The organism is Amycolatopsis albispora (assembly GCF_003312875.1).
Taxonomy (GTDB): domain Bacteria; phylum Actinomycetota; class Actinomycetes; order Mycobacteriales; family Pseudonocardiaceae; genus Amycolatopsis; species Amycolatopsis albispora.
Genome location: NZ_CP015163.1, coordinates 7225873 through 7339132, shown reverse-complemented (window position 1 = coordinate 7339132; position 113260 = coordinate 7225873). Strand labels below are relative to the sequence as shown.

The following is a 113260-nucleotide window of genomic DNA, read 5'->3' as shown; positions in this document are numbered from 1 at the left end:
CCTCCGGCTCGGTCAGCTTCAGGCTGAGCCGGACCCCGGGGAAGTCGCGGCGCACGGCGGCGACCGCGGGCGGGACCAGCGCCGCGCCCGCGGTGGCGAAGTACCGGATGGACAGGCTGCCGGTCCGCCCGTCCTTCAGCTCGGCCAACGCTGCTTCTGCCCGCAAAAGCTGGTTGCCCAGTACTTCGGCGTGCTCGGCGAGCAGGCGGCCGGCCGGGGTGGGGCGCACGCCGCGGCCCGCGCGTTCGAGCAGGGGCGTGCCCGCTTCGCGTTCCAGGGTGGACAGCTGCTGGCTCAGCGCCGACGGCGTGTAGCCGAGGCTGCGGGCCGCCGCGGAGATCGAACCGCTGGTGATCACGGCGTTCAGCACCTGCATGCGACGGAAGTCGAGCATGCCGCGATTTTACAGTTCTGCTAACAGATCAGTGCAGAAGATTTCGCTTGTCCTTACCCCTCGGCGTGGCGAGGCTGGAGCCGTACTCGAGGGAGGCTGGGGTGACCGAAACGAAGACCCTGTTGCGGATGGGCGCGCTCGCACTCATGTGGGGGTCGAGCTTCTTCTGGATCAAGCTGGGGCTGCACGCGTTCTCGCCGGTGCAGCTCGTGCTGGGCAGGCTGGTGCTCGGGGCGGGGGTGCTCCTGCTGCTCTGCCTGCTCAACCGCCACCGGCTGCCGTCCGACCGGCGGCTGTGGTTCCACCTGGCCATCGCCGGGCTGTTCCACTGCGCGCTGCCGTTCCTGCTCTTCGCGATCGGCGAGCAGACGGTGGACTCCGGCATCACCGGCGTGATCAACGCGACCACGCCGCTGTGGGCGTTGCTGGTCGCGCTGCTGTGGGGGATGGAGCGCCGGATGGGCCTGGCGAAGGGCGCCGGGCTGGTGCTCGGGCTGGCGGGCACCGCGTTGATCTTCGCGCCGTGGCAGGCGTCCGGCCTGCTCAGCTGGGGTGCGCTGGCCTGCCTCGCGGCCTCGGCCAGCTACGGCTTCGTTTTTGTCTACGAGGAGCGGTACCTCTCGCGCAGCGGGTCGTCGCCGATCGTGCTGGCGGGCACGCAGATGCTGCTGGCCAGCGGGTTCATCCTGCTGGCGATGCCGGTCGGCGGTACCACGCCGGTGCACTTCGACCTCGGTGCCTTCGTCGCGGTGGCGGTGCTCGGCGTGTTCTCCACCGGTATCGCGTTCGCGATGAACTACCGGCTGCTGGAGACCGAGGGCGCGGTGGCCGCGTCGACGGTGGGGTACCTGCTGCCGGTGGTTTCGGTGCTGCTGGGGAGCCTGTTCCTCAGTGAGCAGCTGGACCTGCGGGTGATGGCCGGCATGGTGATCGTGCTGGCCGGCGTGGCGCTGACCAGGGTGAAGCGCCGGGCAGCCCACCTCGAACTGGAGCCGGTTCCCGTCGAACCGGCTCCGGCCAAGTAGCTCCAGCTCAGACGAAGCGGCGCAGCCGCTTGCGGTGGGCCGGCAACTCGCACCGCAGCGGGTTCTGAGGTTCCGCGACCCGCACCGTCACGCAAACCACTTCAAACGTCCAACTCAGACCAGGCGGCGGTCGGAGGCCCAGCGGGAAAGCTCGTAGCGGTTGGACAGCTGGGTCTTCCGAAGCACGCTCGACACGTGCGTCTCCACCGTCTTCACCGAGATGAACAGCTCCGACGCGATCTCCTTGTAGGCGTACCCGCGCGCGAGCAGCCGCAGCACGTCGCGCTCTCGCGGGGTGAGCAGGTCCAGTTCGGGGTCGCTGATCGGCGCCGAACCGGGCCGGTCGGCGAAGGCGTCCAGCACGAAGCCCGCCAGCCGCGGCGAGAAGACCGCGTCCCCGTCGGAGACGCGCACCACCGCCCGGACCAGTTCCTTCGACGAGATCGTCTTGGTGACATACCCCCGGGCCCCCGCCCGGATCACCGCGATCACGTCCTCGGCCGCGTCCGACACCGAAAGCGCCAGGAACACCACGTCCGGCAGCTCCGGCCGGACCCGGCGCAGCACCTCGGCGCCACCACCGTCCGGCATGTGCACGTCGAGCAGCACCACCTGCGGGCGGGTGCGCGCGATCCCCGCCACCGCCTCGGCGACGGACCCCGCCTCGCCGACCACCCGCACCTCCTCGGTGATGGACTCCAGCTCGGTCCGCACCCCCGCGCGGAACAAAGCGTGGTCGTCCACCAGGAACACCGAAACCGGCTGCTTCGCTTCGTCCGTCACGCGACCTTCCCAACCTTGAGCGGCATCTCCAACTGCACCTCGGTGCCCTCGCCAGGGGCGGTGCGCAGGCGGCACTTGCCGCCGTTGCGCTCCATCCTCCCCCGGATCGAGTCCGCGAGGCCATGCCGGTCGTCCGGCACCGCGTCCGGATCGAAGCCCTTCCCCCGGTCGCGCACAAAAACCGTCACCGCCGTCGGCTCCACCTCGGCGTACACGCTGACCTCGTCCACCCCGGCGTGCTTGGCCGCGTTGACGATGGCCTCCCGCGCGGCCTGCACCAGCGCGGTCAGCGGCTCGTCCAGCTCGGCCTCCCCGACCACCACCTGCTGGACCGAGATCGCGAAGCTGTCCTCCACTTCCCCGCACGCGGTCGCGATGGCCTCGGACAGCCGTCCCCCGGACTGCGCGAGCCCCTCCGACCCCGACTTCTCCTTGTCCCCGTACCCCGACGGCCCGTACAGCCAGCTGCGCAGCTGCCGCTCCTGCCCCCTGGCCAGCCGCGCGACCTCCCGCGGGTCACCCGACTGCTTCTGGATCAACGCGAGCGTCTGCAGCACCGAGTCGTGCAGGTGCGCGGCGATCTCGGCGCGTTCCTCGGTGCGGATGCGGGCCCGGCGCTCCTCCCCGAGGTCGCGGACCATCCGCACCCAGAACGGCACGGTCAGCACCGCCACCCCGATCAGCGTGGCCAGCACCGCGAGCAACGCGAACTGGATCTGCTCCATGCTCCCCGAGCGGAGCAGCACCACCCCGACCCCGGTCATCACCAGCGCCGCCCCGGCCAGGATGCGGATCGCCGCCGACCAGCCGCCCGCCCCGGACAGCGTGCCGACCACACCCGTTTTCGCCCCGGCGCGCCAGCGGCGGCGCTGCGACTCGTCGGCCTCCCGCCAGACCACCGCCGCGCCGATCAGCGCGACCGTCAGCGGCGCGGCCACCCAGCCGCTGAACAACCCGCTCAGCGCACCCCCGGCCACCGACAGGCCGACGCCGAGCGCGATCAGCCCGAACGCCTGCTGGCGGTCCTTGGCGGTGCCCTCCTTCTTCTCCTCCTTGGCGTTCTGCGGCACGAACACCCAGAGCAGCCCGTAGGCGAACAGGCCGACCCCGCCCAGCCCGCCGAGCAGGGCGAAGGTCATCCGCACCCACAGCACGCGGACGCCGAGGTGGTCGGCGAGGCCGCCGGCCACACCGGCCACCGCGCGGCCGGACCGCCGCCGGTACATCTTGGGCGGGCCCGCCTCCGCGACGGCCGAGCGCGGCGCGGGGATCACCACGGTCTCCGCCTCCGGCGGCGCCGCTTCGTGGGTTCGCTGGACCTGTTCTGGCACGTCGCCCATGGTCACACGCCGCACGCGCCGGGGTCATCAGGGAAACCCCCGAGGCGGACCCGGGTCCGCGCGCCCCTGAGCAAGTTCAGGGGACATCCCGGATGTGCGCACGCGGCCCGGAGCGCATTCTCGATGGCATGAGTGGGACATCGACGCAGCCGCCGGAAACTTCGAAACCGGGGCTGAACGGTTTCGAAGAGACCGTCAAGGACTTCTGGGCGAGCCGCCCGCGTCGGCCGAAGCAGGGGCGGAAGGTCGCCGGGGTGGCGGCCGGGATCGGCAACCGGTACGGCATCGACCCGGTGGTGGTGCGCGTGGCGCTGGTCGCCGCGACCGTGTTCGGCGGCATCGGCATCGGGCTGTACGTCGTCGGCTGGCTGCTGTTCGCCGACGAGCACGACGAGGTGTCACCGATCGAGGGCCTGATCGGCCGCGGCCAGACGTCGATGAACCCCGCCTTCACCGTGGTGCTGGCCTGCTCGCTGTTCTTCGTCATCCCGTGGTCGTTCGCGGGCAACTGGTTCGACGGCGGCGGGTTCTTCGGCCTCGGCCTGATCCTGCTGGCGCTGTACCTGCTGCACCGCAGCCGCGGCCAGTTCAACCGGCCCGCCGTGCCGCCCGCTCCGGGCCACGACGCGGGCTTCACCATGACCGACGGAGGTACCACCGTGTCCAGCAGCCCCGACGCGCCCCCGCGGTGGGACCCGCTCGGCGCGGCGCCGTTCGCCTGGGATCTGCCCGATCCCCACCCGGCGCCGGTGCTCGCCGACGAGCCACCGGCCCCGCCGGTCCCGCGCCGGCGCACCTCCCCGATCGGCAAGGTCACCTTCGCCGTGGCGCTGGTCACCGCGGGTGTGCTGACCACGCTCGGCATCTCCGGCGTGGGGTGGTTCAGCCCGGCGCACATCATCGGCGTGACGCTCGGTGTGCTCGGCGTCGGCCTGGTCGCCGGTGCGCTCACCGGCGGCGGGCGCGGCCTGATCGGGCTGGCCGTGCCGCTGTCCATCGCCGGGGTGGCGCTGACCGCGGTGCCGTTCCACGCCGTCGGCGGCGGGGTCGGCAATCTCGACGCCACGCCGCGGTCCGCGGCCGAGCTGCGCCCGGTCTACGAGCAGACCGCGGGCAACATCGATCTCGACCTGACCGAACTGCCCCCGGACACCCCGGTCACCGCCACCGTGCGCAGCTCGGTCGGCAACTCGACGGTGATCGTGCCGGACAACGCCGACGTGCAGGTCACCTGTGAGAGCCCGGTCGGGGACATCGAATGCCTCGGCCGCGAGCACAGCGGGCTCGGCAACGCGCCGATCACCGTGACCGACCAGGGCAGTGACGGCCCGGGCGGCCCGAAGTACAACCTGACCGTGACCACTTCGGCTGGCAACGTGGAGGTGCGCCGTGGCTGAGGAAACCGACCGCGAGACCATGAAGCCGGCCCGCCGGGTGGACGTGTTCACCCTGCTGATCGGGATCGCCACGCTCGGCGCTTCGGCCTACGTGCTGACCGACGGCGCGCTGCCGCTGCCCGGGTTCGACCCGCGGTGGCTGGTGGCCGGGGCCGCGGTGCTGATCGGCCTGCTGCTGCTCGGCGCCTCGTTCAGCGGCAAGAAGCGATAACCCCACTCAACGGAAAGGGCCCCCGGAATCGTCCGGGGGCCCTTTCCGCTTACTCCCACTCGATGGTGCCCGGCGGCTTGCTCGTCACGTCCAGCACCACGCGGTTCACCTCGGCCACCTCGTTGGTGATCCGGGTGGAGATGCGCTCGAGCACCTCGTACGGCAGGCGGGTCCAGTCCGCGGTCATCGCGTCCTCACTGGACACCGGCCGCAGCACCACCGGGTGCCCGTAGGTCCGCCCGTCGCCCTGCACGCCGACGCTGCGCACGTCCGCCAGCAGCACCACCGGGCACTGCCAGATGTCGCGGTCCATCCCGGCCGCGGTCAGCTCCTCGCGCGCGATCGCGTCCGCCGCCCGCAGCGTGGCCAGCCGGTCCGCGGTGACCTCGCCGATGATCCGGATGCCCAGCCCCGGCCCGGGGAACGGCTGCCGGTGCACGATCGTCTCCGGCAGGCCCAGCTCGAGGCCGACCCGGCGCACCTCGTCCTTGAACAGCAGCCGCAGCGGCTCGACCAGTTCGAACGCCAGGTCCTCCGGCAGGCCGCCGACGTTGTGGTGGCTCTTGATGTTCGAGGTGCCCGCGCCGCCGCCGGACTCGACCACGTCCGGGTAGAGCGTGCCCTGCACCAGGAACCGGTAGTCGCCCTGCGCCTTGAGGTCGCGCTCGGCCTGCTCGAACACGCGGATGAACTCGCGGCCGATGATCTTGCGCTTCTGCTCGGGATCGGTGACCCCGGCGAGTGCGTCGAGGAACCGCTCACGGGCGTCCACGGTGACCAGGTTCACCCCGGTCGCGGCGACGAAGTCCCGCTCGACCTGGGTGCGCTCGCCCGAGCGCAGCAGGCCGTGGTCGACGAAAACGCAGGTGAGCCGGTCGCCGATGGCGCGCTGCACCAGGGTGGCGGCCACCGCCGAGTCCACCCCGCCGGACAGCCCGCAGATCGCCCTGCCGGCACCGACCTGGGCGGAGATCGCGGCGATCTGGTCCTCCACAATGGACGCGGTTGTCCACTGTGGACGGATGCCGGCGATCTCGTGCAGGAACCGGCGCAGCACCTCCTGCCCGTGCGGGGAGTGCCCCACCTCGGGGTGGTACTGCACGCCGGCGATGCGGCGCTCGGTGTTCTCGAACCCGGCCACCGGCGCGCCTTCGGAGGTGGCGGTGACCACCGCGCCCTCGGGGGCCTTGGTCACGCTGTCGCCGTGGCTCATCCACGCCGGGTGGCGCGTCGGCAACTCCTCGTGCAAGACACCACCGTCACCGGTGACCTTGACCTCGGTGCGGCCGTACTCGCGCGCCCCGGTCGCCTCCACGGTGCCGCCCAGCGCCTGTGCCAGCAGCTGGAAGCCGTAGCAGATGCCGAACACCGGCACCCCGGCCTCGACCAGCGCCGGATCCATCGCGGGCGCGCCCTCTTCGTACACACTGGACGGTCCACCCGAAAGGATGATCGCGGACGGGTTCTTCGCCAGCAGCTCGTCGACTGCGGCGGTGTGCGGTACCACCTCGGAGTAGACCTGGGCCTCGCGGACGCGCCGCGCGATCAGCTGCGCGTACTGCGCCCCGAAGTCCACCACGAGCACCGGCCCGGTGCTGCTGTTCACTCGCCGACCTCCTTCTCCTCGCGCACTATCGTCGCAGGTGATGACTTCGAGGAAAGGACGGGGATGCGAGCCACGCTGAGCTGCGGACCGGCGAACACACGCGGGCACGACCGGGTGCGGGAGGTGCCTGCCGCGTGATCGAGGAAGCGTTCACCCCCGAACCCCGTCCCGCCTGGATCGCCGGGCTGCCCGAGCAGGGCGCGAGCACGCTCGAGGTGACCCACCCGTTCGACGGCAGCGAGGTGGCCACGGTCGCCGTGCCCGGCCCGGAGCAGGTCGAGCGCGCGGTGGCGAAGGCCGCCGCGGTGGCCGCCGAGTTCCGCCGCCGCCCGGCGCACCAGCACGCCGCGGTGCTCGAGCACGTGTCGCGGGCGCTCACCGAACGCGCCGAGGAGATCGCCGAGGTGATCACCGCGGAGAACGGCAAGCCGCTGAAGTGGTCGGAGGTCGAGGTGCGGCGCGCGATCTCGGTGTTCCGGATCGCCGCCGAGGAGGCCCGCCGGTTCGACGGGCAGCTGCAGCGGCTGGACACCGACGAAGGCGGTGAGGGCAGGCTGGCGCTGGTCCGGCGGGTGCCACGCGGACCGGTGCTCGGCATCGCGCCGTTCAACTTCCCGCTGAACCTGGTGGCGCACAAGGTCGCGCCCGCGCTCGCGGTCGGTGCGCCGATCATCGTCAAGCCCGCGCCGCGCACCCCGCTGTCGGCGTTGATCCTCGGGGAGATCCTGGCCGAGACGGACCTGCCGGACGGCGCGTTTTCCGTGCTGCCGCTGGGAAACGAGGAAACCTCGGCACTGGTGGCCGATCCCCGGCTGCCGGTGGTGTCGTTCACCGGCTCCGGCCCGGTCGGCTGGTCGATCGCCGACGCGGCCGCGCGCAAGCACGTGGTGCTCGAACTCGGCGGCAACGCGGCGGCCGTGGTACTGGCCGACTGGCCGGACCTCGCCGGGGCCGCGCGGCGCATCGCCACCTTCGGCAACTACCAGGCAGGCCAGTCGTGCATCGCGGTGCAGCGGGTGATCGTCGAGCGCGCCGTCGCCGACGAGTTCGTGCCCGTGCTGACCGAGGCGGTGCGCGGGCTGCGGACGGGCGACCCGTACGACACCGAGGTCGAGGTCGGCCCCGTGGTGGACGAAGCCGCGGCTGCCCGGATCGTTACCTGGATCGGTGAAGCCGTCGACGCGGGCGCGCGCGTGCTGACCGGTGGTGGCCGGACGGGCGCGACGGTCGAACCGACCTTGCTCACCGACGTGCCGCCGGAGGCAAAAGTATGGGCGGAAGAAGTGTTCGGGCCGGTGCTCGCGATTTCCGTGGTGGATTCCGCCGACGCCGCCTTCGCCGCGGTGAACGATTCGCGATACGGGCTCCAGGCAGGCGTTTTCACGCGTGATGTCGGGCTCGCCTTCCGCGCGTCGGCGGAACTGGAGACCGGCGGGGTGATCATCGGTGACGTGCCGTCCTACCGCGCCGACCAGATGCCGTATGGCGGGGTCAAGGGCTCGGGACGGGGCCGCGAAGGCGTGCCGGCGGCGATGGCGGACCTGACGGAGGAGAAGGTAACCGTACTGACCGGCATCACTCTTTAGGACTAATACAGTTCAAGGTCAGCGCATATAGTAATTCCCATACCTCCATTCGTGCGGTACCTTCAGCCAAGGTTCCTTGGGGGGAACCTGATCCGGACACCCAGCGTCGCAACCTGCAAAGCACCAGCACAGCTTGCGACGAGCGGAAAAGGTTGGCTGCGCCGCCACCGGCGCATTCACGAGGGAGGAAGCGATATGAGCACGCCCACGGAGGAACTGGTCCCGGAGGACGAAACCACCCCGGACGGCCCGCGCAACACCGCCACCGACCCGACGACCCAGGGCCCGCGCAACACCAGCACCGACCCGACCACGCAGGGTCCGCGCAACACCAGCACGAACCCGACCACCCAGGGGCCGCGCAACACCAGCACCGACCCCACGACCCAGGGCCCGCGCAACACCAGCGTCCCCGCGTCCTGAGGTCACTCAGGTAGCTGAAGTCACCGAGGTCGTCACCGTAGCCTTCCGCCGGGCGGGATCCCCCCGCCCGGCGGACTTCGTTCACCGGCCTCATGTGGTCTGATAGTCGAGTGGCCGCTTCTACCGATTCCGGAGCGACCCGGCGGCACCGGCGTCCCCGTGCCCGCGAAGCGGTACTGGACCAGGTAGCCGAACTGCACGAAACGGCCGTGCGGATCCGGCACGCCGGCCGCGAACGCGAGGCGATGCGCCTGTTCCGGCGCGGTCTCGCCCTGCTGGAGACGATCTCCGCCGAAGCCGAAACCGACGCGCGCTGGCTCGCGCTGCACATCGAGCTGTGGATCCGGCTCGCCTACTCCGAAGCCGAGTTCGGCACCGTCGCCGACGGCCTCGCCCGCCTCGACGCGGTGCGCCCCCGGCTGGCCGAGCTGCCGGAGGGGCCGGTCCAAACCGAACTCCGCGGCTTCATGGACCACATCCACGGCACGCTGCTGGGCCGCGCGGGCTGGGACGAGGCCAGCCTGCCGCTGATGGAGTCGGCGATCACGCACCGCAGGCGGCTGGTCGCCGAAGCCGGCGACGGTGACCGCGAACGGCTGACCGAGGCGCTGGTGGCGTCGGTCAGCAACCGCGGTCTGTCCTTTGTCATTCTCGGCAGGCTCGCCGAAGCGCGGCGGGACCTCGACTACGCGAGCGAGCTGGCCGCGGAGTACGACTTCCCGCAGAAAACCGCCTACCTCCAGCACATGCTGGGCGATCTGGAGAAGCGGCTCGGCAGGCTGCCGCAGGCGCTGTACCACTACGGCGAAGCCGAGCGCGCCTATCTCGAACTCGGCCCCGACATGCTCTACCGGCTGCGGATCGACCAGGCGCAGGCGCTGCTCGGCGCCGGGCTGGCGGTGGAAGCCGGGCGGCACCTGGACGAGGTGCTGCCGCAGATGCGCCGCCAGCGGGTCAGCCAGGATCTCGGTGAGGCCGAGCTGTTCCGCGCGGCCGCCGCCCTGCTCGAAGGTGATCTGCAGACCGCGCAACAGCTCGCGGGCTCGGCGCAGCGGCGGATGCGGCGGCGTGGCACCGAGGGCTGGGCGACCGTCGCGGAGTTGCTCGGCCTGCGGGTGCGCACGATGCGCGCGCTGTCCAGCGGCCGGGTGCCCGCCGCGCTGGTGTCCACCGCGGGACAGCTCGCCGCGCGACTGTCCGATCTGCGCCTCGGCGAGGACGCCGCGTTGGCGAGAACCCTTGCCGCGCAACTGGAAGTGCGTCGCGGCCGGGTCGACCACGCGAGTGAGCTGCTGCGCCGCGTGCCTCGCCCGAAGCCGCACACCCCGCTCGAGCACCGCATGCTGCTGCGCCTGTGCAAGGCGGAACTGGCGGCGGCGCAGGGCAACCGGCGCCGGGCGTTCGCGCAGGCGCGGGCCGGGCTGGCCGAGCTGGGGCAGGCCCGTGACCGCATGGGCGGGCTGGAGCTGGTCTCCGGCACCGCGCTGCACGGCCAGGAATTGGGCGACCTGGCGATGCGGCTGGTGCTCGACGGCGGCGAGTCGGCCACCGAGGCCCGTCAGCTGTTCAACTGGCTGGAGCGCACGCGGGCGCAGATGTACCGCTACGAGCAGGTGTCGGGGCTGGAGAACACGCAGCTGGTCGAGTCGATCGCGGAGATCCGGCACGTCGGGCACGCGCTGCGCGAGGCCAAGCTGGACGGCAGGCCGGTCGCCGGGCTGCAGGCCCGCTACAACGAACTGCGGCACGCGGCGACGCGGCTCGGCTGGCACGCGGCGACCCGCTGGGGACGGCCGCGTCCGGTCGCCACGGTCGAGGACGTCGCGGCCCGCCTCGGCGACCGCGTGCTGATCAGCTTCGCGGCCTCCGGTGACAAGCTGCTCGCGGTGGTGGTGCACGACGGCCGGGTGCGGATCGTCCGGCTGGGCTCGGCACGCGAGGCCGCCGAGCGGACGCGGCGGCTGCACGCCGACCTGAACGCGATGGCGCCCGACCACCTGGCGGAGCCGCTGCTGCAGGCGATCTCGGCTTCGGCGCGCAAGGAGGCCGACCTGCTCGACGCGCAGCTGATGCGGCCGCTGCTGGGCATTCTCGGTGATCGCGAAGCCGTGCTCGTGCCGACGGGTGCGCTGTACGCGGTGCCGTGGAACGTGCTGGGCTCGCTGCGGTACCGGCCGATCGTGGTGGCCCCGTCGGCGACGGCGTGGCTGGCCGCGGCCAAGCCGGAGTCCGACGCCGAGGGCACCGTGCTGGTGCGCGGCCCGAACCTGCTGGCGGCGACCGGCGAGATCGACAAGCTGGCGGCCCACCACCGGCACGCCACGCAGTACGCGGCCGAGCGCGCCGACGTGCGCACGGTGCTCGACGCGCTCGACGGCGTGGACCTCGCGCACATCGCCGCGCACGGCTCACACGAGCCGGACAACGCGTTGTTCTCGAAGCTCGAACTGGCCGACGGCGCGCTGTTCGCGCACGAGGTCGCCGCGCTGCGAAGACCACCGCGGCAGGTCGTGCTGGCGGCCTGCGAACTCGCGCTGAACCTGATCCGGCCGGGCGACGAGGCGCTCGGCTTCGCCGGCGCGCTGCTGGCGAGCGGGACCCGCACCGTGGTCGCCGCGGCCAGCCGGGTCGGCGACCACCCCGCGGCCGCCGCCATGGACGACTACCACCGCGCGCTGGCCGCCAACGTGCCACCGGCCACCGCCCTCGCCGACGCCGTCGGGGTCGATCCCCTGCGCCGCCCGTTCATCTGCCTCGGCTCCGGCGGCTCCTGAGTTACTGACGCCCACCCTGACCCGGTACCGCCTAACCGGAGAACTCGTCAACCTGTCTGGCATCATTTTGTCAGCACCTCGCATTTGGCACCAACTTCGCTCTACTCCAGGCCAGCCGCCAGTCATGCGCCACCCACACGATCAGATCAGCGCAGACGGGAGGAAATTCTTATAATTTATCAAATTTGGGCTTCGGGGCAATAATGGGCGCGCGGGTTTCATTGATGTGCAACCAATCAGGCGCCTCGACTGAAAGAAGCTTACGACGCACTTCAATCAATCCTTGTTGCGCCGCCTCATTGAGGGCATGCTCCAACTCGACGACCGCCACCGTGGGATACTTCTCCAATTGACGCTGTATTCGCTGCGCTTTCGCACTCGGCTTGAGATAGTAAGGCGCCTTGTCGTGCCGACCAACAGTCAAGATCGCCCCAGCGACAGCTTCGTAGCCATCATTGAATAGGCCCATAAATCCGTCAGGGTCGGGAAGTACCGCCAGATGAAGGGTATTGAAACGGCGCTGGAGCGGGCTCAGGTCAGTCGCCTCGGGAACAATGCCGATTCGCAGACCTTTGCCATCCTCAAGCTGATGCCAATTGCTCTTGATCGTCGCTCCAGCAAACCGTTGCTTATTTCCATCACTCAGGAATATATCAGTTTTCCAAACTTTCTTAATTCGATCACGCAACCGCGGCTCGGCTACCATTCCTTCAGCCGCAATAGGAACCCACGCCCCAAAGGTGAACGGATGCCCTTGACCGTCAGGCAGAAGAACAGCGTCACCACTGGCATTATCTACGACAGCGTCCGCGAAGCCCAGATATCGCGACCTCTCATGTCCAAACATTAACGAAGTGGGTGTTTCAATCGATTTAAATGATTTAGGACTCACCCGTCGCAGAACTTCCGAAATACGCTCGGTCACGCGCCATTCTCCACCAACAATGGCTTCATGTACTGCCCATTCGAAGCCATCGCCACGCATCCCCTTGTCACGATGGAGCCGTGCGACCTTAGCCAGCTGACGAAGAGTAACCTCGCTCCTATCGCAGTTGAGGTCTTCGAGATCATCCTTACCAAGTTGGTCGAGCAGCGCGCGCAGGACTGATCGACTAACGGCGTACAGCGCTCTCCCATACTCGTCAACCGGCTCCGCTTGCCCCAGGAACGTGACCTCAGCCATAGAAGAAGGATGTCACGACGTTGCCGGGATTCCACACCGGCCCGCCCCATGGCCTCCCGACCACGCCGCCTGCCTCCCACAGTGCCTGCTTCTGCCCGCAAAGCGGATTCGGACATGAGGGCGCATTTCGGGCGCGCCCCGGCCCCCGAACGAAGGGTGAGCGAGGACTCCGCTCAGGCCAACGGCAGCCGCAGCGCGCCCGGTGCCTCCACCGGGACCGCCGGATGCTTCGGCGCGACCGGCGCCAGCCGCCGGTACCCGGCCGACTGGGCGGGCCGCGGGTCCGCCTCGCCCTTGTTCGGCCAGAACGACATGGCGCGCTCCGCCTGCGCGGTGATCGTCAGCGACGGGTTCACGCCGAGGTTCGCGGTGATCGCCGATCCATCCACAATGGACAGACCGGGGTGGCCGAACACCCGGTGGTACGGGTCGATCACGCCGGACGCGGCGTCCGTGCCGATCGGTGCGCCGCCGATGAAGTGCGCGGTCAGCGGGATGTCGAACACCTCGCCCCAGGTCCCGCCCGCGATGCCGTCGATGTGCTCGGCGGTGCGCAGGTTGGCCTCGTGCCCAGCCGGGATGAACGACGGGTTCGGCTCGCCGTGCCCCTGCTTCGAGGTGTACTTGCGCCGGCCGAACAGCCCGCGCCTGGTGTAGGTGGTGATCGAGTTGTCCAGGCTCTGCATCACCAGCAGGATCACCGTGCGCTCGCTCCACCGGTACCCGTTGAGCAGCTTCGCCGACTGGATCGGGTGGCGAACCAGGAACCGCACCGCCTGCCGCCAGCGCGGCACCGGCGAAGCACCGTCGGTGGCGATCGTCTGCAGCAGGCTCATCGCATTGCTGCCCTTGCCGTAGCGCACCGGCTCGATGTGCGTGGTCTCGTCCGGGTGGATCGACGACGTGATCGCCACCCCGCGGGTGAAGTCGCGCGCCGGGTCCACCGTCGGCCGCCCGGAGCCGATGATCGCCTCGGAGTTCGTCCTGGTCAGCTCGCCCAGCCTGGGCGACAGCCGCGGCAGCGCGCCGGTGTCCTTCATCCGGTGCAGCAGGTTCTGCGTGCCCCAGGTCCCGGCGGCGAGCACCACCTGGCCCGCGGTCACCGTGGTCTGGAACCGCGCCGAGGTCTTCCCGGTCTTGCGCAGGTCCACCTCGAACGAACCGTCGGCCCGCTCGCGCAGCGCGGTCACCGTGGTCAGCGGGATCACCTTCGCCCCGGCCCGCTCCGCCAGGTACAGGTAGTTCTTGACCAGCGTGTTCTTCGCGCCCACCCGGCAGCCGGTCATGCACGAACCGCATTCCGTGCAGCCGGTCCGCGCCGGGCCCGCCCCGCCGAAGTACGGGTCGGCGACCCGCTTGCCGGGCTCGCCGAAGTACACCCCGACCGGCGTCGGGTGGTACGAATCCGCGACGCCCAGGTCCGCGGCGACCTTCTGCATCACCTCGTCGGACGGCGTGACCGTCGGGTTCGTCACCACGCCCAGCATCCGGCTCGCCTGGTCGTAGTGCGGGCCGAGTTCGGCCTCCCAGTCGGTGATGTGCGCCCACTGCTGGTCGGTGTAGAACGGCTTGAGCGGCCGGTACAGCGTGTTCGCGTAGACCAGCGACCCACCGCCGACCCCGGCGCCCGCCAGCACCATCACGTCCTTGAGCAGGTGGATCCGCTGGATCCCGAAGCACCCGAGCTGCGGCGCCCACAGGTAGCGCCGCACGTCCCATGAGGTCTTCGCGAATTCGTCGTCGGCGAAGCGGCGGCCCGCTTCGATCACCGCGACCCGGTAACCCTTTTCGGTCAGCCGGAGCGCGGCGACGCTGCCGCCGAACCCGGAGCCGACCACTACGACGTCGTAGTCCGTGGTGGTGTTACGAGCAGTCACAGGTAAAACCATAACCCGCGGGCGGCTTCCTGACTACCAGTAAGTTACTGGCGGGTTAGAGCTCGGCGGCGGCTCAGCCGCGGATGGTCAGGCCGACCTTCTGGAACTCCTTCAGGTCGGAGTAACCGGTCTTGGCCATCGCCCGCCGCAGCGCGCCGAACAGGTTGACCACGCCCTCGGCGTCCGAAGACGGCCCGAACAGCAGGGTCTTCAGGTCCACGGCGTAGTCCGGGCCCGCCGCCACGCGCGAACGCGGCAGGGACGGGTGCGCGGCCGCGGCCGTCCAGTAGAGCCCCTGACCGGGCGCCTCGGTGGCGGCCGCCAGCGGCGCGCCGAGCATGACCGCGTCCGCGCCGCAGGCGATCGCCTTGGCGATGTCACCGGAGACGTTGATGCCGCCGTCGGCGAGCACGTGCACGTACCGGCCGCCGGTCTCGTCGAGGTAGTCGCGCCGCGCCGCCGCCGCGTCGATGATCGCGGTCGCCATCGGCGCGCCGATGCCGAGCACGCGGTCGGTGCTGGTCACGCCGGGGCTGGCGCCGTGCCCGACGATCACGCCCGCCGCGCCGGTGCGCATCAGGTGCATCGCGGTCCGGTAGTCGCCGACCCCGCCGGCGATCACCGGCACGTCGAGGTCGGAGATGAACTGCTTGAGGTTCAGCGGGTCGCCGTCGCGCACCACGTGCTCGGCGGAGACGATCGTGCCCTGCACCACCAGGATCTCCACGCCGGCGGCGAGCAGGTCGGGCGTCAGCTCGGCGGCGTGCTGCGGGCTCACCCGCACCGCCACCGTCACACCCGCCTCGCGGACCGTGCGGATCGCCTCGGAGATCAGGTCGATCCGGATCGGCGCCGAGTGCAGCTCCTGGAGCACGCGGGTGAGCGCGGTCGGGTCGCCGTCGCCCTCCTCGGCCGCGCGCACGATCCGGAACATCGCCTCTTCGACGTCCGGCTGGCGCGCCCACAGCCCCTCGGCGTTGAGCACGCCGAGCCCGCCCAGCTCACCGACCGCCACCGCGGTGCCCGGCGAGACGATCGCGTCCGTCGGGTGCGTCACCAGCGGCAGGTCGAACTGGTAGGCGTCGATCTTCCAGGCAGTGGAGACCACCTTCGACGACCGGGTGCGCCGCGAGGGCACGATCTCGATGTCGTCGAGGTCGTACGCCCGCCGAGCGGTACGGCCCATCCCGATCTCGACCAGATCCCGCACGTGACGTCCCTTCTCGAACACGATGTTCCAGCGCACATTGTGTCTAGCCGCCCCGGCGGCGGCTCGCGGGGGTACGCCAGTTCCGCGTGCTCCTAGCGCGTGGTGTAGTTCGGCGCCTCGACGGTCATCGTGATGTCGTGCGGGTGGCTCTCCTTCAGCCCGGCCGCGGTGATCCGCACCAGCTGGGCCTCCTGCAGCTCGGCGACCGTGCGCGCACCCGCGTACCCCATGCCCGAGCGCAGCCCGCCGACGAGCTGGTGGACCACAGTGGACAGCGGGCCGCGGAACGGGATCCGGCCCTCGATGCCCTCGGGCACCAGCTTGTCCTCGGAGAGCACGTCGTCCTGCGCGTAGCGGTCCTTGGAGTACGACTTCGCCTCACCGCGCGACTGCATCGCGCCCAGCGAGCCCATGCCGCGGTAGGTCTTGAACTGCTTGCCGTTGACCAGGATCAGGTCGCCCGGCGCCTCGGCGGTGCCGGCCAGCAGGCTGCCCAGCATGACCGTGGACGCCCCGGTGGCCAGCGCCTTGACGATGTCGCCGGAGTACTGGATGCCGCCGTCGCCGATCACCGGCACCCCGGCCGGGCGGCAGGCCTGGTCGGCTTCGTAGATCGCCGAGATCTGCGGCACACCGACCCCGGCGACCACGCGCGTGGTGCAGATGGAGCCGGGGCCGACGCCGACCTTCACCCCGTCCGCGCCCGCTTCGACCAGCGCCTGCGCACCGGCACGGGTGGCCACGTTGCCGCCGACCACGTCGACGGTGTCGCCGAGTTCCTTCTTCAGCAGGGACACCGTGTCCACCACGGCCCGCGAGTGCCCGTGCGCGGTGTCCACCATCAGCACGTCCACGCCCGCGTCGGCCAGCGCCATCGCGCGCTGGTGCCCGTCGGCGCCGACGCCGACCGCCGCGCCGACGATCAGCCTGCCGTCGGGGTCCTTGGTGGCCATCGGGAACTGCTCGGTCTTGACGAAGTCCTTGACCGTGATCAGCCCGCGCAGCTTGCCGGCGCCGTCCACGATCGGCAGCTTCTCGATCTTGTGGCGGCGCAGCAGCCCGAGCGCCGCGTCCGCGGTCACGCCCACCTGCGCGGTGACCAGCGGCGTGCGCGTCATCACCTCGCTGACCGGGCGGCTGTGGTCCACCTCGAAGCGCATGTCGCGGTTGGTGATGATGCCCACCAGCGTGCCCGCCGCGTCGGTCACCGGCACCCCGGAGATCCGGTAGCGGGCGCACAGCGAGTCCACCTCGGACAGGGTGTCCTCCGGGGAGCAGGTCACCGGATCGGTCACCATGCCTGCCTCGGAGCGCTTGACCACCTCCACCGCGGTGGCCTGCTCCTCGATCGGCAGGTTGCGCTGGAGCACGCCCATGCCGCCCTGGCGGGCCATCGCGATGGCCATCCTGGCCTCGGTCACCGTGTCCATCGCGGCGGAGACCAGCGGGATGCGCAGGCTGACGTTGCGGGAGAGCCGCGTCGTGGTGTCCACCGAACTGGGCACCACGTCCGATTCCGCCGGCAGCAGCAACACGTCGTCGAAGGTCAGCCCGAGCATGGCGAACTTGGTCGGGAAGGTGGCGGAGTGCTCGCTGGTCATGGCTGGCTGTTGGCCTTCCTGGCGCGGGTGAGGGGTGGGTGGAAGCGACTCGGCGCGCTTGTAACCGATGGTATCTGGACGCGCCCCGGGGCCCGCCCGGTACCGTGCAGCGCGTGCCGCACGACGTGTTGCCCCCAGACCCGTTCGCCGACGACCCGGACGACCCCGCCAGGGAGGTCGCCGGGCTGGACGACGACGTGACCGAGCCGATCACCGCCGACGAGCGCACCGAGCTGCTCGCCGACCTGTCCGATCTGGCCGTGTACCAGGCCCTGCTCGCCCCACGGGGCGTGCGGGGCATCGTCGTGGACTGCGGCGAATGCGACCAGCCTCACTACCACGACTGGCAGTTGCTCCGGGCCAGCCTCGAACAGCTGCTCAACGACGGGCGCATGCGCCCGCACGAGCCGGCGTTCGACCCGAACCCGGCCGACTACGTGAGCTGGGACTACTGCCGCGGGTTCGCCGACGGGGTCACGACCACCGAAAGCGCCTACTGAGCAAGCAACAAAAAGGCCCCCGGCACGTGCCGGGGGCCTTTTTGTTGCCTTCGTTACGGAACGCCTGCTTCGGCGGGCGCGTTGCCCTCGACGGCGTTGCCCTGCTGGCCACCGCCGGTGTTCGGCTCCGAGCCACCACCCGAGCTGATCGGGGTGGTCGACGACGGCGGCGGGCTCGACGGCTCCGGCGGGTTGCTGGTCGGCGCCGTGTTGTCCGGCGGCAGCGTCGTCGGGTCGACGTGCGTCGGCGGCAGCGGGCTGTCCACCACCGGCGGGGTGCCGGTGGGCGAGGTGCCCGTCTGCGTGGTGCCCGGCTCGGTGGTGCCCGGCTTGCTCGGCGTGTCCGGCTTCGGGTTCTCCAGCCGCGCGCTGAGCTGGCGGTGCTGGGCCATCAGCTGGTCGAGGTTGTCCTCGACGGACACCTGCCGCAGCGCGGCCTGCGCGTCGTCGAGCGCCTTGCGGGCGTCGTCCAGCCTGCCCTCGCTGATCGCGATGTCCGCCGCGTTCAGCTCGCTGCGCACGTGCGCGGCGGCCTCGATCGAGCGGGCGTGATCGGCGTAGAGCACCTTGGTCAGGCCCCACAGCGTGTCGCCGGGCTGGGCGTCGCGCGCGGCGAGCCCGGTGCCGGTGAAGGCGATCGCGAGCACCGCCGCGGCCGCGGCCACCGGGACCAGCAGGCGGCGCTTGCGCCCGCGGTTGCCGTGCTTGTGGGCCAGCGCGGCGGTCTTCACGGTGACCACCGCGGCGTCGGTGTCGATCAGCTCGGGAATGGGCTGGCTGTCGATGTCACGCCGCCACGACAGCAGCAGCGCGTTCAGTTCCTGGTCTCCGAGTGCGTCCGCGACCTGGGGGTCTGACCCGCCCAGTGCGTCGAGCAACGCGTCGTCCGCCTGCACGGCGGACAGGTCGGGCACGGTGCCGGGCCCATCGCCGGACTCACGCTGACCTTCGCGTTCGGTCACTCAGACCACCTCCTCAGCGGCCAGTACCTTGCGCAGCCGCGCGAGCGCGCGGTGCTGGGCCACGCGGACCGCGCCCGGCGTGGAGCCCACCGCTTCGGCGGTCTCCTCGGCGGACAGTCCCACGACCACGCGCAGGACGACGATCTCACGTTGCTTGTCGGGCAGGACCTGCAGCAGTTGCGCCATGCGCTCGTTCAGCTCGCCCTGCAGGGCGCGCTGCTCGGGGCCGACGCCGCCCTCCACCTCGTCCGGGACCTCGGCCACCGGCTCGGCGCGGTTGCGGGCGGCCGCGCGGTGCGCGTCGGCCACCTTGTGCTGGGCGATTCCGTAAACGAACGCCAGGAAGGGGCGCCCTTGATCACGGTACGAGGGCAATGCCGTGAGCACCGCGAGACACACCTCCTGCGCGACATCGTCCGCGGAAGCGAACGAACGTTCCTGCCTACCGACCCTGGCGCGGCAGTACCGCACCACAAGGGGACGGATAGCGGCCAGCAGCCGCTCGACTGCCTGGGGGTCTCCCTCGACAGCGGCGGCGACTGGCTCGTCCAGTCCATCCCCCACATTGGCCATCGCAGACAACAGTCCCGGTGTTACGTCTAGGCGTGCAAAGAGCCCGGCGTGCGGCATACGTCATCCCTCACGCCGGTGACACCCACCGTACCGTCCGGCACCGCTGGCGCTTGCTCACGGTCGTCCTCGGCGCGCCTCGCGTGGCGCGGCCGGGTTCCCATCCCCTCGGTCCTTCAATTTTCAACAACTTACAACGAGTGAGGACGGGGTGATGTTACGGCTGAGCACAAAATGTCCGGCATCCTCCGCTCAGTGGAAGAGGAGGCCGGACAGCAGGTGACCCGGTGGGGTGGGGAGGTCGAGCGTATGCGCTGTTCAGAGCTGGCGGAGCACGGGTTGGTCAGGACACCAGGCCGCGGCGGAAGCCGTGGGCGACGGCCTGCGCGCGGTCGCGCACGCCGAGCTTGCGGAACAGCCGGCGGGCGTGGGTCTTCACGGTGTCCTCGGACAGGTACAGCTCGCGGCCGATCTGCCCGTTGCTCTTGCCTTGGCTCATCCCGCGCAGGACCTGCAGCTCACGCTCGGTCAGCTGGACGCCGGGGTCCGAAGGCTGCCGGGGCGCGGGCACCGAGGTGCTGGCGAGGGTGTGGGCCAGTGCGGCGACGAGCTCCGGCCGGGACGCGTCCCAGCGGAGGTAGCCGCGGGCACCACCGGCGATCGCGGCGGCGATGCTGCCCGCGTCGTCGGGTGCGCCGAACACGATGACGTTCGCCTGGGGGTTCGCGGAGACGAGCCGTCGGGTGGCCTCCACCCCGGTCGGCACCGCGCGCTGGGTACCGACGAGCACGACGTCCACCGGCTGCCGGGAGTACCTGGCCAGCAACTCGTCACCGTGCGCTACGCAGTCGATGCGACTGACCCCTGGAACAGCAGACATCACGCGAGTAAGCCCTTCGCGGACACTGCGTCGGTCGTCGCAGATCAAGACCGTCGTCACGGGGTTTCCTTCCTGCAGCCGGGTGACATTCCATATCCCCTATCGGACGCTTTAGGCCCCACCTTGACACGATCCGGTGGCTTTTTTTGAAATCCTCTAGCCCGGATGTCGGTATGGGTGTGCGCGGTCGAGCCATCAGAGCCCCTGTCGCCTACTCCGGGGCTACACCGGTACCCAGGGTGATTCCCGTGCAAGCCGCCTCCCCCCAGGGTCTGCGCGTAGTAACACTGCGTGCAACACTGTATCCGCTCTGGATCGATGCAGATCGGCATTAGCGGGAACCAAATCCGCGAAAATGAGGGCCGCGGGCCAGGTAAGTGAGCGAAGTTCATATTTGTCGGCCGCCAACCGGGCGTTTCGGACCAGATCGAGTGCCCTCTCCCGCCCAGCGGAATCCCCCACGGCGGCGAGGGCCGTCCCGAGCACCAGATCCGACTTGATCGAATGCCGCAGGGCTCCGCGCTCGCGCGCCAGCCGGGCCGCTCTTGCAGCTGGCGCCACTGCGGCAGCGGCGTCACCGGCAGCCAGCTCGATCTCGGCGCCGACCCAGCCCGCCCGGACCTGAGCCCGCCACCCAGCAACCGGATTGGCGCCTGGACCGGCGGCCGCCTGCCCACCCGCTTCGCCGCTCCCGCCGCTGCCCTGCCCGCCCGATTCGCCGCCCCACCCTTTCCCGTCGGCAACCTCTCCACTGCCGCCGCGCGCCGCCCCGATCCCGTCGGCACCCTCCCCGCCCGCTTCGCCGATCCCCCGCCCCGCTTCGCCACCCTCGCCGCCGACCTTCCCGGCCCTGGCGCCCACCGCCCCAGCCCTCTCGCCGACCTCTCCGCCGCCGCAGGCCATCCCGTGCCCGTCGCCGACCTCCCCGGCCCCAGCATCAACCGCCCCGGCCCCCTCGCTGACCTCCCCGCTGCCGCCGCGGCCCCTCCCGTGCCCGTCGCCGGCCTCGCCACGCTCGTCGCGGACCTTCCCGCGCCCGTTGCCGACCGCCCCGGTCCCCTCGCCGACCTCTCCGCCGCCGTCGGGACCCTCCCCCTGTCCGTCGGCGGCCGGACTGCTCCCGCCGTCCGCGTGCCCGTCGCTGACCTGGTGTTTCCCCACCAATCCTGCTTTTGCCCGCAGAAGTCGAGCGACCTTCAGCCGCCCCAGGCCGAGGTTGTCGGCGGCCAGGCCGAGCAGGCCGTCGGCCAGGGCGCCCTCCGCATCCAGGCCGTCCGGATCGCGTTCATCACGCTTTCCCAGCGCGGCAGTGGCCCATGCCACCGCCAGACCGTCGTAAGCTAGCGCCGCCGCATGGCCGCCCAGTTGGCGCCGGTGCGCGGCGAAAGCGGCCGCCGCGTGGGCCGCCACCACCCGGTCCGCACCCCGCATGAGCTGCTGGAACAGCGTCGCCGCCGCCGCGTATCGCCCCTCGGCGCCAGCCACGATCCCGGCCAGCAACCGCACCCGCCCGGACCCCGAACCTGCTTTTCCCCGCAGAAGCCGCGCGGCACCGGGGTCGTCGCCGAAAGCGGCCTGACGCAGCAGTTCTTCCACCCGGTCAGTCTCGCGGACCGAGCGGACCGAGCAGCACGTACTCCACGCGGTCGACCGCGGCGGCCAGGTCGTCGAGCAGTTCGACCTTCGCCGGGAGCCCCGCGGCGTCCCAGCCGGGCCCGCAGGCGAACAGCCTGCTCCGCTGACGCCCCCGCATGACCCGCGAGAACAACCGCGGGTGCGCCGCGCCCGACCGGCGCGCCCACAGCACCACGGCCGCGGGCGCGGCCCGGCGGACGGCGACCGCCAGCACCTCGGCGGGCAGCGGCGTGGCGAACAGCTGGGTGCCGACGCCCCGGCACGCCAGTTCGGCCGCCAGCGCGTACAGCGCCAGCCCGTCCCGCTCCTCCGGCACGGACGAGAGCAGCACCGGACGGACGTTGCGCGGTTCGTCGAGCACGGGTGTGGCGCGGATCAACGCGGCGAGCACGGCGTCGGCGAGCAGGTACTCGACCTCCGCCCCGGCCGAGTTGCCGCTGCCCCGCCACCGGTCGGCAAGCGCGGTGAGCACCGGCTGCAGCACCCCCGACCACGCCGACAGCACGCCGAACCGCTCGATCGCCTCGGCCAGCGTGCGCTCCACCGCCCGCGAGTCGAGCGCGAGGGCCGCCGTGCTCAGCCGCCGCGCCAGCCGCGACTGCCCGGGGTCACCTGCTTCCGCAAGCAATTGCTCCGTTGAGGGCGGTGGCGGGAGACGGGCGGGCCGGGACGGGACGAGCAGTTCGCCGTCCGGGGTGTCGATGCGCAGGGCGGCGGACATCTCCGGCGCCTTCGGCATGCGTTCGAGCGCATACCGGGCGGCCTCCGCGGTGGACGTGCCCCGCAGCAGCGCCTGCTGCATCAGCTCGAGGCGGCCGATGTCCCGCGGCCCGTAACGGCGGTGACGCCCGCCGACGTGGTGGCTCGGCCCGAGCCCGTAGCGCCGGTCCCACGTCCGCAGCGTGGCCGGCGCGACGCCGAGGCGACGCGCGACGGAAGCGACAGGAAGGCTCGGTTCGCTGGGATCGGACTCGTCCGCAGCAGGCATCACCAAGTGGCCTGCTGCGTGATCCGAGTCGCCCTCTGATCCCACTTGCCCCAATATCCAGGCCGGTCAGAGGGGTGGCAAGCCGGGGCTGTGCGGCCTCTCACACATCCGGGGGATGCCTAACGGCTGAATCGGGCCGGATCTCTTGAACAAGTATTGGCGCGCTTCTAACGTTACGCCCGTTGCACCGAATGGAGTAGCGAGCGTTGTAGGAACTGCGGAATCCGGCGGCGAAATCCCGGATAGCGGAGGCGGTCACGATGGCAGACACGCGCAGGCTCCCTGGCCCCAACGCCGATGTGTGGGACTGGCAACTCGAGGGGTCTTGCCGGGGGATGGACAGCGGCTCCTTCTTCCACCCCGACGGGGAACGAGGCCCCGCGCGGGCCAGACGAGAAGCCAAAGCGAAGGCTATCTGCCAGGCCTGTCCGGTGCTGGAGATGTGCCGACGGCACGCGCTGGCCGTGCACGAGCCGTACGGCATCTGGGGCGGGCTTTCGGAATCCGAACGCGAGAACATCATCAAGGCGGGCAAGCGCTCGCTGAGCCTGTCCGGTTCCTGAACCCGCTCCGGTGAAGGCGCCTCCCGCCCCGGGGAGGCGCCTTCGTCATGTCCGGCCGGCGAAGGCCGGCCACACCAGCATCGCGGAGTCCACAACGGACTTGAGCTCCTCCTGCCCGACACCGTCGCGCGCCTGCACGGAAAGTCCATAAAGGACGGTTTCGTAGAACAGCGCCATGGTGTCGGCATCCGCTTCCGCGCTCACGTCGCCTTCGGACTGTCCACGGCGGACCCGGTCCAAGATGGACCGGTGGTTGTCGCGGCGCTGCTCGACCAGGAAGTCGTGCACGCCCTGGTTGGCCACCGCGAAGTTGGTCGCCGCGTGCACCACCATGCAGCCCGACGGCAGGTCCGGCTCGGTGTACCCGCGCACGTTGTCCCGCAGCATGCGCTCGATCGACTCGCGCGCGGTCGGCTCCTCGGCCAGCGCATTGGCGGTCAGCCCGCCGTAGGTGCGGCCGTACAGCTCGACGGCCTCTCGGAACAGCGCCTCCTTGCACCCGAAGGCCGCGTACAGGCTGGGTGAGTTGATGCCCATCGCGCTGGTCAGGTCGCCGATCGAGGCGCCCTCGTACCCGCGCCGCCAGAACACGTACATGGCTTCGCGGAGCGCGGCGTCACGGTCGAACGCGCGCGGACGGCCACGAGGTGACATGCCCCACCTTCTGTAACAAGCGATACAAAAACCCTTGACGCCCCATCGTACGCCCGGCTTTTATTTAACGACCGATACAGAATAGGAGCGGGCATGAGCACACTGGACGGGCGGACGGCACTGGTCACCGGCGGCAGCCGGGGCATCGGCGCGGCGATCGCCACGCGGCTGGCGGCCGAGGGCGCGAACGTGGCGCTGACCTACACCAGCGCGGCGGACCGGGCGGCTTCCGTGGCCACGGCGATCGAGGGCCTCGGCCGCAAGAGCCTCGCCATCCAGGCCGACAGCGCCGACCCGGCCGCGCTGACCGCCGCCGTCGACCAGGCCGCCGAAGCGCTCGGCGGGCTGGACATCCTGGTGAACAACGCGGGCATCTTCCCGACCGCGTCCATTGAAGAGGTCACCGTCGAGCAGATCGACCGCACCTTCGCCATCCACGTGCGGGCGGTCTTCGTGGCGACGCAGGCCGCGCTGAGGCACATGGGCGAGGGCGGGCGGATCCTGACCATCGGCAGCAACCTGGCGGAGCGCGTGCCGTGGCCGGGGCTGAGCCTGTACTCGGCGAGCAAGTCCGCGCTGCTGGGGCTGACCAGGGGCCTCGCGCGGGACCTCGGCCCGCGGGACATCGCGGCGGTGCTGGTGCAGCCCGGCTCGACCGACACCGACATGAACCCGGCGGACGGCGAGCACGCCGGCGGGCAGCGGGAAGTCTCGGCCTACGGCGAGTTCATGAAGGCCGGGGACATCGCCGCCACGGTGGCCCACCTGGCCGGGGACGCGGGCCGCTTCCTGACCGGCTCGGCGGTCACCATCGACTCCGGAACCAACGCCTGACCTGCGGATCCGTCTTTTGCCCGCAAAAGCAGAACTGGGCCAAAAGGGACAAAAGGAAGGGGCGGCATCCGCGTGGGATGCCGCCCCTTCTCGGTACTGCTGTGCTGCTTCTAGTGCGCGTGCCCGTGGCCCTGACCGGCCTCGTCGTCCTCCTCGGCGGGCTTCTCGACCACGGAGCTTTCCGTGGTGAGCACCAGCCGGGCGATGGAGGCGGCGTTGGCCACCGCGGAGCGGGTGACCTTGACCGGGTCCACGATGCCGGCCGCGAGCAGGTCGGTCAGCTCGCCGGTGGCCGCGTTGAAGCCCTGGCCCCAGCTCTGCTCCTGCACCTTGGACACGATGACCGCGCCCTCGAAGCCGGCGTTGGTGGCGATCCAGTGCAGCGGCGCGGTGAGCGCGTCGCGCACGATGCGGACGCCGGTCGCCTCGTCGCCGGACAGGCCCAGGTCGCCGTCGAGCTCCTTGACCGCGTGCACCAGCGCCGAGCCACCGCCGGGCAGGATGCCCTCCTCGACGGCCGCCTTCGTCGACGCCACCGCGTCCTCGATGCGGTGCTTGCGCTCGTTCAGCTCGGTCTCGGTGGCCGCGCCGACCTTGATCACCGCGACGCCGCCGCCGAGCTTCGCGAGCCGCTCCTGCAGCTTCTCGCGGTCCCAGTCGGAGTCGGTGGTCTCGATCTCCTTGCGGATCTGGGCAATCCGCGCGTCGAGGTCGGCCTTGGTGCCCGCGCCGTCGACGATGGTGGTGTTGTCCTTGGTGACCTCGACGCGGCGGGCCTTGCCCAGCGCGCTCAGGTCGGCCTCGGACAGCTTCAGGCCCACCTCGGCGGAGATGACCTGCGCACCGGTGACGGTGGCGAGGTCGTCCAGGAAGGCCTTGCGGCGGTCGCCGAAGAACGGCGCCTTCACCGCGACCGCGGTGATGGTCTTGCGCAGCGAGTTGACCACCAGGGTGGACAGCGCCTCGCCGTCGACGTCCTCGGCGATGATCAGCAGCGGCTTCTTGGCCTCGACGACCTTCTCCAGCACCGGGAGCAGGTCCGCCAGCGCGGAGATCTTCTCGCGGTGGATCAGGATGTAGGCGTCCTCGAGGATCGCGCGCTGCTCCTCGGGGTTGGTGGCGAAGTGCGCCGACAGGAAGCCCTTGTCGAACTGCACGCCTTCGGTGATCACCAGCTCGGTGGCCAGCGTCGAGGACTCCTCGATGGTGATCACGCCGTCCTCGCCGACCCGCTCCACGGCCTCGCCGAGCAGGGCGCCGATGGTGGCGTCACGCGAGGTCACGGTGCCGACCTGCGCGATGTTGTCGCGGCCCTTCACCGGGGTCGCCTTGGCCTTGAGGACCTCGACGACCTTCTCCGCGGCGGCCTCGATGCCGCGGCCGACCGCGGTCGGGTTGGCGCCGGCGGCCACGTTGCGCAGGCCGACCTTCACCAGGGACTGCGCCAGCACGGTGGCCGTGGTGGTGCCGTCGCCGGCGACGTCGTTGGTCTTGGTGGCGACGTTCTTCGCCAGCTGGGCGCCCAGGTTCTCGAACGGGTCGTCCAGCTCGATCTCGCGGGCGACGGTGACGCCGTCCAGGGTGATGGTCGGTCCGCCGAACTTCTTGTCCAGGACGACGTGCCTGCCGCGCGGGCCGAGGGTGACCTTCACCGCGTCGGCGAGCTTGTTCACCCCGCGCTCCAGCGCGCGACGAGCGTCCTCGTCGAAACTGATCTGCTTGGGCATAGCGTTTTCCGCTTACCTTTCCAAGTGGTTGGCACGCACGGACGCCCCGGCTCCCCGGTTATCGGGGCCCCGGGGCGTCATGCGCTGCAGAGCGGACGTCAGTTGATGACGGCCAGCACGTCGCGGGCGGAGAGGATCAGGTAGTCCTCGCCGTTGTACTTGACCTCGGTACCGCCGTACTTGGAGTAGATGACGACGTCGCCTTCCTTGACGTCCACCGGGACGCGGTTGCCCTTGTCGTCGATGCGGCCCGGGCCAACGGCCAGAACCTTGCCCTCCTGGGGCTTTTCCTTGGCGGTGTCGGGGATGACCAGACCGGAAGCCGTGGTCTCCTCGGCCTCACTCGTCTGGACAACGATCTTGTCCTCGAGCGGTTTGATGTTCACGCTCACCGGGTTGACCTCCACGGTCGAGAGAAAGCGTTGGCAGGTTTGAAGGTTTACGACTCCTACCACCCCGCCGTCGCGGGTGCCGGGGCGTGTGCGGTGCCGTGCAATTAGCACTCTAGCCAGGTGAGTGCTAGTCGCGCAAGGAGGGTCCGCTTGACGCCGGGCCGCACCCCGTACAACGGCACTGACCGGCGCCTTTGTTCCGCGCGTCGCCCTTCGGCGGTTCTTCTCGCTCCTGGACCCACCGCGGCCTGCCCCAGGCGACCGGATGCGTGTTCAACACCGCACGAAAGCGAAAGGAATTCACGGAGTGGTCACCCCGGACGGTTGTCCCGTTCTTCGCCCGCGAAGTGCGATCGAGGGCGACAGCCGGTCCCACCACTTTGTTGAGGAGTTCTCGTGTCGATGAGCACCCCTTCCCGGCGTTCCGTCCTGCTCGGCGGCGCCGGCGCGCTCGGCCTGGCCGCTCTGGGCGCTTCCGGACTCGCCCGCGCCTCCGCCTCCGCCGGCGCGGGCCTCGCCGCCGCCCCCGGTGAGGTGTTCACCCTCGGCGTCGCGTCCGGCGACCCCTGCACCGACAGCGTCGTGCTCTGGACCCGCCTCGCCCGCAACCCGCTCGCCGAGGACGGCCTCGGCGGCATGCCCGCCCGCGGCCAGGTGGTCGAGTGGCAGATCGCCAAGGACGAGAAGTTCACCGACCTGGTCCGCCGCGGCCGCACCTGGGCGAGCCCGGAGGCGGCGCACAGCGTGCACGTCGAGGCCGACGGCCTGGCGCCGGGCACCGAGTACTTCTACCGCTTCCGCACCGGCTCCGAGATCTCCCCGGTCGGCCGCACCCGCACCGCGCCCGCGCCGGGCCAGCTGGGCGACCTCACCATGTGCTTCGCCTCCTGCTCGCACTACGGCCAGGGCTACTTCACCGCCTACCGCCACCTCGCCCAGGACGAGCCGGGCCTGATCCTGCACCTCGGCGACTACCAGTACGAGTACGCCGCCGGCGCGAACGAGGTCCGCAAGGTGATTGGCCCGGAGACCGTCAAGCTCGCCGACTACCGCCTCCGCCACGGCCAGTACAAGACCGACCCGGACCTGCAGCTCGCGCACGCGACCGCGCCCTGGCTGGTGGTCTGGGACGACCACGAGACCGAGAACAACTGGGCCGACGAGGTCCCGGAGGACTCCTCGCAGACCCCCGGCGAAGCCTTCCTCGCCCGCCGCAAGGCCGCCTTCCAGGCCTACTACGAGAACATGCCGCTGCGCCGCACCGCCCGTCCCAACGGCATCGACATGCGCCTCTACCGCCGCCTCGCCTGGGGCGACCTGGCCACCTTCCACATGCTCGACACCCGCCAGTACCGCGACAACCAGGCGTGCGGCGACGGCGTGAAGGCCAACTGCGCCGAGCGCCTCGCGCCGACCCGGTCGATCACCGGCGCCGAGCAGGAGAAGTGGATCATCGACGGGTTCAACGCCTCGCGCGCCCGCTGGGACGTGCTCGGCCAGCAGGTGTTCTTCGCCCAGATCGACCTCACCCCCGGCGCGGCCGAGGGGTACAACATGGACGCCTGGGACGGCTACAAGGTCAACCGCGACCGCATCGCCGCCGCGATGGGCGACTCGGCGGTGCGCAACGGCGTGGTGCTCACCGGTGACGTGCACCGGCACTGGGCGGCCGAGGTCAAGGAGACCTACGGGCAGCCGGACTCGAAGGGCGTCGGCGTCGAGCTGGTCACCACCTCGATCACCAGCGGCCGCGACGGCAACGACGACCCGAACCAGGCCGTGCTCGACGAGAACCCGCACGTGAAGTTCCACCGCAACCGCCGCGGGTACATCCGCACCAAGTTCACCGCGGACGAGCTGCGCGCCGACTACCGCGTACTGCCCTACGTCACCAAGCCGGACGCACCGGTCAGCACGGCGGCCAGCTTCGTGGTCGAGGACCGGGTGCCCGCGCTCAACCCGGCCTGAGCCGAACGGGCTCTTCCTCACGAGGTCCGCGCGGTGTTAGGTAGGTGCTCACCACAACCACCTAGCACTGGGGGCCGGTAGATGCGGCGAACAGCAGCAAGACTGGCGGTGCTGCTCCTGGCGGCGGGCGCGGTTTCCGTGCCCGCCGCCCAGGCGGCACCGGCCGACCAGCAGCGGCAGCGGGACTTCGCCGCGGCGGCGGCCGAATTCGGGGTACCGCAGGACGTTCTGCTCGGCGTCTCGTTCCTCGAGTCCCGATGGGACACCAACGCGGGCACACCGAGCACCTCGGCCGGGTACGGCCCGATGCACCTGACCGATCTGCGGACCGCGGGCGTGGGCACCCACCACGACCAGGGCGGCGAGGACCCGCGCGGGGACGAGTCGCGGCCGCCGCTGCACCCCGAGGCCGGACCGCCCGCCCCGCCACCGGATTCCCTGCAGACACTGGACACCGCCGCCGAGCTGACCGGGGTGGACGCGGCCACGCTGCGCACCGACCCCGCGCAGAACATCCGCGGCGGCGCCGCGCTGCTCGCCGCCTACCACCGCGAAACCGGTGACTGGTACCAGGCGGTGGCCAAGTACAGCGGGAGCGAGGAGCCGTCGGCGGCCACCGCGTTCGCCGACGAGGTGTTCGGCACCATCGCCTCCGGTGTCGAACGGGTCACCGACGACGGCCAGCGGATCAGCCTCGCCCCGACGCCCACCGCCGCACCGAAGGGCGTACCGGCCGCGGCCGGGCCGATCGAGTGTCCACAAGGGATCTCCTGCGAGTGGATCCCGGCCCCCTACCAGGAAATCCCCGGCGGTTACGGCAACCACGACAAGGCCGACCGGCCGGACAGCCAGAAGATCGACTACATCGTCATCCACGACACCGAGGGCTACTGGAACGGTGTGCTGGAGATGGTGCAGGACCCGACCTACGTCAGCTGGCACTACTCGCTGCGCTCCGCCGACGGCCACATCGCCCAGCACGTGCCGACCAAGGACGTCGCCTGGCACGCCGGGAACTGGTACGTCAACGCGAAGTCGATCGGCCTGGAGCACGAGGGCTTCGCCGCGAAGGGCACCTGGTACACCGAGGCGATGTACCGGACCTCGGCGAAACTGGTCCGCTACCTGGCCGCCAAGTACGACATCCCGCTGGACCGCGACCACATCATCGGCCACGACAACGTGCCCGGCCTGACCCCGGCCCGGATCAAGGACATGCACTGGGATCCGGGCCCGTACTGGGACTGGACGCACTACTTCGACCTGCTGGGCGCGCCGATCGACCGCGCGGACACCGGCTCCGCCGACTGGCGCCCGAACACCGGCGCGGTGACCATCGCCCCGGACTTCGCCACGAACAAGCCCGCGTTCGAATACTGCGAGCCGAACGTGAAGTTGTGCCCCGCGCGCGGGTCCACTTCGGTCATCCTGCGCACGGAACCGCGGGCGGACGCACCGCTGCTCAAGGACATCGGGCTGCACCCGGCAACCGGGCAGTCCACAATGCACGTGTCCGATGTGGGCAGTCGGGTGGACAGCGGCCAGCAGTACGCGGTCGCCGAGGTCAGGGGCGACTGGACCGCGGTGTGGTACCTCGGCCAGAAGGGCTGGTTCCACAACCCGTCGAACGCCACCGCGAAACCGGTGCGGAGCAAGGTGGTCACGCCCAAGACGGGACCGGTGCAGATCTTCGGCGGCGCGTACCCGGAGCCGGAGGCCTATCCGGAGGGCATCACCCCGCGCGAGCTGGTCCCGCTGCCGTACACCATGCCCGCGGGTCAGCGGTACACGCTGGGCCTGACCACGGATTCCGAGTACTACTACGCGGTCAACTTCGACCCGGCCGACCACCAGGTGGTGCGGGGCAAGACGAAGTTCGTGCAGGTCCAGTTCGGCCACCGGATCGCCTACGTCAAGGCGGACGACGTCCGGATCCTGCCCTCCTGGGCGCCCAACTAGCAGCCGGGTGGGGACCGGCTCAGACCGAGATGGTCCCCACCGGCAGCGCCGGGTTGGCCGCGAAGTCCAAAGAGGACGGCTTGGCGCCCGCGGCGACCACGTGCGCGCCGAGCGCGGCGATCATCGCGCCGTTGTCGGTGCACAGCCTCGGCCGCGGCACCCGCAGCTCGATGCCCGCCTTGTCACACCGTTCCCGCGCGAGCGACGACAGCCGCGAATTCGCCGCCACCCCACCGGAAATGACCAGCGTGCCGATCCCGGCTTCCTTGGCGGCGCGAACGGCCTTCGCGGTCAGCACGTCGGCCACGGCTTCCTGGAACGAGGCCGCCACGTCGTCGACCGGGATCTCCTCACCGCGGCGCTCGGCACCTTCCACCCAGCGCGCGACGGCGGTTTTCAAGCCGGAGAAGGAAAAGTCGAACTTCGCGTCACGCGGGCCGGTCATGCCGCGCGGGAACGCGATGGCGGCGGGGTTCCCGGCCTTGGCCGCCTTGTCGATCGGCGGGCCACCCGGGTACGGCAGGCCGAGCACCCTGGCCACCTTGTCGTAGGCCTCACCCGCCGCGTCGTCCACAGTGGACCCGAGTTCGACGATGGTGCTCGCCACGTCGTCCACCCGCAGCAGCTGCGTGTGCCCGCCGGAAACCAGCAGGGCCAGGCAGGGCTTGGGCAACGGGCCGTGCTGCAGGGTGTCCACCGCGATGTGCCCGGCGAGGTGGTTGACGCCGTAGAGCGGCACGTCCAGCGCGACCGAGTAGGCCTTCGCCGCGGCCACCCCGACCAGCAGCGCACCGGCCAGGCCGGGCCCGGCGGTCACCGCGATGGCGTCCACATCGGACATCTTCAGCCCGGCGTCGGCGAAGGCGCGCTCGGTGGTGGGCACCATCGCTTCCAGGTGCGCGCGGCTGGCCACCTCGGGCACCACGCCGCCGAACCGCGCGTGCTGGTCGACGCTCGACGCCACCGCGTCGGCGAGCAGCTCCACGGTCCCGTCGTCGTGCAGCCGGACCAGCCCGACGCCGGTCTCGTCGCACGAACTCTCGATGCCCATGATGATCCGGGCGCCCATCAGCCGGCCTCCTCCGCGGCCACGCCGAGCGGTGGCCGCACCATCGTGTAAGCGTCCGCGCCGGACGGCTGGTAGTAGCGCTTGCGCACGCCGAGCTTGATGAAGCCGTGCTTCTCGTACATCGTCAGCGCCACTTCGTTGTCCGTGCGCACTTCGAGCAGCACCGGCGCGCGCAGCTCGTCCGCCTTGGTCAGCAGGGCTTCCAGCAACGCCTTGCCGATGCCCTTGCCCTGGTGTTCCGGCGCGACCCCGATCGTGTGCAGGCTCGCCTCGTGGTCACCACGCGGGCCGACGACGGCCAGTCCCGCATAACCGAGCAGCTCATCACCCCCGTAGGCGCCGAGGTAGTACGCGCCGGAGTCCAGTTCGGACCGGAAGGCGGCCGCGCTCCACGGGCTGTCACCGGGGAAGAGGATCTTCTCGATCTCCACGCAGCGGCGGATGTCACCGCGGCGCAACGGTTTCAGCTCGACGGTCACGGCGTGGTCACCCGCTTGCGCGCACCGGGTTCGACGGCGTCCGGGCGCCGCAGGTAGAGCGGGGTCATCGGCGCGGGCTCGGCGCCGGACCGCAGTGCGTGACTCGCGGCCGCGACCAGGCCGAGCGGCGACGGAAACTCCGGCTGCAGGACCCGCAGGCCGGTCTTGTCGGCGAAGTGGCCGGCGGCCGCCTCGGCCGTGGTCACCAATTCGGCGGGGCTCTGCACGGCGGGCTCGCCCACGCGCTTGCCGTCGGCGTCGTACTCGGCCCAGTAGACCTCGCGGCGGCGCGCGTCGGTCACCACGAGGAACGGCTCCCCGTGCACCACCTCGGCGGCGATCGCGTCCAGGCTGCACACCGGGTGGACGGGAATGCCGAGCCCGTGCCCGAGCGCGGCGGCGGTGGCCATGCCAGCGCGCAGCCCGGTGAACGGGCCCGGACCGGCACCGCAAACGATTGCGCCCAGGTCACGCAGGCTCGCTCCGGCGGCCTGCACGGCGTCGAGCACGTGCGGCGTGAGCAGTTCGCCGTGGGCGCGCGCGTCGATCGTCACGCGCTCGGCGGCAACCGCGAGCGAGTCGGGTTCGAGCTGGACGACCCCGGCGGTCACCGCGGGCGTGGAGGTGTCGACGGCCAGTACTAACACGGTTCCCCAGCCTACGACTCACCCGACCGGTGGCGTCGCGCAGGCAACCCGCACGGGCCGGACGCGTCTGGTTCAAGTGAAGAGTTGACCGGGAACACGGGTGATCCGGTCAACCACGAACGAAGGGGAAGTCATGGCCACGCTGCGCCGAGCACTGATCGTCTCCACCGCGACCCTCGCACTGGCTGGGGCGGCCGCTGGCACCGCGAGCGCGAGCACCACCGGGGCCTTCCTGACGCTGGACAAGGAGATCGTGCGGGCGGGTGAGCAGGTGCGCGTGCTCGCCGGTTGTGGTGTCGAAGGGCTGAACCTGGTCGGCTCGACCGCGTTCGCGCCGACCGGCCAGGACGGGCCGTACACCGGCAACGGCGGGGTCGCGGTGTTCGCCGTGCGCTCGTCGGCGCTGTCGTGGGGCACCGCGACCGTGCGCGCGGACGCGGCGCCGGGCGTCTACCAGGTCAGCGAACGCTGCGGCGGTGGGCACGCGGGCAGCCGGGAGCTGACCGTCGTCGGCTGATCAGCCCCGCTCGGGGTGGTCGATGTCGACCGTGACGACCACCCCGGAGGTCGAGGTGAAGGTTGCCTTCCGCCCGTCGACGGTGATCTCGGTGAAGGGATTGCCGTCGGTGAGGAAGGCGACCCAGCGCGGGGCGCGGGCCGCGTCGAGCATGGCGAAGAAGCCGTCCGCGCCCTGCGACCCCTCGCCGCTGGTCAGCCAGCCGTCGGGCAGCGCGACCTCACGCAGCGGGTGGATGGACGCCAGCCAGTCCGGGTCGTCGGCCAGCAGCTCCGCCAGGCCGAACCGCTCGCCGACGGCCAGCCCGCCGGGCGCGTCCGGGTCCAGGCGGAGGTCGTACGCGCTGCCGTCGGCGAGGAACAACGCGTCCTCGATGGGCACCTGCTCGTCGCGCCACAGGCCGGCCAGCAAGGGCCGCTCGTCGGTCATCGTCTCCTCCGTCCACGCCGTCCGCCGCCACCACAGGATCCCGGCGGCCCCGGGCGCTCGGACAACCCGGTGTCCGGTACCGGCTCGCCGTTCGGGCCGCGGTTGCGCGGGTCCCGGAACCGCCGCTGGAACGACTCCTGCCAGGTGCGCCCGGTGGTCGAAGCCGGGTCGGGCGCGTTGGGGTCGACCCGCTGGATGGCCACCTGCGCACCGACCTCGCGGGCCGCGTCCAGCCGCCGGTTGTCGTAGCTGACCAGCTGCCCGTCGACTTCCATCACCCGCAGCGGCGACCGTTCCCAGTCCCATTCGCCGTTGCGCATGGCTTCCGCGTAGTCGTTCGGCGAGACGGTGCGCTGGGAGAAGTTCACGTCGTTGGCGTCGACCCATTCGAGATCGCTGGACTCGGTCAGGCCGAGCGCGTCGGTCCAGCCGGTCGGGTTGTGCACGTAGGAGTGCGGCGCGGCGCCGCCGAGCAGGCCCAGCGGATCGGCGCTGCCGTACCGCCCGGCCACTGGGTCGTAGTACCGGTGCTGGTTGTAGTGGAGCCCGGTCTCCGCGTCGAAGTACTGGCCGGGGAAGCGCAGCGGGGTGCCGGGGTGCTCGGCCGCGGCGGCCTCACCCCACAGCGTCGACCGGCTGTGCCAGACCAGTTCGCCCTGCCCGTCGACGAGTTCGGTCGGCGTGCCGACCAGGTCGGTGACGATCGAGTAGAACTGCCGGTCCACCCACTGCTGACCGGCTTCGCCGAGCGGGGCGCGCTCGGTCTGGGTCAGCGGGCGGAAGCTCGCCGGATCGTATTCCCAGGTGGTCGCCGCGCCCGCCGAGTGCACCTGCTCGGCGAGCACGTTGCCGTCCCAGGCGAAGTCCACGCGCTCGGCGACCGCGCCGGCGGCGTCCAGCCGGAGTTTCGCGATCCGCCTGCCGAGCGGGTCGTAGAGGTACCGCCAGCGGGTCCCGTCCGGGGTGACCACCGAAACCAGCCGGTCGTCGGCGTTCCACTGGTACTGCCAGGCTTCCGGCTTCCGCGACAGGTGCTTCTTCCGGCGCCAGACCAGCCGGCCCTGTGGGTCGTGCCGGTAGCTCACCCGGCCTGCCGACCGCACCAGCGTGCCCGCGTATTCACGCGGCCCGGTGGTCTCCGCGTCGGCCGGGGCTTCGGCTTCGGTGACGTTGCCGACCCGGTCGTACCGGTAGCGCTCCCGCCAGTCCACGCCTTCCACGCCGAGCACCCGGCCGACGGGGTCCAGGTCGTAGTGCCTGGCACCGCCGAAGCGGTCCTCGACCGCGACCAGGTGGCCGTCCGGCCGGTAGCGGTAGTTGCGGAGCTGGAGCTGCCTGGCCTGGCGGGCGCCCGGCGCGACCGCGCTCACCGTCTGCGAGACCAGCCGCTGGTTGACGTCCCACTGCTGGGCCAGCACCGTGCCGCTGTCCAGCAGCCGCTCGACCTCGCGCCCGGCGGGGTCGTAGCCGAAGGCGATCGTGTGCCCGCCGGTCCGCAGCCGCGCCGGACGGGCCGCGGCGTCGTAGGCCCACTCGCTGCGCGCCCCGGTGGGGGTCAGGCGTGCGGTCCGGCGGCCGAGCAGGTCGTAGGCCGAGGCGACGGTGGCACCGTTGACCGTCTCGGCCAGCACGCGACCGGCCGCGTCGCGTTCGTAGCGCAGCTCGGCGTCCGGGTTCCGCGCGCTGACGATCCGCCCCGCCGGGTCGTAGGTGAAGCTGGTGACCTCGTCGCCCGCTTCACGGCGCACGATGTTGCCCATCGGATCGCGGGTGATGCGCACGCGCTCACCGGCGCCGTTGACCCGTTCGACCAGCTGCCCCGCCGCGTCCCGCGTGTAGCGCAGCACCCGGCCGTTGAAGTCGGTTTCGGACAGCAGGTGCCCGGCCGCGTCGTACTCGTACCGCCAGACCAGGCCCTGCGGATTGGTCACCGAGACCAGCTGGAGCGTGGCGTCGTAGTGGAACTCGGTGCGGCCGCCGTCCGGCGCGATCTCGGCGGCGGGCAGGTCGAAGTGCGTGGTCTCGACCCGGCGGACCTGGCCGAGCGCGTCGATGTGCTCGACCTCGCTGCCTTGACCGTCGTAGCGCCAGTGCTCGGTGCTGCCGTCGGGCCGCGTCCGGGACCGGAGCCTGCCCTCGACCGTCCAGGCGAACCTGGTCACGCCACCCATCGGGTCGGCGCGTTCGACGATCCGGCCGAACTGGTCGCGGGTGAACCGCGTGACCGCGCCCAGCGGATCGGTGACCCGCAGCGGCAGGCCCGCGTTGTCGGTGTCGATCCGGCGGGCCTGGCCGAGCGCGTCGATCACGGCGACGCGGTGACCGCGCTCGTTGTGCTGGTAGCGGGTGACCGCACCCGCGGGATCGGTCTCCGCGCTCAGGTTGCCGCGCTCGTCGTACTCGAAGCCCCAGACCGCGCCGTCGGGCTGCACCACCGACAGGGGCTGGCCGAACTCGTTGTAGCTGGTGAGGATCTGCGTCCCGTCCGGACGGGTCACCACCGTCGGATTGCCCGCCTCGTCGTACTCCCAGCGCGAAGTCCGGCCGATGGCGTCGGTGCGCGAGAGCAGCCTGTCGCGGGAATCCCATTCCTGGACCACGGTGTGCCCGAGCGGATTGGTCTCCTCGACCACCTGGTTGGCTTCGTTGAACCGGTAGCTGGTGGTGAAGCCCAGCGCGTCGGTGAAGCGGGTGATCCGGTTTTCGGTGTCGTAGGTGAAGGTGCCGTTGAGGAAGCCGCCGGACCCCTGGTTGGCGACGCAGCGGCCGTCGGCGTCGTAGAAGTAGCGGTACCACTCGCCGTTGCGGTCGGTCCACTGGGTGATCCGGCCGGCGTGGTCGTAGCTGAAGCCGAAAGCGCGGCCGGAGGAGTTGACGACCTCGGCCAGATCGCCGCTGTCGTGGTACCGGAAACCGGTCAGCACCACTGGTTCGGCGCCCTCGGCGAGCAGGCTGAGTTCGGTGATCCGGCCCGCTTCACTGCGCACCCCGATGCGGTAGCCGCCGGAATGGCTGATCACTTCGGGCGTGCCCGCGCTGTCGCGGTGGATGTCGATCCGATTGCCGTTGCGGTCCTCGATGGCCGACAGCGGGCGGACGCCGGTCGCCCCGGCGGCGAAGTGCAGCGTGAGCCCGGTTTCGCGGCGGTGCACGGCGAAACCGGTGTCGGTCCGGCTCAACGGCCAGGTGGGCCCCACCTCGGGCAGCACCTCACCGCGCACCGGCGGCACGGGATAGACCAGCAGCATGCCGTCCTCAGCGGCAAGAACCACACCCTGGTCGTCGAACTCGAGCCGCTGGTCCACTGTGGACGCCCAGGAGCGGCCGAAGGAACGCCCGGCACGGTAGCTGGACACGTGGGTGCGCCGCAGCACCAGCGGGAGCACCCCGGCCAGTTCGACGTCGACGTTGGTCAGCACCATCTCCCCGGTGACCACGTCGACGGGGTCGTTCTCGCAGCGGCGCTGGTCCTCGGGGGTCTTGGTGTTGTTCGGGTCGTCGGGTCTCGAGGAGCCGTCCGGTTTGGTGGAACTCGGGCTGGTGCCGTTCGACGGTTTCGAACCAGGGGCATCGGCACCACTGGGCGTGGTGTCGGTGCCCGACGGGGTGGTGTCCGGCGAATTCGGCGTCGTGTCCGGCGCCTTGGTGGTACCCGGCTTCGCGCTCGACGGCGTCGTGCCACCACCCGGCTTACCACCCCTGCGCAACATCTTCGACAACTTCTCGATGATCTCACCCAGCTTGTCGATGATCTTGCGGATCTTCGGCGACACGTTGCCGATCGTCTTGACCAGCTTGCGAATGAAGTCACTGATCTTCGTGATCGTCTTCGAAATGGCGGTCGTCGCCTGCACCGCGATCACCGGCGTCGCGAAACCCAGCGTGCCCGCCGCCTCCAGCGCCCACGTGATCAACTTCCCGACCAACTCGGCCACCAGATCACGAACCAGCTCACGCACCGCCGCCACGACCGTGCCCATGATCATCACACCGGCGGAAATCCCGTCCGCCAACGACGCCGCACCCGCCAAAGCATCAGCCTGCTCCGCCGCCGCACCCCGATACGCCTCGGCACCCCCACCCTGCCAACCCGCCGTACCGTTGGTGACCTCGTTACCCAGATCCCCCGCAATCGCGTTGACCTCGGCCGCCACATTCGCCCACGTATCCGAGAACGACTGGATCACCGGCGGATCCCCCGCCAGCCAATCCAACGCCTCCTTCAACGGCTGCACATGCTCGATCAACCACGAAACACCATACGAGGCCAGCGTGCCGATCGGATCCACGACCAGCGACAACACCTCAAGACCAACACCGACCGCCCCCAGCCCGGCCTCCACCCACGAACCGTCCGACACCCCGTTCGCCAGATCCACCGCCGACTCGGCGATCCCGATCCCGGTGACCCCCGTCGTCTGCGACTGCGCCTGCGCGACCAGCGGATTCCCGCCAGCGGTCATGAGCGGCCCCCTTCAGCGACACCTGCAGGGTACGACGGTGGGAGGCGTGCGTCCGGTTCCGTCGTGGGACGGATGTCCGGTCAGTCCTCTTCGTCCGGGTCCCAGGACAGCAGGCGCACCTTGGCGACCGTGCGCAGGTGCCGCTTCATCGCGGCCGCGGCGGCTTTGGGGTCGCCGTGGCTGATGCCGTCGAAGATGCGGTAGTGCTGGGCGAGCGAGCGTTTCGGCCGGCCGGGCTGGTGGAGGGATTCGGTGCGGCTCTCGGCGATCTGCTCGGCGATCGAGGTCATGAACTCGGCGAGGATGGGGTTGCGCGCGGCCGCGGTGATGGCGGCGTGGAAGCGCCGGTCGCCTTCGATGCCCTGTTCGCCGTTGTCGATTTCTTCGGCCATGTACCGGAGGGCGTCCTCGAGCGCGTCGAGGTCCTCTTTGGTGCGCCGCTCGGCGGCCAGCTCGGCGAGCTTGGTCTCCATCGCTTCGCGCGCCTCCAGCACATCCGGCAACCGCCGGCGGCGCTCGACGAGTTCCTCGACCGGTTCGAGGTCCAGCTTGGCGGTGGTGAGGTAGGTGCCGCCGCCGTGGCGTACCTCGACCAGGCCCTGCACGTCGAGCACCACGATCGCCTGCTTCACCGATGCCCGGCTGACGCCGAGCCGCTGGGCCAGTTCGCGCTCGGCGGGGAGCTTGTCACCGGCTTCGAGGCCGGACTCGACCACGTACTCCCGGATGCGCTGGACCACCTGCTCGTACAGCCGTGGCCGCGCCATCGGGCGCAGTGCGTCGGACCCCATCTTTTCCCCTCCGGCGACGGTTGCCTGGATCTTCGAGCCTAACAGCCGGTGACCGTTTCCCCACCGAACTCAAGCGGCGGACCACGCGCCCACCCGCTGACCACCCCAGCGACGAGACTGCTCTCGCTGGGCCGCACACACCTAGATGCCTCAATTCCCGACCATCTGGCGACTAGGCGACCACGATGACAGAGCCGCCGAACGGCGAGGCGGCCAGCCGCCGGACGGCGGGCACCGGGCGCCTCGATGCTCGGCGACTGGGCGAGCGACTCGGCGGCGCAGTGGCTGGATGGCTGAGTGGCTAGGTGGCTAAGTGGCAAGGTGGCTAAGTGGCCAGTCCACCCGCCAGCGCGCCTGCCCCCGCTCAGTGCTTGGTGGACCAGCGGCTCGGCGGCGGGGGCGGGGGCAGGTGCCGCAGGTGGGCAGATGAGCCAGGCAGGCAGGAGATCGAGCAGAGCCGTTGACCGGGTGGCGCCGATACTCGAAGGGGCCAGTCATCGAACGCCGGAGCCGCGTAGTGGCGCGAGTCGCGTAGTAGCCGGTTGCGCAGCGGCCGGGTTGCGCAGCGGCCGGATTGCGCGGTGGCCGGGCCGCGTAGTGGCCGGTTACGCAGTGGCCTGGTTACGCAGTGACCTGGTTGCGTAGTGGCGCGGAGTGGCAGGTGGCGGGTCGCGTAGTGGCACGGTCGCGCAGTGGTGGAGTGGTGGAGTGGTGGAGTCTCGTAGCGGTCTAGTGGTCTAGTGGTCTAGTGGTCTAGTGGTCTGGGCTCAGCCACTTGGCCGCTTGGCCAGTCAGCCACTCGCCGCTTGGGGGCTTGGGCGCTGGAGGACTGCCGAGGCTCTTGACAGGGGATCTGGCGCACCGCAAAGTGGACTAGCCACTCAGCCACTAGGCCACCTAGCCATCAAGTGGACTGGCCACTCAGCCACTGCGGCGACCAATGACGGGAGCCCTGATGTCCGCCGAGCTGATCTCGATCATCGTTCTTGTGGTGATCTTCGTGGTCGCCACCACCAGATCGATCAACATGGGGGTGCTGGCCTTCGCCGGCGCGTTCGGGGTCGGCACGCTGGTGGCCGACATGGATGCCGACGGCATCTTCTCGGGGTTCCCCGGCGACCTCTTCGTGGTACTGGTCGGCGTCACCTACCTGTTCGCCATCGCCAGGGCCACCGGCACCACGGACTGGCTGGTACACGCCTCGATCCGCCTGGTCGGCGGCAGGCTCGCACTCATCCCGTGGGTGATGTTCGCCGTCACCGCCGTGCTCACCGCGATCGGCGCGGTCAGCCCCGCCGCGGTCGCCATCGTCGCGCCCATCGCGCTCGGCTTCGCCGCCCGCTACGGGATCAGCCCACTGCTCATGGGCGCGCTGGTAGTGCACGGCGCCCAGGCCGGCGGCTTCTCCCCGATCAGCGTCTACGGCTCCACCGTCAACAGCATCGTCAACCGCGAGCACCTGGCCGGCAGCGAAACCGTGCTGTTCCTGGCCAGCCTCGCGGTCAACCTGGTCATCGCGGCGATCCTGTTCGTTGTGCTCGGCGGGCTCAAGCTCGGCCGCACCCGGGTCACCGCCGAGGACGAGACCGAAGAGGTGCCGAAGCTCAACCCGGCCCGGATCGCCGTGCTGGTCAGCCTGGCCGCGCTGGTCGTCGGCGCGCTGGTGTTCGACCTCGACGTCGGCCTGACCGCGATCTCACTGGCCGTGCTGCTCAGCGTGTGCTGGCCGGACACCGGTCGCAAGGCCGTCGGCGAGATCACCTGGCCGACCGTTCTGCTCATTTGCGGCGTCCTGACGTACGTGGGTGTTTTGCAGGAAATGGGCACGATCGACTACGCGGGCAACGCGGTCACCGGCGTCGGCGTGCCGCTGCTCGCGGCGCTCCTGCTCTGCTACATCGGCGCGATCGTCTCCGCGTTCGCCTCCTCCGTCGGCATCATGGGCGCGCTCATCCCGCTGGCCGTGCCGTTCCTCGCCCAGGGCACGGTCGGCCCGATCGGCATGATCGCCGCGCTGGCCGTCGCGGCTACGGTGGTCGACGTCAGCCCGTTCTCCACCAACGGCGCGCTCGTACTCGCCAACGCGAAAAACGTCGACCGCGACACGTTCTTCCGGCAGCTGATGGTCTACGGCGGCATCATGGTCGTGGTGGTCCCGGCCGCCGTGTGGCTCGCCCTGATCGTGCCCGGCTGGGGCTGACCCAGTACTACCGAGGAGGTTCCGCGTGCGTTTGTTCCCCGCCCTGGAAGAGGCTTCGGCCAAGGAAGCCGTCCGGTTCGGCGACCGTGCCCTCAGTTACGCCGAGCTGTCCGCCGTGGCGGGCACGCTCGCGACGAGCCTGCGCGAACTGCCGGAAGGCGCGAAGGTGGCGGTGTGGGCGACCTCCACGCTGGAGACCACGGTCGCGGTGGTGTCCGCCCTGCTGGCCGGGGTGCCCGCGGTGCCGATCAATCCCAAGATCGGCGAACGCGAACTCGAGCACATCGTCGCCGACAGCGCGCCCGCGCTGGTGCTCGCCGAAGCGGACGCGAAGCTGCCCGCGGGCCTAGAAGGCTTGCCTCGCAAGGACATCGAGTTGACCAGCGGTCCGGTCGAGCCGCTGCCCGAACCCGGTCCCGAGGCACCGGCGATGATCGTCTACACCTCCGGCACCACCGGGCCACCGAAGGGCGTGGTGCTCCCGCGCCGGGCCATTTCCTCCACTTTGGACACCCTGGAGGACGCGTGGCAGTGGACCGCGGACGACGTGCTGGTGCACGGCCTGCCGCTGTTCCACGTGCACGGCCTGATCCTCGGCATGCTCGGCCCGTTGCGGCGCGGTGGTTCGGTGATCCACCTCGGCAGGTTCTCCACCGCCGCGCTCGCCACCGAACTCGCCGGGCGCGGCACGATGATGTTCGGCGTGCCGACCATGTACCACCGCATCGCCGGTGAACTGGAAACCAACGAAGCACTCGCGTCGGCGCTGCGTGGCGCGCGGCTGCTCGTCTCCGGCTCGGCCGCGCTGCCCGTGCACGACCACCAGCGCATCACCGCGGCCACCGGTCAGCAGGTGATCGAGCGCTACGGCATGACCGAAACCCTGATGAACACCAGCGTGCGCGCGGACGGCGAGCGCAAGCCGGGCACGGTCGGCGTGCCGCTGCGCGGGGTGGAGGTGCGGCTGGTCGATGAGTCCGGCCAGGTCATCGAGACCAGCGACGGCGAAACGGTCGGCGAGATCCAGGTGCGCGGGCCGAACCTGTTCACCGAGTACCTGAACCGGCCCGACGCGACCGCGGAGGTGTTCGCCGACGGCTGGTTCCGCACCGGCGACATGGCCACCCGCGACGCCGACGGTTACCTTCGCATCGTCGGCCGCAAGGCCACCGATCTGATCAAGAGCGGTGGCTACAAGATCGGCGCGGGCGAAATTGAGAACGCGTTGCTGGAGCACAGCCAGGTCGCCGAGGCGGCGGTCACCGGCGAACCCGATCCCGATCTCGGCGAGCGCATCGTTGCGTGGATCGTGCCAGACGGCGAGAAGCCGGCGGAACAGGAACTTGTCGACCACGTGGCCCGCTTGCTCACTCCCCACAAGCGGCCACGCGTGGTCAGGTTCGTGGAATCGTTGCCCCGCAACGACATGGGCAAGGTGATGAAGCGGGCCCTCGGTGCCTGAGCGGCTGTCGGCCCGTGCCGTGATCGAGACCGTCGCAAGTGGATTCGCCGAATTCGAGCACGCTCCGGCGGAATACTCCGAAGTGGACGGTCCGATTGGTTGGCCGGGTTACGACGAAGCACACGCGAAGGCCTCGAAGCACACCGGGGAAAGCGAATCCGTGGTGTGCGGCCGTGGCCGGATCGGCGAAACCGACGCCGTGCTGATCGCCTTCGAGTTCGGTTTTCTCGGCGGCTCGATGGGCGGGCGAACCGGCGATCGGGTCGAGTCCGCCTTTGTGCGGGCGCGAGAACTGCGACTACCGCTGGTTTTCCTGATCGCGACCGGCGGAAGCCGGATGCAGGAGGGCATGCGGGCGCTGTCCCAGTTGCCGCGTGTCGCCCGCCAGATCGCGTTGACCAGGGCCGCCGGACTGCCGCAGATCGCGGTGCTGCGCGACCCGGCGACCGGTGGCGGCTGGGCCACGTTGGGCGCCGGTGCGGACGTCACGATCGCGCTTTCGCAGGCACAGGTGGGTTTTGCGGGTTCACGCGTCCGCCCGCCTGGTGACGCGAGCGCTTACACCGCGGAAGCGCAGTACGAATCGGGACACGTCGACGCCGTTGTCGGGCCTGATGATTTGCCCGGCGTGCTCGCGTCTTGGTTGACCCTGCTTGCCGGACCGGGCGCCGCGGAGGTTCCGGTTCCGCACGCGCTCGGTCGCGCCGAACTCCCCGAAACCGGCTGGGAAGCCGTACGAAATGCCCGTGCGGCACAACGGCCGCGAGCATCGTCCTATTTGGACGACTATTTCGATGAACGCGCGGACATCAGCGGGGATCTGTGTGGTGGACGTGATTCCGGGGTGCTCTGCGGGTTCGGCAGGCGCAACGGGGAGACCATCGCCTATGCGGCTCAGGCCGGCACACCGACCCTGCCGTCCGGGTTCCGCACCGCGGCCCGGCTGGTCTCGCTCGCCGATCGGCTCAAGCTGCCAGTTCTGACCATTGTGGACACATTGGGTGCGGCGAACGACGCGGCCGCGGAACGTTCGGGAGCCGGTCCCGCGATCGCGGAGTTGTTCCTCGCGGTGGCGAGTGCGAGCGTGCCGATCACGTCGCTGGTGATCGGCGAAGGCGGCTCTGGTGGGGCGCTGGCGTTCGCCGCACCGGGCCGGATCTGGATGACGCCGGACAGCTATTTCTCGGTCACCTCACCGGAAGCCGCCGCGTTGATCCTCAAGCGCGACCCGGCCGAGGTGCCGGAAACCGCGAACCAGTTGCGCCTGCGCCCGCAGGACGTGGTCGAACTCGGTGTCGCGCAAGGCATCGCACCGCATGTGGAGGACAGCCGATGAACCTGGTCGAACTCGACGCGGTGGAGCTGGCCGAGCGGATCCGGCTTCGCGAGGTGTCGTGCACCGAGGTGATGGCCGCGTACCTGGACCAGATCGAGCAGCACAACCCGCGGCTCAATGCGATCGTCGCGTTGCGTGACCGCGACGAGCTGATGCGGGAGGCCGCCGAGCGGGATCGGGAGCCGCACCGCGGCTGGCTGCACGGGTTCCCGTTGGCCGTGAAGGACCTCTCCGCCGCGGCCGGTCTGCCGTGGACCTTCGGGTCGCCGGTGTTCGCCGAGCAGGTCGCCCAGCACGACGACCTCTTCGTGCGGCGGATGAAGGACGCGGGCGCGATCGTCATCGGCAAGACGAACGTGCCCGAATTCGGCCTCGGCTCGCAGACGTACAACCCGGTCTACGGACCGACGCGGAATCCGCTCGATCCGTCGCGCACGCCGGGTGGCAGCAGTGGAGGCGCCGCGGCGGCGGTCGCGGCGCGGATGCTGCCGGTGGCCGACGGCAGCGATTACCTCGGATCGCTGCGCAATCCGGCGGCGTTCACGAACATCTACGGGTTCCGGCCGTCGCTCGGGCGCGTGCCGTCGACCTCGTTCGTGGCGCAGCTGGACACGGCCGGGCCGATGGGACGGACGGTCGCCGACGTCGCGGCGCTGCTGTCGGTGCAGGCCGGGCCGGATCCGCGGGCGCCGCTGAGCCTCGGCGACGACCCGTCGATGTTCATGCCGCCGTTCGAGCCGCGCGACTTCGCCGGCACGCGGATCGCGTGGGTCGGCGATTTCGACGGGTACCTGCCGATGGACCCCGGGGTGCTCGACGTGTGCCGCGACGCGTTCGCCGGGTTCACCGCGCTCGGCTGCGAGGTGGTGCCCGCGGTGCCGGACTACCCGATGGACCGGGTGTGGCGGGCCGTGCTGACCTGGCGCGGGTTCAACGTCGCGGCGAACCTCGGGTCGCTTTACCGGGCGCCGGAGTTGCGGGCGCAGTTGAAGCCGGAGCTGGTGTGGGAACTCGAGCAGGGCCTCGGCCTGTCGGCGGCCGATCTCGGGCCGGCGTCGCTGGAGCGCACGCGGTGGCTGGAGGCGCTGCTGCGGTTCTTCGAGGACTACGACTTCATCCTGGCGCCGAGCGCGCAGGTGTTCCCGTTCGACGTGGACGTGCCGTGGCCGAAGACCGTCGGGGGTCGTGAGATGGACACGTACCACCGGTGGATGGAGACGGTGGCGCCGTGGTCGCTGGCGGGCGTGCCGGTGCTGGGCATGCCGGCCGGCTTCACCGCCGACGGCCTGCCGATGGGCGTGCAGCTGATCGGCAAACCCCGCGCCGACCTGGACGTCCTCCACCTCGCCGCAGCCCACGAAACCCAGCGGAAGCTTTTGCGGGCAAAAGCATGATGCCCAGGTCAGGGCGGCTTTTAGGATGGCGGTGATCGTCTGAGCCGAGGGAGCCCGTCTTCATGCCGCTGAATTTCGACCTGTCGCCGGAGCAGCTCCGGAGCTATCAGGGCACCAACCCGCGACCCGCCGATTTCGACGGCTACTGGGAGAAGGCGCTCGCCGAGCTGGACGCGACCGAACCGCAGGTCGAGACCAGGCCCGCCGAGTTCTCGGCGCCGTTCGCCCGCTGCGAGGACCTGGAATTCACCGGGGTCGGCGGGGTGCGCGTCCACGCCAGGCTGGCGCGGCCGCTGGCGGACGCCGACGGCTCGGCCGTGCTCTTCTTCCACGGCTATAACGGCAGGTCAACGCCCTGGACCGAGCTGCTCCCGTACGTCGCGCGCGGTCAGACGGTCGCCGCGATGGATCTGCGCGGCCAGGGCTGGGGCGCGACCGGCACCGACTGGACGGTGAGCACCCAGCTGCTCCGCGGCCTGGACGAAGGCGCCGACCAGCTGCACATGCGGCACGCGTACCTCGACACAGTCCGCCTCGCGCGCACGGTGATGGACCTGCCCGGCGTCGACCCGGATCGCGTCGCGGTCACCGGCGGCAGCCAGGGCGGCGGGCTCAGCCTGGCCTGCGCGGCGCTCGAACCGCGGATCGCACTGGCCGCGGTGATCTTCCCGTTCCTGTCCGACTACCAGCGCGCCTGGGAGATGGCGCTCGGGGAGGCGCCGTACCAGGAGATCACCACCTGGTTTCGCAAGCGTGACCCGCTGCACCGGCGCCGCGAGGAAATCTTCACCCGGCTCGGGTACATCGACATCCAGCACCTCGCTCCGCGTGTGCGGGCGCGGGTCGACTGGACGGTCGCGCTGGAGGACGTGGTGTGCCCGCCGTCGACCCAGTTCGCGGCCTACAACAAGCTGACCGGCACCAAGTCGCTGCGCGAGTACCCCGACTTCGGCCACGAGGACCTGCCGGGCATCGAAGACACCCTGTACACCGTCCTGCACACCCTCTGACCTGGGCATCCTGCTTTTGCCCGCAAAAGCAGGTCAGGGCACGGGGAGGAGGGGGGTGCGGGTTTTCCAGGTGCCGTGCGGCTCGAGCGTGATGCGGCGGACGTCGTCTTCTTCCCGCGAAAGCCGCACCACCAGGTGATCGGCGGAGAGGCGGTCGGCGGAGCCCTCGCCCCATTCGACGACCACGGCCGACGCTTCCAGGTCGGTGTCCAGGTCCAGGTCGTCCAGCTGCGCGAGGTCCCCGCCCAGCCGGTAAGCGTCGACGTGCACCAGCGGCACCGGCCCCGGGTGCACCCGCGCCAGCACGAACGTCGGCGAGCTGACCCGCCCCGACACCCCGAGGCCCTCGGCGATGCCCCTGGTCAGCACGGTCTTCCCGGCACCCAACGGTCCGGCCAGCAGCACCAGGTCACCCGCCCGCAGCTCACGGCCGAGCGAGCGGCCGAAAGCGATCGTGTCCTCCGGGGTCGCGCATTCGATAGTCACCGGTTCAACCACCGCCACAGTCGTCGTGAGGAATCCGCGCCGTCCACCCCGGCGCAGCGTTGCAGAAGATCGATCAGGTGGCTGTTCACCAGCTCCGGCTGTTCCAGCTGCACCATGTGGCCCGCGCCGCGCACCCGCACCAGTTCCGCGTCCGGCAGCTCCGCGGCGATCCGCTCGGCATGCGAATAAGGCGTCACCCGATCGGAGTCGGCGCCGATCACCAGTACGTGGGCGTGCTTCAGCCCGGCGAGCGCCGCGTACCGGTTGTGGCTGCCGAGCGTGTCGGCGAAGTTCACCAGCCCCAGCACCGGCGTCACTTCGAGCATCGCGAGCATGAAGTCGACGATTCGCGGGCTGACGTCCCGCGCGCCGAACGCCAGCCGCCGCACCGCCTGCCGCGTCAGCTGCCCGCCCGCCGCGCGCACGAACTCCACCAGCCCCGGCTGCCACCCCGCCAGCTCGCTCACCCCGCGCGTCAGCGGGTTGTACTTCGACAGCAGCCCGCGCGGAATGCCCCGCGTGCCGACCTCACCGGCGGCGGTCGCGATCAGCGCCACCCCGCGCACCCGGTCCTCGAACAGCTCCGGGTGCCGCTGCGCGAGTTCCATCACGACCATGCCGCCCATCGAGTGGGCCATCAGCACCAGCGGCCCGTCCGGCGCGACCGCGCGGATCACCGCGTGCAGGTCCTCGGAGAGCTGCTCGATCGTGCTGGTTTCGTGCGTCGCCGCGCCGGACAGCCCGTGGCTGCGGTGGTCGTAGTAGACCTGCCGCACGCGCGGCAACGTCAGCGCCGCCAGGTCACGCCGCTGGAAATGCCAGCTGAGCTGGGAAAGCGCGAAGCCGTGCACGCCGACGAGCGTCAGCGTGGGCTGCCCGCCGTCCGCCGGATCGACCTCCGCGACCGCCAGCGGCGTGCCGTCGTCGGCGGCCACCGTCGACGTGCGATCCGGCTTGAGCTCGCCGAGCGGCTCGTCCTCGAAGGGATCCACGCGGTGGCGTTTCTGCTGCGTGGCGATGGTGATCGCGGCAGCGGCCGACCCGGTCAGCACGGCACCGATCCCGCCCGCGATCGCCAGCAGTCTCCGTGACGGAGCGGCCATCAGCGCTGTCCCGTGTAACTGCGGGCCACCCGCGGCCGGCACATGCCGGTGACGATCTCGTAGTCGATCGTGCCGATCTTGTCCGCCCATTCCGTGGCCGTCGGCGCGCCGCCTTCACCGCTGCCGAACAGCACCACCTCGGTGCCCGGCGCCGGTTCGTGGTCACCGCAGTCGACGACGATCTGGTCCATGCAGACCCGGCCGACCACCGGCCGCCGCCGCCCGTCGAGCCAGACGTCGAGCCTGCCGGACAGCGTGCGGGGCACGCCGTCCGCGTAACCGGCGGGCACCAGCGCCAGCGTGGTCGCCGCCTCCGCGGTCCACGTGTGTCCATAGGAGACGGACTCGCCCGCGTCGACGCGCTTGGTCGAGACCACCGACGAGCGGAAGGTCATCGCCGGGCGCAGGTCCTCCGGCTGCGGCACGGGGTTGAGCCCGTACATCGCGATGCCGACGCGCACCAGGTCGAAGTGCAGATCCGGCCTGGTCAGCGTGGCCGCCGAGTTCGCCAGGTGCCGCATCGGGTGCAGGCCCGCTTCGAGTGCGACGTCATATGCCTGCTGAAAGCGCGAGGCCTGCGCGTCGATCGACGGGTGGCCCGGTTCGTCCGCGCAGGCGAGGTGCGACCAGATGCCGACCACTTCGACCGCGGAATCGGCGGCGGCTGACTTGACCAGCGCGGGCCAGGCGTGCGGCGGACAACCGTTGCGGGACAAGCCCGTGTCGATCTTCAGGTGCACGCGTGCCCGGCCACCGGCTCGCCGCGCCGCCGAGGCCGCGCGCTCCAGCTCACCGGCGTTGCTCAGGCCGAGGTCCACCCCCGCCGCGATGGCGGGGGTGTAGTCGGTGTCCGCGGTGTCGAGCCAGGCCAGCATCGGCGCCTGGATACCCGCTTCGCGCAAGGTCAACGCCTCAGCCAGCGAGCAGGCGCCGAGCCAGGTCGCGCCCGCCTCGAGCGCGGCGCGCGCGACCGGCACCGCACCGTGCCCGTAGGCGTCCGCCTTCACCACCGCCATGGTCGCGGCGCCGGAGGCGGCCGCGCGCCCGGCGAGCAGCGCGAGGTTGTGGCGGATCAGGTCCAGGTCGATGCGGACTTCAGCGCGTGGGAACGGGTCTGGGCTCATGACCAGCCCATTTTCCCACAGGGCTCACTCCAGGCGGGCTCCGGTGGTGGCGGAGAACACGTGCAGCTCGTCCGGGCGTACGCGGAAGTGCAGCGTGTCACCCATCGACGGCGGCGTCCGCGGGTCCACCCGCGCGACCACCGTGGTGCCCGCCTCCGGGTCGTCACCGGCCAGTTTGCCGTAGCAGTAGGCGTCCGAGCCGAGTTCCTCGACGAGATCCACCTTGACCGCGATGGTGCTCGCGCCCTCCTGGGCGACCTCCAGCGACTCCGGCCGGAAGCCGACCGTCACGCCGTCACCGTCGGCCTTGGCGATGACCTCACGCGGCAGCGCCACCTTCGCGCCGCCGACGTTCGCGCCGTCCTCGGTGAGCGACGCGGCGACGAGGTTCATCGCGGGCGAGCCGATGAACCCGGCGACGAAAGCGTTTGCGGGGCGTTCGTACAGCGCGCGCGGGGTGTCGCACTGCTGCAGCACCCCGTCGGACAGCACGGCCACGCGGTCGCCCATGGTCATCGCCTCGACCTGGTCGTGCGTGACGTAGACGGTGGTGACGCCGAGGCGCCGCTGCAGGGCCGCGATCTGCGTGCGGGTGGATACGCGCAGCTTGGCGTCGAGGTTCGACAGCGGCTCGTCCATCAGGAAGACCTGCGGCTCACGCACGATCGCGCGGCCCATCGCCACACGCTGGCGCTGACCGCCGGACAGCGCCTTCGGCTTGCGGTCGAGGTAGTCCTCGATGTCGAGCAGCTTCGCCGCGTCGCGCACGCGCTCCTTGATCTCCGAGGCCGGCTTGCCCGCGATTTTGAGCGCGAAACCCATGTTCTGGCCGACCGTCATGTGCGGGTACAGCGCGTAGTTCTGGAACACCATGGCGATGTCCCGCGACCGCGGCGGCAGCTGGGTGACGTCGCGGTCACCGATCCACACCGAGCCGTCGTCGATGTCCTCCAGCCCGGCGAGCATGCGCAGGCTGGTCGACTTGCCGCAGCCCGACGGCCCGACCAGGACCAGGAACTCGCCGTCGGCGATCTCCAGGTCGAGCGCGTCCACCGCGGGGCGCTCCGCACCGGAGTAGTGCCTGGAGGCCTTGTCGTAGGTAATCGTCGCCATTCAGCTATCCCTTCCTAACGCTCGCGCGTGCACGAGTTCGCGGGCGGCGTGGTGCCGCCGCCGGATTTCCTGGCCCGCGTCGGTGTCCGGCCCACCGAGTCGCAGCACGTCCGAGCCCCGCCAGCTCGGCGGCGCGGTGGTCCCGGCCAGTGCCCAGGCCGCCTGGCGGGCGGCCCCGAGCGCCACGTACTCGGCGGGCGCCGGCAGCTCGACCGGGAGGCCGAAGATCACCGGCGCGGCCGCGCGCACGCTGGCCGACTGCGCGGCACCGCCGATTAGGAGCACCCGGCGCGGTTCGACCCCGTGCCCGGCGATCGCCTCCAGACCGGCGGCCAGTCCGCACAGCATGCCTTCCACGGCGGCGCGAGCCAAGTTCTCCGGCTTCATGTTCGACCTGGTCAGGCCGAGCAAGGTGCCGTTCGCATCGGGCAGGTTCGGGGTGCGCTCGCCGTCCAGGTAGGGCAGCAGCGTCAGCCCGCCCGCACCAGCTTCCGCGGACAAAGCAAGGGCGTCGAGCCCGGCCAGGTCGACGCCGAGCAGGTCAGCGGTGGCGGTGAGCACCCTGGCCGCGTTGAGCGTGCAGGCCAGCGGGAGGAAGCGGCCGGTGGCGTCGGCGAACCCGGCGACCGTGCCGGTGGCGTCGGCGGGCGGGGTCTCGGAGACGGCAAAAACCGTGCCGCTGGTGCCGAGCGAGACGACGACGTCGCCGGGGCCGAGCTCGAGCGCGAGGGCCGCCGCCATGTTGTCTCCGGTGCCCGCGGACACCAGCACCCCGTCCTCCGTGTGCCCGCAAGCTTCTGCGGGCAAAAGCAGGTCCGGCAGGTCGGGGACCCGGCCGAAGGCGCGTTTGAGCAGGTCAGTGCGGTACTCGTGGGTGGCGGGTGAGAAGTAGCCGGTGCCCGACGCGTCCCCGCGGTCGGTCTTCACGCGGTCCGGGCGGCCGAGGATGCGCCAGGTGAGCCAGTCGTGCGGCAGCACCACGCGCGCCACCCGCGCGGCCAGTTCCGGCTCGTGCTCGGCGAGCCACCGCAGCTTCGTGACGGTGAAGCTGGCGACCGGCACCAGCCCGACCGCCTCCGCCCAGGCCGACGGCCCGCCGAGTTCGGCGATCAGGTCCGTCGCCTGCGGCCCCGAGCGCGTGTCGTTCCACAGCAGCGCGGGCCGGACCACCTCGCCGTCCTCATCGAGGGCGACCATGCCGTGCTGCTGTCCGCCGACCCCGATCGCCGAAACCCCGTCGAGCAGGCCGTCCGACGCCTCGGTGAACGCCGTCCACCAGTGCTTCGGGTCGACCTCGGTGCCGTCCGGGTGCGCCGCGCGCCCCTCTCGGACCACCGCGCCGGTCTCGGCGTCGCAGATCACCACCTTCGCCGATTGGGTCGATGTGTCGACTCCGGCGACCAGCGTGGGAGTGTGCATGGTCACGAGCCTGGCCGGACTTGCAGCTTCCGTCCAGTACTTGCGCGGAACATGTCCAGCGCACGCGGATATTCGTCGAGTCCGAGCGAATGGCTGATCATCGTTCCGGCGTCCACCGCGCCCTTCCCCATCAGCTCCACCGCGCGCCCGTAGCTGTGCAGCACGGCCATGCTGCCGACGATGGTGATCTCGTCGTTGTACACGCGGAACGGCGAGAACGAGGCCGTCGCCTCGGCCGGGGCGACGCCGAACTGCTGGTAGGTGCCGCCGCGCCGGACCCTGGTCAACGCGTCCTCGATCGCCGCGACCACCCCGGTGCAGTCGACCACCACCTCCCAGCCCTGCGGCCGGTCGAACTCGTCGGCGTTCACCGCGACCACATCGGCGCCGAGTGCTTCTGCGGTCAAAAGACGGTCGCGGCTCAGGTCGACCACGGAAACTGAGCCCGCTCCGGCGATGCGTGCCAGTTGCAGCATCAGCAGGCCCATCGTGCCCGCGCCGTAGATCAGGTAGTGCTCACCCAGCCGCCGCGGCAGCAGGTCGAAGCCGCGCACCGCGCACGACAGCGGCTCGATCAGCGCCGCCTCTCGCACGTCGACCCCCTCGGGCAGCCGGTAGCAGTTGCCCGCCGGCGCGAGCGCGTACTCGGCGCTGGCGCCGTTGGTGGTCACCCCGATCGCGGCCCACCGCTCGCAGAGGTTGCCGCGGCCGATCGAGCAGTAGTGGCACTCCCCGCAGAACAGCGACGGATCGACCGCGACCAGGTCACCCTCGCGCAGGTCGGTCACCCCCGCGCCGAGCGCGACGACTTTCCCCGCGAATTCGTGCCCCGGCACGATCGGGTAGGGCGTCGGCGCGAACTCGCCGTCCACGATGTGGATGTCGGTACCGCAGATCCCGCAGGCCGACACCTCGACCACCACCTGCCCCGGACCCGGCGCCGGATCGTCCACAGTGGACACCGTCACCGTGCCCGGTTCCTCGATCACCACCGCGCGCATGCCTCAGTCCTTTCCGTTGCCGTGCACCTGCTCGACCGCCACGCCCAGGTCCCGCATGGCCGCCACCTCGTCCGATGGCGTGCCGCCGTCGGTGATCACCAGGTCGTAGGCGGAGACGTCACCGTGGGCGTAGGTCGCCGTCTTCCCGAACTTCGAGTGGTCCGCGACCAGCACGTTCCGGTTGGCCATGGCCAGCGCGGCCCGCTTCAGCTCCGCGTAGTCCTGCACCGGGTGGTACAGTCGCCCGCCCGCCACCGCGGTCACCGAAACGAAGCCGAGGTCGGCGCGCGTGCGGTCGAGCGCGGCGAGCGCGTCCGGCCCGATGCACGACTCGAACTCGGCGTTGTACCGGCCGCCGACCACGATCAGCTCGATCCCCTCGGCGGGCCCGAAGATCTTGATCGCGCTCATCGAGTTGGTGACGACCACCAGCGGCGAGATCGCCGCCATCCGCCGCATCAGCGGGAACAGCGTGGTCGAGTCGTCGACAAAAACCGTCTGCCCCGGGCGGACCTCGGCGATCGCCACCTCGGCCAGCGCTTCCTTGATGCCGGTGTTGAGGCCTTCGCGGAAGCGGGTCGCGGTCTCCATGGTCAGCGCCGGATAGGCCTCGACCTTGCCGCGCAGTTTCCGCAGCAGACGGCGTTCGGCGAGGTCGTCGAGGTCGCGATGCATGGTCATCAGGCTCACGCCGAACGCCTCGGTGAGGTCGTCGATGCGGACCTCGCCGAGTTCGATCACGCGGCGCAGCACGTGCTGACGCCGCTGCTCGACCGCGGCGTCGGAGGGGCGGGCTCTAGGCATGCGCCACCTGCGGCAGCACCACGGGCTTGATCACGGTGGGATCGGTTTTGGCGATGGTGAGCGCCTGCTCGACTTCCTCCAGGCCGAACCGGTGCGTGACCAGCCGGTCGAGGTCGACGTCGCCGCCTGCCGCCAGCGCGATCGCGGTCGGCCACGTGTTGGCGTAACGGAAGGTGCCGGTGACCTCCAGCTCGAAGCCCTGCACGTGGGCCAGCGGCAGCGGCACCTCGTCACCGCCCATCCCGATCAGCACCACCCGCCCGGCGCGGCCCACCTTCCGGATCGCCGTGCCGATGGCCCGCGGCGCGCCGGAGCACTCCAGCAGCACGTCCGGCTCGAAGGCGGAGTTCGCCAAGTCCTCTTTGGACACATCGATGGTCGCGGTGGCGCCGAGCGCACCGGCCAGCGCGAGCCGGTCGGGGTTGAGGTCGGTGACCACGATCTCGGTGGCGCCGAAGGCCCGCGCGGTCTGCGCGGCGACCAGCCCGATCGGCCCGGCGCCGGTGATCAGCACCCGCGCCCCCGGCCCGACCGACGCCTTGCGGCACGACCAGACCCCCACCGAAAGCGGCTCGAGCAGACCGGCGGCCTCGTCGGAAAGCTCGTCCGGCACGGCGTAGGCGAAGTCCTCGCGAAGCACCACGTACTCGGCGAACGCGCCGTCCACCGGCGGGGTGCCGAAAAACCGCATTTGCGGGCATAAGTTGTACTGGCCGATCGTGCACTGCTCGCAGGTCGAGCACGGCACCCCCGGCTCGAGCGCGACGCGCTGGCCGATCTCGTGCGCCCTGGCCTCCGACCCCCTGGCGACCACCACGCCGCTCGGCTCGTGCCCCAGCACCAGCGGCTCGCGCACCACGAAGTCGCCGATGCGGCCGTGCTCGTAGTAGTGCACGTCCGAGCCGCAGGTGCCGACGGCGGTGACCCGGATGAGCACCTCGTGCGGGCCCGGCTCGGGCACGGGACGTTCTTCGACGACCACCTCCCCCACCCCGCGCAGCACGGAAACCTTCATGGTCCCGGGGACCTTCTTCATGCTCATTCTCCCGTCACGGCGCCCAGCGTCAGCCCGGTGACCAGCCAGCGCCGCACGGCGAGGCCGGCCGCGATCATCGGTAGCACCACTATGGTGCCGATGGCGGTGAGCTGCCCCCAGTCGATGCCGGTCTGGGTGACCAGCTGGTCGGCCGCGATCGGCAGCGTCTGCGAATCCGGCCCGCTGAACACCAGCGCGAACGCGTAGTCGTTCCACGAAAACACCAGGCACAGCACAAAAGTCGTGACCAAACCTGCTTTTGTCAGCGGAAGTACGACGTGCCGGAAGGCCTGCCAGCGCGTGCAGCCCGCTACCAGCGCCGACTCCTCCACCGACGGCGGGATCTCCGAGAAGAACGCGCTCATCAGCCAGATCGCGAACGGCAGGTTGAAGGTCAGGTAGGCCAGCACCAGCCCGGGCACGCTGTCGATCAGCCCGGCGCCGCGGAAGAGCAGGAACAACGGCAGCACCACCACGGCGATCGGCGCCATCCGCGTCGAGATGATCCAGAACGCGACCTGCTTTTTCCCGCGAAAGCGGGTGCCCGCCAAGCCGTACCCGGCGAGCGCGCCGAGCACCACCGCCAGCACCGACGAGATCCCCGCGGCGAGCACGCTGTGCAGGATGTACGGGCCGAGGTTGTTGGCGCCGGAAAACAGCTTCGCGTAGTTGTCCAGCGTGGGCTCGAAGAACACCCGCGGCTCGGGCGAGGTGACGTCGGTGTCCGACTTGAACGAGGACAACGCCATCCACGCCAGCGGGACGAGCGTCCAGAGCAGCCCGACGAGCACGATCACCCGCACACCCACGCGGGCACGCACCGGGCTGCGGTCGATGGGAGTCGTCGGTGTCATCGCGCGAGTCCCTTCTTGTCGAGCAGGCGCACGAAAGTCCGCGCGATGATGATCGAGACCACCAGCATGACCAGCCCGATCACCGCCGCGTAGCCGAGGTCGAAGAACCGGAAAGCCGTTTCGTACAAGCGGATCGGCACCACCTTCGTGGCGTCGGCCGGACCGCCGTTGGTGGTCACCGCGATGATGTCGAAGTAGCGGATGGCGTCCATCGAGCGGATCAGCAGCGCGACCAGCAGCACGCTGGAGATCGACGGCAGGATGATGTGCCGCAGGTTCTGCCAGCCACTTGCGCCGTCCAGCGCGGCCGCTTCACGCACACTCTGCGGCACAGAAGTCAGCCCGGCCAGCGTGATGAGCGCGATCAGCGGGGTCCACTGCCAGACGTCCATCGCGACCACGGCGAGAAAGGCGGATGTGCCGCCGCCGAGGATGTCGTCCTCGTAACCGAGCAGCTTGAGCACCCACGAGTACAGCCCGAACGTCGAGTCGGTGAGGAAGCGGCCGAGCAGCCCGACGATCACCGGCGCGACGAACATCGGCAGCAGGAACAGGCTGAGCACGGTGTTGCGGCCGCGCGCCAGTTTCCACAGGCAGAGCGCGAAAACCAGGCCGAGCCCCATTTCCAGGCCGACGGTGAGCACGAAGAACAGCAGCGTGCGCACCCACTGCAGGCCCAGGTCCAGATCGGTGAAGAAGCGGATCCAGTACTGCAGCCCGACCCATTCGAAGGACACGCCGCCGAGCAGCCGCACGCGGCTGAAGCTCATCGCGATGACGGTGAACAGCGGGATGAACGACAGCGCGGCGAGCAGCAGCATGCCGGGCGCCATCATCCGGCCGTGGAAGCCGAGCCGCCTCACGACGCCCACCCCCTGGCGGTGATCCGGTCGATCCGGGTGGCGGCCGCACGCATGGCCTCCGCCGGGTTGGAGTCACCAGCGAGCATCTTGGACAGTTCGGTGTAGATCGCCGTGTCGCACTCGTTCCACATCGGGATCTTGGGCCGCAGCCCGATGTTCTCCGGTTTCCAGGCTTCCGCGACGGCGGGCGCGGTGAGGATGTTCGGCATCGGCGACGGGCGTTGTTCGGCCTGGCGGACCTCGGGCAGCCGGTAGACCGAGTCGCGGGTGGGCGTGCCGCCGCCCGCGCTGCTCTTGAGGTTCGCGAGCTGGGTCTGCGGTGAGGTCGCCCAGTTCACGAACAGCCAGGCGGCGCGGCGCTGGTTGGGCAGGGTGTTGCCGCTGATCGCGATGCCGCAGCCGCCGTAGTGGTTGGCCGAGCGGACCGGGCCGCGCGGCAGCGGCGCGTAGCCGAACCTGCCGGGCATGGCCTTCTCGTTGGCGGCGGCGTACTCGTGCCAGTTGACGCACATCGCGACGCGGCCGGAGCTGAGCGCGGGGGCGAGGCCGTTCCAGTCCCAGGTCTTCGACGACGGGTCGGCGACCTGGAGGAGCCGCTGGTACACCTCGGCCGCGGCGATCGCCGCATCCGACCCGAGGCGGCACGGGCCGGGGTCGATGGTGCCGTAGAGGCCGATTTCCTTGCCGTTGTCGAAGTAGTCACCGCCGTAGGCCCAGAGCACGTTGGAGAAGTCGCACATCAGGGAGTCGTGCTGCTTGGCCTGGTGGCCGGCACCGTAGGCGACCTCGTCGGTGTTGTCGTTGAACCAGCGGGCGATCCGGAAGTACTCGTCCCAGGTGCGCTCGGGGCCGGGAGTGGGGTCGAAGCCGAGCTCCTGGGCCATGCGGGGACCGTGCTTCTCGAACAGGTCGGCGCGGTACTGCCAGATCATCGTGGGGCAGTCGTAGGGCAAGGCGAACACCTGGTCGCGATCCCCGAACCGGCCGGCCGCGTCGAGCTGGGTGGGAATGAAGTCGGCGAACCCGCCCTCCAGCGGCGGCAAGCTGCTTTCGCCCGCTAAAGCACGTAGGTCGACCAGGCCCTTGGAGTAGGGGGCGAGCACCTGGTACGGGTCTGCGTAGATCACGTGGTACTGGGACTCGCCGCCGGCCAGATCGAGCGCGACCTTCTGGACCATGGCGGACAGCTCGAGCGTGATGATGTTGACGTTGATCCCGGTCAGCTCGGTGAACGGCCGCAGGTTCGCGGCGATCGCCGCCGTGGGCGCGGTGTTCTCGGAGATCAGGTTGAGCGTGGTGCCGGCGAACTGGCGCCACCGATCATCGGTGACCAGGCGAACCGCGTCCTGGGGCCCGGCGCACGCACCCAGCGCCGCGGCCACCCCACCCCCCACCACCCCGCGCAACAAGCTTCTGCGGGCAAAAGCATGTCGAGTTCCCGGTGCCGCCATTGGCTCCTCCGAAGACCTGGGGGTCAGACGCATGCGGCTCGGCGCATGCCGTGACGGAGCCCATTCTTACCAGAGATCCAGCCGGTTGTTAACACAAAACTCGATAACTTCAGGGAGCATGCTTTTGCGGGAAAAAGCAGGATCAGACAAAACGGGCACCAGAAAGCAGCGATCTGCTTTTGCCCGCAGAAGCTGAATCCGCAGGTCAGCGGGGGGTTGCGGCGCGGATGGCGCGGATGGCGGCCGGGATCGCCGCCTGGATCTTCGAAGCCGGGACCGGGACGCCGTCGGCGGCCAGGTGTGCGGCCAGGCCGTGTACGTGCGCGGCCGCACCGGCCGCCAGCCACGGGTCCAGGCCCGCCGCGAGCAGCGCGCCGATGAGCCCCGAGAGCACGTCGCCCGAGCCCGCCGTCGCCAGCCAGGAGCCGGTCGCCACGTTCACCAGCGTCCGGCCGTCCGGTGCGGCGACCACCGTGCTGTGCCCCTTGAGCAGGACAACCGCGTCGAACCGTCGCGCCGCCGCGCGGGCGGCCGCCGGCCGGTCGGCGCCCGGCGCCTCACCGGTCAGGCGCTCGAACTCCCCGGCGTGCGGCGTCAGCACGAGCGGCGCGCCCGGCTCGCGCGCGTCCAGCACGTCCGGGAACTTGGCGATCAACGTGATCGCGTCGGCGTCCGCGCACACCGGAACGCCCTGCTCCAGCACCTGCCGCAGGGTCGACCGGCCCTCGTTCCCGGTGCCCATGCCCGGCCCGGCGACCCAGGCCTGCACGCGCCCGGCGTCGGTCACCGAACCGGTGCCGACCACCTCCGGCCAGTCCGCGCGCACCACGTCCGCCGCCGACCCGGCGTACCGGACCATGCCCGAGGTCGCCAGCACCGCGGACCCCGTGGCCAGCACCGCCGCACCCGGGTAGGTCGCCGAACCGGCGGCCACCCCGGTCACGCCCTGCGTGTACTTGTTGTCCTCCGGCCCGGGCACCGGCCAGGCCGCCGCGACGTCGGCGATGCCGAGCTGCACCAGGTCCGGTTCACCAAGCTGATCAGCCAGTCCGATGTCGACAAGCTGCGTTTGCCCGCAAAAGCCTGGGTTGAGCACGTGGACCGGTTTCCGGGCGCCGAAGGTCACCGTGCGGGTGGCGCGGACGGCCGGTCCGTCGACGACGCCGGTGTCCGGATCGACACCGCTCGGCAGGTCGACGGCCAGCACCGGCGCCGTCACCCGCTCCACCAGTTTCGCGGCGTCCGGACGCAGCGGCCCGCGGGCGGACAGTCCCACGATCCCGTCGATCACCAGGTCCGCCTGTTCGATCGCGGGTCCACCTGCTTCTGCCCGCAAAAGCCGGCCGCGGGCGCGGCGCAGGGCGGCGAGGCCTGCCTCGTGCGCTCGGTCGGGATTCAGCAGCACGGCCGTCACCGAGACACCGCGCTTGCGCAGGAAGGCACCGGCCCACAACGCGTCGCCACCGTTGTTCCCGGCGCCGACCAGCAAGGTCACCCGCGTGCCCGCGACCCGGCCGGTGTGCTCGGCGAGCATCTCCGCCGCGTGCACCGCGACCCCGAACGCCGCCCTGTGCATCAGCGCGCCCTCGGGCATGACGGCCAGCAGCTTCTCCTCGGCCGCCCGAATCCGGTCGGTGGTCCAGATCCCCAGCACGCGGTGGCCTCCCCGCTTACTCCACGGTGACGGACTTCGCCAGGTTACGCGGCTTGTCGACGTCGTACCCGCGGCTGCGCGCGATCTCCGCCGCCAGCACCTGCAGCGGCACGGTCGAAACCAGCGGCTGCAGCAGCGTCGGCACCGCCGGGATCTCCACCAGCTCGTCGGCGAACGGGCGCACCGTCTCGTCGCCCTCCTCGGCGATCACGATCGTGCGCGCACCCCGCGCCTGGATCTCACTGATGTTCGAGACCAGCTTGGCGTGCAGCACCGCGCGGCCCTTCGGCGACGGCATCACCACGACAACCGGCAGGCCCTCCTCGATCAGCGCGATCGGGCCGTGCTTCAGCTCACCGGCCGCGAAGCCCTCGGCGTGCATGTACGCCAGTTCCTTCAGCTTGAGCGCGCCTTCGAGCGCCACCGGGAAGCCGACGTGCCTGCCCAGGAACAGCACCGCCTTCGAATCGGCGATCTGCCTGCCCAGCGCCTTCACCTGGTCCACAGTGGACAGCACCTTCTGCACCGCGGCCGGCATCGCCTCGAGTTCGGCGAACTCGCGGGCGACCTCGTCCGGGTACTTGGTGCCGCGCGCCTGCGCCAGCGCCAGCCCGACCAGGTAGTTCGCCGCGATCTGCGCGAGGAAGGCCTTGGTCGAGGCGACGCCGATCTCCGGACCGGCGTGCGTGTAGAGCACCGCGTCGGACTCACGCGGGATCTGCGCGCCGTTGGTGTTGCAGACCGCCAGCACCCTGGCCTTCTGCTCCCGCGCGTGGCGAACGGCTTCGAGCGTGTCGGCCGTCTCTCCGGACTGGGAGACCGCGACGACCAGCGTGTCCCGGTCGAGCACCGGGTCGCGGTAGCGGAACTCGCTGGCCAGCTCCACCTCGACCGGCAGGCGCGTCCAGTGCTCGATGGCGTACTTGGCGACCAGGCCGGAGTGGTAGGCCGAGCCGCAGGCGATCACGAAGACCTTGTCGACGTCGCGGAGGTCCTGGTCGGACAGCCGCTGCTCGTCGAGAATGATGCGGCCGTTGTCGAAGTGCCCGCGCAGCGTGTTCGCCAGCGCCTCGGGCTGCTCCTCGATCTCCTTGAGCATGAAGTACTCGTGGCCGCCCTTTTCCGCGGCCGAAAGATCCCAGTCCACGGTGAACGGCTTGGCCTGGGCGGGCTCGCCGGAGAAGTCGGTGACCTCGTAGCCCTCGCGGGTGATCACCACGACCTGGTCCTGGCCCAGCTCCACGGCCTCGCGGGTGTGCTCGATGAACGCGGCGACGTCGGAAGCGACGAACGTCTCACCTTCGCCGACGCCCACGACCAGCGGCGACGACCGGCGCGCGGCAACGATCGTGTCTGGCTGGTCGGCGTGCGTGACCACCAGCGTGAAGGCGCCTTCGAGGCGGCGGCACACCGCGCGGACGCTGGCCGCGAAGTCGCCGGCGGTCTCGCCGGTGGTGTAGGCGCGGGAGATCAGGTGCGCCGCGGACTCGGTGTCGGTGTCGCTGCTCAGCTCCACGCCGTCGGCCTCGAGCTCGGCGCGCAGGGTGGCGAAGTTCTCGATGATGCCGTTGTGCACGACGGCGACCTTGCCGCTGACGTCGCGGTGCGGGTGGGAGTTGCGGTCGACCGGCGGACCGTGGGTGGCCCACCGGGTGTGCCCCATGCCCGCGGTGCCCGCGAACTCCTTGCGCCCGGTCAGGTCGAGCTGGGCCTCCAGGTTCGCCAGGCGGCCGGCCTTGCGCTCGACGTTCAGGGCGCCGTCACCGTCGAGCACGGCGACGCCCGCCGAGTCGTATCCGCGGTACTCCATCCTCCGGAGCCCGCCGAGCACTACGTCCAGCGCCTGCCGATGACCGACATATCCCACGATTCCGCACACGCCCATCAGGGTAACGACGCACCCTCGGCCCCCTCGCCCGGCACAGCCCAACCCCGCCACCTGCTTCTGCGGGCAAAAGCAGGTTCACGCCGCCGAGCTGGGCGGGGGCGCTGGCAGTAGGCTCCCGGCATGGCGCCCAAGCCCAAGCACCTGCTCGAAGAGCTGTCCCATCCAGGCCCGCACGAAGTGCTCCGGGGCAATCTGGGACTGGTCGGCGTGCCCGGCGTGGTCTACACCCCGCGAGCCGGGCTCGGCCTGCCCGCGATCGCCTTCGGGCACGGCTGGCTCCAGCCGCCGACCCGCTACCGCGAGCTGCTCCGCCACCTCGCGAGCTGGGGCATCGTCGCCGCGGCGCCCGCCACCCAGCGCGGCCCGCTGCCGTCGCACCGGCTGTTCGCCACCGACCTGGGCACCACGCTGGAGCTGGTCACGAAGGTCCGCCTCGGCCCGGACGGCATCAGCGTCGACCCGGCCAAGCTCGGCCTCGCCGGGCACTCCACCGGTGGCGGCGCCGCCGTGCTTTCGGCCGCAGAAGCTGACGTCAAGGCCGTGGCCACGGTGAACGCGGCCCAGACGATCCCGCCCGCCACCGAGGTCGCGCGCCGGCTCACCGTGCCGTCGCTGCACCTCGCGGCCGACGGCGACCTCGTCGCCCCGCCGGTCGGCCACGCCGAAGCCATCGCCAAGGCCTGGGAAGGCCCGGCCCAGCTGCGCTACCTCGGCAAGTCGTCCCACCTGGGCATCACCGAGGGCAGGCACTGGAGCGGCCTGCTGCTGCACGGCAAGCCGCACCGCGGCACGCAGCGCCTGGTCCGCGCCCTGCTGGCGGCCTTCTTCCTGACCCACCTGACCGGCACCGACAAGTACCGGCCGCTGCTCGAAGCCGATGTGAAGAACGCCACCATCGCGACCGACGATTCGGTCGAACTCGCCGACGCCTGACCCCGGAACGCGAAGACGCCCGGCCCCCGGAAGGGTCGGGCGTCTTTTGCGGGCAAAAGCAGGATCGGCCTACTTCATCCAGCTGTTGTTCGAGAAGTCGTCGTCGTCGAACGACTCTTCCCGGCGTGCGTGCCTGCCCGCCCGGCGCGGGGCGGGGGCCGGTTCGGCCACCGCGACCGGTTCCGGCGCGGGTGCCACCGGCGGCGGCTGCCAGGACGCGGCCGGTTGCGGCTCGGGCCTGGTCACCGGCGGCGCGGTGTTCACCGCGTGCCCGGTGAACCCGGGACCGTCCTCTTCGTCCTCGACGCCGAAGCCCATCACGTTGCTCTTGTCGGCCAGCGTCTTCTCGGTGGCCCAGCCGCCGGCTTCCTTCTCCCGCCGCCCCAGCTCGCGCCGGTGGTCGACGTACCGCTCGGCCGCCTGGATCTGCTTGGACATGTAGTCCTGGGCCTTCGCCTTGGCTTCCTGCGCCTGGCGGTCGCGCAGCGCACGGCGATCGGCCTGCTCCCGGACGAGACCGTCCAGCCGTTCCCGCATCCGCGCCACTTCGTCAGTGATGCTCATCAGCACTCCTCACGCGCGCTCACCGGTCGTACCGGATGGAGCGGTCGCCTTCCTCGTCCAGGGAACCACTGATCCGGCCACCAGCACCACTGGTCTCGAAAATGTTGCCCGCGACGCGGTACTGGCTGGAGTTGCGCTCCTGGTCACCGCTCTGGCCACCACCGGCGCCACCGCCCATGGCCCCCATGCCGCCCATCATGCCCATGCCGCCCATGCCACCGGCGCCAGCGCCGGCCGCCGCGGCTGCCGGTGCGCCCGCACCGACCCCGGCACCGCCCGGCGTCGAACCGAGGCCCGCGGCCGCGGCCGGTTCCGGCGAAGCCGCGCCCACCTGGGCACCGGCGGACAGCGAACCCGTGTCGCCGAGGTCGCCACCAGCGCTGCCGCCGACCGCGGCCGCACTGCCGCCGCTGCCACCGGAGCCACCCGCGGACCCACCGCTGTCGCCACCGGCGCCACCACCGCCCGAGCCACCGGCACCGCCGTCGGCAGCGGGCTTGGTCTCGACCTCACCGTCTTCGGGCAGGTCCAGACCGCCGGGTGCGCTGAAGCCGTCGTCGCCCTCGGCGCCGGGCGCACCGGCGCCGCCGCCACCGGAGGCCAGCTCGTCGGGCCTGCCCGCGCCACCCGTCGGGTCGCTGTCGTCCAGGCCGTTGAGCGCGTCCTTCTCGCCCTTGTTGTCCGCGCCGAGCGTGTAGGTGACCGGCTCGCCCTTGCCGTCGTCAACCGTGACCACGGTCGGGCCCTTCGGTCCCTGCGGCTGCTCGGCGGTGATCTTGACGCCGTTGTCCTCGATGACGATCTTGCCGTCGGGGCCGGGCTTGTAGACCTTCTCGCCCTCGGCACCCGCTTCACCTTCGGCGCCCTCGACCGGCTTGCCGTCGGGGCCGAGCTCACCGTTGCCGAAGTCCAGTTTGTAGTCCTTCGGCGGCGGGGTGCCGTCGTCGATCGAGATGTCCATCTTGCCGTCGTCGCCCGGCTCGGACATCTTGATCTCGTTGTCGCCCTGCTTGACGGTCATCGTGTCGTCGTCGTCACCGGCGTCCTTGATCGCCTCGCCGGTCTCCGGGTCGATCGGGTACGGCTTGCCCGTCTCCGGGTCGACCTCGAGCGGCTTGCCGGTGATCGGGTTGGTGCCCTTGTCCTCAGTGGACGGTGGCTCCGTCGCGCCAGGAGGCGTGCCACCGCCGCCGGTGCCACCACCGCCGGACCCGGTGCCCCCGCCGCCGGAACCGGACCCGCCACCGCCGGTGCCGCCACCGCCGCCGCCGTTGTCACCGCCGCCACCGGTTTCCTCCTTCGGCGGCGGGTTCTCCTTCGCGGCGTTGGCGAAGCCGTTCTCGGCCTTGCCCATGACCTCGTTCAGCTGGGTGTAGGCCTCGTCGACGAATTCCTTCGTTTCCGTGCACAAGGTGTCGAAGCTGGTCCAGAGCCCGTCCCACATCTCGACGTTGAACTGGTTCTGGATCCACTGCTTGGCGAGGCGGATGCCCTCTTTTTTGATCTCGTCGTCGTCGCAGCAGCCGTCGTCGTTCAACTTCTCACGCATGTTCGTGCCGAAGTTGACGTCCATCCAGCCGGCGACCTTCTCCATCTCGTCCTTGCCGGCCGCGGAGTCGTTCGCGATGTTGATCACGGTGGTCGCCATGTCCAGGTCGGCCTTGCCGACCGTCGGCGTGTACATGTCGATGACCGCGTCGACCTTGCCCTTGACCAGCTGGTAGACGGCGTCCACCGCGGTCGAGGTGGCGGCCGCGGAGCCCTCGAGAAAGCCGACCAGCTCGTCGCCGGGCGTGTTGATCTTCTCGTTGTAGTGCTCGTTCGCCTTGTCGGCGGCGGGGCCGGTCCAGCTCTTGGACAGACCGTCGAGCTGCCCGCGCGTGTCCTTGAGCGCCTGGCGCACCTGGCCGGCGGCGGTGGTGAAGTCCGAGGAGTCGGTCAGGAACTCCGCGAAGTTGATGCCCTTCTGCTCCTCGTACCGCTTCTTGATGTCGGTGTTGTAGTCGAGCGGGCGGGTGCGGCCGCGGCAGTCCTCCGGGATCTTGCCGAGCAGCGGCCCGAAGTCCTCGAACACCTTCAGCCCGGCTTCACCGTGCTTGAGCAGCTCGTCGGAAGTCTTCGTCCCCCCGCCGCCGGTGGTCGGCGGCTGCGCGCTGTCCAGCCCCGTCCGGCCCGCGTCGACTTCCTTCTGGTGCTCGCGTTCGTTGTAGCTGTTCTCCGAGCCTTCCTTCTTGGCGTCTTCGTACAGCTCGTCGGTGAATTCCTCGCTGAACGGACCGAAACCGATCGGGTGGCCGTTGTAGGCCTCCTGGTACCTGGAGATCTCGTCGCGCTTGGAGCCGTCGGCCGTCCACGCTTCGTTGCTGCTGCTCGACCAGGACTGCAGCAGTGCCTGCTTCTTGTCCGGCGAGACGGCCGGATCGTCCAGAACGGCCTTGACCTCGTCCCACGTCTTGGCCATCAGTTGCTCCCGGCGTTGTTCATCGCGGACGACTGGGACTGGTCATTGGCGGTGTAGGACTTGCCGCCGGCGGCGACGTTCGCGGCGAAGCCGGTCAGCGCCGTGGTGTACCCCTTCACCGCGGCGGCCAGCGTGGCGACGGAAGTCGTGTAGGTCTCCGCGTGCGTGCCGTGCGCCTCGCCGAACTCCTTCGCGGTGATCTTGGACTTCTCCAGTTCCTTGGTGCCGTCGGTCACGTCCTCCGCGAACTCGGTCATCTTCTTCGAGGCGGACGCCATCGCGTCGGCATCGACCTTGTGCCCACCCACCGGTCAGCTCCCCCTTGGTCCGAGGTATCTCCTAATGCGAGTCAGGAACTCTGACGCACCCGAACGGCGAACGGTGCCGTCGCAGATGCACACAGAATGTACTCATGCGGCTGACCGGACGCACAGGATTCGCCTGTTTGCATACCCGAACGCGTCATTGGCCGGAATCCGCGGCGCCGGATTTGGCACGCAGCGCGTCCGCGAGCACCCCGGCGGTGCTCGCGATGTCGGTCAGGCGCTCGCGTTCGTCGAGGTCGATGGTCACTTCGAAGAAGACCTCGATGGTGGCGAGCAGCTGAACGCGCTGCTTGGAGTCCAGGCCGAGCTCGTCGAACGGCGTGGTCACGTCGAGCGCGTCCGGGGACAGATGGAACGAATCGCAGACCAGCTGCTTGACCTGGGCGTGGTACTGGCTGGCGTCGTCGGTGCTCACCAGCTCATCGTGCCTCATACCGCGCTTTCGCGGCCGAACGCGCCACCTTCCCACTCGACGTCCGCGGCACCCCGCCGTCTTCTGCGGGCAAAAGCAGGAAGTCCCGGAGCGCGACCTCGTGCTGTGCGGACACCGCGGCCCGCACGGCCTTGCTGACCTGCGCGAAGTCCACCTCCTGACCGCGAACCGGCTCGGCCAGCACGACCACGCCCTCACCCCGCTCGTCGGCGGTCCCGAACGCCGCGACGCGGTCGCGCCGGATCGCGGGGTGCGCGTCGGCGACGGTCTCCTCGATGTCCTGCGGGTAGAGGTTCCGGCCGTCGACGATGATCAGGTCCTTGATCCGGCCGGTGATGTAGAGCTGGCCGTCGTGGAAAACGCCCAGATCACCGGTGCGCAGCCAGCCGTCGGCGAAGGTTTCCGCGGACCGTTCGGGCTGCCGCCAGTAACCCCGCGCGAGGTGCGGGCCGCGCACCTGGATCTCGCCCATGCGGCCGTCGGGGCAGGGCTCGCCGGTCTTGCTGTCCGCGATCCGGACCTCCTGGCCGAACGGACGGCCGACGGACACCAGCTCGGTGCCGGTCTCCGCCGCGACGGCCGTCCCGGTGGCGAGCGCGTCGCGGTCGAAGGTGGTGATGGTGGGACCTTCGTCACCCGCGCTGGAGACGTAGACGGTCGCCTCGGCGAGCCCGTAGGACGGCCGGTGCGCCGCGGGCCGGAAGCCGTGGGGCGCGAACGCCTCGGCGAACGCGCGAACCGTCGCCGGCCGCACCGGCTCGCTCCCGTTGAGCGCCACCCGCACATCCCCCAGGTCCAGGCTTTTGCGGGCAGAAGCAGGTACGGACGTGACGGCGTAGTCGAAGGCGAAGTTGGGGGCGGCGGTGAAGACGGCCGGGTAGTCGGACAACTGGCGGAGCCAGCGGATCGGCCGCCGGATGAACTCGAGCGGCTGCAGGAACACCGACCGGGCGCCGGTGAACACCGGCACGCACATCAGCTGGATGAGGCCCATGTCATGGAAGAACGGAATCCAGCCGGCGCAGGTGGTGCGCTGGTCAACCTGGTAGGCGCCAGCCACCTGCCAGACGCTCGCCGTCAGGGCGCGGTGCGTGATCACCGCCCCGGCCGGCTCCCGCGTCGACCCCGACGTGTACTGCAAATACGCCACCCGCTCGCCGCCTTCTGCGGGCAAAAGCAGGTCGGCGTCTTCTGCGGGCAAAAGCAGGTCTTCGACGCAAAGGAGCTGGTCGGGAGGGGTGACGGGGGCTGAGGTGGTGAAGTCGGTGAGCTTGTCCATGGCGCCGCGGGAGGTCAGCCAGACCCGTGCCTCGCAGTCGTTGAGGGCACCGACCAGGCGCCGCCGGTGGGAGCGGACCTCCGGCGCGAACAGCGGCACCGCGACCACCCCGGCGTACAGCGCGCCGAGGAAACCGACCACGTAGGTCAGGTCCTGCGGGGTGACCAGCGCGACCCGATCACCCGGCGCCGCGACCCGCCGGAGCCGCGCCGCGACCGCGCGCACCTGCCGCGTCAGCTCGGCCCAGGTCAGGTCCCGCGGCTCCGCGTCACGCCCGCCGGTGCAGTCGAGGTAGGTGAACGCGACCTCGGTCGACTCGGCGCGGTCCAGCAGGTACTCGATCAGCGGCCGCTCCGGCGCACCGCTCAACCCGCCCACCACTTGTGCTCGGCGAAGTCCTCGTCCTCGTCAGCGGCGGCCGCGCGCCGCCGAGGCGCGGGAGCGGCGGGTGCCGCCGGAGCCGGAGGTGGCGGTGGGGGCGGCGGAGCGGCGGGCGGCGGCGTCCATGTCGGCGAGGCCGCCTTCGGCTCATCGAACTGCAGGAACTCGTAGTTCTCGTCCTTCTCGCTGTCGTCGGCGAGCGTCGACGAGGTCGCCCAGCCGCCGGCCTTGTCCTCCCGCCGCTTCTGCTCGACCTGCTGCCGCAGGGCCTCGTTGAGTTCGTGCATCCGCTCACCGAGCGCCGCCGCGGACTTGCCCTGTGCGGTCACCAGTCGCTGCTCACGCAGCGCGCGCTGCTCTTCCCGCTCTCGCGAAAGGGCCGACAAGGCCGCGCGGGCGGCGCGCAGCCGATCTTCGACGCTCACCGATTCCTCCCGCTCAACGGCTGAATCCGATCAGGCCGTCATCGTCGTCGTCCAGCGTGCCGCTGATGCGGTTCGCCGGTTCCGGGGTGTCGAACAGGCTGCCGGAATGCCGGTACTGGTTGGGCGCGCGCTCCACGTCGCCGGTGTTGCCGCCACCGGCACCACCACCCATGCCACCCATCATGCCCATGCCCGCGGCGGCCGCGCCGTCCGGTGAGGACGTCGATGCCGGGGCGGGCTGAGCTGGAGTGCCACCCGGCGCCGAGCCAAGGCCGACGCCGCCGGGGGCCGCTCCGGGGGTCGAGGCGGTGTCGCCGAGGGCCGGTTCACCGAGGCCGACGGCAGCCGAACCGCTGGCCAGGAAGTCACTGGCGCCAACCGACTGCGGCGCGGTCGACTGCCCCGCCGCGGCCTCCTCGGGCGCGAGGTCAGGGACCGCCTCGGGAGTGGCCGCCGAAGACACCTTGGGAGTGGCTGCCGGTTGCGCCGCCGCAGCGCTCTCGAGCTGTTCTCCGAGCACGTACTTGGTCGGTTCGCCCGAACCGTCGTCGATCTCGACGACGGTCTGCCCGTCCGGTCCGTCCGGACGCTCGGCGGTGATCTTCAGCGGGCCGTCCTCGACCAGGATCTTCCCGTCCTCACCCGGCCGGAAGACCCCTTCCTCGTCGGTTGCCTCACCGTCGAAGGCCAGCTGGTAGTCCTTCGGTTCACCCGACGGCCCTTCGACCGTGATCGCCATCTTCCCGTCGGCGTCCGGCTCGGAGATGGACAGCTTGTTCTCGCCCTTCTCCACGGTCAGCGCCGCATCGCCCGGTTCCTTCACCGCCTCGCCGGTGAGCGGGTCGATCGGGTAGGCCTCGCCGGTTTCCGGATCGACTTCGAGTTCCTCTCCGGTCACCGGGTTCTTCTGCGCGGCCTCGGGGTCCGCAGCGGTCTCGGGGGCCACGGCGGTCTCGGGCGCGGCCGGCGGCTCGGGTGGCGCGGGCATCGAAGGCGGTGCTGCGGGCGGTGGCGGGCTGGGCATGGACGGCGCGCCGCCCGTGCCGCCGGCGGGCATGGCGGGCGGTGCGCCGCCGGTCATCGTCGGTCCCGTGCCACCCGGCGGCGGGCCGGGCTGCTGCTGTGGCGTGGCCGCCGGTGCCGCGCCATCGGTGAATTCGTTGGTGTAGTCGCTCATGAATTCCACGAGCGTGTACCACTGGCCGTCGACCGTTTTGTTCGTCTGGTCGCAGAGATCCCGGAACGCCTGCAGCAGCGGCTCGAATTCCTGCCGGAACGACGCCAGCCAGCTTTCACAGTATCTTGGGATCACGTCTTCGAACAAAACGGGAACTACGCTCAAACTGGCGACGTCACTGAGCAGAGATTCCAGATCGCTGCCCCACTGGCGGTCGAAGAACCGCGCCGCCTCCAGCTTGTCATCCTCATTGCTGTCCGCCCCACCTGGCGCCACTCTGGCGATCCTCGCGGCGGTTTCCACGTCGGCACCGGCGATGGTCGGCTTGTTCAGCAACAGCACTTCGTCGACCTGCTGCTTCAACGTTTCGTAAATCGCGGTGACGGTTTCCGGAATGAGCCTGGCCGCACCCTCCAGCTGATCCAGCAATTTCTGCGAATCCGGGACGATGCCTTCGTCGTACTTCGTCCGCGCGGCGGCCGCACCGGCACCTTCCCAGTCACCGAACAAGGTGCTCAGCTCCGCGCGGGCCCCCTCCATGGTCTGCTCGACCACTTCCCGCGCCTTGCCGTACTCCTCGGCTTCCTCGGTGAACTTGCGGAAATCGATGCCGCGGTTCACGTGGAACCGGTCCCAGATCTCCGGCATGTATTCGAGCCTGCTGACGCCGGGTACGTTGTTCCAGACCTGGTCGATCCAGGTCGAGAAAAAGTCGAGAGCGGGCTTGGCCAAATCGAGCACTTCGTCCGACTTCGCCACCCCGGCACCATTGGGACCCGGCGGCTGCTGCGCGGACAGGTCGCCATGAGCCTTGGCAGCGCCTTCCTCGATCCTCCGGCCGTTGTTCATTTCCCGCACAGCGCGACTGTGAATTTCCTCGTACCGGGACCGCCCGCCGCCCATGGGCATAAGGGTGGCCGCTTCGGTCAGCTGTTTCTTGGTCGCTTCCGAAACGTGGGGGCTGGCCAGCAGCTCGTCGGGGCTTACCGTCATCAGTACGCAGCCTGCTGATTGACCTGCGCGGCATTCGCCTGGTCCGCGCTCGCGTAACTCTGACCCGCGGCGCCGATTCCGCCGGCGAGCGCGGTCAGTTCGGCCGACAGCCCTTTCAACGCGGCGGCCACCTGTTCCGCGCCAGCGTTGTAGCTGTCGAAGTGGTGCGCGTGAAGACGCCCGAACTCCTCGGGCTTGACCTTCGGCGGCGCGAGGCGACCGGCCTGCGCGGCCGGTTTGCCCACCTGCTCCTTGAGCCGCGCCTGCGCCACCGCCATGGCGTCCGAGTCAGCCCTGTAACCACCCTCTGGCAAAACTCCCCCTCAATCGTGGTCACCGCTTCATGCACACGGAATGTACCGGGCCGGTGACCGTGATGCAGCAAGTTGACCGTTTTGCGGGGAGAAGCTCAGGAGGCGGTGGAGACCACTCCGGCGAGGCGGTCGGCGGCGGCCTGCGCGACTTCCTGCGCGGCGGCCTCGACCATCACCCGCACGAGTTGCTCGGTGCCCGACGGCCGGAGCAGGACGCGACCTTCGTCACCCAGCTCGGCTTCGACCGCGTCGACGGCCTGGCGCACCGCGTCCGAGCCCGCCACGGCGGCCTTGTCCGCGACCCGCACGTTGATCAGCACCTGCGGCAACCGCCGCATCACGCCGGCGAGGTCGGCCAGCGACTTGCCGGTCGACGCCATGCGGCTCATCAGGCGCAGGGCGGTCAGCAGGCCGTCGCCGGTGGTGGCGTGCGCGGGCAGCACCACGTGACCGGACTGCTCACCGCCGAGCGCGAACCCCCCGGCACGCAGTTCCTCGAGCACGTACCGGTCGCCGACGCCGGTGGTGCGAATGGTGACGCCGTGCTCGCGCATGGCCAGGTGCAGGCCCAGGTTGCTCATCACGGTGGCGACCAGGGTCTCGTCGGTCAGCTCGCCGGACTCCGCCATGGCCAGCGCCAGCACCGCCATGATCTGGTCGCCGTCCACCAGTTCGCCGCTGGCGTCCACGGCGAGGCAGCGGTCGGCGTCACCGTCGTGGGCGATGCCCAGGTCGGCGTTGTGCTCGCGGACCGCGGCGCTGACCCGGCCCATGTGGGTCGAGCCGCAGTCGTCGTTGATGTTGATGCCGTCCGGCTCGGCGTGGATCGCGATGACCTCGGCGCCCGCCTTGCGGTAGACCTCCGGCGCGGCGACCGAGGCGGCACCGTTGGCGCAGTCGACGACCACGCGCACGCCCGCGAGCGAGTGCGGGGTGGCGGCGAGGAGGTGCTGGACGTAGCGGCTGAGGGCGTCCTCGACGTCGGTGACGCGGCCGACCTCGGCACCGGTCGGGCGGACACCGCCGGCGTTCAGCCCGGCCTCGATCTCGTCCTCGATGCCGTCGGGGAGCTTGTGCCCGCCCGCGGCGAAGAGCTTGATGCCGTTGTCCGGCATGGGGTTGTGCGAGGCGGAGATCATCACGCCGAGGTCCGCGCCGAGCGCGCCGACCAGGTAGGCGACCGCGGGCGTGGGCAGCACGCCGAGGCGGCGCACGTCGGCGCCGGCGGAGGCGAGCCCGGCCACGACGGCGGCCTCCAGCATCTCGCCGCTGGCGCGGGGGTCACGGCCGACCACGGCGACCGGGCGGTGCGAGTGATCATGCGCGGCGAGCACCCTGGCGGCGCTGGCGGCGATCGACATCGCGAGTTCGGGAGTGAGCTCCGCGTTGGCGAGGCCACGCACCCCGTCCGTGCCGAAAAGGCGAGCCATCGATCCTCCTTGAACGAACAACCCCGATACCGTACTGGACCTGGGGATTCACCCCCGCCGCGACCCGGAACCTGCTTTTGCCCGCAGAAGCTGCGACCTGCTTTTGCCCGCAAAAGCTGGTGGGGGTGCGGGGGCGGCAGAAAGCACGGAAGCGCCCACCCGAATGAGACGGATGAGCGCTTCCGTGGGTTGCTTGCTGCCCTGGGAGCAGATCAGCGCTTGCTGTACTGCGGCGCCTTGCGGGCCTTCTTGAGGCCGTACTTCTTCCGCTCCGTGGCGCGCGCGTCACGGGTCAGGAAGCCGGCCTTCTTCAGCGCGGGACGGTCATCAGCGTCAACCTCGACCAGCGCGCGGGCGATGGCCAGGCGCAGCGCACCGGCCTGGCCGGAGATGCCGCCACCGTGCAGGTTGCCGAAGATGTCGAACGAGTCCGGCTTCTCGACGGTCACCAGCGGCTCACGGATGAGCTGCTGGTGCACCTTGTTCGGGAAGTACTCCTCGAGACTGCGGCCGTTCAGCTTGAACTCACCGGTGCCGGGCACGAGGCGGACGCGGACGACGGCCTCCTTGCGACGGCCGACGGTCTGCGCGTTGCCGCCGGCGGCACGCGAGGGCTTCGGGGCGGCCGGGGTCTCGGTCGCGTAGGCCTCGGTGGTCGCCTCCTCGGCGACGACGTCGGTCTCGGGACTGGTCACAGACTGTTCCTCACTCACTGGGCGACCTGCGCGATCTTGGTGATCTCACGCGTCTGGGGCTGCTGCGCCGAGTGCGGGTGCTCAGGGCCGGCATAGACCTTGAGCTTCTTCGCCTGGGCGCGGCCGAGCTTGTTCTTCGGCAGCATGCCCTTGACGACCTTCTCGAGCAGGCGCTCCGGCCTGGTGTCGAGCAGTTCGCCGAAGGACCGCTTCCGCAGACCACCGGGGTAGCCGCTGTGGCGGTACGCGAACTTCTGCTCGCGCTTGTTACCGGTGAGAGCGACCTTCTCGGCGTTGACGATGATGACGAAGTCACCGGTGTCCACGTGCGGGGCGTAGGTCGGCTTGTGCTTGCCGCGCAGCAGCGTGGCGACCTCGGTCGCGAGCCGGCCGAGCACGACATCCTCGGCGTCGATCACGTGCCAGGCACGAGTGACGTCGCCGGGCTTGGGGCTGTACGTGGGCAAGGGTCTACCTCGTCGTCAACATTGCGTGTGGGTTCTGTGCGGGCCTAGCGCTTACGCGCCGCAGCGCACAACGACATATGAAGATACCCGCCGCCTTCGGAGAGGGTCAAAGCGGGGGTGCTGGGCCGTGCTCGATACTAGGGTCTCGACGAGATGACCGCACCAGAACCCGGGGGTGAGCGAGGTGAGCGGCTCGATCCGGCGCACCCGCGCGCGGCGGCTGGCCGCCCTGCTGACCAGCGCCGCACTGCTGCTCACCGCGTGCGGTCAGGGCAAGTCGGGCACGGCGATCGCCGACGGTGACGACGCCGCCACGTACGTGAGCGAGAAGTTCGCCGAGCAGCTCGGCAAGCTCGGCGACCAGTTCACCGGCGACCGCCCGCGCAAGAGCACCCTCGACCGCTACGCGAGGGTCGACGACAAGGACTCCGACTCGACCATCACCGGCGTCCAGCTCGGCAAGCCGCCCGCCCGGCTGTCCACGAACCGGTCGAAGGAGGACCCGGAGGAGTACCTGGACTCGTTCCACCCGGCGGGCAGCACGGTCGAGTACCTCAAGCTCGGCCCGGTCTACGCCAGCCTCGCGCCGACGCCGTGGGTGTCGATGCCCTACAACGGCGACCAGTACGACGAGTGCTTCTGGGGCGGTCAGCAGGACGTCTGCAAGATGGTCGGCGCGGTGACCGAGGCCACCCAGAGCCCGAAGGCGAAGGCGGCGAAGAGCGCCAAGCGACTCGACGACGGCACCATCGAACTCAACGCGGACATCACCCTGCGCCTGTTCCTCAAGCACCGCGTCATCGTTTTCCCGCAGAACCTGATCGACCTGATGACCGAGTCGATGCAGGACGAACCGATCCCGACCAAGATCACCATCGACGCGCAGGGCACGATCAAGGCGATCCAGATGAACGCGAAGATCGTCAAGGACGGGCACGAGGTCGAAATCCGGATGCACTACCAGCACCTCGGCGAGCCGACCGAGCGCGATCTGCCCGAGGTGCCACCGGAGGCCGAGGTCACCCCGCTCAAGACCGACGCCGAGATCAACGACTTCTACGACCGGATGGGCGAGATCCAGGGCAACTGAGCCGGCCGGCGAGGGGGAACGAGGAGATGATGGGGAACGCGCGGAGGGCCGCGGCGCTGGCCGCGAGCCTGCTGCTGCTCGCGGGCTGCGCCCAGGGCAGGGCGGGCACCGCCATTCCCGACGGCGACGAGGCGGCGGGCTACGTCAGCGCCAAGTTCACCGAGACCCTGGACAAGCTGGAAGAGGACTTCGGCGCGATGAAGCCGCGGAAGGCGACCCTGGACAAGGTCTTCCACGTCAACGGCGAGGGCATCGACACGCAGATCAGCACCGTCCAGGTGGGCAAGCCCCTGTCGGAGCTGGTGCGCAACCACTCGAAAGTCGACCTCAACGACTACACCGACGCGCTTTACCCGGCAAGTGGTACGACGAACTACACGCTGCTCGGCCCCACGTACGCGAGCCTGGCGCCGACGCCGTGGGTGTCGATGCCGCGCAACTTCGCCGTCGGGGAGATCGGCGCGTGCTCGACGGGCATGTACCTGACGCCGTGCAAGATGATCAACGCGATGGTCAAGGCGACCAAGGAGAACAAGGCCGCGAAATCGGCGAAGCGGCTGCCGGACGGCAGTGTCGAGCTCCAGGTGGACATCACGCTCCGGCATTTCGTGGAATTCAAGATCGAGCTTTTCCCGGACGATCTGATCGCGAAGTTCACCGACGAGATGATGAACACGATCATCGCCACGAAAATCACGCTGACCCCGCAGAACACCGCGTCGAAGATCGAAATGAACGGCACTTTCTCCGGAAAGTCCAAGACCGGCAACGACGCGAAGATCGACATCAACTACCTGTTCCAGATCACCGAGGGCGCGACCGAAAAGGACATTCCCGCGGTGCCCGACGCGTCGCAGGTGACCGTGCTGCCGGACCAGGCCGCGGTGGACGACTTCAACCGCCGCCGAGCGGAGATCCAGGGCCGATGAGCAAGCGACTGCTCGCGGCCTTCGCCGCCACCACGCTCCTGGTCACCGGGTGCGCGCAAGGCAAAGCAGGCACCCCCATCCCAGACGGCGACGAGGCCGCCGCCTACGTCAGCGCGAAGTTCTCCGACACCCTGGACAAGCTGCACGAAGACTTCCAGGCGATGAAGCCGCGCAAGTCCACGTTGGACAAGAGGTTCCTGCTCAACGGCCAGGGCATCAACTCGAAGATCGAGACCGTGCAGGCGGGCAAGCCAGTGGGCGAGCTTGTCCGCAACCACTCGAACACCGACCTGAACGACTACACCGACAATCTCTACCCGCCGGGCAACACGACCAAGTACTCGCTGCTCGGGCCGCTGTACGCCAGCCTGGCGCCCACCCCGTGGGTCGGCCTCCCGTCGTCAGCGACCACCGGCGAATTCGGCGCCTGCTCGACCGGCACCTACATCGTCGCCTGCAAAATGCTCAACGCCGTGGTCAAGGCCACCAAGGACGACCGCGCCGCGCGTTCGGCGAAACGCATCGAGGACGGCAGCGTCATCATCGAGGTCGATCTGACGCTCCGCCGGTTCGTCGAATTCAAGGTGGAGATCTTCTCGGACGAAATCATCGGGAAGTTCACCGAGGAAATGATGAACATGCCGTTGACGACCCGGGTTGAACTGACCCCGCAGCAGACCATGCGCCGGATCGACATCAAGGGCGAGTTCGCCGGGAAGACCCGCGGCGGAAACGACGTGAAGATCGAAATCCAGTACAACTACGCGATCACCGAGGGCGCGACGGAACGCGACATCCCGCCCATTCCCGACCCATCCCAGGTGACGATGCTCCCGGACGAAGCCGCGGTGGCGGACTTCAATCGCCGCAAAGACGAGATTCAGGGCCAATGACCAGCAACAGCACAACCGCCGCGCGAGGTGACCGCTCATGACCCAGCCGCCGAACCAGCCGGGACAGTGGTGGCAGCCCGGCGCGCCGCAGCAGCAGCCGGATCCGGCGCAGTGGGGGCAACAGCAGCAGCCGGGGCAGTGGCAGCAGCAGCCCCAGTACGGCGGTTACCCCCAGCACCCTCAGCAGCAGCCGGGCGGATATCCGCCGAGCGGCCCGCAGCCGGCCCAGCAGCCGCAGTGGGGACAGCAGCAACCCCAGGGTTACCCGGCTCAGCCGCAACAGCAGCCGCCCGCACAGGAGCAACAGCAGCAGTACGGCGGCGGTTTCCAGCCCTCATCGAGCCAGTACGGCGGACTGGGCGCGTTCGGTGAAGGCGGCGAGAACAAGAAGAAGTCGAAGAAGCCGCTGATCATCGGGGGCGTCGCGGTCCTCGTGCTGGCCGCGGGCGGCGCGGCTGCCTGGTTCGGCGGCCTGTTCAGCGGGGACGTGCTCGACCCGAGTTCCGTCCAAAGCGGCATCACCACGGTGCTCAAGGACAGCTACGGCGAGCAGGACGTGCAGAACGCCAAGTGCCCGGACGGGCAGGAGATCAAGACGGGCCACACCTTCGACTGCGACGTCAACGTGGCGGGCCAGCCGAAGAAGGTCACCATCCGGGTGCTCAACGACAAGCCCGAATTCGAGGTCGGCGCGCCCAAGTAGCGGCCAAGGCAACGCAAAGGGCCCCGACCGAAGTCGGGGCCCTTTGCTACGAGATCATGCTCAGGCGAACATGTTCCCGACACCCTTGTCGGTGTCCTGGTAGCCGTCGGCGATCTGCGGCAGCGCGGTGGCGATGCGGGCCAGGAGGGACTTCATCTCCTCCAGGGAGCGGTTCCACTCGTCCTGGCGCTGGTTCCACGCCTCCATGGCCTCACCGGTCCAGGTGTCAACCAGCGGAGCCAGCTGCTGCTTCAGGTCCTCGAAGCGCTGCTCGAGCTCGCCACCGGTCTTGGTGCAGTCCTCCGCCGCGGTGCGGATCGTCTCGTAATTAACAACGATCGACATTTCTTACCCTCCGTTTAGTGAAAGTCTGTGGATTAAGAGAGCTGAGATCAGCCGTTGAGGATCGAGCCGAGCTTGGAGACCTGGTCCTTGACCTCGGTGTCCTGGGTGTCGTACTTGACACCGGACTGCTGCAGCATGTCGGCGATGTGCTGCAGCGCCTCGTTGATCTTGCGGCTCTTCTCGTCGAAGGCTTCCATGACCTGCTGGAAGACCGCGGCAGCCTCGCCGGCCCAGCCTTCGCGGGTGGCTTCGATGTTCGCCTTCAGGGTAGCGAGGTTGGAGTCCATGTCGGCCTTGGTCTGCGAGACGTTCTTGTGCGCCTCAGCGAACAGTGCCGGGTCTCCGGTGTAACCGCTGCCAGCCATGTGAGTGGCCCCCTTCGTTAGTGGATGTCCGTACCAAGCTTGTTTGTTTGTACGGACCTACGACGCAGACCTTGCCATGGTTGGTTCCCCTTGTCGCCATCTCTTCCCAAGTAGTTGCTTGCGTTAACGCAGAAGCAGGGAACCGGCGGGAACCGGCAGTTTCCGATGACCGGCAGGGGCAGCTGAAACCGTTGCGGCACAACGGGTTTAGCTACTTGCGGGGCTCGCCGGGGCGGGTTCCGTCCACCCTTCGCATGATTCGCTCTTGCGAAAAGTCCTCGTCCTCGTCACCCACACGAGCAGGCTTCGGCCGTTCCCTCTTGCGAATTGGAACCAATTCCGCGGCCGAAGGCAGATTTTCCACCGGTAGCGCGTTGCGAATGCGAAAGCTGCTCGCCGCCGCGCGCAGGGCCGGACTGGTCGGCGTGGGGTCCCCGCCGGCCAGCCGGCGGGCCCGGAACTGCTGGGCGAGCGCCGAGTTCTCCGCCCGGCGACGGTCGCTGCGAGCCTTCGCCTCCCCGGCGACCCGCTCCGAATGGGTGACGGCGTTCTGCACGGTGGCCCGGAACCGCGCCGCGGCGTCGTTGTCCACGGTTCAGCGCCCCGGGAGCGGGTTGGTCAGCACGAGGGTGCGCACGATCTGCTCACAGGCCGGGCGGACGCGGTCCTGGAAGCTGTCCGCGTACTGGCAACCGACGTGAATGCGCACGTCCCCCTTCGCCTCCACGTACCAGTCGACGTACCAGGTACGCACCCCATCCGTCTTGAGCTGGCGATAGTAGATCAGGCTTTTGCCCGCAAAAGCTTGCTGGGGTTCGAAGGTGGGGTACTCGCTGGCGCGGGCGCGCACCGCGGACTCGAGTTCGCTGGTCAGCCTGCCGGGATTGGCCGTGGCGTCGTAGTTGTTCGAGTACTCCTGCACGACCACGAGGTCCAGGCCGGACTGGGCCTCCGTCGGATGCAGTTCGACCTTGCGCTCCTCGACCACACCCCCGGTCTGCGTCCAGTCGGACGGGGCCACGAACTGGTAGTTGTACTGCGCGATCGTCCGGCCGTCCTCGCCCTGGTTGAGCAGCAGCAACGTGGCCACCAGAGCCGCGACCAGCAGCACGACCCCACCGATCAACCACGGCACCCTGCGCTTCCACTTCCCCGGCGAACCTGCTTCTGCCCGCGAAAGCGCGGGCTGCCCGAAGGGCGGGGACGGTGGTGGCTGGCGCACCGGCTGCGGCACCCGCACCGGCGGAGGATGCCCAGGTCCAGGCCCCGGCACCCGGCTTTTGCCCGCAGAAGGTTGCGGGCGGGGGCGGTCGCTTGGGCGGACGATTTCGGTGCGTTGCTCGCCGAGGGGGCGCAGCGCCGGGGCGCGCATGGGCGTGGCGCCCGGCAGGGCACCCGTCCGGTCCGGATCGATCAGCACCGCGCGCAACGCGCCCCGCGCCACCACCGTCTCCGGCTGGTCCAGCGTGGTCGGCACCACCCCGGTCCGCTCGTGCACCAGCCGCGACACCATCGGGATCCGGCTCGAGCCGCCCACCAGGAAGATCGCGGTCAGCTGCTTCGGCCGCAGCCCCGCCTCGTCGATGGCCGCCGCGGTGAGTTCGACCGCGCGCCCCAGCGGCGCGGCGATCAGCTTCTCCAGGTCTTCCCGCGTGACGTGCGCGTCGGCGAACGGCGGCGGCATGGGCACGTCGGTGTACGTATGCCGCGAAAGCGTCTCCTTGGCGCCTCGCACATCTTGCCGCAAAACCCGCCGCCGTCGCCGGTCAGCCAGTTCCCGGCCCTCCACCAACTGCCGCCAGGCCGCCGGGTCCGAACTCGACACCAGGCCACCGACGTGTTCCAGCAGCGCCTGGTCCACGTCGGCGCCACCGAAGCTCGGGTCACCCCGCGTCGCCAGCACCTGGAACCCGCCGCGCCGGTCCGCCGGCCCGCGCGGCATCCGCCGGACCACGCTCACGTCTACGGTCCCGCCCCCGAGATCCAGCACGGCGATCGTCTCGCCGGGCCGCCCGCTGAACTCGACCGTCCGCTCCTGGTTGACCTCGGTCGCGGCGAAGGTCGCGGCGTGGAACACCGCGGCCGCCACCGGCTCCGGCACCAGCGCCACCTCGTGCGCCAGCCGTCCTGCTGCTTGCCGCAGAAGCCGCGTGCGGATCGCGCCCCAGTCCGCCGGGTGCGTCAGCACCAGCAGGCCGACCTCGGCGCCTCCCGCCACCCGCCGCGCCTCGTCGACCGCCCGGCGGAGCACCGCGTTGATCGCGTCGAGCACGCGCAGCACGGTGTCGCCGAGCAGCAGCTCACCCTCGTCGACGCGCCGCTTCGGGTTGGGCTCGAACCGGGAGGGGTCGACCGCCGCCTGCCGCTCGGCTTCCTGGCCGACGAACAGCGTGCCGTCCGGCGCCGCGTAGACCGCCGAGGACATCAACGGCTGCCCGTCGACCACCACGACCTGCGGTTCGCGGCCGTTGATCGACGCCACGACACAGGTGCTCGATGTCCCGAAGTCCACCGCGACCCGCAAGGTCACAAACCGCTCCCGTGTTCATTCCACCCAGCCGCGATCACTCGCCCGGCAGGAAGGCGACGTGCATCAGTTGCTTGCCGACCTTACGGCTGACCAGCGTGCCCCGGCCCGGCGGCATCTGCGACGGCTTGACGTTGCCGAGCAGCTGCCCCTCGTCCTTGGAGCCGTTCATGATGATCCCCGGCATGGCGATTTCCTTGAGCTTGCCGATCACAGGGTCGTAGGTCGACTTCGCGGCACCACCGGTACGCCGGGCCACCACCAGGTGCAGGCCCACGTCCTTCGCCTGGGCGAGGAACTCCGACAGCGGCTTGAGCGGGTTGTTCGTCTGCGTCACCACCAGGTCGTAGTCGTCGACCAGGACGAACAGCTCCGGGCCGTTCCACCACGAGCGGTTGCGCAGCTGGTCCGGCGTGACGTCCGGACCGGGCAGCCGCTTCTTCATCGAACCGGCGACGTCCTTCATCATGCCGTCGAGCTGGTTCGACGACACCGCGTAGCCGGCCAGCTGGTCGCCCTCGATGAAGCCGAGCATGGTGCGCCGGTAGTCGACCAGGATGACCACGGCCTCCTTGGCCGAGTACCGGTCGGTGATGCCCTTGGCGATCGTGCGCAGCAGGTTCGTCTTGCCCGACTCGCCGTCGGCGAACGCCATGAAGTGCGGGTCGGCGTCGAAGTCGAGGTAGACCGGCGAGAGGTCCTCCTCGTTGAGACCGATCGGCACCAGCTTGGTGTTCCGCTTCGAGTCCTGGGCGAGCAGCTGCTCGTACGGGAACATCTCGGGCAGCAGCCGCACCTGCGGGGCCGGGCGGCCCTTCCACGCGGCCTTGATCTTCGCCACCGCGTCGGACACACCGGCACCGACGCTCTCCGGGTCGCTCGACCCGTCGACCCGCGGCAGGCCGGTCAGCATGTGCAGCTTCTCGCGGGTGAGCCCGCGGCCGGGACGACCGGCGGGCACGTTCACCGCGACGCGGCGGTCGATGTCCGACTCGCTCGGGTCACCGAGGCGCAGCTCGAACCGCGTGCCGAGCATGTCCTTGATCGCCGGGCGGATGTCCGCCCAGCGGTTCGAGGCGATGACCACGTGCACGCCGTAGGACAGACCCTGCGTGGCCAGCTTGGTGATCTGCGGCTCGAGTTCGTCGAAGTCGTCGCGCAGGGCCTTCCAGCCGTCGACGATCAGGAACGCGTCGCCGAACGGGTCCTGCTCCGGCTTGATCTCGCCGCGGCGCTGCCGGTTGCGGAACTCGTTCATCGAGTCGATGCCCATCGCGCCGAACCGGCCTTCACGCTCGTTCACCAGCGTGGTCAGCTCGGCGACGATACGGCGCGCCTTGTCCGGCTCGCGGCGGGCCACCGCGACGCCACCGACGTGCGGCAGGTCGGCGATACCGGCGAGCGTGCCACCACCGAGGTCGACGCAGTAGAACTGCACTTCCTCGGGGGTGTGGGTGAGCGCCATGGACATGATCAGCGTGCGCAGCATGGTCGACTTGCCGGACTGCGGGCCGCCGACGATCACCCCGTGCCCGGCGGCGCCGGAGAAGTCCGCCCACAGCGGGTCGCGGCGCTGCTCGTACGGGCGGTCCACGATGCCGAGCGGGATCTGCAGGCGCCCGTTGCCGAAGAAGCCGACCGGCGACAGGCCGCGGTCCTCGGTGGGGTTGAGGTTCGGGAGCAGCGTGTCGAGGGAGCTCGGCTCCTTCAGCGGGGGCAGCCACACCTCGTGCGCGGGCGGGCCCTGACCGATCAGCCGGTTGACGATGACGTCGAGCTCACTCGGCTCGACCGCTTCTTCCGATTCTGCTTTTGGCTGCGGAACCACGGGCTCCGGCTCGGGCTCCGGTTCCTTCGGCAGCTCGACGAAGTCGGGGACGAACAGCTGCGGCCGCTTGTCCGCGCGGACCACGGTCGCGCCGGGCGCGGCCATCTTGATGCCCGCCGGGCGGTACGGCCCGGACACGTAGGACGCCTTGAACCGCACCATCGTCGAGGTGTCGTACTTGAGGTACCCGCCACCGGGCACCGACGGCAGCTCGAACGCGTCCGGCACACCGATCGCCGCACGCGATTCCGCGGCCGAAAACGTCTTGAGACCGATCCGGTAGGAAAGGTGCGAGTCGAGCCCGCGGAGCTTGCCCTCTTCCAGACGCTGCGAGGCGAGCAGCATGTGCATCTGGAGCGAACGCCCCAGACGGCCGATCGCCACGAAGAGATCGATGAAGTCGGGTTTCGCGGACAAAAGCTCGGAGAACTCGTCGACCACGATGAACAGGGCGGGCAGCGGGTCGAGGTCGGCGCCGTTCTCGCGGGCCTTCTCGTACTCCCACACGTTCTTGAAGTTGCCGCCGTTCTTCAGCGCCTCCTGGCGCCGGTTCATCTCCCCGGCCAGCGCGTCCTTCATGCGGTCGACCAGCGTGACCTCGTCCGCGAGGTTGGTGATGACCGCGGAAACGTGCGGTGCGCCGTCCAGCCCGAGGAAGGTCGCACCACCCTTGAAGTCGACCAGGACGAAGTTGAGCGTGGTGGACGAGTGCGTGGCCAGCATGCCGAGCACCAGCGTGCGCAGGAACTCGGACTTACCGGAACCGGTCGCCCCGATGCACAGGCCGTGCGGGCCCATGCCCTCCATCGCGGCTTCCTTGATGTCCAGTTCGACCGGCTGGCCGTACTCGCCGACGCCGAACGGCACGCGGTACCGGTCGCGGATCGGCCGCGGGCGCCAGGCCTGCTGCACGTCGAAGGTCATCGGGTCGCCGGGGATGCCGAGCAGCTCGAGCAGCGACGGGTTGGACAGCAGCGGCTCGTCCTCGTCGGCTTCCTGCGCCGCGGTGCCGATCCGGTAGGGCGAGAGTTTGCGGGCTAAAGCTTCCGTCTCGACCAGGCTGAGGCTGTCCGGGCGGCCGAACCACTCGACACCGCCCGCGCTGCGGGCACCCAGCCGCTCCTCCTCGACGACCAGCCGGAGCCCGCGGCGGGCCGCCAAGTTGCCGATGGAGTCGGACAGGTCGATCAGCGTGACGCCGACCAGGCCCTCTTCCAGGATGATCTGCTCTTCACGGGTCACGTCGGCGTCGTCGATCACGATCACGACGTGCGGCTGGTCCGGCGGCGGCGTCGCGTTGCGCGAGAAGCGCTGCCGGTCCCGCAGTTCCTCGTCGAGCCAGGCTTCGATCTGGGCCAGCGAGCCCGCCATCATGCGCAGCTGGCCGATGCCGTCGGACAGCGCGGGGTGCTGGACGTGGGGCAGCCACTTGGCCCACTCCCACTCCTCCTTCGCCCGCCCGGCGGTGGCGATCGCGATCAGCACGTCGTCCGGGCTGTGGAAGGTGACCATCTGCGCCAGCGCCGCCCGGGTCAGCCCGCGGGTCAGCTCCTTGTCCCCCTGCATGCTTACGGCCGCGAAACCACGCAAGGTGATCTGGGTGGGCAGGTCGGGGACGATCGAGTGCGCGCGCACGAACCGGCGCAGCGCGAGGGTGGCGATCGGCTCCAGTTCGTCGACCGGGCCGGTCTGCGGCGGCACCAGCCGGGTGGCGAGCCGGTGCGAGCTGCGGCCGACCCGCAGGTGCAGGAAGTCCTGGTCGTTCTGGCGTCGCTCCCACATCCGGCGGCTGGTGGCCAGCGACCACAGCGCCTGGGGGTCCGGGTGCACCCACTCCAGCGCGGCGCGCTGGTCGACCATCGCCTCGCGGGCCCGCTCACGCATCTGGCCGAGGTACCGCAGGTAGTCCTTGCGGTCCTCGTTCATCTCGGCCTTCTTCTGACCGCCACCGCGACCGCCACCACCGGCCATCATGCCGACGGTGCCCATCACCATCATGGCGCCCATCATCAGCATCATCGGGTTGCGTCCACCGAGGGTGAACATGAAGATCATCATCCCGATGGAGGCGACGATCATCACCACCGGCAGCAGCTTCATCACGATGTTGCCGGGAATGGTCCGGGGTACCTCGGGCGGCGGCTCCAGGTGGACCTCGCCACCGGGTGGGCGCGGCGCGGCCAGCCGCGGCGACCGTTTGAACTGCAGCGTGCTCACCGAAGGACCCCTCTTCAACTCGGCGATTGCGGCCGCGAGGCAGACACGGCCGATCCACACGGTAGCGAACCGGGCGGCCCTCCGGGTGAAGACCGCCCAACCTGGCCGGGATCGCGCGAACTACCCCCACGACCACCGGAAGTGCGTTAATACTAGAGCCGCGCGCCGACCGGGTGGACTCGTTCGGCCACGGGCGGGCGACAACGGTGACGCGGGCATTGGGTATAAGTTGCCCGCAGCATTCTCTCTAGGCAGGGGGCATCCAGTGGCGACGGGCACGACGGTATTCAGCAGGGTGACGGTGGTCGCGCCGCGCACCCGCATCGACGTGGCCTTGCCGGCCGACGTCGCGGTGGCCGATCTGCTGCCGATGCTGCTCGACATGGCCAAGGAGACCACCCCCGACGGCGGCGCCCGCCACGGTGGCTGGGCGCTGGCCAAGCTGGGTGACGCACCGCTGGACCCGAGCCGCACGCTCGCCTCGCTCGGCGTGGTCGACGGTGAGCTGCTGCAGTTGCGCAAGCGCAACGAGAACCCGCCGCCGCCGCTGTACGACGACGTGGTCGACGCGATCGCGGAGTCCGACCCGGACAGCTTCCGGCCGTGGACCAAGGAGACCGCCCAGCGCATCGGCCACATCGCCGGAGGCCTGGCCCTGTTCTTCGCCGCCGTCGCGCTTTTTGCGGGCGGAAGCCTGTTCGGCGGCAGCGCGCTGGCGGCGGCGATCGCCGGCGGTGTCGGCTCGATCGCCTGCATCGCGCTCGGCGCCACCCTGGTCAAGGCGTACCAGGCGGAGGCGACCGGCGTGCTGATCGCCGCGGCGGGCGGCCTCCCGCTGGCCTTCGTCAGCGGCTTCTACATCGTGCCCGGGCTGGGGATCCGGGCGAACCTGCTGCTCGCGTCGGCGCTGGTGCTGATCGTGGCCTCGGTGGCGATCATGGTGATCGGCGCCGGCATCACCACCTTCATCGCCGCGGCCACCGCCGCCGCGCTGTGGTCGATCGCGTTCCTGGTCGCCACCTTCGTCGCGCACCCGATGCCCGGCATCGCGGCCGGCACCGCCGCGGTCTCGCTGGCCTTCATCTCGATGTTGCCGAGGATCACGCTCCAGCTGGCGAAACTTCCGCTGCCGCACGTGCCGGGCAGCGCGGAGGAGCTGAAGGAGGACTCGGGCTTCCCCGACTACACCGCCATCGAGCGCCGCACGGCCGTCGCGCACAACTACATGACCGGCCTGCTGATCGGCTGCGGCGCCACCGCGGCGCTCGCCTCGATCATCACCGCCACCTCGCCGAGCATCTTCGGCGTGATCATGGCCGTGGTCGCCACCCTGGTCCTGCTTCTGCGGGGAAGGGCATACGCCAACGGCAGCCAGGCCGTCGCCCTGCTCGCCACCGGCATCGTTTCCGCGGCCGGAATCCTGCTGGGCTGGCTCTGGACCGAGGACGGCATGGGCAGGCTGATCTTCGTGGCGGGCACGCTGGTGCTGGTCGCGGCGGGCGCGCTGGTGGTCGGCGTGATCTTCCCGGGGCAGCGCTTCTCACCGCCGCTTCGCCGCACGGTCGAGATCATCGAAGCGATCTGCATCGCGACGGTGCTGCCGCTCGCGCTCGCGGTGATGGACCTGTACTCGACGCTGCGCCACATCGACTTCCCGCGCTGAGCGGGAACCTTTAGGGGGAAGAAGTGCGTTCGTTCGGAACACCGTCGCGGGTGGCGACGGTGCTGCTCACCGCCACGGTCGGGATCCTGGCCCCCGGCCTGAGCCCGCTGACCGCGAGTGCGCAACAGGGCACGCCGCCCCCCGGTACCCCGCCGGGCAGCGCCCCGCTGGTTCCGCCGCCGGTGGACATGAGCAAGCTCCCCGCCGCGACGAACAAGCCGGACAAGAACTACGTCAAGAAGATCCAGTGCGTCACGCGGGACTTGGACAACAACATCCCGCTGCCCGACATCCCCTGGGCGCAGAAGTACCTCCAGCTCGACAAGGTGCACGACCACATGCGGGCGGCGACCAACGGGCACGTCGGTAAGACGCCGACCGGGGAGATCATCCGGGTCGCCGTGATCGACACCGGCGTGACACCGCACCCGGCGTTCGGCCAGCCGGTGCAGCAGGGCGGCGACTACGTGCACCCCGACGGCAAGGGGACCGAGGACTGCGACGGCCACGGCACCGAGGTGGCGGGCATCATCGGCGCACGCAAGCAGGACGACATCGGGTTCATGGGCGTGGCCCCGGACGCGCAGATCGTCTCCATCCGCCAGTCCAGCCAGAACTACCAGGTCGAGGACAAGCCGCAGACCCCGGCGGCCCCGCCGAGCGGTGAGGCCGGTCAGCCGTCCGGCTCGCAGCCGCCGCCGTCGAGTGGTGGCGAGGAGTCCGGGACCGAGGAGCCGCCCGAGTCGAGCGGCACCGCGGGTTCGTCCGCGTCGGACACCGTGCCCGGCCAGGGGAACCAGGGCCGTCAGCAGGGTGGCCAGGGCGCCGGGAACCTGACCACGCTCGCACAGGCGGTCCGGACCGCCGCCGACACCGACGGCGTCCGCGTCATCAACATGTCCGTCGACAACTGCCGGCCTGCTTCTGGCGGCGGAATCACGCCGGAGGAGCAGGCGCTGCAGGCAGCGGTCCGGTACGCGGTGAACAAAGACATCGTGGTGGTCGCCGCGGCGGGTAACACCTCCGAGACCTGCAAGCAGAACAACCAGCCGGACCCGAGCAAGCCGATCAACGTGGTCAGCCCGCCGTGGTTCACCGACGACGTGATCTCGGTGGCGGCGATCGACGAGACCGGCGGGGTGGCGAGCTTCAGCGTGAACGGGCCGTGGGTGACCGTGGCCGCGCCGGGGACGCAGATCATCTCGCTGGACCCGTCGAAGAACGCGCGGATCGGCGACTTCGCGAACCAGACCGTGGAGGGTGAACAGGTCCTGCCCATCCAGGGGACCAGCTTCGCGTCGCCCTACGTCGCCGGGCTGGCGACGCTGATCAGGGCGAAGTTCCCGAACCTGAACGCGCGGCAGGTGATGCACCGGATCACCAGCACCGCGCAACACCCGGGGGCGCGCTCGGGGCGGGACCAGTTCGTCGGCTACGGCGTCATCAACCCGATGGCGGCGCTCACCGCGGTCATCCCGGGCGAGGACAAGATCGCCCTGTCGACCCCGTACCAGCAAAAGCTCCCCGCCCCCGTCGCCCTGCCGTCGGATCTTCCGCCCGCAAATGACGGTCCAAAGGCCCCGATGATCGTGGCCCTTTCCGGCACGGCCGGCGGCGTGGTGGCCCTGCTGATCACGATGTTCGTGGTGCACACCGTGCGCCGCAACCGCCCCGACACCCCCAACAAACCCGCCTGACCCCTGGGGGTTCTGCTTTTGCGGGCAAAAGCAGAACCCCCAGGTCAGCGCGGGCGAACCTGCTTTAGCCCGCAGAAGCTTCAGGCACCCTTGTCGGGGGACTTCCGGACCGGGTCTTCTCCGAGAACCGGCGGCGCGACCTGCTCCGGCTTGCCGAACAGGTCCACGGGATCCGTGTTCACCCGCGTCTTCACCCGGTGTTCCTGATTGCCGCTCTGGCCGCCACCGGCCATGCCACCCATGCCCATCGGCATCATGCCGCCCATCATCGGCGACCCAGTGGTCCCAGCGGCGCCCCTCGACGCGGCAGCGGCCCCGGGATTCGCGGCGACAGGCTCAGCGGCCGGCGGCGCACCAGCGGCCGTCTGGTTCCCAGGCTGCGGCGGCGACGGCACAGCGGTATCCGTACCCACTGCACCGGCTCCACCTCCACCGCTGGCCGAACCCTCGGAGCCGCCACCGCTGGATCCCGCGGCAGCCTTCTCCGCGGGCGCGGAAGCGTCGGTCTTCTCCGTGGTCCCGGCGGGTGCCGCCGCGGCTGCAGCGGGCTCGGCAGACCCGTCTTTCAGGGCGAACTTCTCACCCGGGAACTGGTTCTCCATCGCGACGCTGCGCTCCTCAGCGTCCTTGCCTTCCACTCCGTCACACAACCGAGCGAATTCCTCGAGCACGTCGCGCACCGAGTCGTGGAGGGCCTGTGTGGACTGCTGAACGTCGATGAGGTGGCTCCGGGCCCGTTCCGTGCCCCCAACTGGCAGCATCGCGGCCTCGGAGGCGACTTCTGCGGCATCAAGCACGACGTCGATCATCGTGCTGGCGATCCGCTCGATGGCGTCAGCCGTGTCGTCGAGCGCGTCGGCCATGGTCTTCATGGCCTCCTGCGCGGCCTCACTGGCCGAGTTGATCTTGCCCATGTAGGCCACGAAGGCGTCGGCGTTCTCGCCTTCCCAACCCGCGTCGATCTTGCCCAGCGGCTCAGCCAGCCCCGTCGAGATTTCGCCCGCAGAAGCCGCCGCAGCACGCCAACGCTCCGCTTCAGCCCGCATTTCCGTCCATTGACCGACGACGGGCACCAAGTGCGCCTCGACGACGTCCGTGACGCCCAGCTGCTTCGCCAGCTCGGACAGGAACTCGAGGTGCCCACCCTTGCCCTCGGCCTCCGCGGGTGGCGCCGGTGGCTCCTCCGGCCGCTGAGACACGCTCGCCACCTGCGGCGCTTCGGGGACAACATGCTTTTGCCCGCTAAAGCCTGCGACCGCGGCGGGCGGGGTGACTGCGGCGCGCAGGCCCTGGAAGACGTCGGGCTCGGGGTCTGGGATGCCCATCAGGACTCCACCGCCTTCTTGAGCGCCGACACCGCTTCTTCTTCGCCGCCACCGTGCTGCCCGGCGACCTCTCGCAAAGCTTCTGCGGCCGAAAGCAGGGCGTCGCGTCCGGTGGCTAGTTGGGTGTGGAGGGCGGCCGCGGCGCGCGCGTACGCGTCCGCGGCCCCGACCTCGCGCCCCAGAACGCCGAAGTCCTCACCGGCCAACGCCTGCCCGGTCAGCGCGCCGTGCGCCGTGTCCAGGTCCGCCGCGGCGTCCTCCACCGATCTCGCGTAATCGGCGACTACCTCGGCATCGACCTTGAAACCCGACACAACCACACCTCCGGACTCGAGTGTCCACTACTGCGGTGTGACGACGACCCCCTGCCGACGGTTCCGTCAGCCTCCCGCACCTTGTGCCTGCGGCGGCGCGCTCGGGAACGACCCGGCAGCCGGGTCCACCGGCACCGAGTCGTACGTCCGCATCGCGTCGTTCACGTTCAGGGTCGTCGCCGCGGCCGGCAGCAGTTTCAGGATGTTTTCCGGCGCTGGCGCCTGCGGGTCCGGACCGAACAGGGCCTGCGCCGTCGGCAGGTCCGGCACGCCATACCGCAGCCCGAGATCGGAGACCAGCGAGATCGGCCCCGACGTGAAGGAGTCCTTCGACTGCGCTGCCCGCACCACGGCGGCCCGGCCCGGCTGCATGTAGAAGCTGTCGATCTTCATGCCGTCCGGCGTCGGCTGGCCGACTGCGACCGGCGTCTGCCGCGCGCCGTTGGCGTCCTTCGGGAACGGCACCTCGTTGCTGACGTAGACAGCGGTGCGCTCGTCCTTGGTCGCGCCGTCGCCCTCGGTCCGCCAGCCCAGGCAGGTCGCCGGAGTGCCGCTCTTGATCGGGTCGAGGATCTCGGGCTTCAGCTTCGGGTAGGTGTCCACCTTCAGCGCCTCGGGCGCGTCCGCGTTGATCTGCCTGACCTGGGCGATCTTGTCGAGGTTCACCGTGCGAACCTCTTTGTTCTGCGAAACCGAGGAGTTCGTGGTCCGGATGATGTCGCCGGCGACCTCGGAGATCTGCTGGATGCCGGTCGAGTGGATCACCCAGAACAGGGTTTCGCCGCCAGAAGGCTGGGTCTTGAACACCGCGCCGACGGGCAGGCCGTCGATGTTGAAGCCGGTCGTCTGCGAGCCCGCGCCCGTGACCCGCTGCTCGTTCAGCTGGTCGACCTCGGGGATGGCGTTGAGTAGACCGGTCGAGATCTTGCGGCCGTTGACCGTCACACCCAGCGCCGCCTTGACGATGTTGCCCGGCGCGAGCCTGGCCTTCACCACGCTGGCGTTCGGCTGGTTCGCGTGGTTGGCGAGCCGGTAGACGAGGTAGGTGGCCGCGTTGTCACCGGTGACGAGCAGCGCCTCGCGGTCGCCGAGCTCCCGGCCCATGCCTTCGGTGCCGAGGTTCGAAACACCGGCGAGGACGCTGGTTTCGCGGGTTGCCTGCTGGAGGCCGACGCTCTCCGGCTGGTTCGGGTCGATGCGGAGGAAGTCGCACACCGCCCAGTGGTCGGAGATCCGCTGGTCTTTATTCGGCAAAAGCTGCGGCGCGTTGACGATGCCCTGCTGCCGTCCGCGGGGGATGTCCTTGAGCTGCTCGTCCGGCACCACCGCGGGCTCGACGAGCTTTGGCGCGGCAGGCTGCTGCTGGCCGGCCTGCTGGCCCTCTGCCGGCGCCTGCTGTTGCTGACCGAGCAGCATCAGCCGCGCGGACGCGAGGTTGAAGGTCGGGATCAGCTTGGTCGGGTTCTCGGTCTTCACGTAGATCTGGCCGGACTGCTCGCCGATGACTATGCCCGCAGAAGGCGGCTTGGGCGCCGGTTTGATGAAGCCGAAAATGATGAAGCCGAGCATGCCGATGACGGCCAGCACAACACCCACGATCGTGGCACGCGAGTGCGTCCGCATGGGGTCGTGGAGCATGACGGCGTCCTTGCGGACCAACGCGGACTGCATCCTGCGCAGCACGAACTGATATGCCTGGACCTGAGACTTTGTTGTCGGTGTTGACGGCATTCTCGACCTACAGCTCTCCCACTCGCGGTACGGTTCCGCAGGATAGCCGCACGGGGACGGCTGGTGGTTGGTTTCTACCAACTCCGGCTAGGGTTCGACACTCCGGACTGGCTTTCCGGCGCAGTTGCAAGCACGAGGGGAAGAGAACGAGCGGATGTCGGTCACCACTCCTCCACGTCCACCTGGACCTCCGGGGCCGCCTCCGGGTTCGCCACCACCTCCGCCCGGCGGCCGTCCGCCCGGCCCACCGCCGAGGCGTCCGGGAGGCCCTGCCGGCGGTCCTGGTGGTCCCGCGGGGCCGCGCGTGCCCGGTGGGCCTGGCGGACCCGGTGGCCCTGGCGGACCGGGAGGTCCTGGTGGACCCGGCGGGCCCGGAGGCCCTGGCGGGCCAAGGGGACCGGGTGGACCTGGTGGACCGGGAGGTCCCGGCGGCCCAAGTGGCCCCGGTGGCGGACCGCCGCCCGGCCCGCCGCCGCGCCCCGCCGGTGGCCCTCCGCCCGCGCCGGTTCGGATCGGCGCGGCCCGCCGTCGCGCGATGGGGATCAACCTCGGCCCGCTGCCGGTGATGAACCTGGTCGTGGTCGAGGTCGGCCTGGCGATCGGGCTCGTGCTGCTCGCGATCAACGAAAAGCTGCTGTACGTCTCCATCGGTGTGACGGCGCTCGCTCTGGTGATCGCATTCATGCGCTGGGGCGGGCAGTGGTTCACCCAATGGGTTGGTCTCAGCCTGCGGTATTCGATGCGGTCGCACAGCAGGGTGGCGAATCCCACTCCGCCGAGCAGCATCGAGTCGATCGCGGCGGCCGAGGACGCGGTGACCGGGCCGGATGACCCGCGAGTGAACCTGCTGCGACTGGTCGTGCCTGATCTGGTGGTCGCGCACGGTGTCGACCACGAGCGGCAGCAGGTCGGCCTCGCTTGGAACGACGGCACCTGGACCGCGGTGCTGCTGGTCGAACCGGCGCCCGCGCTGATCAGCCAGGCGGGCGGCGCGCCGAGCCTGCCGCTTTCCGCGCTCGCGCCGTGCCTCGAGGACCGCGGTGTGGTGCTCGACTCGATCCAGGTGATCTGGCACTGCTACCCGGGTTCTGCGGCTTTGCCGTCGGACTCGCCCGCGCTGAGCTCGTACATGGAGGTCCTCGGGCCGCTGCAGGCTGCGGCGCGGCGGACGACCTGGGTCGCGATCCGGCTGGACCCGCGTCGCTGCCCGACGGCCGTGCGTGAACGCGGCGGCGGCGTCGTCGGCGCCCACCGCGCCTTGATCGGCGCACTTTCGCGGGTTCGGAACGCCCTCGAGTCGCAAGGCGTCCCCACCCGCCCCCTGGACCCCGACGAAGTCCTCCGCGCCGGACTTTCGGCCGCAGAACTCACCGCCGTCGCCGGCTCGGGCACCCGAGTGGCCCTCCAGGAGCGCAAGGACAGCGTGACTTCTGCGGGCATAGGCCACGCCAGCTACGCGATCAGCGGCTGGCCGAAGGGCAAGATCACCGGCACGCTCAACGCGCTGAGCAGCGTGCGCGCCCTGTCCTCGACGATCGCGATGTCCATCTCGCCTTCTGCGGACGAAGGCAGGATCGGCCTCCGCGGCGTGGTGCGCTTGAGCGCGCGAAACCCGCGTGAGCTGGACGTCGCGTCGGACCGGATGAAGGCCATCTCGGACCGGCTCAACATCGACCTCACCTTGCTGCGCGGCCGTCAGGTAGCCGGCCTGGCCGCCACGATGCCGATGGGAGGCACGGCATGAGCACGCGAATGCGCGACGCCGGCCAGAACATCGGCGTGGCCCCCGAGTTCTCGGTGGATCCGGCCATGCTGGACGCGGTCAGCCCGTCCGGTGATCGCGGCGGCATCGTCCTGGGCTCCGGCCTGAAGGACGAACCGCTGACCATTTCGGCGCTGCGCTCCACGCCGACCAGGATCGTGCTGGTCGGCGGTCTCTACCTGGCCCGCCAGGTAGCTCTGCGGGCGATGGCCGTCGGTGCGTGGGTGGTGGTCGCCACCGGTCGGCCCACGGCGTGGCAGCTGCTCGCGAAGGCGGCCGGGAACCAGCCCAACGGGCGCCCATCGCCGCTGGTCCAGATCCGCCGGCTCTCGCCGGTCGAGCTTCCGCGGCCTTCGGAAGACGCGCCGCTGCTGGTGATCACCGATGGCGGACCGACTCCGCAGGACCTGTTCCCGCCGCGCTCGCCGTGGCAGACGACGGTCTACGTGCTGCCGTACCTGCACCCGCAGGCCGGGGCGACCGCGAACGCCGCCGACTTGGTCCTCATGCAGCGTCTGCCGATCGGCCAGGCCGAGCTCGCGGCCCGCATCTGGAACCTGCCGCCGCAGATGATGCGGCAGCTGACCACGCTGAAGGACGACCAGGTGGTCGCGCTGGGCCGCAACCTGTGGCGCCCCCTGCGCCTGGTCACCACCCCGAAGGAACAACAACTCCTCGGCCCAGTCCGCCGAGGCGACTAACAACCCGTGCGGTGCATGCTTCTGCGGGCAGAAGCATGCACCGCACGGCTTTGCCCGCAGAAGGCTCGTCATCCCAACCCGGGGCGGCCTGTGGATTTCGTGGGCGTTGTGGACAACTCGAGCGCGGTCGGCGCAACTGAGGCTGTTCTGTCGGTGTCGCTACCCAGGCTCTGAGCATGGCCAACTCAACTGCACTCCACCCCCAATTGCGGGACGTCTTCCGCGGCTCTGCTGCCGTCGCTGCAGGCATCGTCACCAAGGCGGAACTGCAGGGACCGCGGTTCAGACGCCTGTTCCAGGACGTTTACGTTCCCGCCGAAGTACCAGTCACGCACAAGCTCAGATGCCGAGGCGCGGCCCTACGAGTCCCACCGGACGCGGTGCTGACGGGCCGTTCGGCGGCTACCGTCCTTGGCGTAAACCTCGCAGCCCCTTACGACCCTGTCGAATTCGTAGTCCCCGAGTCGTCACGGTTTGGCCCGGTGGCAGGCATGCGCATTCGACGTACGAAGATCGAGCCGGATGAATCGAAGCCCTGGCAGAATGCTCGGATCGCGAGACCTCTTCGTATCGCACTCGATCTGATCTTTCGTCACGCGCCACGCCTCCACAGCACTGTCGGGCGCTTACGCATGGCAGTGCCTGACCTCGACATGTTCCTGCGACGCAACAAAATCAAAATCGACGCACTCAAGGCTGAGTGCAGAAGGCGGAGGAATTGGGGCGTACGCCTCGGCCGCCTAGCTCTCGAACTCGTCGACCCCAAAACCGATACCCGCCCGAAATCGGAACTGCGGACCATCATGAGGTTCGGCGGCTTACGCCCCACACCTCAACTGAGTGTGCATAAGAACGGCGAGTTTCTGGGCCACGCCAACCTTGCTCTAGAGGCCGAGAAGGTAGCCGTCGAATACGACGGCGGTCTGCACGACGACCCAGCACGACGACGTCATGACAAGAAGAGACGGCAAAGACTGGGCGAGGCAGGCTGGAAATTCGTGATTGTGCGGCCCGAGCATCTCGCCACCGACCACCGAGTGATTTTGAAGCGCATCCAGCTCGCTCGGCAACGCGCCTGAACCGGACTACGAAACGGCGTCCGATGTCCGGACATTGCGGGTCTGCTCGGCTCGCCGTGCCAACTCGGCGTCGGGTGGATAGTCGACGCCCACGAGCGTCAGCCCGTGAGCGGGTGCGACCGCGCTGTCACGAACACGGGAGTCCAATTGCTGTCCGGGCCAGCTGGTGGCCTTGCGACCATCGCCTACCAGGAGGAGGGCGCCAACGAGGCTACGAACCATCGAATGGCAGAACGCGTCCGCGGAGACCTCCACCTCGACCGAATACTCGGCCGTACGACGCCAGACCAGCCGCTGCAGCTCGCGGATCGTCGTGCCTCCCTCACGCTGCTTGCAGAAGGCGGCGAAGTCGTGGAGGCCGAGCAGCTCGGCCGAGGCCTCGTTGAGGCGGTCCACGGACAAGGGACGGCCCCAGGCGAGGGTGTCGTACCGGCGCAGCGGGTCGACGCCCCAGGGAGCATCTGAGACCCGGTAAAGGTAGTGCCTGCGAACCGCGGAGAAGCGAGCGTCGAAGCCGGGCGGCGCGACCGTCGCGGCGAGCACTCGCACGTCCGCAGGCAGGTGGCGGTTCCAGCGATAACGCATCCGCTCCAGGTCAGGAATGCCCTTGTCGTCCACCGGAATCCGGGTGTTCATGCTTTTGCCCGCAAAAGGCTGTGCATCGAGGTGGAGGACTTGGGCGGAGGCGTGGACACCGGCGTCGGTGCGGCCTGCCACGACCACGGAGCGTGGGACGGCTACGCCAGGAGGCTGCTTGGCCAGGGTGTCTTCGAGTACGCCCTGGACAGTGCGCCGACCAGGCTGCTTGGCCCAGCCGGAGAAGTTTGTGCCGTCATAAGCGACCTCCAGGCGCAGACGAACGAGCCCGCCCTCCCCGGTGGGGGTGGCGGGCTCGTCCGGGGTATCCGCAGCCGTCAGGACTCGTCCTTCTTCGGCGTGCTTTCGCCCGCAGAAGCCGCGTCGTCGGCGCCTTCGGCGGGGGTGTCGGTGGCGTCCTTGGTGGCCGACTCGGGCGCGTCCGCGTCCTGGTCGGTCGCCGTGGCCTCGGCGTCGTCCTTGGTCTCCTCGACCGGGGCCTCCGCGGTCTTCGGGGCCTCGTCCTTGGCGAACTTGGTCTTGCGCGCGGCCTGCGCCTCGGCGGTCACGGTCTTCTCCGCCACCAGTTCGATGACCGCCATCGGGGCGTTGTCGCCCTTGCGCGGCATCGTCTTGGTGATGCGGACGTAGCCGCCCGCACGGTCCGCGAAACCGGGACCGATCTCGGCGATCAGCTTGTGCACGACCGACTTGTCACGGATGACCTGCTGGATCTGCCGGCGGTTGTGCAGGTCGCCCCGCTTCGCCTTGGTGATCAGCTTCTCGGCCAGCGGACGCACCCGCCGGGCCTTCGCCTCGGTGGTGGTGATCCGGCCGTGCTCGAACAGCGACGTGGCCAGGTTGGCCAGCAGGTGCCGCTGGTGCGCGGCCGACCCGCCGAGACGGGCTCCCTTGGTGGGGGTGGGCATCGGTTCTCCTAGTTCAGCTTCTCAGCCACGGAACCAGGTCGCTCCGATGCGTCACCACATCGGAGCGACCACCGGTCCTACAGCTGCTCCGTCTCTGCGTAGTCCTGGCCATCGTCGTGGCCGTTGTCCGAAATACCGTCGGTGATCCCGCTGACGCCCTCGGACCAGCCCTCACCGTCGTAGCTGGTCGCGGCCGCGGTGGGGTCGAACCCGGGCGGGCTGTCCTTGAGCGCGAGGCCCAGGCCGACGAGCTTCAGCTTGACCTCGTCGATGGACTTCGCACCGAAGTTGCGGATGTCGAGCAGGTCGGCTTCAGACCGCGAAACCAGCTCGCCGACCGTGTGGATCCCCTCGCGCTTGAGGCAGTTGTAGGACCGCACGGTCAGGTCGAGGTCCTCGATCGGCATCGCGTAGGCGGCGATGGTGTCCGCCTCCTGCGGCGACGGCCCGATCTCGATGCCCTCGGCGTCGACATTGAGCTCGCGCGCCAGGCCGAACAGCTCGACCAGCGTTTTGCCCGCAGAAGCCACGGCGTCGCGGGGGGTGATGGACGGCTTGGTCTCGACGTCCAGGATGAGCTTGTCGAAGTCGGTGCGCTGCTCGACACGGGTGGCCTCGACCTTGTAGGTCACCTTCAGCACCGGCGAGTAGATCGAGTCGACCGGGATGCGGCCGATCTCGGCGCCGGCCTGCTTGTTCTGCAGGGCGGGCACGTAGCCACGGCCACGCTCGACGACCAGCTCGATCTCCAGCTTCCCCTTGCCGTTCAGCGAGGCGATGTGCAGATCGGGGTTGTGCACGGTGACCCCGGCCGGCGGCACGATGTCCGCGGCGGTGACCTCACCAGGGCCCTGCTTGCGCAGGTACATGGTGACCGGCTCGTCCTCCTCGGAGCTGACGACCAGCTCCTTCAGGTTCAGGATGATGTCGGTGACGTCTTCCTTCACCCCGGGAACGGTGGTGAACTCGTGCAGCACCCCGTCGATGCGGATGCTGGTGACCGCCGCGCCCGGGATGGACGACAGCAGCGTGCGCCGCAGCGAGTTGCCGAGCGTGTAGCCGAAACCGGGCTCGAGCGGCTCGATGGTGAACCGGGACCTGGTTTCGTTGACCGTCTCTTCGCCGAGAGCCGGCCGCTGGGAAATCAGCACTTTCCTTCTCCTTGTCCTGCCGGCGCCCGCCATATGACGCCGAAAGGGGTGGCGTGGCGGCGGCGCACTCGGGGCGCCGCCGCCCGATCACCGCCGGCCCGTCAGCCCGGGCGGGATCACTTCGAGTAGAGCTCGACGATCAGCTGTTCCTGAACCGGAACATCGATCTGCGCACGCTCGGGCAGCTGGTGGACCAGCACCCGCAGGTTCGACGGGACGACCTGCAGCCAAGCCGGCACGGGGCGCTCGCCGAAGGCTTCCTTCGCCGCCACGAACGGCAGGGTGCCCATCGACTTCGGCTTGACGTCGATGATGTCGAACTTCGAGACCTGGAAGCTCGGCACGTTGACCTTCTTGCCGTTGACCAGGAAGTGGCCGTGGCTCACCAGCTGGCGGGCCTGACGGCGCGTCCGGGCGATGCCGGCGCGGTAGATCACGTTGTCGAGCCGGGACTCCAGGATCTGGAGCAGGTTCTCACCGGTCTTGCCGGTGCGGCGCACAGCGTCCTTGTAGTAGCGGACGAACTGGCGCTCGAGCACGCCGTAGGTGTAGCGAGCCTTCTGCTTCTCCTGCAGCTGAAGCAGGTACTCGCTCTCCTTGATGCGCCCGCGGCCGTGCTGGCCGGGCGGGTACGGGCGACGCTCGAAAGCCTGGTCGCCGCCGATGAGGTCAACCTTGAGGCGACGGGAAATACGCGTCGCCGGGCCGGTGTAACGAGCCATGTTTGCTTACTCCTCCCCGTTCCTCAGACCCGGCGCCGCTTGGGCGGGCGGCAGCCGTTGTGAGGCTGCGGGGTCACGTCCTGGATGGTGCCGACCTCGAGGCCCGCTGCCTGCAGCGAGCGGATCGCGGTCTCGCGGCCCGAACCCGGGCCCTTCACGAACACGTCGACCTTCTTCATGCCGTGCTCGGCGGCCTTGCGGGCCGCGTTCTCGGCGGCCATTTGCGCGGCGAACGGGGTCGACTTGCGGGAGCCCTTGAAGCCGACGTGGCCGGAGGAAGCCCACGAGATCACCGCACCGGTCGGGTCGGTGATCGAGACGATCGTGTTGTTGAAGGTGCTCTTGATGTGCGCGTGGCCGTGGGCCACGTTCTTCTTTTCCTTGCGCCGGACCTTCTTGGCCCCGGCGGTACGAGACTTCGGTGGCATGTCTGGGTGATTCTCCTCGGTTAGCGCGAGTTCTCTTGGTGAGCGGCGGCCGCTTCACGCTGCCCGCGCCGGATCACGGAACCGGCGTCGGTGTACAGCTGGCGGAGCGCCATCGGGCGGGCGTAGAGAGCAGTCGGTGAAACGCACGAACCCGTGCCGCGGCGCTGGGTGCCGCCGATGTGCACGACCTTCTTGCCCCGAATGCTCACTTCTTGCCAGCCTTCTTCTTGCCGGCGACCGTCTTCTTCGGACCCTTGCGGGTGCGGGCGTTGGTCTTGGTCCGCTGCCCACGGACGGGAAGCCCGCGGCGCCACCGCAGACCCTCGTAGCACCCGATCTCGATCTTCCGACGGATGTCGGCGTTCACCTCGCGGCGAAGGTCACCCTCGACCTTGAAGTTCTCGTCCATGTAGTCCCGCAGCTTGAGCAGGTCGTCGTCGCTGAGGTCCTTGACGCGGGTGTCCGCGTTCAGCTCGGCGGCGGCGATCATCTGCTTGGAGCGGGTACGGCCGATGCCGTAGATGTAGGTCAGCGCGATCTCCAGCCGCTTTTCGCGGGGGAGGTCTACGCCAGCGAGTCGTGCCATTGGCGCTGGTGCTCCTTGTCTGAATTCGTCTCTTCAGGTCTGCTCCCCGCCCGGTCCCGGGACCGACTCGCTGTCGATCCGGCGGCTTGCGCCACCGGTGTCCCGGCCCCGGCCTGAAGTCCGGGGGTGAACCGGGCCGCTGGACGGCCCGGCAGGTGCGGGGAGAGTTGTTGTGCCGTCAATCCACTCTTCGACGAGTGGGTGATCAGCCCTGCCGCTGCTTGTGCCGCAGGTTCTCGCAGATCACCATGATCCGGCCGTGGCGGCGGATCACCTTGCACTTGTCGCAGATCTTCTTGACGCTCGGCTGGACCTTCACGTCTCCTGCTTTCCTGCTTGTACTCGATGCGCCGTGATCACTTGTAGCGGTAGACGATGCGACCACGGGACAAGTCGTAGGGCGACAGCTCCACGACAACCCTGTCCTCAGGCAGGATGCGGATGTAGTGCTGCCGCATCTTGCCGCTGATGTGTGCAAGGACCTTGTGGCCGTTCTCCAACTCGACGCGGAACATCGCGTTGGGAAGCGGCTCGATTACGCGGCCTTCGACCTCGATGGCCCCGTCCTTCTTGCCCATGTCCTCCGCGTTTCGTGATTGGTTGAGCGGTGAGTGCTTGCGTTGGTGCCCGGCGCACGCGCCGCCCCGACTCCGATGCCGCAAGTATTCACGCGCGCTGGAACCGGCGAGATGAGTACGCCGACTTGACAGTGTACGCAAGCCGTGTCGCGACACCCAACCGGGGGTTGACTGTGTTAGGTCACATCGCGGTCGGGCGCTTCCGGCAGGCCGGGACCGCCGGGCGGGCTCCAGGGTAGACCGCGGCGGGGCAACTCGCCAGCACGGGAAAAACACCAGGTCAGGCGACCCAAAAGGACCCGATCAGGGCGCCGCGCGGCTCGGCAAGCTTCTGCGGGCAAAAGCAGGCAAGCGGCTTTTGCCCGCAAAAGCAGGTGAGGGTCAGGGGGTGGCGGGGGCGGTGAGGACCCAGGGGCCGTCGTCGGTGATGGCGACGGTGTGCTCCCAGTGGGCGGCTCGCGAGCCGTCCGCGGTGACCACGGTCCAGCCGTCGTCCAGTTCGAGGGTTTCGCCACCGCCGCCGGTCAACATCGGCTCGATCGCGAGCGCCATGCCCGGCTTCAGCCGCGGGCCCTTGCCCGGCTTCCCCACGTTCGGCAGGAACGGCTCCATGTGCATCTGCGAACCGATGCCGTGGCCGCCGTACTCCAGGATCATGCCGTATTCGACACCGTCGGCCTCGCCGGCGCGTTCCGCGGCGGTCTGCACGGCGTGCGAGATGTCGGTGAGCCGAGCACCCGGCTGGACCGCCTCGACGCCCGCCCACATCGCCACCCGCGTGGCATCCGACAGCGCGAGGTCCTTCGCCGACACGGACGGGCCGACGGCGATGGTCACCGCGGAGTCCCCGTGCCAGCCCTCCAGGATGGCGCCGCAGTCCACCGAGATCAGGTCCCCGTCGGCCAGCACCTGCGAAGCCGCCGGGATGCCGTGCACGATCTGCTCGTTCACCGAAGCGCAGATCGACGCCGGGAACCCGTGGTAGCCCTTGAACGAGGGCACCGCCCCGGCGTCCCGGATGGTCTGCTCGGCGAGTTCGTCGAGCTCCTTCGTCGAGACACCCGGCTTCGCGGCCTCGGTGACCAGCTCGAGCGTGCGCGCCACGACCAGCCCGGCCGCGCGCATCGCTTCCAGCTCGCCCCGGGACTTCAGCTCGATCATGCGACCTCGGCGGAGGAACTTCGGAACACTCAGTCCGCCCACAGTCACGTGCGGTCGGGCAGCGCGGCCAGCACCCGGCTCGAGACCTCGTCGACCTCGCCGACGCCGTCCACGGTCACCAGGATGTCGCCGTAGTACTCCAGCAGCGGCGCGGTCTCCGACCGGTAGATCTGCTGACGGCGCCGGACGACCTCCTCGGTGTCGTCGGAACGACCCCGCGAAAGCAGCCGGCCGACCACGACGTCCTCGGGGACCTCGAGCTGGATCACCGCGTCCAGGCTGGTGTCGGCGTCGGCCAGCATCTGGCCGAGCACGTCCGCCTGCTTGGTGTTGCGGGGGAAGCCGTCGAGCAGGAAGCCCGCCTTGGCGTCCGGCTCGGCCAGGCGCTCGCGGACCATCTCGTTGGTGACCGAGTCGGGCACCAGTTCACCCGAGTCCATGTACCGCTGCGCCTCACGGCCCAGCGGCGTCTGCTCGCCGACGTGCGCGCGGAACAGGTCGCCGGTGGAGATGTGCGGCACCCTGAGCTTCTCGGACAACGCGACTGCCTGCGTACCCTTGCCTGCTCCGGGAGGCCCGACCAGAACCAGCCTCGTCATCGGAGGAACCCTTCGTAGTTGCGCTGCATGAGCTGGCTTTCGATCTGCTTCACGGTGTCGAGGCCGACGCCCACCATGATCAGCACGGCGGTGCCACCGAACGGGAAGTTCTGGTTGTTGCCGTCACCGGTGATGGACAGGAAGAAGTTCGGCAGGATCGCTACCAGACCGAGGTAGATGGAGCCGGGGAGGGTGATCCGGCCGAGCACGTAGCTCAGATATTCGGCGGTCGGCCGCCCCGGGCGGATGCCCGGGATGAACCCGCCGAACTTCTTCATCTCCTCCGCACGCTCGTCCACGTTGAACGTGATCGTGATGTAGAAGTAGGTGAAGAAGATGATCAGCGCGAAGTACAGCAGGATGTGCACCCAGCTGGACTGGTTCACCACGTAGTTCTGCAGGAAGACCTGCCAGCCCGAGCTGCTGTTCGGGTCGCCGATCAGGCGGCTGATCAGGTCCGGCAGGTACAGCAGCGAGGAACCGAAGATGACCGGGATGACACCGGCCTGGTTCACCTTGATCGGCAGGTAGGTCGAGGTGCCGCCGTACATCCGGCGGCCGACCATGCGCTTGGCGTACTGCACCGGGATGCGGCGCTGGCCCTGCTCGACGAAGATGACCGAGGCGATGATCGCCAGGCCGAGCACGCAGACGAAGGCGAAGACCACGGCGTTGTTGCGCTCGAGGATGTTCGCGCCCTCGGTGGGCAGCTGGGCCGCGATGTTCAGGAAGATCAGCACGGACATGCCATTGCCGACGCCGCGCTCGGTGATCAGCTCACCCAGCCACATCATCACCGCGGTGCCCGCGGTCATGGTGACCACGATCAGCGCCAGCGCGTAGATGCTGTTGTCCGGGATGACCGGCTGGTCGCAGTCCTGGAACAGCTGGCCGCGGTCGGCCAGCGCGATCACGCCGGTGGCCTGCAGGATCGCCAGCGCGATCGTCAGGTAGCGGGTGTACTGGGTCAGCTTGCTCTGACCGGACTGGCCTTCCTTCTTCAGCTCCTCGAACCGCGGGATGACCACGGTGAGGAGCTGGACGATGATGCTCGCCGTGATGTACGGCATGATGCCCGTCGAGAAGATCGACAACTGCAGGAGAGCCCCACCGCTGAAGAGGTTCAGCAGCGAGTAAATGCCCTCTTGATCGGTCTGCGCCTGACATGCCTGGACGTTGGGGTAGGAAACCCCAGGAGCTGGGGTGATCGCGCCGAGCCGGTACACGGCCACGATCATCAGCGTGAACAGGATCTTCTTGCGCAGGTCCGGCGTCGCGAGAGCCGAGCGGAAGGCGCTGAGCACGCGGGGGACCTCCTCGACGTCATCGGCCATCGGACCGATGAACGGCTTGGCCGGCACGGTGACCGGCGGGAACACATCTCACTGGCAGGCAAGCAAGCCAGGAACGCATCAGGGCACACTTGCCCCAAAGCGTGTCGCCGACTCTAACAGCACCCGGATCGCGCGCGGCACCGTGTGCGGCTTATTCGCTGGGAGGCCGTTCGGGAGGTTGCTCGCGAGAGGCGCTGGTCACCCGTTCGTGGCGGGTGATCTTCACCGGTGAGCGCGGTCACAACGGGCGGAAAGTGCTGGGGTCAGGGAGATTCTGTCCGCTGTGAGCGGACAGGGAGAGTTCGCGGAACCACCCGGGTGGCCTAGTACTCAGGTTCTGGAGCCCGCCAGCAGCCCCGCCATCCCGAGCAGCACGACGCCGGTGCCGCGGTCGATGTTGCGGCGGGCGCGCAGGCTCATCCGGGCGGCCTTCACCAACGTGCCGGCGACGATGTAGACGGTTCCGGCGAGGAACTCGGCGAGGAGGTAGACCGCGCCGAGGAGCGCGACCTGGGCGGGCACCGGGCCGTGGGCCGGATCGATGAACTGCGGCACGAACGCGGTGAAGATGAGCACCGCCTTCGGATTGGTGATGGCGACCAGGAACTCCTTGCGCGCGATCGCCGCCACCCCGCGCGCCGGGGACGAGTCGTCTTCTGCGGGCAAAAGACGCCTGGCTTCGATGATGATGCGGACGCCGAGGTAGACGAGGTAGGCGACGCCGATCCACTTGACGATGGTGAGTGCGGGCGCCCAGGCGGCGAGCAGCTGGCCGAGCCCGGCGGCGACAGCCGCGATGAGCAGCACGAACGCGGCCAGCCTGCCGAGCAGGCCGACGAGCGCGCTGCCGAGGCCGTGACCCATGCCGTGGTGCAGGCCGAGCAGGTTGTTGGCGCCCGGGGTCAGCGCGATGAGTGTCGACGCCCCGAAGAAGACGAGCAGCCAGCCCATGTCCCACCTCCCGATCGGCGCGACCATACCGCCGCCCCACCCCACCGCGCGCGCGATTTCCCGCGCCGAGCTTCTGCGGGCAAAAGCAGGTTCGGGGTCAGGATTCGGCTGGTGGGGAAGGCTTTTCGGGGACGGGGAAGCCGTAGCGCGGGGTCGAGGTGTCGGCTGATGAGCCCGAGCGCGGAGCGGGCCGGGGATCGAGGTTGAGCAGGATCGCGGCGACGATGGCGAAGACAGCGCCTGCCGCGACGAGCCAGTAGCCGAGCCCGGGGCCCGCCGGGGCGCCGGTCGCCGAGAACAGGTCGGTCCAGCCGATCGCCTGCGTGCCGATCGAGCCAGCGGTCGCGAGCAGGAAGGCGGCGGCCGCAACCGAGGCGGCGCGGGCGGGCGCGAGCGCGGCGGTTTTGAAGGAGCGCGCGGTGAGCACGGCGGCGCCCGCCAGGATCACCGCGGCGACGACCAGCATGGCGCCGTTGCGGGCGAAAGGCGCGAGGACGTTGCCTTCGTCGAGGCCGGGTAACCCGGCCGCGTCGGATTCGGCGGACCAGCCGGTGACGGCGATACCAACACCGTCGGCGCCATCGACTCCCGGCACGACGCTGACGAACAGCGGCAGGAAAGACCCGGCGACGGTGAGGGCGAGCGCGGCCAGGGTGACGAGGACGCTCAAGCCGCGGCGCTGGTCTCGGACAGTGGCCGGTTCAGGTGGAGGCGGCTGATCCGTCATGGCGCGATCCTGGCACCGACCTGCTTCCGCGGGCAAAAGCAGGGTGGCAGCTTCTGCGGGCAAAAGCAGGGTGGCGGCTTTTGCGGGCAAAAGCCGGGTGATGGGGGTGGGATGGGGTGGGGACGTGAAAAGGCCCGCCGGGTCCTGGGGACCTGGCGGGCCTTTTGCGGGAAGAAGCGCGTCAGTTGGTGGTGGCGGAGCCACCGGCGGCTTCGAGCTTCTCCTTGGCGGAGTTGGAGAAGGCGTCGGCGGTGACATCGAGCTTGACGCCGTTGATGTCGCCGTTGCCGAGGACCTTGACCAGCTTGCCCTTGCGGACCAGGCCGCGGGCCGCCAGCTCCTCCGGGCCGACCTTGCCACCGTCGGCGAAGACGCGGGCGATGTCGCCCACGTTCACCGGCTGGTACTCGGTGCGGAACCGGTTCTTGAAGCCGCGCAGCTTCGGCAGGCGCATGTGGATGGGCATCTGCCCACCCTCGAAGCGCACGGGCACGTTCTTCCGCGCCTTCGTACCCTTCGTACCGCGACCGGCCGTCTTGCCCTTCGAACCTTCACCACGGCCGACGCGGATCTTCTCCGACTTGGCGCCGGGCGCCGGGCGCAGGTGGTGGATCTTGATGGCCGTCATGACTTGACCTCCTCGACCTCCACCAGGTGCTGGACCGTGTGGATCAGGCCACGCACCTCGGGAGTGTCCTCACGCACCACCGACTGCCGGATCTTGCGCAGCCCGAGGGTGCGCAGCGATTCGCGGTGGTTGTGCTTCGTGCCGATCTTGCTCTTCACCTGGGTGACCTTGAGCTGAGCCATCTCAGACCCCCTGACCAGCACGCTGGCGCAGCATCCGGGCCGGGGCGACGTCCTCGAGCGGCAGGCCGCGACGGGCCGCCACCTCCTCCGGACGCTGCAGGCTCTTCAGCGCGGTCACCGTGGCGTGCACGATGTTGATCGCGTTGTCGCTGCCCAGCGACTTGGACAGCACGTCCTGGATGCCGGCGCATTCCAGCACCGCGCGCACCGAACCACCGGCGATGACACCGGTACCGGCGCTGGCCGGACGCAGCAGGACCACACCGGCGGCGTCCTCACCCTGGACCGGGTGGGGAATGGTGCCGGCGATCCGAGGCACGCGGAAGAAGTTCTTCTTCGCCTCCTCGACGCCCTTGGCGATGGCCGCGGGAACTTCCTTGGCCTTGCCGTAGCCGACGCCGACCTGACCGTCGCCGTCACCGACCACGACCAGGGCGGTGAAGCTGAAGCGACGACCACCCTTCACGACCTTGGCGACGCGGTTGATCGCCACCACGCGCTCGAGGTGCGGGGTCTTCTCCTGGGCCGCCCCGCCACGGCCGCCGTCGCGGCGGTCCCGGCGCTCGCGGCGGTCATTGCGGTCGTTGCCGCCCTGCCCGCCGGGACCGCCCTGGCCACCGCCGAATTGCCGTGTACGTCCCGGCATCAGGCTTTCCTTCCATTCACCAGCATGTACTGCATCGTCATCAGAACTCCAGGCCCGCCTCGCGGGCGGCGTCCGCGAGCGCGGCGATGCGGCCGTGGTAGGCGTTGCCACCCCGGTCGAACACCACGCTGGTCACCCCGGCGTTCTTGGCGCGGGCGGCCAGCAGCTCGCCCACCTTGGCGGCCTTGGCCTTCTTGTCGCCGTCGGCCGCGCGCACGTCCGCCTCCATGGTCGACGCCGCGGCCAGGGTGTGCCCGGCCAGGTCGTCGATCAGCTGCACGGACAGGTGCCGCGAGGACTTCTTCACGGCCAGGCGCGGCCGCTGCGGAGTCCCGTTGATCTTCTTGCGGAGCCGGAAGTGCCGACGGGTCTTGGCCACGCGACGGCGGGTCGAGACGTCCTTGCCGACCGGCTTGCGCTTCGTCGTAGTCGTGTCGCTCATGATCACTTACCCGTCTTTCCGACCTTGCGGCGGATGCGCTCACCCTCGTACCGCAGGCCCTTGCCCTTGTACGGGTCCGGGCGGCGCAGCTTGCGGATGACCGCCGCCGTCTGGCCGACCTTCTGCTTGTCGATGCCGGACACCGAGAACCGGGTCGGGGTCTCCACCTTGAAGGTGATGCCCTCCGGAGCCGCGATGTGCACCGGGTGCGAGAAGCCGAGGGCGAACTCGAGGTCCGAGCCCTTGGCCTGCACGCGGTAACCGACGCCGTGGATTTCGAGCTTCTTCTCGTAGCCCTCGGTCACCCCGACCACGAGGTTGTTGACCAGGGTGCGGGACAGCCCGTGCAGCGCACGGCTGGAGCGCTCGTCATCCGGCCGCTTGACCTCGATGACCCCGTCGTTGAGCTCCGCGGTGATCGGCTCGGCGATGGTGTGCTCGAGCGTGCCCTTCGGTCCCTTGACCGAGATGTGCTGCCCGTCGATCTTCACCTCGACCCCGGCGGGAACGGTGATCGGCAGCTTTCCGATACGTGACATTGCTGATCCCCTCCCTTACCAGACGTAGGCGAGGACTTCGCCGCCCACGCCGTTGCGCTTGGCCTGCCGGTCGGTCTGGAGACCGGAGGACGTCGAGATGATGGCCACGCCGAGGCCACCCAGCACGCTGGGCAGCTCGGTGGACTTGGCGTACACGCGCAGACCGGGCTTGGACACACGCCGGAGGCCGGCGATGCTGCGCTCCCGGTTCGGGCCGTACTTGAGCTGCACCACGAGGTTCTTGTGCTTCTCGCCCGGCTCGTCGCGGAAGGCCGCGATGTAACCCTCGCGCTTGAGGATCTCGGCGATGTTCGCCTTCAGCTTCGAGTGGGGCAGCACGACCTCGTCGTGGTACGCGGAGTTCGCGTTACGCAGACGGGTCAAGAAGTCTGCGATCGGGTCGGTCATCGTCATGGTGACCTGTCAACCTTTCTCGCCCTGGTTCCCCGCCACCATCGTGGCGGGGCCTGTGGCGAACTTGGGAGTCTTGAAGGAAGCCTTACCAGCTGGACTTGCTCACGCCGGGCAGCTCGCCGGCGTGCGCCATCTCGCGAAGGCAGATGCGGCAGAGCCCGAACTTGCGGAAGACCGAGTGCGGGCGACCGCACCGCTGGCAGCGGGTGTAGCCGCGCACCTTGAACTTCGGCTTCTTCGCGGCCTTGTGGACCAGTGCTTTCTTGGCCATCGGCTCAGTTCTCCTTGAACGGGAAGCCGAGCTTGCGAAGCAGCGCGCGGCCCTCGTCGTCGGTGGTGGCGGTGGTGACAACGGTGACGTCCATCCCGCGCGGGCGGTCGATGGAGTCGGGGTCGATCTCGTGGAACATGGACTGCTCGTTGAGACCGAAGGTGTAGTTGCCGTTGCCGTCGAACTGCTTCGGCGACAGCCCGCGGAAGTCGCGGATACGCGGCAGCGCGATGTTCAGCAGCCGGTCCAGGAACTCCCACATGCGGTCGTTGCGCAGGGTGACCCGCGCGCCGATCGGCTGGCCCTCGCGCAGCTTGAACTGCGCGATCGACTTCCGGGCCTTGCGCACCTCGGGCTTCTGCCCGGTGATGGTGGCCAGGTCACGGATGGCGCCTTCGATCAGCTTGCTGTCACGGGCGGCGTCGCCGACGCCCATGTTCACCACGACCTTGACCACACCGGGGATCTGGTGCACGTTCGCGTACTCGAACTCCTTCTGGAGCTCGCCCGCGATGTTCTCGCGGTAGCGCGTCTTCAGACGCGGCACGATCTTCTCAGCGGTGGTCATCAGATGTCCTTGCCGTTCCTGCGCGAGATCCGGACCTTCTTGCCGTCCTCGCCGATGCGGTAGCCCACCCGGGTCGGCTTGCCGTCGGAGTCGACGACCATCACGTTCGACACGTGGATGGGGGCTTCCTGGGTCACGATGCCGCCGGACTGCGCGCCGCGCTGGGTCTGGCTGATCCGCGTGTGCTTCTTGATCCGGTTCACGCCCTCGACCAGCACGCGCGACCGCTCCGGGTAGGCCTGGATGACCTTGCCCTTGGCGCCCTTGTCCTTGCCGGCGATGACGACGACCGTGTCGCCCTTCTTCACCTTCACTTACAACACCTCCGGCGCGAGCGAGATGATCTTCATGAACTTCCGATCGCGCAGCTCACGGCCGACCGGGCCGAAGATGCGGGTGCCACGCGGCTCGTTGTCGTTCTTGATGAGCACCGCGGCGTTCTCGTCGAACCGGATGTAGGAGCCGTCCGGACGACGCCGCTCCTTCACCGTGCGGACGATGACGGCCTTGACCACGTCGCCCTTCTTCACCCCGGCAGCCGGGATGGCGTCCTTAACGGTGGCGACGATGATGTCGCCGATACCCGCGTAGCGCCGCCCCGAACCGCCGAGCACGCGGATGCAGAGGATCTCCTTGGCACCCGTGTTGTCGGCGACTCGCAGTCGCGACTCCTGCTGGATCACGTCAACTCCTGTATGTCTCGCCGGTTCTCACCCCGTGAGCCGGGGTGAGCCTGGCGGAACGGATAGGGAACTTTGGGAAGTCCCCCGGCTTACTTGGCCTTCTCGCGGATCTCGACGAGCCGCCAGCGCTTGGTGGCCGACAGCGGTCGGGTCTCCATGAGCAGAACGCGGTCGCCGATGCCGGCGGTGTTCTCCTCGTCGTGCGCCTTCACCTTCGTGGTGGACCGCATGACCTTGCCGTAGAGGGCGTGCTTCTTGCGGTCCTCGAGCTCGACGACGATGGTCTTGTCCATCTTGTCGGAGACGACCAGGCCCTCACGGACCTTGCGGTAGTTGCGGCCGGACGCCTTGTCCTGGGCCGCGATCGGCTCGCTCATGCGGCACCTTCTTCGTTCTCAGCGTCATCTGGGGAGACGGACAGCCCGAGCTCGCGCTCGCGCATCACCGTGTAGATGCGGGCGATGTCCGAGCGGACGGCCCGCAGCCGGCGGTTGTTGTCCAGCTGCCCGGTGGCCATCTGGAAGCGGAGGTTGAACAGCTCCTCCTTGGCCTCCTTGAGGCGCAGCACGAGCTCCTCCGCAGTGAGTTCACGCAGCTCCGATGCCGCGGCGGCTCCTGCCTTCGCCATCAGAACTCACCACCTTCACGGGTCACGATTCGGCACTTCATGGGCAGCTTGTGGATCGCGCGGCGGAGCGCCTCGCGGGCCGTGGCCTCGTTGGGGAAGCTCAGTTCGAACATCACCCGGCCCGGCTTGACGTTGGCGATCCACCACTCGGGCGAACCCTTACCGGAACCCATGCGGGTCTCGGCGGGCTTCTTGGTCAGCGGGCGGTCCGGGTAGATGGTGGTCCACACCTTGCCGCCACGCTTGATGTGGCGGGTCATGGCGATACGGGCCGCCTCGATCTGCCGGTTCGTCACGTAGCTGTGCTCGAGTGCCTGGATCCCCAGGTCACCGAAGCTGACCTTGGTACCGCCCTTGGCGGCACCGGCGCGCTTCGGCGAGTGCTGCTTCCGGTGCTTGACCTTGCGCGGGATGAGCACGTCAGCCCTCCGTCTTCTCTGCGGCGGCCGGGGTGGTGCCCTCGGCAGCCGGGGTCGCCGACTCGGCGGCGGTGTCGTTCTTGGTCGCCGCGGCGGCCCGGCCCGCTTCCGTGGAGGTGGCCGTGGTGCCCGACGCGCCGGAGCGGCGCGGGCGGGACGGACGGTCGCCACGGTCGCGACGCGGCGCGCGCTCGGCGGCCGCGGCGGCGTCACGCGCCTCCTTGGCCTTGAGCCCGCCGACCACGTCACCCTTGTAGATCCACACCTTCACGCCGATGCGGCCGAAGGTGGTGCGGGCCTCGAAGAAGCCGTAGTCGATGTCGGCGCGCAGCGTGTGCAGCGGCACGCGGCCGTCGCGGTAGTGCTCCGAGCGGGACATCTCGGCCCCGCCGAGGCGGCCACCGCACTGCACGCGGATGCCCTTGACCTGCGGGGAGCGCATGGAGCTCTGGATCGCCTTCCGCATCGCGCGGCGGAACGCCACGCGGTTGGACAGCTGCTCCGCCACACCCTGCGCGACCAGCTGGGCGTCCGCCTCGGGGTTCTTCACCTCGAGGATGTTCAGCTGGACCTGCTTCTTGGTCAGCTTCTCCAGCGCACCGCGGATCCGGTCGGCCTCGGCGCCGCGGCGGCCGATGACGATGCCGGGGCGGGCGGTGTGGATGTCCACGCGAACCCGGTCACGGGTGCGCTCGATCTCCACCTTCGAGATGCCGGCCCGCTCCATGCCCGTGGACAGGAGCTTGCGGATCTTGACGTCCTCCGCCACGTACTCGGCGTACTGCTTGTCGGCGTACCAGCGGGACTTCCAGTCCGTGGTGATGCCCAGCCGGAAGCCGTGCGGGTTGATCTTCTGGCCCACTACCGGCCACCTGCCTTCTTGCTCTTCGCCTTCTTGTCGGCCTTCGGCCGCGACTCCACCTCGACGGTGATGTGGCTCGTGCGCTTGCGGATCCGGTACGCGCGGCCCTGGGCCCGCGGGCGGATGCGCTTGAGGGTCGGACCCTCGTCGGCGTACGCGTTCTTGACCCAGAGGGTGTCCGGGTCGAGGTCGAGGTTGTTCTCGGCGTTGGCCATGGCGCTGGCGAGCACCTTCGCCACCGGCTCACTCGCCGCCTGCGGCGCGAACCGCAGCACGGCGAGGGCGTCGGCGGCGCTGCGGCCCTTGATGAGCTCGATCACCCGGCGCACCTTGGTCGGCGAGTCCCGGACGAAGCGAGCCCGCGCGAAGGCCGTCGGCAGTTCTGCCTCGACCGTCGCATCCTTGGCGTTCATCGCTTGCTACCTCTTTGCTGTCTGTCGCACCGCTCAGCGGCGGCGGGACTTGCGGTCGTCCTTGATGTGACCCTTGAAGGTCCGCGTCGGGGCGAACTCGCCCAGCTTGTGACCCACCATCGCCTCGGTGACGAACACCGGGACGTGCTTGCGGCCGTCGTGCACCGCGATCGTGTGCCCCAGGAAGTCGGGGATGATCGTGGAGCGGCGGGACCAGGTCTTGATCACCGTCTTCTTGCCGGACTCGTTCAGCGCGTCCACCTTCTTGAGCAGGTGGTCATCCACGAACGGGCCCTTCTTCAGGCTGCGCGGCATAGTCTTCTACCTCCCTGCTCAGCGCTTCTTGCCGGTACGCCGGCGGCGGACGATCAGCTTGTCACTCGGCTTGTTGCGGCGGGTGCGACCCTCCGGCTTGCCGTTCGGGTTGACCGGGTGGCGACCACCGGAGGTCTTCCCCTCACCACCACCGTGCGGGTGGTCGACCGGGTTCATCACCACACCGCGGACGGTGGGACGCTTGCCCCGCCAGCGGTTACGGCCCGCCTTGCCCCAGTTGATGTTGGCGTGCTCGGAGTTGCCGACCTCGCCGACCGTGGCGCGGTTGCGCACGTCCACGTTGCGGATCTCGCCCGAGGGCATCCGCAGCTGGGCATACGGCCCGTCCTTGGCCACCAGCTGGACCTTGGCACCGGCCGACCGCGCGATCTTCGCGCCGCCACCGGGGCGGAGCTCGATCGCGTGGATCACGGTGCCGACCGGGATGTTGCGCAGCGGCAGGTTGTTACCGGGCTTGATGTCGGCGCGGGGGCCGTTCTCCACGGTGTCGCCCTGCTTGAGCTTCTCCGGCGCGATGATGTAGCGCTTCTCGCCGTCCGCGTAGTGCAGCAGCGCGATCCGGGCCGACCGGTTGGGGTCGTACTCGATGTGCGCGACCTTGGCCGGGATGCCGTCCTTGTCGTGCCGGCGGAAGTCGATCAGCCGGTACGCCCGCTTGTGGCCACCACCCTTGTGCCGGGTGGTGATCTTGCCGGACGAGTTGCGGCCGCCGCGGCCGTGCAGCGGACGCAGCAGCGACTTCTCCGGGGTGGTCCGCGTGATCTCCGAGAAGTCGGAGACGCTGGAACCACGGCGACCGGGGGTGGTCGGCTTGTACTTGCGAATACCCATGTCTGCTCAGTCCCTTACGCGGCGGGTCCGCCGAAGATCTCGATCGGCTTGCTCTCGGCGGACAGCGTCACGACGGCGCGCTTGGTGTCCTTGCGCTTGCCGAAGCCGTACCGGGTCCGCTTGCGCTTGCCCTGGCGGTTCAGCGTGTTCACGCTGACCACCTTGACGCCGAAGATCTGCTCGATGGCGATCTTGATCTGGGTCTTGTTGGCGTCCGGGCGAACCACGAACGTGTACTTGTGGTCCTCGAGCAGCCCGTAGGACTTCTCGGAGATCACCGGCGCGAGCACGATGTCGCGGGGGTCAGGAATGGCGACCGAACTCACTGCTCGTCACTCCCTTCGGCAACTTCGCTCGACCGCGCGACGGCCTTGGCGCCCTTGCCCTTGGCGGGGCCGGCGAGGAACACGTCGAGCGCGGACTTGGTGAACACCACGTCGTCGTTGACCAGCACGTCGTAGGTGTTGAGCTGGTCCGGCGTGATCAGGTGCACGTAGCTGAGGTTGCGCGCGGAGCGCCAGGTCAGCTCGTCGTCGCGGTGCAGCACCACGAGCACCCGCTTGGCCTCGGTCAGCGCGCGCAGCGCGGTCTTCACGGCCTTCGTCGACGGCTTCTCGCCGCTGACCAGCTCGGTGACCACGTGCAGCTGGCCGGCGCGGGCCCGGTCGGAGAGGGCGCCACGCAGGGCGGCGGCCTTCATCTTCTTCGGGGTGCGCTGGGTGTAGTCGCGCGGCGTGGGGCCGTGGACGACGCCACCACCGGTGAACTGCGGGGCGCGGATCGAGCCCTGGCGGGCGCGACCGGTGCCCTTCTGGCGGTACGGCTTCTTGCCACCGCCCGCGACCTCGCCGCGGGTCTTGGTGTCGTGCGTGCCCTGCCGCGCGGCGGCCAGCTGGGCCGTCACGACCTGGTGCATCAGCGGCACGTTGGCCTGCACGTCGAAGATCTCCGCGGGGAGCTCGATCGTGCCGTCG

The 113260-nt window shown here is 69.8% G+C and carries 115 protein-coding genes (2 of these 115 running past the window's edge); 27 read left to right on the top strand and 88 right to left on the bottom strand.

Annotation, left to right across the window (positions count from 1 at the left end):
- On the bottom strand, window positions 1–394 hold the 5' portion of the coding sequence (locus A4R43_RS34865) for a LysR family transcriptional regulator (RefSeq protein ID WP_113695971.1). Its footprint begins 515 nt before the window's first position; the window shows 394 of its 909 coding nt (coding positions 1–394); the start codon lies at window positions 392–394; the stop codon falls past the left edge of the window.
- A gap of 101 nt (window positions 395–495) precedes the next feature.
- Here A4R43_RS34865 and A4R43_RS34860 point away from each other — a divergent pair, with 101 nt between their 5' ends.
- Window positions 496–1419 carry a DMT family transporter gene (locus A4R43_RS34860; protein ID WP_113695970.1) on the top strand — a complete coding sequence of 308 codons (924 nt, stop codon included), beginning with the start codon at window positions 496–498 and terminating at the stop codon, window positions 1417–1419.
- Between the two features lie 114 nt (window positions 1420–1533).
- On the opposite strand, the gene A4R43_RS34855 is transcribed toward A4R43_RS34860, so the two are convergent.
- Complete coding sequence (locus A4R43_RS34855; protein WP_113695969.1) at window positions 1534–2202, bottom strand: response regulator; 669 nt, start codon at window positions 2200–2202, stop codon at window positions 1534–1536.
- Entirely contained in the window at window positions 2199–3542 is a 1344-nt protein-coding gene (locus tag A4R43_RS34850) for an ATP-binding protein (RefSeq protein WP_113698084.1), read from the bottom strand. The genes A4R43_RS34855 and A4R43_RS34850 overlap by 4 nt, the downstream gene beginning before the upstream one ends.
- Before the next feature lie 128 nt (window positions 3543–3670).
- Between A4R43_RS34850 and A4R43_RS34845 the strand changes: the two genes are divergently transcribed.
- Window positions 3671–4939 (top strand): PspC domain-containing protein, encoded by a 1269-nt coding sequence (locus A4R43_RS34845; RefSeq protein WP_236808466.1) that lies wholly within the window; start codon window positions 3671–3673, stop codon window positions 4937–4939.
- 19 nt (window positions 4940–4958) lie between these two features.
- On the top strand, window positions 4959–5150 hold the full coding sequence (locus tag A4R43_RS34840) for a hypothetical protein (protein WP_113698083.1): 192 nt from the start codon (window positions 4959–4961) through the stop codon (window positions 5148–5150).
- Between the two features lie 49 nt (window positions 5151–5199).
- On the opposite strand, the gene guaA is transcribed toward A4R43_RS34840, so the two are convergent.
- Entirely contained in the window at window positions 5200–6756 is a 1557-nt protein-coding gene (gene guaA, locus A4R43_RS34835) for a glutamine-hydrolyzing GMP synthase (RefSeq protein WP_113695967.1), read from the bottom strand.
- Window positions 6757–6893: 137 nt separating this feature from the next.
- Here guaA and A4R43_RS34830 point away from each other — a divergent pair, with 137 nt between their 5' ends.
- The 3 genes from A4R43_RS34830 (at window position 6894) to A4R43_RS34820 (ending at window position 11539) form a co-directional block, all read left to right on the top strand.
- Window positions 6894–8342 carry an aldehyde dehydrogenase family protein gene (locus A4R43_RS34830; protein ID WP_113698082.1) on the top strand — a complete coding sequence of 483 codons (1449 nt, stop codon included), beginning with the start codon at window positions 6894–6896 and terminating at the stop codon, window positions 8340–8342.
- Between the two features lie 195 nt (window positions 8343–8537).
- On the top strand, window positions 8538–8765 hold the full coding sequence (locus tag A4R43_RS34825; protein ID WP_113695966.1) for a hypothetical protein: 228 nt from the start codon (window positions 8538–8540) through the stop codon (window positions 8763–8765).
- 110 nt (window positions 8766–8875) lie between these two features.
- Window positions 8876–11539: a CHAT domain-containing protein gene (locus tag A4R43_RS34820; RefSeq protein ID WP_236808465.1), complete on the top strand. Its 2664-nt coding sequence runs from the start codon at window positions 8876–8878 to the stop codon at window positions 11537–11539.
- A 169-nt stretch (window positions 11540–11708) separates the two neighbouring features.
- On the opposite strand, the gene A4R43_RS43025 is transcribed toward A4R43_RS34820, so the two are convergent.
- The 4 genes from A4R43_RS43025 to guaB form a co-directional block, all read right to left on the bottom strand.
- Window positions 11709–12722, bottom strand: a complete 1014-nt coding sequence (locus A4R43_RS43025; protein WP_162788699.1) for a hypothetical protein — start codon at window positions 12720–12722, stop codon at window positions 11709–11711.
- A 173-nt stretch (window positions 12723–12895) separates the two neighbouring features.
- Window positions 12896–14599 (bottom strand): GMC family oxidoreductase, encoded by a 1704-nt coding sequence (locus tag A4R43_RS34815; protein WP_113695964.1) that lies wholly within the window; start codon window positions 14597–14599, stop codon window positions 12896–12898.
- A gap of 73 nt (window positions 14600–14672) precedes the next feature.
- Window positions 14673–15809, bottom strand: a complete 1137-nt coding sequence (locus A4R43_RS34810) for a GuaB3 family IMP dehydrogenase-related protein (protein WP_113698081.1) — start codon at window positions 15807–15809, stop codon at window positions 14673–14675.
- 92 nt (window positions 15810–15901) lie between these two features.
- Window positions 15902–17410, bottom strand: a complete 1509-nt coding sequence (guaB, locus tag A4R43_RS34805; protein ID WP_113695963.1) for an IMP dehydrogenase — start codon at window positions 17408–17410, stop codon at window positions 15902–15904.
- Between the two features lie 104 nt (window positions 17411–17514).
- On the opposite strand from guaB, the gene A4R43_RS34800 reads away from it, so the two are divergent.
- Window positions 17515–17910 carry a DUF5319 domain-containing protein gene (locus tag A4R43_RS34800; protein WP_162788698.1) on the top strand — a complete coding sequence of 132 codons (396 nt, stop codon included), beginning with the start codon at window positions 17515–17517 and terminating at the stop codon, window positions 17908–17910.
- Between the two features lie 53 nt (window positions 17911–17963).
- Here the strand turns inward: A4R43_RS34800 and A4R43_RS34795 are convergent, their stop codons facing one another.
- The 5 genes from A4R43_RS34795 to A4R43_RS34775 form a co-directional block, all read right to left on the bottom strand.
- Window positions 17964–18872, bottom strand: a complete 909-nt coding sequence (locus tag A4R43_RS34795; protein ID WP_113695962.1) for an anti-sigma-D factor RsdA — start codon at window positions 18870–18872, stop codon at window positions 17964–17966.
- The gene (locus A4R43_RS34790; protein WP_113695961.1) at window positions 18873–19445 is read right to left on the bottom strand and encodes a sigma-70 family RNA polymerase sigma factor; all 573 of its coding nucleotides are present in this window, start codon (window positions 19443–19445) and stop codon (window positions 18873–18875) included.
- A gap of 340 nt (window positions 19446–19785) precedes the next feature.
- On the bottom strand, window positions 19786–20382 hold the full coding sequence (locus A4R43_RS34785) for a response regulator transcription factor (protein ID WP_003073605.1): 597 nt from the start codon (window positions 20380–20382) through the stop codon (window positions 19786–19788).
- A 162-nt stretch (window positions 20383–20544) separates the two neighbouring features.
- Window positions 20545–21918: a hypothetical protein gene (locus A4R43_RS44680; protein ID WP_162788697.1), complete on the bottom strand. Its 1374-nt coding sequence runs from the start codon at window positions 21916–21918 to the stop codon at window positions 20545–20547.
- Window positions 21919–21922: 4 nt separating this feature from the next.
- The gene (locus tag A4R43_RS34775; protein WP_113695959.1) at window positions 21923–22945 is read right to left on the bottom strand and encodes a MerR family transcriptional regulator; all 1023 of its coding nucleotides are present in this window, start codon (window positions 22943–22945) and stop codon (window positions 21923–21925) included.
- A 260-nt stretch (window positions 22946–23205) separates the two neighbouring features.
- Between A4R43_RS34775 and A4R43_RS34770 the strand changes: the two genes are divergently transcribed.
- Window positions 23206–23508: a WhiB family transcriptional regulator gene (locus tag A4R43_RS34770; protein ID WP_205215129.1), complete on the top strand. Its 303-nt coding sequence runs from the start codon at window positions 23206–23208 to the stop codon at window positions 23506–23508.
- Window positions 23509–23553: 45 nt separating this feature from the next.
- Here A4R43_RS34770 and A4R43_RS34765 read toward each other — a convergent pair whose 3' ends face one another.
- Window positions 23554–24162 carry a TetR/AcrR family transcriptional regulator gene (locus A4R43_RS34765; RefSeq protein ID WP_113695957.1) on the bottom strand — a complete coding sequence of 203 codons (609 nt, stop codon included), beginning with the start codon at window positions 24160–24162 and terminating at the stop codon, window positions 23554–23556.
- A gap of 93 nt (window positions 24163–24255) precedes the next feature.
- On the opposite strand from A4R43_RS34765, the gene A4R43_RS34760 reads away from it, so the two are divergent.
- Entirely contained in the window at window positions 24256–24996 is a 741-nt protein-coding gene (locus A4R43_RS34760; protein WP_113695956.1) for an SDR family NAD(P)-dependent oxidoreductase, read from the top strand.
- 110 nt (window positions 24997–25106) lie between these two features.
- Here A4R43_RS34760 and groL read toward each other — a convergent pair whose 3' ends face one another.
- Together groL and groES are read right to left on the bottom strand one after the other, a co-directional pair.
- Entirely contained in the window at window positions 25107–26723 is a 1617-nt protein-coding gene (groL, locus tag A4R43_RS34755; RefSeq protein ID WP_113695955.1) for a chaperonin GroEL, read from the bottom strand.
- A 98-nt stretch (window positions 26724–26821) separates the two neighbouring features.
- Window positions 26822–27115, bottom strand: coding sequence for a co-chaperone GroES (gene groES, locus A4R43_RS34750; protein ID WP_026360373.1), 294 nt, complete (start codon window positions 27113–27115; stop codon window positions 26822–26824).
- 402 nt (window positions 27116–27517) lie between these two features.
- On the opposite strand from groES, the gene A4R43_RS34745 reads away from it, so the two are divergent.
- Together A4R43_RS34745 and A4R43_RS34740 are read left to right on the top strand one after the other, a co-directional pair.
- Complete coding sequence (locus tag A4R43_RS34745; protein ID WP_113695954.1) at window positions 27518–29083, top strand: alkaline phosphatase D family protein; 1566 nt, start codon at window positions 27518–27520, stop codon at window positions 29081–29083.
- Between the two features lie 81 nt (window positions 29084–29164).
- Window positions 29165–31042: an N-acetylmuramoyl-L-alanine amidase gene (locus tag A4R43_RS34740; protein ID WP_113695953.1), complete on the top strand. Its 1878-nt coding sequence runs from the start codon at window positions 29165–29167 to the stop codon at window positions 31040–31042.
- Window positions 31043–31061: 19 nt separating this feature from the next.
- On the opposite strand, the gene tsaD is transcribed toward A4R43_RS34740, so the two are convergent.
- From tsaD to tsaB, 3 genes are read right to left on the bottom strand one after another with little or no spacing between them, the layout of a single operon-like run.
- Entirely contained in the window at window positions 31062–32111 is a 1050-nt protein-coding gene (gene tsaD / locus A4R43_RS34735; protein ID WP_113695952.1) for a tRNA (adenosine(37)-N6)-threonylcarbamoyltransferase complex transferase subunit TsaD, read from the bottom strand.
- On the bottom strand, window positions 32111–32590 hold the full coding sequence (gene rimI, locus A4R43_RS34730; RefSeq protein ID WP_113695951.1) for a ribosomal protein S18-alanine N-acetyltransferase: 480 nt from the start codon (window positions 32588–32590) through the stop codon (window positions 32111–32113). Before rimI ends, tsaD begins: the two co-directional genes overlap by 1 nt.
- Window positions 32587–33237, bottom strand: a complete 651-nt coding sequence (tsaB, locus tag A4R43_RS34725) for a tRNA (adenosine(37)-N6)-threonylcarbamoyltransferase complex dimerization subunit type 1 TsaB (protein ID WP_113695950.1) — start codon at window positions 33235–33237, stop codon at window positions 32587–32589. Before tsaB ends, rimI begins: the two co-directional genes overlap by 4 nt.
- 133 nt (window positions 33238–33370) lie before the next feature.
- On the opposite strand from tsaB, the gene A4R43_RS34720 reads away from it, so the two are divergent.
- On the top strand, window positions 33371–33754 hold the full coding sequence (locus A4R43_RS34720) for a hypothetical protein (RefSeq protein ID WP_113695949.1): 384 nt from the start codon (window positions 33371–33373) through the stop codon (window positions 33752–33754).
- Here the strand turns inward: A4R43_RS34720 and A4R43_RS34715 are convergent, their stop codons facing one another.
- The 3 genes from A4R43_RS34715 to A4R43_RS34705 all read right to left on the bottom strand — a co-directional run bounded on the left by A4R43_RS34715 (window position 33755) and on the right by A4R43_RS34705 (window position 39437).
- Window positions 33755–34183 carry a hypothetical protein gene (locus tag A4R43_RS34715; RefSeq protein ID WP_113695948.1) on the bottom strand — a complete coding sequence of 143 codons (429 nt, stop codon included), beginning with the start codon at window positions 34181–34183 and terminating at the stop codon, window positions 33755–33757.
- Window positions 34180–38646, bottom strand: coding sequence for a DUF6531 domain-containing protein (locus A4R43_RS34710; RefSeq protein ID WP_113695947.1), 4467 nt, complete (start codon window positions 38644–38646; stop codon window positions 34180–34182). The genes A4R43_RS34715 and A4R43_RS34710 overlap by 4 nt, the downstream gene beginning before the upstream one ends.
- An 80-nt stretch (window positions 38647–38726) precedes the next feature.
- On the bottom strand, window positions 38727–39437 hold the full coding sequence (locus tag A4R43_RS34705; protein WP_113695946.1) for a FadR/GntR family transcriptional regulator: 711 nt from the start codon (window positions 39435–39437) through the stop codon (window positions 38727–38729).
- A gap of 955 nt (window positions 39438–40392) precedes the next feature.
- Between A4R43_RS34705 and A4R43_RS34700 the strand changes: the two genes are divergently transcribed.
- From A4R43_RS34700 to A4R43_RS34680, 5 genes are all read left to right on the top strand, one after another.
- A complete protein-coding gene (locus tag A4R43_RS34700) occupies window positions 40393–41637 on the top strand; it encodes an SLC13 family permease (protein ID WP_113695945.1) in 1245 nt (414 codons plus the stop codon).
- 25 nt (window positions 41638–41662) lie between these two features.
- Window positions 41663–43099, top strand: a complete 1437-nt coding sequence (locus tag A4R43_RS34695) for an acyl-CoA synthetase (RefSeq protein ID WP_113695944.1) — start codon at window positions 41663–41665, stop codon at window positions 43097–43099.
- On the top strand, window positions 43092–44435 hold the full coding sequence (locus A4R43_RS34690; protein WP_113695943.1) for a carboxyl transferase domain-containing protein: 1344 nt from the start codon (window positions 43092–43094) through the stop codon (window positions 44433–44435). The genes A4R43_RS34695 and A4R43_RS34690 overlap by 8 nt, the downstream gene beginning before the upstream one ends.
- A complete protein-coding gene (locus A4R43_RS34685; RefSeq protein WP_113695942.1) occupies window positions 44432–45829 on the top strand; it encodes an amidase in 1398 nt (465 codons plus the stop codon). The genes A4R43_RS34690 and A4R43_RS34685 overlap by 4 nt, the downstream gene beginning before the upstream one ends.
- 62 nt (window positions 45830–45891) lie before the next feature.
- Window positions 45892–46839, top strand: coding sequence for an alpha/beta fold hydrolase (locus tag A4R43_RS34680; RefSeq protein WP_113695941.1), 948 nt, complete (start codon window positions 45892–45894; stop codon window positions 46837–46839).
- 33 nt (window positions 46840–46872) lie between these two features.
- On the opposite strand, the gene tsaE is transcribed toward A4R43_RS34680, so the two are convergent.
- The 13 genes from tsaE to glmS all read right to left on the bottom strand — a co-directional run bounded on the left by tsaE (window position 46873) and on the right by glmS (window position 61626).
- Window positions 46873–47325 carry a tRNA (adenosine(37)-N6)-threonylcarbamoyltransferase complex ATPase subunit type 1 TsaE gene (gene tsaE, locus A4R43_RS34675; protein WP_113698079.1) on the bottom strand — a complete coding sequence of 151 codons (453 nt, stop codon included), beginning with the start codon at window positions 47323–47325 and terminating at the stop codon, window positions 46873–46875.
- Complete coding sequence (locus A4R43_RS34670) at window positions 47322–48428, bottom strand: alpha/beta fold hydrolase (protein ID WP_162788696.1); 1107 nt, start codon at window positions 48426–48428, stop codon at window positions 47322–47324. Before A4R43_RS34670 ends, tsaE begins: the two co-directional genes overlap by 4 nt.
- Complete coding sequence (gene alr, locus A4R43_RS34665; protein WP_113695940.1) at window positions 48428–49552, bottom strand: alanine racemase; 1125 nt, start codon at window positions 49550–49552, stop codon at window positions 48428–48430. Before alr ends, A4R43_RS34670 begins: the two co-directional genes overlap by 1 nt.
- A gap of 24 nt (window positions 49553–49576) precedes the next feature.
- Window positions 49577–50665: an ABC transporter ATP-binding protein gene (locus tag A4R43_RS34660; protein WP_113695939.1), complete on the bottom strand. Its 1089-nt coding sequence runs from the start codon at window positions 50663–50665 to the stop codon at window positions 49577–49579.
- On the bottom strand, window positions 50666–52084 hold the full coding sequence (xylB, locus tag A4R43_RS34655; RefSeq protein ID WP_113695938.1) for a xylulokinase: 1419 nt from the start codon (window positions 52082–52084) through the stop codon (window positions 50666–50668).
- Between the two features lie 2 nt (window positions 52085–52086).
- Window positions 52087–53085, bottom strand: a complete 999-nt coding sequence (locus A4R43_RS34650; RefSeq protein WP_113695937.1) for a zinc-dependent alcohol dehydrogenase family protein — start codon at window positions 53083–53085, stop codon at window positions 52087–52089.
- A gap of 3 nt (window positions 53086–53088) precedes the next feature.
- Window positions 53089–53889, bottom strand: coding sequence for a DeoR/GlpR family DNA-binding transcription regulator (locus A4R43_RS34645; protein WP_113695936.1), 801 nt, complete (start codon window positions 53887–53889; stop codon window positions 53089–53091).
- Window positions 53882–54925, bottom strand: a complete 1044-nt coding sequence (locus A4R43_RS34640) for an NAD(P)-dependent alcohol dehydrogenase (RefSeq protein ID WP_236808464.1) — start codon at window positions 54923–54925, stop codon at window positions 53882–53884. Before A4R43_RS34640 ends, A4R43_RS34645 begins: the two co-directional genes overlap by 8 nt.
- Before the next feature lie 2 nt (window positions 54926–54927).
- A complete protein-coding gene (locus tag A4R43_RS34635) occupies window positions 54928–55779 on the bottom strand; it encodes a carbohydrate ABC transporter permease (protein ID WP_113695935.1) in 852 nt (283 codons plus the stop codon).
- Window positions 55776–56642 (bottom strand): carbohydrate ABC transporter permease, encoded by an 867-nt coding sequence (locus tag A4R43_RS34630; RefSeq protein ID WP_236808463.1) that lies wholly within the window; start codon window positions 56640–56642, stop codon window positions 55776–55778. The genes A4R43_RS34635 and A4R43_RS34630 overlap by 4 nt, the downstream gene beginning before the upstream one ends.
- Window positions 56639–58024: an extracellular solute-binding protein gene (locus tag A4R43_RS34625; protein ID WP_236808461.1), complete on the bottom strand. Its 1386-nt coding sequence runs from the start codon at window positions 58022–58024 to the stop codon at window positions 56639–56641. The genes A4R43_RS34630 and A4R43_RS34625 overlap by 4 nt, the downstream gene beginning before the upstream one ends.
- A 274-nt stretch (window positions 58025–58298) precedes the next feature.
- The gene (locus A4R43_RS34620; RefSeq protein WP_113695933.1) at window positions 58299–59747 is read right to left on the bottom strand and encodes an NAD(P)H-hydrate dehydratase; all 1449 of its coding nucleotides are present in this window, start codon (window positions 59745–59747) and stop codon (window positions 58299–58301) included.
- Between the two features lie 16 nt (window positions 59748–59763).
- On the bottom strand, window positions 59764–61626 hold the full coding sequence (gene glmS / locus A4R43_RS34615; RefSeq protein WP_113698075.1) for a glutamine--fructose-6-phosphate transaminase (isomerizing): 1863 nt from the start codon (window positions 61624–61626) through the stop codon (window positions 59764–59766).
- A 129-nt stretch (window positions 61627–61755) separates the two neighbouring features.
- Here glmS and A4R43_RS34610 point away from each other — a divergent pair, with 129 nt between their 5' ends.
- Window positions 61756–62568 carry a dienelactone hydrolase family protein gene (locus A4R43_RS34610; RefSeq protein ID WP_113695932.1) on the top strand — a complete coding sequence of 271 codons (813 nt, stop codon included), beginning with the start codon at window positions 61756–61758 and terminating at the stop codon, window positions 62566–62568.
- Window positions 62569–62637: 69 nt separating this feature from the next.
- Here A4R43_RS34610 and A4R43_RS34605 read toward each other — a convergent pair whose 3' ends face one another.
- The 11 genes from A4R43_RS34605 to rplM all read right to left on the bottom strand — a co-directional run bounded on the left by A4R43_RS34605 (window position 62638) and on the right by rplM (window position 73513).
- The gene (locus tag A4R43_RS34605) at window positions 62638–63132 is read right to left on the bottom strand and encodes a hypothetical protein (protein WP_113695931.1); all 495 of its coding nucleotides are present in this window, start codon (window positions 63130–63132) and stop codon (window positions 62638–62640) included.
- A 19-nt stretch (window positions 63133–63151) separates the two neighbouring features.
- Complete coding sequence (locus A4R43_RS43015; RefSeq protein WP_162788695.1) at window positions 63152–65593, bottom strand: WXG100 family type VII secretion target; 2442 nt, start codon at window positions 65591–65593, stop codon at window positions 63152–63154.
- On the bottom strand, window positions 65593–65901 hold the full coding sequence (locus A4R43_RS34590; RefSeq protein WP_113695929.1) for a hypothetical protein: 309 nt from the start codon (window positions 65899–65901) through the stop codon (window positions 65593–65595). Before A4R43_RS34590 ends, A4R43_RS43015 begins: the two co-directional genes overlap by 1 nt.
- Before the next feature lie 154 nt (window positions 65902–66055).
- A complete protein-coding gene (locus A4R43_RS34585; protein WP_236808459.1) occupies window positions 66056–66334 on the bottom strand; it encodes an acyl carrier protein in 279 nt (92 codons plus the stop codon).
- Between the two features lie 4 nt (window positions 66335–66338).
- On the bottom strand, window positions 66339–68009 hold the full coding sequence (locus A4R43_RS34580) for a fatty acyl-AMP ligase (protein WP_418190763.1): 1671 nt from the start codon (window positions 68007–68009) through the stop codon (window positions 66339–66341).
- The gene (locus A4R43_RS34575) at window positions 67997–68437 is read right to left on the bottom strand and encodes a hypothetical protein (protein ID WP_113695927.1); all 441 of its coding nucleotides are present in this window, start codon (window positions 68435–68437) and stop codon (window positions 67997–67999) included. Before A4R43_RS34575 ends, A4R43_RS34580 begins: the two co-directional genes overlap by 13 nt.
- Window positions 68438–68450: 13 nt before the next feature.
- The gene (locus tag A4R43_RS34570; protein ID WP_205215128.1) at window positions 68451–70607 is read right to left on the bottom strand and encodes a WXG100 family type VII secretion target; all 2157 of its coding nucleotides are present in this window, start codon (window positions 70605–70607) and stop codon (window positions 68451–68453) included.
- The gene (locus A4R43_RS34565) at window positions 70607–70885 is read right to left on the bottom strand and encodes a hypothetical protein (RefSeq protein ID WP_113695925.1); all 279 of its coding nucleotides are present in this window, start codon (window positions 70883–70885) and stop codon (window positions 70607–70609) included. The genes A4R43_RS34570 and A4R43_RS34565 overlap by 1 nt, the downstream gene beginning before the upstream one ends.
- 131 nt (window positions 70886–71016) lie before the next feature.
- Window positions 71017–72351 carry a phosphoglucosamine mutase gene (gene glmM, locus A4R43_RS34560; RefSeq protein WP_113695924.1) on the bottom strand — a complete coding sequence of 445 codons (1335 nt, stop codon included), beginning with the start codon at window positions 72349–72351 and terminating at the stop codon, window positions 71017–71019.
- A 212-nt stretch (window positions 72352–72563) separates the two neighbouring features.
- The gene (rpsI, locus tag A4R43_RS34555; RefSeq protein WP_113695923.1) at window positions 72564–73046 is read right to left on the bottom strand and encodes a 30S ribosomal protein S9; all 483 of its coding nucleotides are present in this window, start codon (window positions 73044–73046) and stop codon (window positions 72564–72566) included.
- Window positions 73047–73060: 14 nt separating this feature from the next.
- Complete coding sequence (rplM, locus tag A4R43_RS34550; protein WP_113695922.1) at window positions 73061–73513, bottom strand: 50S ribosomal protein L13; 453 nt, start codon at window positions 73511–73513, stop codon at window positions 73061–73063.
- 184 nt (window positions 73514–73697) lie between these two features.
- On the opposite strand from rplM, the gene A4R43_RS34545 reads away from it, so the two are divergent.
- The 4 genes from A4R43_RS34545 to A4R43_RS34530 are packed head-to-tail and all read left to right on the top strand — an operon-like array spanning window position 73698 to window position 77128.
- Complete coding sequence (locus A4R43_RS34545) at window positions 73698–74603, top strand: hypothetical protein (RefSeq protein ID WP_113698073.1); 906 nt, start codon at window positions 73698–73700, stop codon at window positions 74601–74603.
- A 26-nt stretch (window positions 74604–74629) separates the two neighbouring features.
- Window positions 74630–75532, top strand: coding sequence for a hypothetical protein (locus A4R43_RS34540; protein WP_162788692.1), 903 nt, complete (start codon window positions 74630–74632; stop codon window positions 75530–75532).
- On the top strand, window positions 75529–76425 hold the full coding sequence (locus tag A4R43_RS34535) for a hypothetical protein (protein ID WP_113695920.1): 897 nt from the start codon (window positions 75529–75531) through the stop codon (window positions 76423–76425). The genes A4R43_RS34540 and A4R43_RS34535 overlap by 4 nt, the downstream gene beginning before the upstream one ends.
- Before the next feature lie 37 nt (window positions 76426–76462).
- Complete coding sequence (locus A4R43_RS34530; RefSeq protein WP_113695919.1) at window positions 76463–77128, top strand: DUF4333 domain-containing protein; 666 nt, start codon at window positions 76463–76465, stop codon at window positions 77126–77128.
- Between the two features lie 60 nt (window positions 77129–77188).
- Here the strand turns inward: A4R43_RS34530 and A4R43_RS34525 are convergent, their stop codons facing one another.
- From A4R43_RS34525 to eccCa, 5 genes are all read right to left on the bottom strand, one after another.
- A complete protein-coding gene (locus tag A4R43_RS34525; RefSeq protein ID WP_113695918.1) occupies window positions 77189–77473 on the bottom strand; it encodes a WXG100 family type VII secretion target in 285 nt (94 codons plus the stop codon).
- 47 nt (window positions 77474–77520) lie between these two features.
- Complete coding sequence (locus A4R43_RS34520) at window positions 77521–77838, bottom strand: WXG100 family type VII secretion target (RefSeq protein WP_113695917.1); 318 nt, start codon at window positions 77836–77838, stop codon at window positions 77521–77523.
- Window positions 77839–78049: 211 nt separating this feature from the next.
- Window positions 78050–78430: a hypothetical protein gene (locus tag A4R43_RS34515; RefSeq protein WP_113695916.1), complete on the bottom strand. Its 381-nt coding sequence runs from the start codon at window positions 78428–78430 to the stop codon at window positions 78050–78052.
- 3 nt (window positions 78431–78433) lie between these two features.
- Entirely contained in the window at window positions 78434–80368 is a 1935-nt protein-coding gene (locus A4R43_RS34510) for a type VII secretion-associated protein (protein WP_162788691.1), read from the bottom strand.
- A 34-nt stretch (window positions 80369–80402) separates the two neighbouring features.
- Window positions 80403–84410, bottom strand: coding sequence for a type VII secretion protein EccCa (eccCa, locus tag A4R43_RS34505; RefSeq protein WP_113698071.1), 4008 nt, complete (start codon window positions 84408–84410; stop codon window positions 80403–80405).
- Window positions 84411–84705: 295 nt separating this feature from the next.
- Between eccCa and eccD the strand changes: the two genes are divergently transcribed.
- Together eccD and A4R43_RS34495 are read left to right on the top strand one after the other, a co-directional pair.
- Window positions 84706–86073 (top strand): type VII secretion integral membrane protein EccD, encoded by a 1368-nt coding sequence (gene eccD / locus A4R43_RS34500; RefSeq protein ID WP_113695915.1) that lies wholly within the window; start codon window positions 84706–84708, stop codon window positions 86071–86073.
- Window positions 86074–86096: 23 nt separating this feature from the next.
- Window positions 86097–87770 (top strand): type VII secretion-associated serine protease mycosin, encoded by a 1674-nt coding sequence (locus A4R43_RS34495; RefSeq protein WP_236808457.1) that lies wholly within the window; start codon window positions 86097–86099, stop codon window positions 87768–87770.
- Window positions 87771–87850: 80 nt separating this feature from the next.
- Here the strand turns inward: A4R43_RS34495 and A4R43_RS34490 are convergent, their stop codons facing one another.
- The 4 genes from A4R43_RS34490 to A4R43_RS43010 all read right to left on the bottom strand — a co-directional run bounded on the left by A4R43_RS34490 (window position 87851) and on the right by A4R43_RS43010 (window position 91532).
- Window positions 87851–89095, bottom strand: coding sequence for a WXG100 family type VII secretion target (locus A4R43_RS34490; protein ID WP_113695914.1), 1245 nt, complete (start codon window positions 89093–89095; stop codon window positions 87851–87853).
- Complete coding sequence (locus tag A4R43_RS34485) at window positions 89095–89409, bottom strand: hypothetical protein (protein WP_113695913.1); 315 nt, start codon at window positions 89407–89409, stop codon at window positions 89095–89097. Before A4R43_RS34485 ends, A4R43_RS34490 begins: the two co-directional genes overlap by 1 nt.
- A 66-nt stretch (window positions 89410–89475) precedes the next feature.
- Window positions 89476–91080: a type VII secretion protein EccB gene (eccB, locus tag A4R43_RS34480; RefSeq protein WP_335645173.1), complete on the bottom strand. Its 1605-nt coding sequence runs from the start codon at window positions 91078–91080 to the stop codon at window positions 89476–89478.
- Window positions 91081–91301: 221 nt separating this feature from the next.
- Entirely contained in the window at window positions 91302–91532 is a 231-nt protein-coding gene (locus A4R43_RS43010; RefSeq protein WP_162788690.1) for a hypothetical protein, read from the bottom strand.
- A 170-nt stretch (window positions 91533–91702) separates the two neighbouring features.
- Between A4R43_RS43010 and eccE the strand changes: the two genes are divergently transcribed.
- From eccE to A4R43_RS44675, 3 genes are all read left to right on the top strand, one after another.
- A complete protein-coding gene (gene eccE, locus A4R43_RS34470; protein WP_236809303.1) occupies window positions 91703–92884 on the top strand; it encodes a type VII secretion protein EccE in 1182 nt (393 codons plus the stop codon).
- Window positions 92881–93603, top strand: coding sequence for a hypothetical protein (locus A4R43_RS34465; protein WP_113695910.1), 723 nt, complete (start codon window positions 92881–92883; stop codon window positions 93601–93603). Before eccE ends, A4R43_RS34465 begins: the two co-directional genes overlap by 4 nt.
- 482 nt (window positions 93604–94085) lie before the next feature.
- Window positions 94086–94682 carry a DUF559 domain-containing protein gene (locus A4R43_RS44675; protein ID WP_335645126.1) on the top strand — a complete coding sequence of 199 codons (597 nt, stop codon included), beginning with the start codon at window positions 94086–94088 and terminating at the stop codon, window positions 94680–94682.
- A 6-nt stretch (window positions 94683–94688) separates the two neighbouring features.
- Here A4R43_RS44675 and truA read toward each other — a convergent pair whose 3' ends face one another.
- The 33 genes from truA to rplD all read right to left on the bottom strand — a co-directional run.
- Window positions 94689–95531, bottom strand: a complete 843-nt coding sequence (truA, locus tag A4R43_RS34455) for a tRNA pseudouridine(38-40) synthase TruA (RefSeq protein WP_113695908.1) — start codon at window positions 95529–95531, stop codon at window positions 94689–94691.
- Between the two features lie 65 nt (window positions 95532–95596).
- Window positions 95597–96187: a 50S ribosomal protein L17 gene (gene rplQ / locus A4R43_RS34450; RefSeq protein WP_113695907.1), complete on the bottom strand. Its 591-nt coding sequence runs from the start codon at window positions 96185–96187 to the stop codon at window positions 95597–95599.
- 77 nt (window positions 96188–96264) lie between these two features.
- On the bottom strand, window positions 96265–97338 hold the full coding sequence (locus A4R43_RS34445) for a DNA-directed RNA polymerase subunit alpha (RefSeq protein ID WP_113695906.1): 1074 nt from the start codon (window positions 97336–97338) through the stop codon (window positions 96265–96267).
- 116 nt (window positions 97339–97454) lie between these two features.
- Window positions 97455–98060: a 30S ribosomal protein S4 gene (gene rpsD, locus A4R43_RS34440; RefSeq protein ID WP_113695905.1), complete on the bottom strand. Its 606-nt coding sequence runs from the start codon at window positions 98058–98060 to the stop codon at window positions 97455–97457.
- 23 nt (window positions 98061–98083) lie between these two features.
- On the bottom strand, window positions 98084–98488 hold the full coding sequence (gene rpsK / locus A4R43_RS34435; protein WP_091505007.1) for a 30S ribosomal protein S11: 405 nt from the start codon (window positions 98486–98488) through the stop codon (window positions 98084–98086).
- Window positions 98489–98508: 20 nt separating this feature from the next.
- Window positions 98509–98697, bottom strand: coding sequence for a hypothetical protein (locus A4R43_RS34430; protein ID WP_113695904.1), 189 nt, complete (start codon window positions 98695–98697; stop codon window positions 98509–98511).
- Window positions 98694–99074: a 30S ribosomal protein S13 gene (gene rpsM, locus A4R43_RS34425; protein WP_113695903.1), complete on the bottom strand. Its 381-nt coding sequence runs from the start codon at window positions 99072–99074 to the stop codon at window positions 98694–98696. The genes A4R43_RS34430 and rpsM overlap by 4 nt, the downstream gene beginning before the upstream one ends.
- A gap of 205 nt (window positions 99075–99279) precedes the next feature.
- Window positions 99280–99393: a 50S ribosomal protein L36 gene (gene rpmJ / locus A4R43_RS34420; protein ID WP_004558882.1), complete on the bottom strand. Its 114-nt coding sequence runs from the start codon at window positions 99391–99393 to the stop codon at window positions 99280–99282.
- A gap of 37 nt (window positions 99394–99430) precedes the next feature.
- Window positions 99431–99652: a translation initiation factor IF-1 gene (infA, locus tag A4R43_RS34415; RefSeq protein WP_009948665.1), complete on the bottom strand. Its 222-nt coding sequence runs from the start codon at window positions 99650–99652 to the stop codon at window positions 99431–99433.
- 381 nt (window positions 99653–100033) lie between these two features.
- Window positions 100034–100813, bottom strand: coding sequence for a type I methionyl aminopeptidase (map, locus tag A4R43_RS34410; RefSeq protein ID WP_113695902.1), 780 nt, complete (start codon window positions 100811–100813; stop codon window positions 100034–100036).
- 44 nt (window positions 100814–100857) lie between these two features.
- Window positions 100858–101412 (bottom strand): adenylate kinase, encoded by a 555-nt coding sequence (locus tag A4R43_RS34405; RefSeq protein ID WP_113695901.1) that lies wholly within the window; start codon window positions 101410–101412, stop codon window positions 100858–100860.
- Window positions 101409–102716, bottom strand: a complete 1308-nt coding sequence (gene secY, locus A4R43_RS34400; RefSeq protein WP_113698069.1) for a preprotein translocase subunit SecY — start codon at window positions 102714–102716, stop codon at window positions 101409–101411. Before secY ends, A4R43_RS34405 begins: the two co-directional genes overlap by 4 nt.
- Before the next feature lie 360 nt (window positions 102717–103076).
- Window positions 103077–103697, bottom strand: a complete 621-nt coding sequence (locus tag A4R43_RS34395; RefSeq protein WP_113698068.1) for a LysE family translocator — start codon at window positions 103695–103697, stop codon at window positions 103077–103079.
- Between the two features lie 97 nt (window positions 103698–103794).
- A complete protein-coding gene (locus A4R43_RS34390) occupies window positions 103795–104367 on the bottom strand; it encodes a hypothetical protein (RefSeq protein ID WP_113695900.1) in 573 nt (190 codons plus the stop codon).
- A gap of 238 nt (window positions 104368–104605) precedes the next feature.
- Entirely contained in the window at window positions 104606–105052 is a 447-nt protein-coding gene (gene rplO, locus A4R43_RS34385; RefSeq protein WP_113695899.1) for a 50S ribosomal protein L15, read from the bottom strand.
- Window positions 105049–105234 (bottom strand): 50S ribosomal protein L30, encoded by a 186-nt coding sequence (gene rpmD, locus A4R43_RS34380; RefSeq protein WP_113695898.1) that lies wholly within the window; start codon window positions 105232–105234, stop codon window positions 105049–105051. Before rpmD ends, rplO begins: the two co-directional genes overlap by 4 nt.
- Before the next feature lies 1 nt (window position 105235).
- Window positions 105236–105880 carry a 30S ribosomal protein S5 gene (gene rpsE / locus A4R43_RS34375; RefSeq protein ID WP_113695897.1) on the bottom strand — a complete coding sequence of 215 codons (645 nt, stop codon included), beginning with the start codon at window positions 105878–105880 and terminating at the stop codon, window positions 105236–105238.
- A 40-nt stretch (window positions 105881–105920) separates the two neighbouring features.
- A complete protein-coding gene (gene rplR, locus A4R43_RS34370; RefSeq protein WP_418190762.1) occupies window positions 105921–106328 on the bottom strand; it encodes a 50S ribosomal protein L18 in 408 nt (135 codons plus the stop codon).
- Window positions 106325–106861 (bottom strand): 50S ribosomal protein L6, encoded by a 537-nt coding sequence (gene rplF / locus A4R43_RS34365; RefSeq protein ID WP_113695895.1) that lies wholly within the window; start codon window positions 106859–106861, stop codon window positions 106325–106327. The genes rplR and rplF overlap by 4 nt, the downstream gene beginning before the upstream one ends.
- 15 nt (window positions 106862–106876) lie before the next feature.
- Window positions 106877–107275: a 30S ribosomal protein S8 gene (gene rpsH, locus A4R43_RS34360; RefSeq protein WP_113695894.1), complete on the bottom strand. Its 399-nt coding sequence runs from the start codon at window positions 107273–107275 to the stop codon at window positions 106877–106879.
- A gap of 85 nt (window positions 107276–107360) precedes the next feature.
- Window positions 107361–107546, bottom strand: coding sequence for a type Z 30S ribosomal protein S14 (locus A4R43_RS34355; RefSeq protein WP_113695893.1), 186 nt, complete (start codon window positions 107544–107546; stop codon window positions 107361–107363).
- A gap of 4 nt (window positions 107547–107550) precedes the next feature.
- Window positions 107551–108114, bottom strand: a complete 564-nt coding sequence (gene rplE, locus A4R43_RS34350; RefSeq protein ID WP_113695892.1) for a 50S ribosomal protein L5 — start codon at window positions 108112–108114, stop codon at window positions 107551–107553.
- Window positions 108114–108428, bottom strand: coding sequence for a 50S ribosomal protein L24 (gene rplX, locus A4R43_RS34345; protein ID WP_113695891.1), 315 nt, complete (start codon window positions 108426–108428; stop codon window positions 108114–108116). Before rplX ends, rplE begins: the two co-directional genes overlap by 1 nt.
- On the bottom strand, window positions 108429–108797 hold the full coding sequence (rplN, locus tag A4R43_RS34340; protein ID WP_004558867.1) for a 50S ribosomal protein L14: 369 nt from the start codon (window positions 108795–108797) through the stop codon (window positions 108429–108431).
- 89 nt (window positions 108798–108886) lie between these two features.
- Window positions 108887–109174, bottom strand: coding sequence for a 30S ribosomal protein S17 (rpsQ, locus tag A4R43_RS34335; RefSeq protein WP_113695890.1), 288 nt, complete (start codon window positions 109172–109174; stop codon window positions 108887–108889).
- Window positions 109171–109425, bottom strand: a complete 255-nt coding sequence (gene rpmC / locus A4R43_RS34330; RefSeq protein ID WP_113695889.1) for a 50S ribosomal protein L29 — start codon at window positions 109423–109425, stop codon at window positions 109171–109173. Before rpmC ends, rpsQ begins: the two co-directional genes overlap by 4 nt.
- A complete protein-coding gene (gene rplP / locus A4R43_RS34325; protein ID WP_113695888.1) occupies window positions 109425–109844 on the bottom strand; it encodes a 50S ribosomal protein L16 in 420 nt (139 codons plus the stop codon). Before rplP ends, rpmC begins: the two co-directional genes overlap by 1 nt.
- A 1-nt stretch (window position 109845) precedes the next feature.
- Window positions 109846–110706: a 30S ribosomal protein S3 gene (gene rpsC / locus A4R43_RS34320; RefSeq protein WP_113695887.1), complete on the bottom strand. Its 861-nt coding sequence runs from the start codon at window positions 110704–110706 to the stop codon at window positions 109846–109848.
- Window positions 110706–111119 (bottom strand): 50S ribosomal protein L22, encoded by a 414-nt coding sequence (gene rplV / locus A4R43_RS34315; protein ID WP_113695886.1) that lies wholly within the window; start codon window positions 111117–111119, stop codon window positions 110706–110708. The genes rpsC and rplV overlap by 1 nt, the downstream gene beginning before the upstream one ends.
- 33 nt (window positions 111120–111152) lie before the next feature.
- Window positions 111153–111434, bottom strand: coding sequence for a 30S ribosomal protein S19 (gene rpsS, locus A4R43_RS34310; protein WP_003102083.1), 282 nt, complete (start codon window positions 111432–111434; stop codon window positions 111153–111155).
- Between the two features lie 18 nt (window positions 111435–111452).
- Window positions 111453–112286, bottom strand: a complete 834-nt coding sequence (gene rplB / locus A4R43_RS34305; RefSeq protein WP_113695885.1) for a 50S ribosomal protein L2 — start codon at window positions 112284–112286, stop codon at window positions 111453–111455.
- A gap of 14 nt (window positions 112287–112300) precedes the next feature.
- Window positions 112301–112612 (bottom strand): 50S ribosomal protein L23, encoded by a 312-nt coding sequence (rplW, locus tag A4R43_RS34300; RefSeq protein WP_113695884.1) that lies wholly within the window; start codon window positions 112610–112612, stop codon window positions 112301–112303.
- A protein-coding gene (gene rplD, locus A4R43_RS34295; protein WP_113695883.1) for a 50S ribosomal protein L4 crosses the window boundary here: on the bottom strand, window positions 112609–113260 show its 3' portion. The gene runs 38 nt beyond the window's last position; 652 of the gene's 690 nt are visible here — the last part of the coding sequence; its start codon lies off the right edge, out of view — the gene reads right to left on this strand; the stop codon is at window positions 112609–112611. Before rplD ends, rplW begins: the two co-directional genes overlap by 4 nt.

Bases quoted from the DNA above. Each gene is read 5' to 3' on its own strand.
- A4R43_RS34760 (WP_113695956.1), top strand. From the start codon at position 24,256: ATGAGCACACTGGACGGGCGGACGGCACTGGTCACCGGCGGCAGCCGG.
- rpsQ (WP_113695890.1), bottom strand. From the start codon at position 109,174: ATGAGCGAGCCGATCGCGGCCCAGGACAAGGCGTCCGGCCGCAACTAC.
- rplF (WP_113695895.1), bottom strand. From the start codon at position 106,861: ATGTCACGTATCGGAAAGCTGCCGATCACCGTTCCCGCCGGGGTCGAG.
- groL (WP_113695955.1), bottom strand. From the start codon at position 26,723: ATGCCCAAGCAGATCAGTTTCGACGAGGACGCTCGTCGCGCGCTGGAG.
- rpsE (WP_113695897.1), bottom strand. From the start codon at position 105,880: ATGCCGGGACGTACACGGCAATTCGGCGGTGGCCAGGGCGGTCCCGGC.
- A4R43_RS34705 (WP_113695946.1), bottom strand. From the start codon at position 39,437: ATGGGGTCCGACGCACTGCGCCCGATGGCGCGGCCACGGCTGTACGAG.
- A4R43_RS34700 (WP_113695945.1), top strand. From the start codon at position 40,393: ATGTCCGCCGAGCTGATCTCGATCATCGTTCTTGTGGTGATCTTCGTG.
- rplO (WP_113695899.1), bottom strand. From the start codon at position 105,052: ATGACGGCCATCAAGATCCACCACCTGCGCCCGGCGCCCGGCGCCAAG.
- rpsD (WP_113695905.1), bottom strand. From the start codon at position 98,060: ATGGCTCGTTACACCGGCCCGGCGACGCGTATTTCCCGTCGCCTCAAG.
- A4R43_RS34465 (WP_113695910.1), top strand. From the start codon at position 92,881: ATGAGCACGCGAATGCGCGACGCCGGCCAGAACATCGGCGTGGCCCCC.
- alr (WP_113695940.1), bottom strand. From the start codon at position 49,552: ATGAGCCCAGACCCGTTCCCACGCGCTGAAGTCCGCATCGACCTGGAC.
- glmM (WP_113695924.1), bottom strand. From the start codon at position 72,351: ATGGCTCGCCTTTTCGGCACGGACGGGGTGCGTGGCCTCGCCAACGCG.
- A4R43_RS34570 (WP_205215128.1), bottom strand. From the start codon at position 70,607: ATGACGGTAAGCCCCGACGAGCTGCTGGCCAGCCCCCACGTTTCGGAA.
- infA (WP_009948665.1), bottom strand. From the start codon at position 99,652: ATGGGCAAGAAGGACGGGGCCATCGAGGTCGAAGGCCGCGTAATCGAG.
- rpsH (WP_113695894.1), bottom strand. From the start codon at position 107,275: ATGACGATGACCGACCCGATCGCAGACTTCTTGACCCGTCTGCGTAAC.
- A4R43_RS34720 (WP_113695949.1), top strand. From the start codon at position 33,371: ATGGCCACGCTGCGCCGAGCACTGATCGTCTCCACCGCGACCCTCGCA.
- A4R43_RS34540 (WP_162788692.1), top strand. From the start codon at position 74,630: ATGATGGGGAACGCGCGGAGGGCCGCGGCGCTGGCCGCGAGCCTGCTG.
- A4R43_RS43015 (WP_162788695.1), bottom strand. From the start codon at position 65,593: ATGGCCAAGACGTGGGACGAGGTCAAGGCCGTTCTGGACGATCCGGCC.
- A4R43_RS34635 (WP_113695935.1), bottom strand. From the start codon at position 55,779: ATGACACCGACGACTCCCATCGACCGCAGCCCGGTGCGTGCCCGCGTG.
- rpsK (WP_091505007.1), bottom strand. From the start codon at position 98,488: ATGCCACCGAAGTCTCGTACCGCCGGGGCCAAGAAGGTCCGGCGCAAG.
- map (WP_113695902.1), bottom strand. From the start codon at position 100,813: ATGATCGAGCTGAAGTCCCGGGGCGAGCTGGAAGCGATGCGCGCGGCC.
- A4R43_RS34770 (WP_205215129.1), top strand. From the start codon at position 23,206: ATGGCAGACACGCGCAGGCTCCCTGGCCCCAACGCCGATGTGTGGGAC.
- rplV (WP_113695886.1), bottom strand. From the start codon at position 111,119: ATGAACGCCAAGGATGCGACGGTCGAGGCAGAACTGCCGACGGCCTTC.
- A4R43_RS34530 (WP_113695919.1), top strand. From the start codon at position 76,463: ATGACCCAGCCGCCGAACCAGCCGGGACAGTGGTGGCAGCCCGGCGCG.
- A4R43_RS34765 (WP_113695957.1), bottom strand. From the start codon at position 24,162: ATGTCACCTCGTGGCCGTCCGCGCGCGTTCGACCGTGACGCCGCGCTC.
- A4R43_RS34525 (WP_113695918.1), bottom strand. From the start codon at position 77,473: ATGTCGATCGTTGTTAATTACGAGACGATCCGCACCGCGGCGGAGGAC.
- A4R43_RS34405 (WP_113695901.1), bottom strand. From the start codon at position 101,412: ATGACGAGGCTGGTTCTGGTCGGGCCTCCCGGAGCAGGCAAGGGTACG.
- A4R43_RS34520 (WP_113695917.1), bottom strand. From the start codon at position 77,838: ATGGCTGGCAGCGGTTACACCGGAGACCCGGCACTGTTCGCTGAGGCG.
- rpsM (WP_113695903.1), bottom strand. From the start codon at position 99,074: ATGGCACGACTCGCTGGCGTAGACCTCCCCCGCGAAAAGCGGCTGGAG.
- A4R43_RS34670 (WP_162788696.1), bottom strand. From the start codon at position 48,428: ATGGCCGCTCCGTCACGGAGACTGCTGGCGATCGCGGGCGGGATCGGT.
- A4R43_RS34840 (WP_113698083.1), top strand. From the start codon at position 4,959: ATGAAGCCGGCCCGCCGGGTGGACGTGTTCACCCTGCTGATCGGGATC.
- A4R43_RS34490 (WP_113695914.1), bottom strand. From the start codon at position 89,095: ATGGGCATCCCAGACCCCGAGCCCGACGTCTTCCAGGGCCTGCGCGCC.
- A4R43_RS34745 (WP_113695954.1), top strand. From the start codon at position 27,518: ATGAGCACCCCTTCCCGGCGTTCCGTCCTGCTCGGCGGCGCCGGCGCG.
- tsaD (WP_113695952.1), bottom strand. From the start codon at position 32,111: ATGGGCGCCCGGATCATCATGGGCATCGAGAGTTCGTGCGACGAGACC.
- A4R43_RS34565 (WP_113695925.1), bottom strand. From the start codon at position 70,885: ATGGCGGTGGCGCAGGCGCGGCTCAAGGAGCAGGTGGGCAAACCGGCC.
- rplB (WP_113695885.1), bottom strand. From the start codon at position 112,286: ATGGGTATTCGCAAGTACAAGCCGACCACCCCCGGTCGCCGTGGTTCC.
- A4R43_RS43025 (WP_162788699.1), bottom strand. From the start codon at position 12,722: ATGGCTGAGGTCACGTTCCTGGGGCAAGCGGAGCCGGTTGACGAGTAT.
- A4R43_RS34605 (WP_113695931.1), bottom strand. From the start codon at position 63,132: ATGAGCATCACTGACGAAGTGGCGCGGATGCGGGAACGGCTGGACGGT.
- rplQ (WP_113695907.1), bottom strand. From the start codon at position 96,187: ATGCCCACCCCCACCAAGGGAGCCCGTCTCGGCGGGTCGGCCGCGCAC.
- A4R43_RS34640 (WP_236808464.1), bottom strand. From the start codon at position 54,925: ATGAAGAAGGTCCCCGGGACCATGAAGGTTTCCGTGCTGCGCGGGGTG.
- A4R43_RS34685 (WP_113695942.1), top strand. From the start codon at position 44,432: ATGAACCTGGTCGAACTCGACGCGGTGGAGCTGGCCGAGCGGATCCGG.
- xylB (WP_113695938.1), bottom strand. From the start codon at position 52,084: ATGCACACTCCCACGCTGGTCGCCGGAGTCGACACATCGACCCAATCG.
- A4R43_RS34395 (WP_113698068.1), bottom strand. From the start codon at position 103,697: ATGGGCTGGCTGCTCGTCTTCTTCGGGGCGTCGACACTCATCGCGCTG.
- A4R43_RS34610 (WP_113695932.1), top strand. From the start codon at position 61,756: ATGGCGCCCAAGCCCAAGCACCTGCTCGAAGAGCTGTCCCATCCAGGC.
- A4R43_RS34710 (WP_113695947.1), bottom strand. From the start codon at position 38,646: ATGACCGCTGGCGGGAATCCGCTGGTCGCGCAGGCGCAGTCGCAGACG.
- A4R43_RS34740 (WP_113695953.1), top strand. From the start codon at position 29,165: ATGCGGCGAACAGCAGCAAGACTGGCGGTGCTGCTCCTGGCGGCGGGC.
- rpmD (WP_113695898.1), bottom strand. From the start codon at position 105,234: ATGGCTCAGCTCAAGGTCACCCAGGTGAAGAGCAAGATCGGCACGAAG.
- A4R43_RS34355 (WP_113695893.1), bottom strand. From the start codon at position 107,546: ATGGCCAAGAAAGCACTGGTCCACAAGGCCGCGAAGAAGCCGAAGTTC.
- A4R43_RS34650 (WP_113695937.1), bottom strand. From the start codon at position 53,085: ATGCGCGCGGTGGTGATCGAGGAACCGGGCACGGTGACGGTGTCCACT.
- rplE (WP_113695892.1), bottom strand. From the start codon at position 108,114: ATGACCACCGCTGAGAAGATCGTGCCGCGTCTGAAGACGCGCTACCGC.
- A4R43_RS34775 (WP_113695959.1), bottom strand. From the start codon at position 22,945: ATGCCTGCTGCGGACGAGTCCGATCCCAGCGAACCGAGCCTTCCTGTC.
- guaB (WP_113695963.1), bottom strand. From the start codon at position 17,410: ATGACCAGCGAGCACTCCGCCACCTTCCCGACCAAGTTCGCCATGCTC.
- A4R43_RS34715 (WP_113695948.1), bottom strand. From the start codon at position 34,183: ATGACCGACGAGCGGCCCTTGCTGGCCGGCCTGTGGCGCGACGAGCAG.
- eccB (WP_335645173.1), bottom strand. From the start codon at position 91,080: ATGCAGTCCGCGTTGGTCCGCAAGGACGCCGTCATGCTCCACGACCCC.
- rpmC (WP_113695889.1), bottom strand. From the start codon at position 109,425: ATGGCGAAGGCAGGAGCCGCCGCGGCATCGGAGCTGCGTGAACTCACT.
- A4R43_RS34660 (WP_113695939.1), bottom strand. From the start codon at position 50,665: ATGGCGACGATTACCTACGACAAGGCCTCCAGGCACTACTCCGGTGCG.
- A4R43_RS34535 (WP_113695920.1), top strand. From the start codon at position 75,529: ATGAGCAAGCGACTGCTCGCGGCCTTCGCCGCCACCACGCTCCTGGTC.
- A4R43_RS34850 (WP_113698084.1), bottom strand. From the start codon at position 3,542: ATGGGCGACGTGCCAGAACAGGTCCAGCGAACCCACGAAGCGGCGCCG.
- A4R43_RS34825 (WP_113695966.1), top strand. From the start codon at position 8,538: ATGAGCACGCCCACGGAGGAACTGGTCCCGGAGGACGAAACCACCCCG.
- rpsS (WP_003102083.1), bottom strand. From the start codon at position 111,434: ATGCCGCGCAGCCTGAAGAAGGGCCCGTTCGTGGATGACCACCTGCTC.
- A4R43_RS34680 (WP_113695941.1), top strand. From the start codon at position 45,892: ATGCCGCTGAATTTCGACCTGTCGCCGGAGCAGCTCCGGAGCTATCAG.
- A4R43_RS34845 (WP_236808466.1), top strand. From the start codon at position 3,671: ATGAGTGGGACATCGACGCAGCCGCCGGAAACTTCGAAACCGGGGCTG.
- A4R43_RS34645 (WP_113695936.1), bottom strand. From the start codon at position 53,889: ATGCCTAGAGCCCGCCCCTCCGACGCCGCGGTCGAGCAGCGGCGTCAG.
- A4R43_RS34790 (WP_113695961.1), bottom strand. From the start codon at position 19,445: ATGGCCAATGTGGGGGATGGACTGGACGAGCCAGTCGCCGCCGCTGTC.